Below are 115,343 nucleotides of genomic sequence, written 5' to 3'. Positions count from 1 at the left end.
CCGCGGCGATCGTCTTGATCAGGCCCTCGACGGTGACCCGCAGCTTGGCCTGCTCCCGGTGACGCAGCATGATCACGGGGAGTTCGTTGTCGGTCTGGGCCGCGAGCCAGGCCAACGCGTCCGCGTCCGTGGTGTAACCGGTCTTGGTCTTCTTCGTCTTGGGCAGGCCGAGCTCGCCGAAGAGGACTTCCTGCAGTTGCTTGGGCGAGCCGAGGTTGAACTCGTGCCCGGCCGCCGCGTGTGCTTCCTTCACGGCTTGCTGGACGGCGCCCGCGAACTGCTGCTCCATCGCTTCGAGATGGGCGCGGTCGGCGGCGATGCCGGCTCGCTCCATGCGGGCGAGGAGTGCGGAGGTGGGCAGCTCCACGTCCTTCAACAGGGCGCTCGCGCCGACCTCTTCGAGCTTTTCGCCGAAGGCCGTGCCGAGGTCGAGGATGGTGCGGGCCTGCACCATCAGCGTCTCGGCCTCGGCGCCCTCGTCCGCGCCGAAGGCGAGCTGTCCCTCGGCCGCGGCGGCGGCGACCAGCTCGCGGCCCAGGTACTCCAGGGAGAGCGCGTCCAGGGCGAAGGAACGCCGGCCGGGCTTGACCAGATAGGCGGCAAGCGCGGTGTCCATGGTGATGCCCTCGACGCGGTCCCAGCCGTGCTCGGCGAAGACCCGCAGGGCGCCCTTGGCGTCATGGATGACCTTGGGCTTGTCCGCGTCGGCGAGCCAGGCCGCGAACGCCTTGTCGTCGCTCTCGTCCAGCTGCGCCGGGTCGAACCAGGCGGCCGCTCCGCCGGCGGCGGCCAGCGCCACCTCGTCGACCTTGCCGGTGCCCAGCTTCCAGGTGTCGACGGTCGCGATGCCGAGACCGGTCCCGTCGGCCTTGCCGTGCTCGGCCAGCCACGGCGTCAGCTCGCCCGAGCCGAGGACCGAGCCGTCCAGCTCGATGCCCTCGGTGGGCGCCGGGGTGTCCTCGGCGTCCTGGCCGCCCGGGTCGACGGCGAGCAGGCGCTCGCGCAGCGACGGGTTCCTGATCTCCAGAGTGTCCAGGATCATCGCGAGAGCCGTGCGGTCGTACGCCGCCCGCTCAAGGTCGGCGACCGCCTTGGGCAGCTCGACGTCCCGCACCATCTCCGTGAGGACGCGGTTGAGCTTGACGGCGTCCAGGTGGTCCCGGAAGTTCTGCCCGGCCTTGCCCTTGACCTCCTCGGCGCGCTCCACGAGCTCGGCGAACGAACCGAACTGGTTGATCCACTTCGCGGCGGTCTTCTCGCCGACGCCGGGGATGCCCGGCAGGTTGTCCGACGGGTCGCCGCGCAGAGCCGCGAAGTCCGGGTACTGCTGCGGGGTCAGCCCGTACTTCTCCTCGACCTTCTCCGGCGTGAAACGGGTCAGCTCGGAGACGCCCTTGGTCGGGTAGAGCACCGTGACGTGGTCGGAGACCAGCTGGAAGGAGTCACGGTCACCGGTGACGATCAGCACGTCGAAACCGGCTTCCTCGGCCTGCGTGGCGAGCGTGGCGATGATGTCGTCCGCCTCGAAGCCGTCGACCGCGAAGCGCTCGACGTGCATCGCGTCCAGGACCTCGCCGATCAGCTCGACCTGGCCCTTGAACTCGTCCGGCGTCTTCGACCGGTTCGCCTTGTACTCCGGGAACTCCTGCGAGCGCCACGTCTTGCGCGACACGTCGAACGCCACCGCGAAGTGCGTGGGCGCCTCGTCGCGCAGGGTGTTCGCCAGCATTGACGCGAAGCCGTAAATGGCGTTCGTCGGCTGCCCGGTCGCGGTGGTGAAGTTCTCCGCGGGCAGCGCGAAGAACGCCCGGTACGCCAGCGAGTGCCCATCCATGAGCATCAGGCGGGGGCGCTGCCCGGCGGCCTTCCCGGCTGCGGTCGCTGCGGTCTTGGCGGTCTTCTTCGCTGCTGTCTCTGCCACGTCCCCGATACTCCCACGGCCCACTGACACTCCGGCCCGCCCGGACCCGTCCGGGACCGGAACGCGCAGCTCAACCACTGCCTGCCCCGACCGCACGCCTGCGCTGTCACCCCTGCGTGGGAGGATCGGGACGTACGCGGACAGTGAACGTACGCAGACAGTGACTGTTCGAAGAACCCAGGGAGACCAGTCATGGCAGGCAAGCCCCCTTCCGGCGATCCCGTCCAGGACGCACCGCAGGTCGAGGCCCCGCAGCACGCGGCCGCCGGACTGCCCGCCATCGGCCACACCCTGCGCATGGCCCAGCAGCAGATGGGCGTGCGCCGCACCGCGCTCACCCTGCTCAAGGTCAACCAGAAGGACGGCTTCGACTGCCCGGGCTGCGCCTGGCCGGAGCCGGAGCACCGGCACAAGGCGGAGTTCTGTGAGAACGGCGCGAAGGCGGTCGCCGAGGAGGCCACGCTGCGCCGCGTCACCCCCGACTTCTTCGCCGCGCACCCGGTCGCCGACCTGGCCGGGCGCAGCGGCTACTGGCTGGGCCAGCAGGGCCGCCTCACCCACCCCATGTATCTGGCCGAGGGCGGCGACCACTACGAGCCGGTGACCTGGGAGCGGGCCTTCGGCATCATCGCCGACGAGCTGACGCGGCTCGCCTCCCCGGACGAGGCGGTGTTCTACACCTCGGGCCGCACCAGCAACGAAGCGGCGTTCCTGTACCAGCTGTTCGCCCGCGAGTTCGGCACGAACAATCTGCCGGACTGCTCCAACATGTGCCACGAGTCGTCGGGTTCCGCGCTGAACGAGACGATCGGCGTCGGCAAGGGCAGCGTCCTTCTGGAGGACCTCTACCAGGCCGACTTGATCATCGTGGCCGGGCAGAACCCGGGCACGAACCACCCCCGCATGCTCTCCGCCCTGGAGAAGGCCAAGGCGGGCGGCGCGAAGATCATCACGGTGAATCCGCTGCCCGAGGCGGGCATGGAGCGCTTCAAGAACCCGCAGACCCCGCAGGGCATGCTCAAGGGCACCGCCCTCACCGACCTGTTCCTGCAGATCCGCCTCGGCGGCGACCAGGCCCTGTTCCGCCTCCTGAACAAGCTCATCCTTCAGACGGAAGGCGCCGTGGACGAGCTGTTCGTACGCGAACACACCCACGGCTACGAGGAGTTCAGGGCCGCGGCCGCCCAGGCCGACTGGGACGAGACCCTCACTGCGACCGGCCTCACGCGCGAGGCGATCGACGAAGCTCTGCGCATGATCCTCGCCTCCCGGCGCACGGTGGTGTGCTGGGCGATGGGCCTGACCCAGCACAAGCACGCCGTCCCCACGATCCGCGAGGTCGTCAACTTCCTTCTGCTGCGCGGCAACATCGGCCGCCCGGGCGCCGGCGTCTGCCCGGTCCGCGGCCACTCCAACGTCCAGGGCGACCGCACGATGGGCATCTTCGAGCGCCCGGCGCCCGCGTTCCTGGACGCCCTGGAGAAGGAGTTCGGCTTCGCCCCGCCCCGCCATCACGGCCTGGACGTCGTACGTTCCATCCGCGCGCTGCGCGACGGCGAGGCCAAGGTCTTCTTCGCCATGGGCGGCAACTTCGTGGCGGCCTCCCCGGACACCGAGGTCACCGAGGCGGCCATGCGCCGCGCGAGCCTCACCGTGCACGTGTCGACGAAGCTGAACCGCTCGCACGCCGTCACCGGCGCCCGCGCCCTGATCCTGCCCACCCTCGGCCGCACCGAGCGCGATCTGCAGGTCGGCCCGAATGGGAAAAGCTCAGAGCAGTTCGTGACCGTGGAGGACTCCATGGGCATGGTGCACGCCTCGCGCGGCCGCCTCGCGCCCGCGAGCGCCCACCTGCTGTCCGAGCCGGCGATCGTGTGCCGCCTCGCCCGCAGCGTGCTCGGCGAGCAAAGCGCCACCCCGTGGGAGGAGTTCGAGAAGGACTACGCCACCGTCCGCGACCGCATCGCACGCGTGGTGCCCGGTTTCGACGACTTCAACGCCCGCGCGGCCCGGCCCGGCGGCTTCACCCTGCCGCACGCCCCGCGCGACGAGCGCCGCTTCCCCACGGCCACCGGCAAGGCGAACTTCACTGCCGCGCCCGTGGAGTACCCCGAACTCCCCGCCGGGCGGCTGCTGTTGCAGACGCTGCGCTCGCACGACCAGTACAACACCACCATCTATGGCCTGGACGACCGCTACCGCGGCATCAAGAACGGCCGCCGCGTCGTCCTGGTCAACCCCGCCGACGCCGAGGCGCTCGGCCTGGCCGACGGCTCCTACACCGACCTGGTCAGCGAGTGGGCCGACGGCGTCGAGCGGCGCGCGCCCGGCTTCCGCGTCGTGCACTACCCGACCGCGCGGGGCTGCGCGGCCGCGTACTACCCGGAGACCAATGTGCTGGTCCCCCTCGACGCCACGGCCGACACCAGCAATACGCCGGCGAGCAAGTCCGTCGTCGTACGTCTCGACCAGAGCCCCGGCTGAGCGTCCGGCCCCGGCTGAGCGTCCGGCCCCGGCTAAGCGTTCGCTCAGGCATCCTGGTAAGACGGTGCACACCACACGCACCGTCTGACGACGACGCTGCACGACGACGAATCTGGAGCCGCGGCCATGGGCGAGAAGCACGCCACCAAGTTCCCGCAAGAGGTCATCGACGAGTACGCGGCGCTCGGCGTCGACCTGCCCGCCCTGTTCTCGGCCGGGCACCTCGGCACCCGCATGGGCATCGAGGTCGTCGAGGCCTCGGCCGACCGGGTCGTCGGCACCATGCCCGTCGAGGGCAACACCCAGCCCTACGGCCTGCTGCACGGCGGCGCCTCCGCCGTGCTCGCCGAGACCCTCGGCTCGGTCGGCTCCATGCTGCACGGCGGCATCAACAAGATCGCCGTAGGCGTCGACCTCAACTGCACCCACCACCGCGGCGCCCGCTCCGGCCTCGTCACCGGCGTCGCCACCCCCGTCCACCGGGGCCGCTCCACGGCGACGTACGAAATCGTCATCACCGATGAACAGGACAAGCGCGTCTGCACCGCCCGCCTCACCTGCCTCCTGCGCGACGCCTGAGCCGCCGCCCTCCTTCCGCAACGCACCACAACGCAACCAACGCACCGCACCGCACCGCACCGACGGGGCACACCGGTCATCAACTGGTGTGCCCCGTCGGCCTGTTGCCCCCTGCACGCACCTCTCGCTACCGTCACTCCATGAGGCCCTCAGCGTCCCGTCGGGCAGCCCTCGCCCTCGTCGCGGCCCTTCTGCTGCCCGCCGCGCTGACCGCCTGCGAAGGCGCCGCCGACGACTCGGCACGGCCCTCGCCGTCACCGTCGCCCCAGACCGACTCTCCCCAGAAGATCTGCTTCGACCTCGTGACGTACTGGTCGAAACAGGTACTGGTCGACGCGCCCAACTCCGGCCGGGACTACATGCAGAAGGGCCTGTCCAACGGGCAGAACTACATCCTTCTCGACGCCGTCGCCGCCGCCAGGAAGGAGCGCGAGCGGCACGGCCTCGCCGCCGCCGAGAAGTTGATCGACCGTCAGGTCAAGAAGAAGTGCGACGCGCGCTACCGCAACGGCCAGCCCACCGGACATCCCTGGCAGGCCGAGTCCGAGTCCCCCACCGGAACTCACTCTCCGTAACGTGCGCGCAATTTACCGACACAGCGCGTTCACGAAATCCAAGATCGACAGAATCCGTCATTCGGGCTTTAGGAATCATCTCGCCTGTCAGCACCATGATCGCCTCAAGCCCCTTAGCGGAACTGCAAATTCTCACCATGTGAAACGCGAAGGGCCCCGCAAGAAGTCCGTTCTGTCCGCACTGCACCTCCGACATTTCAACTCTCATAACAAGAGAGTCACATCCTGCCCTTAGCTGCTCCCTACGGCCTTCACCTGCGCTTAGAGTCACGGCCAGTCACCGCGCCGCCGGGCGCCCACTGAATTGCACGGCCCAGTACCTCAAAGACCTCCAGTACGGCCCGGCGATCTACACGGCACCTCCAGCAGAGGAGGCCGGCGCCAGGGAAAGGACCAATCGTGCGAAACCGTTCCGTGCTCATCCTCACCGCTGTGCTGACCACAGGGGCGCTCTCCCTCACCGCATGCGGATCGCGCGACGAGGACAACGGGGGCGGTGACGGCGACAAGAAGACCGTCGTCATCGGCTTCGACGCCCCGCTCACCGGCGACCTGTCCGCCCTCGGCATAGGCATGCGGAACTCCGCCCAGCTCGCGGTCGACCAGGCCAACGACAAGAACCTCGTCGACGGCGTCGAGTTCAAGCTCGAGGCCGCAGACGACAAGGCCCAGCCCGGCGTCGGCGGCGCCAACGCCACCAAGTTCATCGGCAACAAGGACATCCTCGGCGTCGTCGGCCCGCTGAACTCCAGCGTCTCGCAGTCGATGCAGAAGCCGTTCAACGACGCCGGCCTCGTCCAGGTCTCCCCCGCCAACACCGGCACCGAGCTCACCCAGGGCGACGGCTGGAAGACCGGCGACAAGAAGCGCCCCTTCAAGACCTTCTTCCGCACCGCCACCACGGACCAGATCCAGGGCGCCTTCGCAGCGGACTACCTGTTCAACCAGGCGAAGCTCAAGAAGGTCTACCTGATCGACGACGGCAAGACCTACGGCGCCGGCCTCGCCGCGTCCTTCAAGGACAAGTACACCGAGCTCGGCGGCAAGATCGTCGGCACCAACCACGTCACCCCCGAGGACCGCGACTTCAAGGCTGCCGTCGCCAAGGTCAAGGGCACCGGCGCCGACGCCGTCTACTACGGCGGCGAGTTCCCCGCCGCAGCCCCCCTGAGCCAGCAGCTCAAGGAGTCCGGCGCCAAGATCCCGCTCATGGGCGGCGACGGCATGAAGTCCGAAGAGTTCTACAAGCTCAACAAGAAGGCCGAGGGCGACCTCGGCACCTCCGTCGGCGCCCCCGTGGAAGACCTTGAGTCCGCCAAGACCTACATCGCGGACTACAACAAGGCCTACCCGAAGGAGAACATGGAGACGTACGGTGCCGGCACCTACGACGCCACCATGTCGATCATCCACGCCGTGAAGATCGCCGCCGACAAGAAGGACGGCAACCCCGACCGCGCCTCCGTCCTCGCCGCCATGAGCGAGGTCAAGTTCGACGGCGTCACCGGCTCCATCTCGTTCGACGAGTTCGGCGACACCACGAACACGATGATGACCGCGTACAAGATCGAGGGCAACAAGTGGGTGGCCAAGCACAACGCGGCCATCAAGCCGTAACCGCACCCGCCCCGCAAAGGCATTGACCCAGACCGCGCGGGAGCGCCAAGAGCGCTCCCGCGCGGCGCCTTATCCGAACCACCCCACGGAGGCCCTGCGGTGCACGAACTGCCGCAAACGCTGGCCAATGGACTCATCCTCGGCGCGATGTACGGTCTCATCGCGATCGGCTACACGATGGTCTACGGAATCGTCCAGCTCATCAACTTCGCCCACGGCGAGATATTCATGGTCGGCGGCTTCGGCGCCCTGACCGTCTACCTCTGGCTCCCCAGCGGATTCTCGCTGCTAGCCGCGATACCCCTCATGATCATCGGTGGTGTCCTCGTCTCCACCGCGGTAGGCGCCGCAGCCGAACGCTTCGCCTACCGCCCCCTGAGGAGCGCACCAAGACTCGCGCCGCTCATCACCGCGATCGGGCTCTCCATCCTGCTCCAGCAGATCGTCTGGAAGTTCTACCCCCAGGCCAACAAGGACCGCGACTTCCCCCAGTTCGGCGGCGAGCCCTTCCACGTCCTCGGCATGGACATCCAGCGCGGTGACCTCTTCATCATCATCGGCGCCCCCCTGTGCATGATCGCGCTCGCCTACTACGTCACCAAGACCCGCACCGGTCGCGGCATGCAGGCAACCGCACAGGACCCCGACACCGCCAAGCTCATGGGCATCAACACCGACCGCATCATCGTCATGGCCTTCGCCATCGGTGCCGCGTTCGCCGCCGTCGCAGCCATCGCCTACGGCCTCCACAACGGCCAGGTCAGCTTCTTCATGGGCTTCGTCATGGGCCTCAAGGCCTTCACCGCAGCCGTCCTCGGCGGCATCGGCAACATCTACGGAGCCATGCTCGGCGGCATCGTCCTCGGAGTGGCCGAAGGCCTCGCCACCACCTACATCGAAGACATCCCCGGCATGGAACAGTTCGGCGCCCAGTCCTGGGCCAACGTCTGGGCCTTCATCCTCCTCATCCTCGTACTCCTGCTGAGGCCCCAAGGCCTGCTCGGCGAGCGCGTCGCAGATCGGGCGTGATACCCATGGCAACGAACCTCACCAAAACGCCCGGCACGACCACCTCCGTGCTCCCCCTCCCCCCGGCAGGAGCCCGCCTCGCGACCATCGCAGGCGCCGCCGTCGCCCTCATCGGCACCTTCCTCGCCTGGACCTGGACCAAGGCCTTCCCCGGGAACCTCACCGTCACCGGCTACCCCGGCGGCCTCCAGATCGTCACCCTCACCGGCGCCGCCCTCACCCTCCTGTTCGCCCTCTCCGGCTACCGGATCCGCGGACTCGGCTGGCTCACCCCCGGCGGCACCAACAGCCCCGTCCTGCTCCTCGCGCTCGGCACCCTCGGCACCACCGGCTACACCATGGGCGCCATCTCGAACGACCTCGGCGGCATCGTCAACCTCGAACCAGGCGCCTGGATCTCCGGCATCGGCGCACTCATCGCCGTCATCGGCGCACTCGGCCTCCCCGCCGACGTACCCAACTTCGCCGACGACACCAACGCCTCCTGGCAAAAGGCCTTCCGCGAGCGCGTCAAAGTAAGCCTCAAGGCCCCCAGCCCCAAGGCCGCCAAGCCGCTCAACAGCTGGCTCGAAATCCTCATCCTCATCGTCGCGTTCGCCGTCGGCCTCCAGCTCTTCGCGTACGGCATCGGCGCGGAACCCGAACTCTTCATCGGCTTCCTCGTCCTCACCGTATTCGGCGTCACCGGCGTCTTCCGCGCCGGCCTCATCGAACAGCTCAACCAACTCGCCGCACGCCACCGAGGCGTCGCACTCGCCGCCGCCTTCGCCGCCGCAGCAGCCTTCCCGTTCATCCAGAACGACGACTACTACGCCCGCATCGGCGTCGACATCCTCGTCTTCGCGACCGTCGCCCTCGGCCTCAACGTCGTCGTCGGCCTCGCCGGCCTCCTCGACCTCGGCTACGTCGCCTTCCTCGGCGTAGGCGCCTACGCGGCCGCCCTCGTCTCCGGCTCCCCCAACTCCAGCATCAACGGCGTCCACTTCCCCTTCTGGGCCGCCGTCCTCACCGGAGCCGGCGCCTCACTGATCTTCGGCGTCCTCATCGGAGCCCCCACACTCCGCCTACGCGGCGACTACCTCGCCATCGTCACCCTCGGCTTCGGCGAAATCTTCCGCGTCACCGTCAACAACCTCAACGGACGCACCGGACCCAACGTCACCAACGGCTCCAACGGCATCCCCAACGTGCCCGACCTCGAAATCTTCGGATTCAACCTCGGGCTCCCCCACGACATCCTGGGAATCACACTTGGCCGCAACGCCAACTACTTCCTACTGATGCTCTTCTTCACCGCCATCGTCGTCCTCGTCTTCCGCCGCTCCGGCGAAAGCCGCATCGGACGCGCCTGGGTCGCCATCCGCGAAGACGAAACCGCCGCCACCGCCATGGGCATCAACGGCTTCCGCGTCAAACTCATCGCCTTCGCCCTCGGCGCCACCCTCGCCGGCCTCGCCGGCACCGTCCAAGCACACGTACAGAGCAACATCACCCCCGAGCAGTACCTCTTCTCCAACTCGGTCCCGCCCAACAGCGCCTTCCTGCTCGCCGCAGTCATCCTCGGCGGCATGGGCACCGTCAGCGGACCCCTCGTCGGAGCAGCACTGCTCTACCTCATCCCCGCCAAACTGGAATTCCTCGAAGACTTCCAGCTGATGTTCTTCGGACTCGCCCTGATCCTCCTCATGCGATTCAGGCCCGAAGGAATCGTCGCCAACAAGCGCGCCCAGCTCGAATTCCACGAGACCGGCCAGACCGACGTACCAGAAGAACGCCTGACCGACACCACCGTCGGCGTCAGCAAGGCGGGGGCGTGACCACCATGACCAACACCGTCACCACCACCAGCACCGTCCTCGAAGCCAGCGGCGTCACCATGCGCTTCGGCGGCCTCACCGCCGTACGCAGCGTCGACCTCACCGTCAACAGCGGCGAAATCGTCGGCCTCATCGGACCCAACGGCGCAGGCAAGACCACCTTCTTCAACTGCCTCACCGGGCTCTACATCCCCACCGAAGGCAAGGTCTCCTACAAGGGCACCGTCCTGCCCCCCAAGCCCCACCTCGTCACCAACGCAGGCATCGCCCGCACCTTCCAGAACATCCGGCTCTTCGCCAACATGACCGTCCTCGAAAACGTCCTCGTCGGACGCCACACCAGGACAAAAGAAGGCCTCTGGTCGGCACTCGTACGCGGACCCGGCTTCAAGAAAGCCGAAGCCGCCTCCCACAAACGAGCCATGGAACTCCTGGAATTCGTCGGCCTCGCACACAAGGCCGACCACCTCTCCAGGAACCTGCCGTACGGCGAACAGCGCAAGCTCGAAATCGCGCGAGCGCTGGCGAGCGAACCGGGCTTGCTGCTCCTCGACGAGCCCACCGCCGGCATGAACCCGCAAGAAACCCGCGCCGCCGAAGAACTCATCTTCGCCATCCGCGACCAAGGCATCGCCGTCCTCGTCATCGAGCACGACATGCGCTTCATCTTCAACCTCTGCGACCGCGTCGCCTGCCTCGTCCAAGGCGAAAAACTCGTCGAAGGCACCCCCGACGTCGTCCAGGGCGACGAACGCGTCATCGCCGCCTACCTCGGCACCCCCTTCGAAGGCGCCCCCGGCGCCGCCGAAGCAGCCGAAGTCATCGCCGCGGAAGAACAGAGCAACACCGGTAAAACCACCACCGGTCCGGAAGGAGAAACCCCGTGACCGCACTCCTCGAAGTCGAGGACCTCAGGGTCGCCTACGGCAAGATCGAAGCCGTCAAGGGCATCTCCTTCAGCGTCGAAGCCGGCCAAGTCGTCACCCTCATCGGCACCAACGGCGCAGGCAAGACCACCACCCTCAGGACCCTCTCCGGCCTCCTCAAGCCGACCTCCGGGAAGATCCTCTTCAACGGCCAACCCCTCGACGGCGTCCCCGCGCACAAAATCGTCGCGCTCGGACTCGCCCACTCCCCCGAGGGCCGCCACATCTTCCCCCGCCTCACCATCACGGAAAACCTCCAACTCGGGGCATACCTCCGCGACGACAAGGCCGGCATCGAGAAGGACATCCAGCGCGCCTACGACCTCTTCCCCATCCTGGGCGAACGCCGCAAGCAGGCCGCAGGAACGCTGTCCGGCGGTGAGCAGCAAATGCTGGCAATGGGGCGCGCCCTCATGTCCCAGCCCAAGCTCCTCATGCTCGACGAACCCTCCATGGGCCTCTCCCCGATCATGATGCAGAAGATCATGGAGACCATCGTCGAACTCAAGGCATCGGGTACGACGATCCTGCTCGTCGAACAGAACGCCCAGGCCGCGCTGTCTCTGGCCGATCACGGGCATGTCATGGAGGTCGGCAACATCGTCCTCTCCGGCACCGGACAGGACCTCCTCCACGACGAGTCCGTGCGGAAGGCGTACCTCGGCGAGGACTGACCTTCCGGTCACGGCTGTACCTGTACGAAGAGGCCCGCACCCCGATCTCGGGGTGCGGGCCTCTTCGACTTGGCCTTTGGCAGGACCTACTCGCCCTTCGCCGCCTTCTTCTCCTCAGCGTCCTCAATGACCGCCTCAGCAACCTGCTGCATCGACATACGGCGATCCATCGACGTCTTCTGAATCCACCGGAACGCGGCAGGCTCACTCAGGCCGTACTGGGTCTGCAGGATCGACTTCGCCCTGTCCACCAGCTTCCGCGTCTCCAAGCGCTGCGAGAGGTCCGCGACCTCCTTCTCCAGCGCCCTCAGCTCCGTGTACCGCGACACCGCCATCTCGATCGCCGGTACGACATCACCCTTGCTGAACGGCTTCACCAGGTACGCCATCGCACCCGCGTCACGCGCCCGCTCGACGAGATCCCGCTGGGAGAACGCCGTGAGCATCAGGACCGGGGCGATGCCCTCCTCCGTGATCTTCTCGGCCGCGCTGATGCCGTCCAGGACGGGCATCTTCACATCGAGGATCACCAGGTCCGGCTGGTGCTCCCGGGCAAGCTCGATCGCCTTCTGACCATCGCCCGCCTCGCCCACTACGGAGTAGCCCTCTTCCTCGAGCATCTCCTTGAGGTCGAGGCGAATGAGGGCCTCGTCCTCGGCGATCACGACGCGGGTCGTGAGCGGAGGTACGTGCGACTTGTCGTCGTCGGGGGTGGGGGTGGCGTCGGGGGCGGTCACGAGGGCTCCTAGTTGCGGGGCAGGTACTGCTCCCAAGAGCCTACCTAGCTGCGGTAAGGTGGTGACGCAAGGGGAGGAGCTTCCCCTTCCTTTCTAAGGCCCCAGTACTCCAACTGGTTAGAGAGGCCGCTCTCAAACAGCGGACAGTGTGGGTTCGAATCCCACCTGGGGCACTTTTCCTTCAATTCCAAGGTCACGCGCGAATTGATCAGGTTCACTTGATCTCGCGACATCGGCCTGATCCTGCCTCGTGACAGCCATGAGCCCGCAAGGCTCGTGCGCATGTACGACACGAGCACACGGAGACGGGCACTCGCTCTCGTCGCTCAAGGCCGCAGCTTGAACTCCGTCAGCAAACAAACCGGGATATCTCGCGCCGCGATCCGTTCCTGGCAAGACCGCATCGAACCGCTCCCCCGCATGCTGGCCCCCGATCCGGGACCTCCCGCAGATGAAGCGGCGTACTCCTACCTCCTGGGGCTCTACCTCGGCGACGGGTGCCTCAGCCCACACCGCAACGGTGGTTACTACCTCCGCATCGTGTGCGCCGACGCCTACCCCGGGCTCATCGAACTGTGCCGGGAGGCGATTACCGCTACTCGACCCGAAGTCGGCGTCTACATCCTTCAGCGGGAAGGCTGCGTAACCGTGACGAGCTACAACCGTCACTGGCCCACGCTCTTCCCGCAGCACGGTCCCGGCAAGAAGCACAACCGAACGATCGCGCTCCAGCCCTGGCAGCAGCGCATCGTCGACGCGCACCCCTGGGAGTTCATCCGCGGCCTCTACCACTCCGACGGCTGCCGCATCACCAACTGGACCACCCGCGTCGTCGCAGGCGAGCGAAAGCGCTACGAGTACCCCCGGTACTTCTTCACCAACACGTCCGTCGACATCATGCGGCTCTTCACGGACACACTCGACAAGCTGGCTGTCGAATGGAAGTCCCTCCACCAGAGCCGCGCCGCCCAGACGGTCTCCATCGCCCGCAAAGCATCCATCGCCCTCTTGGAAGCCCGCCTAGGCCCCAAATGCTGACCCCCACCCTGTGACACGTCACAGCCACCCCCCACCCCCACCAGGGACCCCTCCCAATTCCCGCCCCAAGCCTTGATCTGCCCCCGCGAGGCCCGTGAAATGCGGGCCATGAGCCCTATCAACCGACGCGGTTTCGTCACCGCCACCGGCGCCGCAGCTGCCGCCATCGCCCTGAACCCCTGGACCGCCCACGCTCAGGGCAAGCCCCAGAGCCCGCCCGCCGCCGGCGACTTCGCGGACGCCGAGCGCGGGTTCATCGGGAAGCTCGAGCCCGGTGTTGTGAAGGACGCCAAGGGGCGGGTCGTCTGGGACAACGACGCGTATGACTTCCTCCAGGGCAAGGCCCCGAAGACCGTGCACAAGAGCTTGTGGCGGCAGGGGCAGCTCACGGCCAAGCAGGGCCTGTTCAAGGTGGCGGACCGGATCTATCAGGTGCGTGGGCTCGACCTGTCGAACATGACGCTCGTGGAGGGCGACGAGGGTGTCATCGTCATCGATCCGCTGATTTCAGCGGAGACTGCGGCCGCCGCGCTGGGGCTGTATCGGAAGCACCGGGGTGAGCGGAGAGTGACCGCGCTCGTCTATACGCATCCGCATGTGGATCATTTCGGTGGCTGCCGAGGGGTACTCCCAGACGGGCCGGGAGACGACATCCCCGTCCTCGCCCCCGAGGGGTTCATGGAGCACGCGGTCTCCGAGAACGTGTACGCGGGGACGGCGATGGCGAGGCGTTCGGTCTACATGTACGGCGCTCAGTTGCCGAAGGGTCCCCAGGGGCAAGTGGGTTGTGGGCTTGGCCAGTTGATATCGACCGGCACGATCGGGTTGATCGCGCCCACGCGGTACGTCACCAGGACCGGTCAGACGGAGACGCTGGACGGCGTCCGGATCGAGTTCCAGATGACGCCCGGCACCGAGGCGCATGCGGAGATGAACTTTCTCTTCCCCGACCTCCGCGCCGTCTGCATGGCGGAGAACGCGACGCACACGATGCACAACATCATTACGTTGCGGGGTGCGCAGGTGCGGGATGCGCGAGCCTGGGCGCACTATCTCGGGGAGTCCGTCGATCTCTACTCAGGGAAGGCGGATGTGGCTTTTGCCTCGCATCATTGGCCGACGTGGGGCGGCGAGCAGATTGCGGAATTGTTGTCGGCTCAGCGTGATCTGTACGCGTATATGCATGATCAGACGTTGCGGTTGATGAATCAGGGGCTGACGGGGCGGGAGATCGCGGAGGAGATCGCGTTGCCGCCTGCGCTCGGCGACGTATGGGCCAATCATGGCTATTACGGGTCTCTCAGTCATAACGTCAAGGGGATCTATCAGCGTTACATGGGGTGGTTCGACGGCAATCCGGCCCACTTGTGGGAGCATCCGCCGGTCGAGGAGGCCAAGCGGTACGTACGCGCGATGGGTGGGCTTCGGGCCACGGTGTCGAAGGCGCGGCGTTTCGCGGCCGAGGGGGATCTGCGGTTTGCGGCGACGTTGTTGAATCACTGTGTGTTCGCTCGCCCGGAGGACAGGCGGGCGAAGGGTGAACTGGCCGGGGTGTACGAGAAGTTGGCGTACAAGTGTGAGAACGCGGTGTGGCGGAACTTCTATCTCACCGGGGCGCAAGAGCTGCGTGAAGGCGTGAAGGCGCCTGACACCTCGACGACGGGTGTCGATTTCCTCATGGCTCTGTCCATCGAGCAGCTCATTGATTCGGTGGCGATTCGGGTCAACGGGCCCAAAGCCTGGGATGAGCGCATCACCATGGACTGGGCTCTGCCGTCGCTCGGCAAGGTGTGGCATCTGCGGTTGGTGCATGGGGTGTTGACGTATCGGAGTACGACGAAGCGCGACCCCGGTGCCGGGGTCGCGCTGACGATGTCGAAGCCTCAGTTGCTTGCCTTGCTCGGGGGCAAGGGGCTTGGCGATATCAAGGTCGAGGGTGATGCCTCGTTGTTGCCGAGGTTGCTCGGCGTGTTGGACAAGCCTGATCCGATGTTCGCGATCGTCACTCCGTAGGCCCAACTACCCATAGCCCAGGGCTAGTTGTCGGGGTTGTCGTCCTCGCCGATGTGGTGGACGCGTACGAGGTTGGTGGAGCCGGGGACGCCGGGCGGGGAGCCGGCGGTGATGACGACGGTGTCGCCCTTCTGGCAGTGGCCGTACTTCAGCAGCAGCTCGTCGACCTGGTCGACCATGGCGTCGGTGGATTCGACGTGGGGGCCGAGGAAGGTTTCCACGCCCCAGGTGAGGTTGAGCTGGGAGCGGGTGGCCGGGTCGGGGGTGAAGGCCAGGAGTGGGATGGGCGAGCGGTACCTGGAGAGCCTCTTTACGGTGTCTCCGGACTGGGTGAAGGCGACCAGGTATTTGGCGCCGAGGAAGTCGCCCATCTCTGCTGCTGCTCGGGCGACGGCGCCGCCTTGGGTGCGGGGCTTGTTGCGTTCGGTGAGTGGGGGCAGGCCCTTGGCGAGGATGTCTTCTTCTGCCGCTTCGACGATGCGGCTCATCGTCTTGACCGTCTCGATGGGGTATTTGCCGACGCTGGTTTCGCCGGAGAGCATGACGGCGTCGGTGCCGTCGATGACGGCGTTGGCCACGTCGCTCGCTTCGGCCCTGGTGGGGCGGGAGTTGTCGATCATCGAGTCGAGCATCTGGGTGGCGACGATGACGGGTTTGGCGTTGCGCTTGGCGAGTTTGATGGCGCGCTTTTGGACGATCGGCACCTGTTCCAGGGGCATTTCGACGCCGAGGTCTCCGCGCGCGACCATGATGCCGTCGAAGGCGGCGACGATGTCGTCGATGTTCTCGACGGCCTGCGGCTTCTCGACCTTGGCGATCACAGGGAGGCGGCGTCCTTCTTCCTTCATGATGCGGTGGACGTCTTCGATGTCGCGGCCGCTGCGGACGAAGGAGAGGGCGATGATGTCGGCGCCGGTTCGGAGGGCCCAGCGGAGGTCTTCGACGTCCTTTTCGGAGAGTGCGGGGACGGAGACGGCGACGCCGGGGAGGTTGAGGCCTTTGTGGTCGGAGACCATGCCGCCTTCGATGACGGTGGTGTGGACGCGGGGGCCGTCGACGGCGGTGACTTCGAGGGAGACTTTGCCGTCGTCGACGAGGATGCGTTCGCCTGCGGTGACGTCGGTGTGGAGGCCGTCGTAGGTGGTGCCGCAGGTTTGGCGGTCGCCTTGGATGCCGTCTTCGGTGGTGATGGTGAAGTCGTCGCCGCGTTCGAGTAGTACGGGTCCTTCGCTGAAGCGTCCGAGGCGGATCTTCGGGCCTTGAAGGTCGGCGAGGATGCCGACGCTTCGGCCCGTCTCTTCGGCGGCCTGGCGGACGCGCTGGTACCGCACCTCGTGTTCGGCGTAGGTGCCGTGGCTGAGGTTGAAGCGGGCTACGTCCATTCCGGCTTCGACCAGGGCCTTGATCTGGTCGTAGGTGTCGGTGGCGGGGCCCAGGGTGCAGACGATCTTTGCTCGGCGCATGTCTTCGAGCCTAGGCCTTACCGGTGGGTAGAGAATTGGTGAGGGGTGACTACTCAACAACCTTTGCGTGAAGGGTTATTGACAAGTGTTGAATTGTGCGCAGGGGTGCTCCGATGAGCATTCGCTGAGCAATTCCCTTTGGTCGTGCTAGAGCTGTGGTGGGTGCATGGTGAAGCGGGCGTTCACTTGGGCGTAGACGGTTTGGCGTTCGGGTTCGAGGTCGAGGGGTGGGGCTCCGGCGTCTTCTGCGGCTCCGTAGGCGACGGAGCGCATCATCCTGGGGCTGGACTGTGCCTCGAAGGTGAGGGGGCCGGCGTTCTCGGCGCCGATGTCGGCGAGTTCGATGAGGGCGTCGAGGCTGGTGCCGAGGGCTTCGGCGTATTCGCGGGCGCGTTGGACGGCTTCTTGGACGGCTTTGCGGCGGGCTTCGCCGTGGGCGGGTGAGTCGGGGCGCAGGGCCCACCAGGGGCCGTCGACGCGGGTGAGGTCGAGGTCGGCGAGGCGGGTGATGAGTTCGCCGAGTGCGGTGAAGTCGGTGAGTTCGGCGCTGATGTGGACGCGGCCGTGGTAGGCGCGGATGCGTTCGCCGCGGCCGTGTTTGTGGAGTTCGGGGCTGATGGAGATGGTGCCGGTTTCGAGGCGTTCGCAGGCGTCGCCGTAGGTCTTGATGAGGTCGAGGACGACGGTGTTGCGGCGGGTGAGGTCGTCGAGTGCGGTGCGGCGGTCGGTGCCGCGGGCGGAGACGGTGATGCCGATGCGGGCGATTTCGGGGTCGACTTCGAGGTGGGCTTCGCCGCGGACGGCGACGCGGGGGGATGCGGGGGTGCCGTAGGGGGTGTGCGGGGTGGGGTCTGCGGTGGGGTCGTTGGTGGGTTCGGTCATGGTGGCGGGGCTCCTCCGGGTGGCGTACGGCCACTGTTGCACTCGGGTGCGACAGCGGGCAGTCATCAGATCGAAACCGGGGAAGGGTGTTGCGGGGTGGGGCGCCCGGTACAGAATCTACGCGCGTTGTTCGATCACATGCCCGCTCATGAGGGAGACGAGATGCCGCTCAACCGAAGGACGTTTCTGGGTACGTCGGCCGCGACGGGGGTCGCGCTGGCGGCCACCGGTGTCGCTGCCGCGCCCGCGCAGGCCGCGACCGTCCAGGCCGCGCCCAAGAAGCGGGAGAAGCGGTACTCGTTCACCGTGATGGGCACGACGGATCTGCACGGAAACGTCTTCAACTGGGACTACTTCACGGACAAGGAGTTCGACGACAAGGCGCACAACGATGTGGGCCTGGCGAAGATCTCCACGCTGGTGAACCAGATCCGTAAGGAGAAGGGCCGGCGCAACACGCTCCTGATCGATGCGGGCGACACGATTCAGGGCACGCAGCTGTCGTATTACTACGCGAAGGTCGATCCGATCACGGCCGCCAAGGGCCCGGTGCATCCGATGGCGCAGGCGATGAATGCGATCGATTACGACGCGGCGGCGCTCGGCAATCATGAGTTCAACTACGGCATTCCGGTGCTGCGGAAGTTCGAGGAGCAGTGTGACTTCCCGCTGCTCGGGGCGAATGCGCTGGATGCGAAGACGAACCGGCCGGCGTTCGCGCCGTACAGCATGCATCGGCTGCGTACGCCGCACGGCCGTGATGTGAAGGTGGCGGTGCTCGGTCTCACCAACCCTGGGATTGCGATCTGGGACAAGGCGAACGTGCAGGGGAAGATGGTGTTCCCGGGTCTGGAGGAGCAGGCGGCGAAGTGGGTGCCGAGGCTGCGGTCGATGGGTGCGGATGTGGTGATCGTGTCCGCGCACAGTGGTTCTTCGGGGACTTCTTCTTACGGTGATCAGTTGCCGTACATAGAGAATGCGGCGGGTCTGGTCGCGGAGCAGGTGCCGGGGATCGACGCGATTTTGGTGGGTCATGCGCACACGGAGATTCCCGAGTATTTCGTGACGAACAAGGAGACCGGGAAGCCGGTTGTCCTTTCGGAGCCGCTCAAGTGGGGGCAGCGGCTGACGCTTTTCGACTTCGATCTGGTGTGGTCGAAGGGGCGTTGGACGGTGGAGAAGGTCGGCGCGCAGGTCCTGAATTCCAATACGGTTGCCGAGGATCCGAAGATCACGGGGCTGCTCGCGGATGAGCACAAGAAGGTCGTGGCGTACGTCAACCAGGTGATCGGTACGTCGACGGCGGCGATGTCGACGGCGGAGGGCCCGTTCAAGGATGTGCCGATCATCGATCTGATCAGCCATGTGCAGGCGGAGACGGTGAAGGCGGCGTTGGCGGGTGGCGAGTATGCGGCGCTTCCGGTGTTGTCGCAGGCGTCGTGTTTCTCGCGGACGGCGGGGATTCCGGCCGGTGAGGTGACGATCAAGGATGCGGCGGGGTTGTATCCGTTCGAGAACACCCTTGAGGCGCGGCTGATCACGGGTGCGCAGCTGAAGGACTATCTGGAGTATTCGGCGCGCTATTACGTGCAGACGCCCGCGGGTGGTCCGGTGGATCCGGCGAAGCTGACGAACGCGGAGAACATTCCGGATTACAACTATGACGCCGTGTACGGGGTGACGTACGAGATCGACATCGCGAAGGCGGTGGGTTCGCGGATCGTGAATCTGCAGTTCGGCGGGAAGGCTTTGGACCCGGCGGCGCAGTTCGTGCTCGCGGTGAACAACTATCGGGCGAGTGGTGGCGGGAACTTCCCGCATGTGCCGGGTGCGAAGCAGGTGTTCGTGAATTCGGACGAGATCCGGAACACGATCATTTCGTGGGTGAAGGCGAAGGGGACGGTGGATCCGGCGCAGTTCGCCTCGGTGGACTGGAAGTTGACGCGGGACGGTGTGCCGGTTTTCTGATGGCCTCTTGATGCGGCGGTGATGACAATGGGGGCATGACGTATGTGCCTGCGACTGTTGAGGACATCACCGCCGCGCTGGGTCCGGTGGTGCGGGACTTGACCGCGACGTGCGCGGTGGCGCCGGTCGTGCGGCCGTCCGAGGGGGATGAGGAGCCGGGGGTCTGGTTGCTCGCGCCGGATGGCACGGGGAGGAGCGTGGGGTCGGTGCTGTGGTCGCCCGACCGGGCCGAGCAGAGCGCGGAGCTGGCGGACCAGGCGCAGGAGTGGGCGGTCGAGGCGCTGTGGGGTGCGGGGCGTGCGGCGGTGTGGCCGGAGTGTCCCGAGCATCCGGATGCGCATCCGCTGAGTCCTGGGACGCGTGCGGGCACGGCCGTGTGGTCGTGCCCGCGGAGCCGTCAAGTGGTGGCGGAGATCGGGCGGTTGGCGCCGGTCAGCCCTTGAGCTGTACGAGGGTGCCGCGCTGCCCTGCCGGGTCCTGGCCGGGTGCGCCGGTCGGGGTGAGGCCGAAGGTGGTGAACGCCGTCCGTTCGGGCAGCGGGTAGGGCTCTTTCCCGGTGAGGGAGTTGAGGATGGCGGCGCTGCGCCAGGCGGCGAGTCCGAGGTCGGGGGCGCCGACGCCGTGGGTGTGGCGTTCGGCGTTCTGGACGTGGATGGAGCCGGTGACGCTCGGGTCGAGGACGAGGCGGTACTGGTCGTCGATGCGGGGGCGCTCGGAGCTGTCACGGCGGATGTAGGGGTCGAGGCCGGCGAGCATCTGGTCGAGGGGGCGTTCGCGGTAGCCGGTGGCGAGGACGACGGCGTCGGTGGTGAGGCGGGAGCGGGTGCCCTGCTGCAGGTGCTCGAGGTGGAGTTCGACCTTGGTGGTGGCGACGCGGCCCGCGGTGCGGACGGAGACGCCGGGGGTGAGGGTGGCGTCGGGCCAGCCGCCGTGCAGGGTGCGCCGGTAGAGCTCGTCGTGGATGGCGGCGATGGTGTCGGCGTCGATGCCCTTGTGGAGCTGCCACTGCTGGGGGACGAGCTTGTCGCGTACGGCTTCGGGGAGTTGGTGGAAGTAGCGGGTGTAGTCCGGGGTGAAGTGTTCGAGGCCGAGCTTGGAGTACTCCATGGGCGCGAACGCTTCGGTGCGGGCCAGCCAGTGGATCTTTTCGCGGCCTTCGGGGCGGGCCTTGAGGAGGTCGAGGAAGACTTCCGCGCCGGACTGTCCGGAGCCGATGACGGTGATGTGTTCGGCGCCGAGGAGCCGTTCGCGGTTGTCGAGGTAGTCCGCGGAGTGGATGACCGGGACGGTGGGGGCTTCGGCGAGGGGCTTGAGGGGTTCGGGGATGTAGGGGGTGGTGCCCACGCCGAGGACGACGTTGCGGGTGTACGTGCGCCCGAGCGCCTCCGCTTCTCCGTCGGCGTCGAGTTGGGTGAAGTCGACTTCGAACAGGTTGCGTTCGCCGTTCCAGCGGACGGCGTCGACCTGGTGGCCGAAGTGCAGGGCGGGGACGCCCTCGGCGACCCAGCGGCAGTAGGCGTCGTATTCGGCGCGGGTGATGTGGAAGCGCTCGGCGAAGTAGAACGGGAAGAGCCGGTCGATGGACTTCAGGTAGGCGAGGAACGACCAGGGGCTGGATGGGTCGGCGAGGGTCACCAGGTCGGCGAGGAAGGGGACTTGGAGGGTGGCGCCGTCGATGAGGAGGCCGGGGTGCCAGTGGAAGGCGGGCCGCTGCTCGTAGAAGGCGGTGGTGATCTGGCCGAGGGGCTGGGCGAGGGCGGCGAGGGACAGGTTGAAGGGGCCGATGCCGACGCCCACCAGGTCGTGGGGTTCCTCGGGGGTGGGGGGCGTGGGGGCGCTGGTGCGCTGCGCAGTCATCGGACGGTGTTTCCTTCCACCAGTTTCAGGAGCGTGGCGAGGTCGCCGGGTTGGGTGTGCGGGTTGAGCAGGGTGGCCTTGAGCCAGAGTCGGCCGTCCATGCGGGCGCGGCCGAGGACGGCCTTTCCGTTGTGGAGCAATTTCCGTCGTACGTCGGCGACTTGGGCGTCGTCCGCGGCGTACGGGCGGAACAGGACGGTGCTGATGCCGGGCCGGTCGTAGAGCTCGAATCCGGGGTGTTCCTCGATCAGCTCGGCGAACCGTGCGGCGAGCGCGCAGACCTGGTCGACGAGGGTGCCGAGGCCTTCTCGGCCCAGGGCGCGGAGGGTGACGGCGATTTTGAGGATGTCGGGGCGGCGGCTGGTGCGCAGGGAGCGGCCGAGGAGGTCGGGCAGGCCCGCTTCGGAGTCGTCCTCGGCGTTGAGGTAGTCCGCGGTGTGGTTCAGCACGCCGAGGTCGGCGGGGTCGCGGGCGGCGAGGAGGCCTGCGGCGACGGGTTGCCAGCCCAGTTTGTGCAGGTCGAGGGTGACGGTGTGGGCGCGGTCGAGGCCGTCGAGTTGGCTGCGGCGGGTGGGGCTGAACAGGAGTCCGCCGCCGTACGCCGCGTCGATGTGGAGGCGGGCGCCGTGGGCCTCGCACAGGTCGGCGATGTCGGGCAGGGGGTCGATGAGGCCGGCGTCGGTGGTGCCCGCGGTGGCGGCGACGAGCATGGGGCCGTGCCCGCGGCGGAGCCGCCGAGGACTCAAGTCGGTGAGGGCCTCGTCGAGGGCGGCGGGGTCCATGGCTCCGGCCGGGGCGGGGATGGTGACGGGGTCGGGCAGGCCGAGGAGCCAGGCGGCGCGGTGCAGGGAGTGGTGGGCGTTCTCGCCGGTGAGGAGCTGGACGGTGCCGTGTTTCTCGCGGGCGAGGAGCAGGGCGAGTTGGTTGGCCTCGGTGCCGCCGGTGGTGATCAGGGCGTCGGCCTGTGGGTGGATCTCCTGGGCGAGGGCCTTGGTGACGAGTGCTTCCAGCGCGGAGGCGGCGGGGGCCTGGTCCCAGGAGTCCATGGAGGGGTTCAGGGCGGATGCGGCGAGGTCGGCGGCGGTGGCGACGGCGAGGGGCGGGCAGTGCAGGTGGGCCACGCACAGGGGGTGGGCGGGGTCTGCGGCGCCTTGGCTTGCCAGCCGGGTGAGGGTGTGGAGGGCTTCGTCGGGGCCGAACCCCTGGGCGGGGATTGCCTCTTTGAGGGTGGCCTCGACGTGGGCTCGGACTGCGTCGGGGCCGCCGCTCGGGAGGGGGCCCCGGCGTTGGGTCGCGCCTTCGCGCAGGGCGTCCAGGACGGTGCTGAGCAGGGGCCGCAGGGCGTCGGGGCCTGGGGTGCCGCCGGACAGCGGCGGGGGCGTGCTCATGTCTTGGGCGTCCTTCGGGTGCGCGTGGGCCTTGGGCGGCCAGCCTGTCGTTTGGCTCGGGTGGCGCGCCCGGAGTCCTCAACGAGCGAACTCGAAAGTGGTACTGCCGTGCGGAGAAGGTGAGTTGGAATTGGGGTGAGGTGGTATGGGGGGTGTTTTCTCCCCGCCCGCCCCTTCCCGAAATCCTGACGGCGACTCGGGGGCTGCCGCCCCCGGACCCCCGCCTGGATAACGGCCTTCGGCCTCGTCCTCAATCGCCGGACGGGCTGATTTGTCAACCCGTCCGGCGTTTGAGGACTTTCGGGAAGGGGCGGGGAGGGGACGAAGAAGTCTCAGCCCACCACTACCCGCGCATCGGACGCGGCCCCTTCCAGTTCAAGCACCCACACCTCATTGGCCCCCGACCGCAGCACGGGCCCCGGCACGTACAGCGCGCCCTGCGGCCCGGCAGACCAGTACCGGCCCAGGTTGAACCCGTTCACCCAGACGAACCCCCGTGTCCAGCCGGGGAGTTCGAGGGAGGCGTCCCCCGGGCCCTGAATCGTGAGCGCCCCCCGGTAGAGCCCGGCCGCACCCGGCAGGGCGGCGCGGGCCCCGAGACCCCGGACCCGGTCCGCGTCGTCGAACGCGTCGAGGCGCAGGCCCTGCGCCCGCACCCCGTGCAGGTACTGCCGCTCGTGGAGGACTCCCCCGGTGATGCCCTTGGTCTCCCCCACCAGGGGCCCGTAGTTGACCCGCCCGAGGGACTCGACCCACAGGTCCACGGAGGCCGGGCCCGGCACGGGTGAGGCGAGGGAGGGCGAGGCCTCGGTGAGGACGCCGGCCAAGGCCCCGTCGACGTACGCCACGGCCCGGTCCCGCAGGCCCCGCACGCTCAGCGGGTACGGGCGGCGCGGCCCGGGCACGGTCAGCCGGTAGCGGACCAGGCCCCGGTCGACGTCGAGGTCTTCGAAGGTGGGCGGAGCCCCGTACTCGTGTTCCTCGCCGCCGAGTGCGGTCAGGACCTCGTCGAGGGACGCCCATGCGGAGAGGGACACGGAGGCCGGCTCCCCCAACACGGCGGGCTGGGGCGGGAGTTCGGGCAGTGGCCCGTCCGCGTACTCGGCGAGGATCTCGCGGAAGGCCCAGAACTTCGGTGTCGGGCGGCCGAATTCGTCGATGGGTGCGTCGTAGTCGTAGGACGTGACGTCGGGCTCCAGTGCCCCTTCGTGGAGGTCGCCGCCACGATTGGCGCCCGCCCAGCCGGCGAAGTTGGTGCCGCCGTGGGCCATGTAGATGTTGACGGAGGCGCCGCATTCGAGGATTTCGCGGAGCGAGGAGGCCGCGTCCTCGGGGGCGCGTACGACGTGTTCGGCGCCCCAGTGGTCGAACCAGCCGCACCAGAACTCCATGCACATCAGGGGGCCCTTGGGCTGGTGGCGGCGGAGCGTTTCGAAGCCCTCGCGCGCGTGGGAGCCGAAGTTGGCGGTGGCGAGGACGCCGGGGAGGGAGCCGCCGGTGAGCATGTGGTCCTCGGGGCCGTCCGAGGTGAACAGCGCGGCCGTGATGCCCTGCGCGCGCAGGAAGTCGGCGAGGTGGCGCAGGTAGGCGTGGTCGGAGCCGTAGGAGCCGTACTCGTTCTCGACCTGGACCATGAGGACGGGGCCGCCCCGGTCGTGCTGGCGGGGCACGATCTGGGGCAGCAGTGCGCGGAACCAGTCTTCGACGGGGCGCAGGTACTCGGGGTCGCGGGTACGCGCGCGTGCGCCGAGTTTTGCGGTGAGCCAGTGGGGCAGGCCGCCGTTCTCCCATTCGGCGCAGATGTAGGGGCCGGGGCGGACGATCGCCCACAGGCCCTCGGCGTGCGCGGCGTCGAGGAAGCGGCCGAGGGCGGCCACGTCGTGGTACTGGCCCGGGCGGGGTTCGTGGAGGTTCCAGGGGACGTACGTCTCGACGCAGTTGAGGCCCATCGCGCGGAGCATCCGGAGCCGGTGGGTCCAGTGGTCCTCGTGGACGCGGAAGTAGTGCAGCGCGCCGGACAGCAGCCGCACGGGACGCCCGTCCAGCTCGAAGTCGTCCTCCCCGATCACGAATTCACCCATGGTCCCGCCCCACCCTGTCTCGTGCTTGAGCTGCTTGTCTCGTCCCTGACCTGCGCCTCTACCTTCGCCCTCTGGTCATGGGCCGGTCCATGGACAAAGATCGCTCCTGTTTGGACGCAACTTTGGGCACCACTTGGGCCAGCCGATGAACAGAGAGGGGCAAAACCGCTCATGTACCACACATGGATGCGCTATTTCACTCCCAGCCCCGTCCACCACCGTCTCGGCCTGGTCTGCCTCGGTGTCGGCCTGCAGCACGGGGCGCTGCCGACGGTCGGGCCGCGGGTCCTGGACCACCATGTGGCGATCGTGATCAGTGCGGGCAGCGGCTGGTTCAGGGCGGCGGACGGGCGGCGGGTGCCGGTGGTGGCGCCGGCGCTGATCTGGATCCTGCCGGGCGTGGAGCATCACTACGGCGCGGACCCGGGCAGCGGCTGGGACGAGTCCTTCGTGGACTTCACGGGACCCGCGACGACGACGTACACGGAACTCGGCTACATCGAGCCGGACCGGCCCGTGGTCGCGCTGTCGGACGCGGCGGGGCCGCGGGCCGCGATCGGCCGGATCGCGCGGGCGGCGCGGCGCGGCAACCCGCTCCTGGAGGTGGAGACGGGGGCGGCCGTGCACGAGCTGCTCGTCGCGCTGCGGCGGGCCCGGGCCGACATCGCGCCCGACGGCGACCCGGTGCTCGGGGCGCTGGCGCGGGACGCGTTCCAGCCCTTGTCGGTCGCCGAGCACGCGGCGCGGCACGGGATGACGCCGGCCGAACTGCGCACGGCGGTGCGGCGGGGGGCCGGCTGCAGCCCCAAGGACTACCTCCTGGGCATCCGGCTCGGCCGGGCCAAGGAGCTCCTCGCGGCGACGGAGCTGCCGGTGGCGGCGGTGGCGCGCCGGGTCGGCTATGACGACCCGGCGTACTTCTCGCGGCTGTTCACGCGCAGGGTGGGCGTGGCCCCGGTGCGGTTCCGCGAGCAGCAGGGGCGGGCGGTGCCGGGCGGCTGGTCGCAGCAGATCCCGGATCCGGACGATCCGCCCATGCTGCGGTCGGGGTCCGAGGTGGCGACGTAGGACCCGGAAGGCTCCCGGTCCGGGGTCCGCGTCACACGCTCCCTGCCCCGGCCCGTGTCACTCGCCGTTCTGGTCCGCGATCGTCACATGGTGCTGGATGACCTCGGCGATGATGAAGTTCAGGAACTTCTCCGCGAACGCGGGGTCGAGCTTCGCGCTCTCCGCGAGGCCGCGCAGGCGGGCGATCTGCTGGACCTCGCGCTGCGGGTCGGAGGGCGGCAGGTGGTGGTTGGCCTTGAGGTGGCCGACCTGCTGGGTGCACTTGAAGCGCTCGGCGAGCATGTGCACGACGGCGGCGTCGATGTTGTCGATGCTGTCGCGCAGCCGGCCGAGCTCGGCACGTACGGACTCGTCGACGGCGGGGTTGTTGCTCGTGGTCATGGTCATGGAGCCTACGTTGCCGAGGCGTCCCCGTGCCGCCCCGCGAGCGACCCCGAGCGGGCCGAAGGGGTCCGGGGCAGGGCCCCCCTGTGCGCTGCGCCCCGCATCGGGCAGCATGTCCTCATGTCCGTACTGACGCGCGACGAAGCGCAGACCCGAGCCCGGCACCTCGACGTCCGGCGGTACGAGGTCGATCTCGACCTGACCGTCGGCGAGGAGACCTTCGACTCCCGTACCGTGATCCGCTTCACGGCCCGCACGGCCGGGGACTCCTTCGTCGAGTTGAAGCCCGCCGCGCTGCGCTCCGCGACCCTCGACGGCTCGCCGCTGGACACCGCTTCCCTGGACGGCAGCAGGCTTCCCCTGAAGGACCTGACGGCGGGCGAGCACGAGCTGGTCGTCGACGCGTCGATGCTCTACTCCCGCACGGGTGAGGGCATGCACCGCTTCACGGACCCGACCGACGGGGCGACGTACGTCTATACGCAGCTGTGCATGGACGACGCGCAGCGGGTGTTCGCCGCCTTCGACCAGCCGGATCTCAAGGCCGTCTTCGCGCTGACGGTGAAGGCGCCCGAGCAGTGGACGGTGCTCGGCAACGGTGTTGCCCAGGAGCTGGGCGGCGGCCGGTGGAAGATCGCCGAGACGCCGCGGATCTCCACGTATCTGGCGGCGGTCGCGGCGGGCCCGTACCACTCGGTGCGCACCGAGCACCGTGGTCTGCCGTTCGCGATCCACTGCCGGCAGTCCCTCGCCCCGTACCTGGACGCGGATGCGGACGAAATCCTGGACGCCACGCGCGCGTGCTTCGACAAGTTCCACGAGAAGTTCGCCGAGCCGTACCCGTTCGACTCCTACGACCAGGCCTTCGTGCCCGAGTTCAACGCGGGTGCGATGGAGAACCCGGGTCTGGTGACCTTCCGGGACGAGTTCGTGTTCCGCTCGGCGGTCACCGACACCGAGCGGCAGACGCGGGCGATGGTCATCGCGCACGAGATGGCGCACATGTGGTTCGGGAACCTGGTGACGCTGGCCTGGTGGGACGACATCTGGCTGAACGAGTCGTTCGCCGAGTACATGGGCTACCAGGTGTGTTCCGAGGCGACCCGGTTCACGGACACCTGGACGGACTTCGCGGTCGCCCGCAAGGGCTGGGGCTACGACGCCGACCAGCGGCCCTCCACGCACCCGGTCGCGCCGGATCCGGAGCTGGTGCCGGACACGGCGACGGCGGATCTGAACTTCGACGGGATCAGCTACGCGAAGGGCGCGTCCGCGCTGCGTCAGCTGGTGGCGTGGATCGGCGAGAAGGACTTCCTCGCGGGCATCAACACCCATTTCGCACGGCACAAGTTCGCCAACGCGACTCTCGCGGACTTTATCGAGTCCCTGGCCTCGGCGACCGATCGGGACGTGCACGGCTGGGCCGAGGTCTGGCTGGGGACGACCGGGGTGGACAAGCTGACGCCCGAGGTCGTGGAGCAGGAGGGCGGCTGGACGCTCGAGGTGCGCCAGGAGGGCAGCAGGCCGCACCGGATCAGTGTGGGGGCGTACGACCGTGATCTCGTGGACGGCCGGACGCTGGTGCTGCGCGAACGCTTCGAGGTCGATGTCCCGCAGGGCGACGCCCGTGAGGTCCACCCCGGGCGGCGGCCCGATCTGATCGTGCTGAACGACGGTGACCTCACCTACGCGAAGGTCCGCTTCGACGAGGTGTCCGAGGAGACGGTCCTGCGCAGCCTGTCCGGCATCCCGGAGGCGCTGACGCGCGCCCTGGTGTGGAACGCGCTGCGCGACATGGTGCGCGACGGTGAGCTCGAGCCGTTCGCCTACCTGGAGACGGCCCGCGCGCACCTCCCGGAGGAGACCGATCTCGCCCTCGTCCAGGGCGTCCTGACCTTCGCGGCCACGCAGCTCGCCGACCGCTACCTCCCCGCGGAGGACCGTCCCGCCGCGCTCGCCCTGCTCAGCGAGCTGTGCCGGGATCTGATCCGGCGCACCGAGGACGGCTCGAACCCGGGGCTCCGGCTCGTTGCCGTACGTCACTTCATCGCGGCCGCCGCGCAGCCGGACACGATCCTTGACTGGTTCGACTCCGGGTCGGTGCCGGGCGGCCCGGAGCTCGATCCGGAGCTGCGCTGGCGGATCCTGGGCCGGCTCGCCGTCCTCGGCGCGACGGACGACGCGGTGATCGAGGCCGAGTTGACGCAGGATCCGTCCGCGACCGGGCAGGAGGGTGCGGCGCGGTGCCGGGCCGCGCTGCCGGATCCGCAGGCCAAGCGGGAGGCCTGGGACGCGATGTTCGCGGAGTCGGAGGGCGCGGAGCCGCTGTCCAACTACCTGTTGACGGCTACCGCGCAGGGCTTCTGGCAGCCCGAGCAGATCGATCTCGTACGGGAGTACGTGTCGCGGTTCTACGCGGACGCGGTGGCGGTGGCCGCACGGCGCGGTCCCGCGATCGCCACCGTGGTCGGGCGGTACGCGTTCCCGGAGTACGCGGTGTCGGCGGATGCGGTGGCGCTGGGGCAGGCCTGCCTGGAATCGGGCGATGCGGTGCCTGCGCTGCAGCGGAAGCTGGTGGATCAGGTGGACGACCTGGCGCGGGCCCTGCGGGTCCGCGGGGAGTGACCTACCGGTCGGCTACGGCTGCGGCGGCCGGGTTCGGGGCGGTTTCGCCCCGTGTCCCGGCCGCCGCGGGCGGTACCGATGCGAAGTGGCCGTTCAGAGCCACCCCTTCTTCTTGACGCACACGAAGGTGCCGAGCGCGGCGGCGACGACCAGGCCGACGAGGATCGGCAGGGCGAAGAAGTTGTCGAAGCCGTACTCGTTGAGGTGCTCGAAGTTGGCGCCCGGGATGGCCGCGAACGTCGACGGGATGACGAACATCAGGGTCATCGCGGTCAGTTTGCGGTTCTCCACGGTGGACTTGACCTGGTCCTCGGTGAGGGCGTTGAGGCGGGTCATGTCCTTGTTGAAGTCCCGCAGTTCCTCGTGGATCTGGTGCAGGACGGCCAGGGTCTCGGGGTTGTCGCCGCGCTGGGCGAGCGCCTCGTCGAGGCGTGCCGGTGGGCCTGGCGCGTGAGGGTTGCGGGTTCGCAGGGCTTGGCTCTTTCCCCTCCCCGCCCCTTCCCGAAAGTCCTACGGACGGCTTCAAAGACTGTCCTCAAACGCCGGACGGGCTGATGAAATCAGCCCGTCCGGCGTTTGAGGACTTTCGGGAAGGGGCGGGGAGGGGAGGGGACTAGATCTCCCGCACCTCGAACGCGTCGAGCACGAACTCCGCCACGCCGTCGTCCCCGACCTTCCGCAGGCCGACCCACGCCTCCCCCGCTGCGGGCGCCGTGAACTCGTACGACAGCACCGTGGGGTCGAGGGCCACCGGCAGCGGCTGCGAGGACAGCTCGCGCGAAGCCGGCGCGTCCACCCCGGTCACCCACGCGTACTGCTCCGCCTTCTCGTTCTCGTACCGGAACGACACCCGGTACTTCTTCCCCGGCTCGAAACGGCAGGTGTGCTGCACCGTCCGGTACACCAACCCGCCGTTCTCGCCACGGGACTTGAGTGACTCCGAGCCGTCGATGACGTCGTCGATCGCCTTGCCGTTCCAGCCCCGCTGCGTGAACGGCGCGTGCCGCTGGGCGAGGTGGGTGCGCGGGTCCGTCACGTCGCCCGAGTCGCCCTTGACGAAGGCGCCCCAGCCCTGCGGCACCGACTCGAAGTCCTCGTACACGACCGTGCCCGCCTTCGCGGAGCGGCGCGCGGCCACGATGCGGACGTTGTCGAAGCGGACCCGAGCCTGCCCGGCCGCCGCCCGGAGCGTGAGGTCGACGGGGCCGCCGCCCTCCGGGACGGTGAAGTACGTGAACATGCGCTGGAAGCGGGTGCCGTGCTTGCGGTCGGCCGCGACGTAGTTGCCCGCGGTGGACGTCGACGTCCAGTTCTCCGCGCGCACCCCGTCGGCGGTCCGCACCTCCAGGGACGCCTTGCGCGTCTGGCCCGCCTTCTCGCCGACCTCGACCTGCACGGACGCCGCGTACGTGCCCGGCGCGAGCCGCGACAACCGCTGGCCGACCGCCGCCGCCCCGCCCGAGCCGATCACCAGCTCGTAGTCACCGAGCGCGCTGAGCTTCACGGAGGCGGGCCCGGACACCTGCCAGCCTTTCAGGGAACCGGAGTTGAAGCCGGGGTCGTGCAGCGGCGTGTGCTGGCCCCAGTCGGGGTCGCCGGCCGCGGGGACGCGGGAGCGGTAGATCACGTAGGGCTGGCCGGCGGCCGCCTTGAGGCTGACCTTGCCGCCCTGCACGGCGACTTCGGCGACGTACGCCCGTCCCTGATCCGTGAGCCGGTAGACGGCGACGGAGCGCAGTCCCGACCAGCCGCGCGGCAGCTGCCAGGTGCTGGTGCCGGCCTTCGCGGAGTAGTGGTAGAGCTTCGGCGGGTCGGTGGCCTTGCGGGGCTCCCACGGCAGGAGGTAGCGGCCGTCGTCGTAGACCACCCGCCCGTCCGACTTGATCACACGCTTGCCACCCTCGTCCGACACGGATGTGCCCGTCGCGCCGAAGAAGGTGATCTCGTGCGCCGACCACGACTTGATCGGGTACGCCTGCAGGTACTTCGCGGGCAGCGACTCGGTCCAGATCAGGTCGTAGAAGGTCTTCCAGTCGGTCTTGCCGACCCAGCCCTCGAAGTTGCCGGTGCGCGGAATGCCGAGGAGGGTCGGCCACTTGTCGGCGAAGACGTCCTTCTGGTGGTTGCGGATGAAGCGGATCAGCTGGGAGTTGATGCCGCGTGAGGTGTCGGGGCCGTAGTCGGTCTCGGTGGCCCAGTGCGACCAGACCGCGGAGCGCTCCAGGCCGTGGCCCCACTCCGTCGTCACGATCCAGCCCTGGTCGCTCAGGGCGCGCTGCAGGCGGTCGGAGTTCCAGCCGGATTCGCGGAACACGTCGATGTAAAGGGTGTTGAGAGCCGGGTCGGTCTCGGCGCGCAGGTCGGCGAAGCGCTTGATGATGTCCCCGGACACGAGGTCGCGGCGGGCGTCGATGCGGTAGCTCTGGTCGAGCCAGTCCCACTGCTCGTTGGTCTTGTCGACGAGGGTCTCGGAGAAGGCGTTCGCGACGGGGTAGGACTCGGTGGCGTTCACGTGCACACCGAAGTCGCTGCCCCACTTCTTGCCTTCCCGGACAAGGGTGTTGAGGTCGGCGAGGCCGCCCGCGCGCTTGTTGGGGTTGCCCGCGTAGTCGGGGTGCGCGGAGTCGTGGCCCTCGGACTGGTAGCCCTTGAGGAGGGTGTACTGGCGCAGTCCGTCGGTGGCGAGCGAGATCCGCTTCACGTGGTCGAGGGTGAGCAGGAACGGATTCGTGGCCTGCGAGGCGAAGTTGAACGGGATGTGCGGGACGACCCGCAGGTGCTGGCCGTCGGCGCCGAGCGGGGTGACCATGATGTCGCGGTAGGCGATCGCGGCGTCCTGCCAGTCGACCTTGCCGTCACCGTTCCGGTCGCCGGTGATGATCACCGTGGCTTGCGGGAGCGGATCGGTGGCGGCGACGGGTGAGGTCGCGGCCCGGTGGGTCCACTGGCCGGCCGCCAGGCGCGCCTCGACGCCCGCGTCGGTCTTGACGGTCGTACGCCACAGCCGGCCGTTCTCCCAGGTGGTTCCGGCGGCCGAATCGGGCTTGTCGTACACGGTGTTGGTCTCGATCGCAGCGCCGAGCCCGTCGTGCGCCACGACGGCGTACGCGCAGCCGGTGGCGGCCTCGGCGGGGGTGTCGGCGGCGACCTTGACGAGGGTGTCGCCGCTCTTGGCCTTGTCCAGCTGGATCCTGGCGGCCAGGAGGGTGGCGCCGAGCTGGTCGCTGCGTACGGACAGGAAGGCGAGGGACGGGATCTGCAGGGTGCCCACGCGCAGCGCGTCCGTGTCGGTGATCTTGGTGATGCGCCAGTGGACCTTGCGGCCCTCGACGCGGATCTCGGCCTGGATCGCGGTGCCGCCGTCGAAGGCGAGGGTGTACGAGATGTGGTCGTCGGCGGGCTCCGAGGTCACCTTGGGGGTGTACGCCGTACCGTTGACGAGGAGTGAGGTGACAGGGTCCGGCTGGCCGTGCAGGACGGCGTCCGAGGCGCGGTCGGTGTAGCGGACGATGCGCGGGAAGGCGGTGTCGACCTGCACTTCGAGGTCTGGCGAGCGCAAGGTCGCCTCGCCCGCGGCACGGGCCGCGGCCGCTGCGGGGCCTGCGGTCAGGCCCAGCGCGAGGGCTGCCCCGGCGGCGGCTCCCGTGGCGACGACCGCTCGGCGGCTCGGTCCTTGTGTGTCTGTCGACGGCTGCACTGCGCACCCCTTCTCGGGACGGATTTCCGTGGCCGTCACGATGGGCGCTGTGGGGCCGCCGGGCCCATGGACAAAGGTGGGGCTGGTGTTGGACTTAGTGTGCGATCCGCCGCAGTGGGTGCGGGATTTGGCGGTACGTGCCTGATCACGCCTCGTACGGCAGTACCGCCCGAACCTCCCAGCCGCCCCCGGGCGACCGCTCCGCCGTGAGCTCCCCGCCAAGAGCCGTGACCCGCTCCTGCAGCCCGACCAGGCCGAACCCGCCGCCCCGCGACTTCTCGCTCAGGTGGGCCGGCTTGGAGCCGTCGTCGGCGACGCGGATCTCCAGGGCGTGTGTCGGACGTCCCTCCGTCCGCCCGGAGGGCGGGCCCTGCGCCCGCTGCGGAGCAGCTGGTGTCTGCAGTCGGTGCGTGCTCTCGGCGTGCCGGGCGGAGGACCCCATCGATGGGCCGGACGTACTTGGGTCTTCGCCCGGTGCGGCGAGAGGGGGTCCCCCCTGCTCGGAGAGCTTGGGGGCGCGTGCCAGGCGTCGCGGGGCAGGAGGGACGTCCGACACACGCCCTGGGCCGCCGGGCCTCGCGCGCAGGCCGATCCGTACGGCGGTGGCGTCCGCGGCGTGCTTGCGGACATTGGTGAGGGCCTCGCGGACGACGTGATGGGCGGTGACCGCGAGGTCGGCGGGAACGCGTTCCTCCAGGCCCGGTTCGACGTAGAGGATCGCGGGCGGCCCGGTGGCCGAGAAGTTGTCGGCGAGCTCGCGGATCTGGGCGATGCCCGCGACCGGCTCGGTCTCCGCCTCCCCCTCGCGCAGGACCCGCACCAGGCGGCGCATCGCGCCGAGCGCCTCGTCCCCGGCGCGCTCGATGCGCGCGAAGGTCTCGGCGGCCTTCTCGGCCGAGACGGAGGTGAAGCGGGCGGCGCGGGCCTGCACGACGATGCCCGTGACGTGGTGGGCGACCAGGTCGTGCAGCTCATGGGCGAGTTCGAGGCGTTCGGCGCTGCGTACCGCCTGCAGATCGCGTACGCGCTGCACGGACTGGGCGCGCAGCAGCAGCGAGAAGGCGGTCACCACGGCGGTCAGCACGGAGAAGAGCATGGTGAACCGGCCGGGCTCGGCGTCCCGCACCGGGGCGGCCACACAGGCGAGCGCGAGCAGCGGCCCGAGGACCGCCGCCGAGCGGGCGGGGGCCCGCAGCAGTACGCCGGTGAGCAGGACGAGGAGCGCGACGGACTCGCCCATCCCCCAGACGCTGAGCGGCCGGTCGCCGGCGATCAGGAAGACGGTGACCGCCCAGGACACGACGACCGCGAGCCAGGCCCGGACCTTGAGCGGCGCCCCGCTCCACGGCACCGCGCACAGACAGACCACGACGCCGGAGAAGGCGACGAGGCCGTGCGGCGCGGTGGGCTGCCGGGCCAGGGCGAAGCCCTCGAAGGCGACGAGGAAGATCAGCACGGCGGCGAGGGACAGCTTGGCGGCCACCACGCGCGACCGGTGCCGGCCCAGCCAGGTGGCGACGGGGCTCACGAGACACACCCCAAAGGGCTCACGGGGTACTCGCGGCCAGTCCGCTCTCCCAGGCCCAGGCGGCGATCTCGACGCGGTTCCTGGCGTCGAGCTTGGCCTGCACATTGGCCAGGTGGGTCTTGACCGTGGAGAGGGAGACGAAGAGTTCGGCGGCGATCTCGTTGTTGGTCAGGCCACGGGCGAGGCAGCGGACGACTTCGCGTTCGCGTTCGGTGAGCGGCTCGGCGGGCTTCTTGGCCTCGGCCTTGCGGTCGGCGGCGGGGGCCATCTCGCGCAGCAGCCGCACCGTGATCGCCGGGGAGACGAGGGAGTCGCCCACCGCGGCGGCGCGTACGGCCTCGACGAGCATCGCGGGGCTGGCGTCCTTCAGGAGGAACCCGCTGGCGCCGCCGTGCAGCGCGGCGTGCACGTATTCGTCGAGGTCGAAGGTGGTGCAGATGACGATGCGGGGGCGTTCGTTGCCGGTGGCGGCGAGGCGGCGGGTGACTTCCAGGCCGTCCAGCCTGGGCATGCGGATGTCAAGGAGGAGGACATCGGGGTTCAGGCGGCGTACGGCGTCGAGGGCGGCCTCGCCGTCGACGACGTCGTCGAGGACCTCGATGTCGGCCTGGCTCTCCAGGATCATGCGGAAGCCGGTGCGGACCATCTCCTGGTCGTCCGCGATGACCACCGTGATCGCCATGTGCTGCCCCGCCTGCCTCTGCTGCCGTCCAGTGTTCTCACCATGGGACTAGCGCGTGGGGCGGGTCGCAACCGCTGGGAGGAGCCCCCGCTCCCGATATGGCCACGACGTGAGGAGGCCGCAGGGCCGGAGCCGCTCTGATCCGGCCCTGCGAAGCCACTGTTCACGCTACGTACCGGGGGCGGCGGGCCGCCTCATACTTCCGGCCCGCAAGCGCGGGACCGCGTTCGGCCGGAAGTACGAGGCGTGGAGCCTGAAACGGCAGGTCAAAGCATGATCAGGGGGATCAGAGCTCGGACGCCGCCTTCTCTATGTCCGCCGCGAAGTTCGACACCTCGGTGTAGACCCCGGGGAACTTGGGGCGCGCGCAGCCCTCGCCCCAGCTGACGATGCCGACCTGGACCCACTGGTCGGAGTCGTCCTTGCGGAACATGGGCCCGCCCGAGTCGCCCTGGCAGGTGTCGACGCCGCCCTCGTCGACGAGGCCGGCGCACAGCTCCTCGTTCTCGACCAGGCCGGGGTAGGCGCCCTTGCAGGTGGCGTCGTCGACGAACGGGACGCTGGCCTTCAGCAGGTAGCGCTGCTGGTCGCCGCCTTCCTTGTCGGCGCCCCAGCCGGCGATGGTGAAGTCGCCGTTGTTGAAGGCGTCCGACTTGGCGATGTTGAGGGTGGGCAGGTCGATCGGCTTCTCCAGCTTGATCAGCGCCCAGTCCTTGCCGGTGCCGTTGTAGCCGGGCGCCTGCAGGACCTTGGTGGACTTCACGCTGACCGCGTCGGAGCTCTCCAGGTCGACGACGCCCGCGGTGGCGGTGATCGAGGTGTTGTCGCCCGAGCCGTCCACGCAGTGCGCGGCGGTCAGGACGATGTCCTTGGCGTACAGGGAGCCGCCACAGCCCATCGACAGACGGACCATGAAGGGGAATTCGCCCTGCGCCGCGGGCGTGCCGCCGACGACGGTGGGGGACGGGTCGCTCCCGGCGGCCTGGGCCGCGATCGGCTGGAGACTGGCCGCGGCGAGAGTGATCGCGCCGATGGCCGCTGCTCGCTTGAAGGAACCAAAGGGGTTCTTCAACGCTCTTCCTTCCGTGGGGGGTTGGAAACGCGCAGGCAGACCCACCGCCCCCGGTTCAAGACAGTGGGGGATGGCATGGACCTGCCAGGGCGTCGCTGGATTATGCGGGGCCGAACGGTCGGTCGGCAAGGGTCGGTTTCCGGCCAATACCCGCGGGACCTACCGCCATCAACCGCCGTACAGTGGAGGCCGGTTGGCCGAACCCCAGGGGGTACGCGAGTGGCGGACAGCGGACCGGTCGTGCACGGCTTCCCCCACCTGGACACGGTGCGGGCCGCGATCACGGCGCTCTACAAGCGGCTCTCGTACGACACCGTCCACACCTTCGACGCCAGCGTCGCCCCCGCCGACGTGGCCTTCTGCGACCAGGACGACCTGCACCTCGGGGTGGCCCGGGTGGCCGGCACCATGGTGCAGCACCTGCGTCTGCCCGACGCCCGCATGATCGTGAGCTTCCGCGGGATGGAGCACGCGGCGAACGTCGAACTCACCGCGGGCCCCGAGTACTTCATCGAGCTGAACGACCGCTTCCGCAACCACCGCAAGGACATCGGCGCGGCCCTCGCCCACGAGGTCATGCACGTCTATCTGCACCGCCTGGGCCTCGCCTTCCCCGGCACCCGGGACAACGAGATCCTCACGGACACCGCCACCACCTATCTGGGCGCGGGCTGGCTGCTCCTGGACGCCTACCGCGAGGACGGGGCGAGTTCGCAGAAGCTGGGCTATCTCACGCCGGAGGAGTTCGGGTACGTCCTGGCCAAGCGGGCGCGGGTGTTCGGCGAGGACCCCTCGATCTGGTTCACCAGCCCCCAGGCGTACACGGCGTACGCGAAGGGCCGGGCGGAGGCCGACCGCGACGAGCAGCAGCCCCCGCTGAGCGCGGCGGGCTGGGCGGGGCGGCGGCGCTACGCGAAGGAGCGCCGGCAGGGCCTGCCCGGCCCGGGCTACTCCTTCGACACGTCACCCGCGACCCGGGTGTCCTTCCCCTGCCCGGCCTGCTTCCAGCAGATCAGGGTGCCTGTGCGGGGACGGGTGCGGGCCCGGTGCGGGTTGTGCCGGTCGGTGTTGGAGTGCGATACGTGATTTTCTCCCCTCCCCGCCCCTAGCCCCCCTGTGTCCTCAAACGCCGGACGGGCTGATGAAATCAGCCCGTCCGGCGTTTGAGGACACAGCTCCGCAGGATCTCGGGAAGGGGCGGGGTGGGGGAATTGTTTTGCGCCCGACCCCACCCCCGAGCGACCCTCGAAGCATGAGCAAGGACCTGGTCACGCAGCTGTTCGGCGCGATATACGCAGGGGACGAGAACCTCGTCGTGGGACTCCTGCGGGCCGGGGCAAGCCCCGAGGCCACCGACAACGAGGGCCAGACCCCCCTGTACCTCGCCTCCGTGCAGAACGAGCCCGGCATCGCCAGACTCCTGCTCGCCGCAGGCGCAGACCCGAGCCGCCTCAGCTCCGGCACCGACCTCCCCCTCTGCGGAGCAGCCTGCGGCGGCCACACCGAGGTGGTCCACGCCCTGCTCGCCGCAGGCGCCCGCCCCGACGCCACCGAACTCCTCGGCTTCACCGCCCTCGCCTGGTCCGTCCAGCTCGGCCACGCCCCCGCCGCCGAGGCCCTTCTCGCCGCTGGCGCCGACCCCGACCTGGCCGTACCCGGCGGTCGGCCCCCGCTCGTGGCAGCCGCCCGGCGGGGCTCCCTCGACACGGTGAAGGCGCTCCTGCGGCACGGGGCGAGCGAGCTGCGGCCCGCACTCGACGAAGCCCGGCGCTGGCTCGGCCGCGAGGACCTGGTGGCCGAAGTGGCCCGGGAGTTGGCCCAGAATGAGGCCCCCGACACGTACGAGACCGTCGTACGGCGGGTCGCCGAGGGCGAGGGCATCACGCTGGTCGTCGAACTGCTCAGGGACGGCGGGACCTGGACCGGCCGCGAGCAGCAGACCGGCCACGGCGCGATCGCGACACTCCTTGAGCACGAGCTCGGCCTGCGCACCCCCTTCGGTGAACTCCTCGACCGTGCCCTGCCGTTCAACAACCCCGAGAACGAGAACTGGCTCGCGTGCGTCGCCGAACTCCAGCGCCGCGCCGACGAGGTGACCTTCCAGGCCGCGGCCGCCCTGACCCGCTCCCCCGACGTCCGACGGCGGACCTTCGCGGTGGACGTGCTGGCCCAACTCGGCTTCAAGGACCGCACCTTGGGCCTGCTGCGCCCCCTGTGCGAGGCGGTGCGCGAGGCGCCGTCCGGGGCCGAGGGCGAGTCGGAGCTGCTGCAGTCGCTGCTGCTCGCGCTGGCGCACCAGGGCCATTCCGGTTCGGTCGACGAGGTGGTGCGGCACGCCGGACACCCGGAGCCGGCCGTGCGCCGCCGGGTCGCGTTCGCCCTGCACTCACTGGCGGCCGAGGACGACCCCGCGGCCACGGACGCGCTCATCGCCCTGGCCGGCGACCCGGACTCCGAGGTCCGCGACTGGGCCACGACCGGGCTCGCCCGCACCCCCGCCGACGCGACGCCGGTCCGCGAGGCCCTTGCCGCCCGCCTCGACGACCCCGACCCGACGGTCGCCGCCGAGGCCGCACAGGGGCTCGCCCGCCGCCAGGACCCGCGTGCGGTGGCGGCGCTCGCCCGGCTGCTCTCGGACGCCGACCCCGACAGCTACGCGTACGCCACCGCCCACGAGGCCATCGACCTGATCGAGGACGAGCGCGCCAGGCACCGCCTGCGGGGCACGGCCCCCCGAGGCTGAAGCAGCCCCATTCCTCCTCTCCGGGCACGTTTGCGAAAGTTATGGGACAATTGTCCAAGAAGCTGGCTGTACGTAGCCGGATCAAGCGGCATTGAGCACGGAGGGTGAACCATGGACGGGCGCAAGGAACGCGGCCTGCGCAGCCGCAGGCTGCTCGTCGAGGCCGCCCTGCGGGTCGTGGCCCAAGACGGCGTGGGCGGGGTGACGCACCGGGCGGTCGCCAAGGAGGCGGGACTGCCGCCGGCCTCGGGGACGTACCACTTCAAGAGCATCGACGACCTGCTGGTGGCCGCGCTGACCAGCTCCGCCGAGGAGTACGCGGAGCAGTTGCGCGGCGAGCTCGACGGCGCCGACAGCACCGCGGACGTGGCCCGGCGGATGCTGCGCGACCTGTATGAGGACCGGGCGCACACGATCGCCTGCTACGAGCTGACGCTGCTTGCCGCCCGCCGTCCCGCGCTGCGGCCGGCCGCCCGGAAGTGGACCGATCTGATCGCGTCCGTGGGGGCCGGCCTGACCGGCGACCCGCTCGCCGTGAAGTCCTTCACCGCCGCGACCGACGGTTTGCTGTTGCACGCACTGATAGCCGACGAGCCGCCGTCCGAGGGCGAGTTGACCGACGTACTGAACCACGTACTGCACAAGAACAAGGCGCACGGGAACGACGAGGCGCACGAGGCGCACGAGAACAACGAAGCGCACAAGAGCAAGGCAAGGAAGACATGACCACCGCACCCACCACCACGACCTCCGTCGATCCGACGGTGCACGCCAACCGCTGGCGCATCCTGGGGGTGCTCGGCCTCAGCCTCCTGATGGTCGTCATGGACGCGACCATCCTGCACACCGCCATGTCGAAGATCATCGAGGATCTCGGGCCGTCGTCGATCCAGCAGCTGTGGATCGTGAACGCCTATGCGCTGGTGATCTCCGGCCTGCTCATCACGATGGGCGCGCTCGGCGACCGCACGGGCCGCAAGCGGCTGTTCAACCTGGGACTGCTGGTCTTCGCCGCCGCCTCGGTCCTCGCGGTGCTCTTCCCGACCCCGGTGATGCTGGTGGTCAGCCGAGCGCTGCTCGGGGTCGGCGGGGCGATGATCCTGCCGTCCACCCTGTCGATCCTGCGCGGTGCCTTCGCCGACGCCAAGGAACGTACGACGGCGATCGTCGTGTGGGGCACCATGGCCGCCGCGGGCGGCGCCATCGGGCCGGTCGTGGGCGGTGCGCTGGTGCAGGCCTTCGGGTGGCGGTCGGCGTTCCTGGTGAACGTGCCGGTCGCGCTGGCCGCGCTGGTCCTTTCGCTGAAGCTGCTGCCCGAGTCGTCGACGCCGTCCGCCACGCGCCTGGACTGGCCGAGCGTGGCGATCTCCTTCCTGGGGATGGCGGCGTTCGTGCAGGGCATCAAGATGATCGGCAAGGAGGGTCTGTTCGAGCTGCAGTCCGGCGGTCTGCTGGTCCTCGGGCTCGTCATGATGGCGTACTTCGTACGGCGCCAACTCGGGCTCCCCGACCCGTTGATGGACGTCGGCCTGTTCCGGATCAGGTCGTTCTCGGCGGCGCTGGTCGCGTATCTCCTCGTCACCGTGGTGCTCGGTGCGCTGCTCTATCTGGGGTCGCAGTGGTTCCAGATCGTGCGGGGCATGTCGCCGCTGTCGGCGGGCCTGCGGCTGATGCCGCTCGGGGCCGCGATGCTGCTGATGGGCTTCGTGACGCCGAAGATCCTTCAACGGCTGTACGCCCGTACGGCGGTGGCCCTCGGCCTGCTGCTGCTCGGCGGTTCGCTGTTCGTTCCGGCCCTGCCCGGCGATGAACTGACCCTGGTCGGGATCTCGTTCGCGGTGGCGGGCGTCGGCTGCGCGCTGGTGATGGCCACCGCCGTCGCCGTGATCATGTCGGCGGCACCGCCGGAGCGGGCCGGGCGGGCCGCGGCGATCCAGGAGACCGCCCTGGAGCTCGGCAACGTACTGGGCATCTCGATCATCGGCAGTGTCGTCGCCGCGCTCTACGGCAGTTGGCTGCAGGCCCCCGCAGGGACGCCGGCCGCCTCCCTGGAGCAGGCGCGCGGCTCGATCGGCGAGGGCGCGAAGGCCGCGCGGGAGCTGCCGGCGGAGGTCGGCGAGCCGCTGGCACAGGCCGCCAACTCGGCTTTCACCAGGGCCTTCGACGTGTCGATGACCGTCACGGGCGGGGTCCTCGTCGCGGCGGCGGTGGCGGTGTATCTGCTGATCCCCCGGTTCAAGGCGTCGGCGGACGCCGCGCACTGAGGGGACGTACCGCGAAGGGAACGGCGGGTGGCCCCGGATCCCGAGGGAAATCGATTCCCTTGGAATTCCGGGGCCACCCGCCTCTTGCCGTACGGGACTTGACGCCTCCGGCGCTCACTCCTCGTACGCCGCGATCGCCTTCTTCGGCAGCGCCAGGCAGAGCACCGCGCAGAGCCCGAAGCCCGCCGCCACCCACGGCATGGCCGTGGTCAGCGCGTGGGTCAGACCGTCCGAGGCGTGCCCGAAGAAGATCGTGCCGATGATCGCGGCGCCGAGCGCACCGCCGAACTGCTGGGCCGTGGAGAAGATCCCGGAGGCGCCGCCCGCGATGTCACCGGGCACGGCGGACAGGACGACGTTGACCAGGGGCACCACCAGGAAGCCGAGCCCGGCACCCGCGACGAGCAGCCCCGGCACCAGCGGCCAGGCCCCGGTGTGCGCCTCGGTCGAGGCGGCCACGGCCTGCCAGACCCAGGCGAAGCCGCCCGCCATCAGCAGCGAGCCCGCGACCAGGACCAGGCGCCCGAACTTCACTGCGAGCGGATCGGCGACCGGCGCCGTCAGGAAGCCGCCCACCGAGAAGGCCACGGTCAGCACACCGGCCTGCATCGGCGTGTAGCCCTCACTGCCCTGCAGCCAGATCGTGAAGACCAGGAAGAAGCCCTGCATGCCTACGGAGAACAGGAGTTGGACCAGTACGCCGAGGGAGAAGGCCGGCAGCTTGAAGGCCCGCGCCGGCAGCAGCGGCACCGTCGCCCCGGAACGCTTGCGCCCCTCGACCACGCCGAGCCCGACGAGCGCGAGGACACCGGCGGCCAGACAGACCCAGCCCCACAGCGGCCAGCCGTTGGACTGCCCCTGCACCAGCGGCAGCACGATCGCGACCAGCGACCCGGCCAGGACCAGGCTGCCGAGGACGTCGGGGCGTCCGGCGGAGCGTTCCTTGGTGGACGGCACGAGGATCAGGCCCGCGATGAAGGTGGCGATCGCGACGGGAACGTTCACCAGGAACACCGAGCGCCAGCCCCACCCGAACAGATCCGCGTCGGTGAGCACGCCCCCGAGCAGCAGCCCCACCGCGGAGGCGAACCCGGCGACGGCTCCGTACATCCCGAAGGCCGCACCGCGCTCCTTGCCCTGGAACAGCGTCCGGAACGAGCCGATCACCTGCGGCATCAGCAGCGCGGCCATCACACCCTGGACGGCCCTCGCGGTCACCAACTGCCCCGGGGACTGGGCGATTCCGCAGGCCAGACTGGCGAGGCCGAAGCCCGCGGTACCGGCGAGGAACAGGACCTTGCGGCCGTAGCGGTCCCCCAGGTGCCCGGAGATGATCAGCGTCGCGCCGAAGCCCAGCAGGTACGCCGAGACCAGCCACTGCAGGGCGCCCTCAGAGGCATGCAGATCGCGGCCTATGGACGGGATGGCGACGTTGACGATCGTGACGTCGAGCAGGTCCATGAGCGCGGCGATCATCATGACCACGGCGGCGGCCCAGCGGCGCGGGTGCGGGGGTGCGGCCGCTGCGGGTGGGGCAAGGGTGGTGGACATTTCCGGCTCCTGAGGATGTCGGACGAGGGGCGTCAGATTTATTTCGTTCGGACTAACGAAAGAGTTGCACGCGGCTCGGCATGATCGCAACTCTTTCGTTCGGGCGAACGAAGTTTTTGCTACGGTGACCCCATGAGCCGCGACCGGAGCAAGATCATCGAGGAGCTGAACGAGGCGGGCCGCGAGAGCAGCGCGGTCACCGTGATGTTCCACAGCGCCCTCGCCGCCAAGCAGGGCCTGAGCGCCACCGAGACCAAGACCCTCGACCTCCTGCAGCGCGACGGCCCGCTCACCGCGAAGGAGCTCGCCGAACGCACCGGGCTCGCGCCCGCCTCCGTGACGGGCCTGGTCGACCGGCTCTCGGAGAAGGGCTTCGTGCGCAGGGTCAAGCACCCGACGGACAGGCGCCGGGTGCTGGTGGAGTTCCGGCCCGAGAAGGTGGCCGATCTGGCGGAGCTCTTCGACGACTGGCTGGGTGAAGTCCTCGAGCACTACGAGGAGTTCAGCGCCGCCGAGCTGGAGACCGTGCTCCGCTTCATGCGCGGCGCGACCGAGCGGCAGCGCAGGGCTTCCGCCCGTCTCTCCCGCTGACGGACAACGTGGGGCCGCCGCCCGTCTCTCCCGCTGCGGACAACATGGGGCCGCCGCCCGTCTCTCCCGCTGACGGACGGCGGCCGTGTGCCCCCGCACACCTACTTGTCGGCTCACGCGCCTAGTTGTCGGCTCACACGCCCAGTTGTCGGCTCAGTCGCACAACCTCCAGTCGTAGACGACCCGGTACTTGCCGCCGAAGCCTCCGTACTCCAGCGTCCGTGGCCCGCTGACCGGGCTTTCGCCGCCCCAGCGGGCCGTCGGGGAGGGCAGGGTGGCGCGGACCGTGACGGGCTTGAACACCTCGTCGCCCCACCGGTCCGCGAGGTAGTCGAAGACGCGGTTCACGGCGGCGCCCACGGCGATCCCGATCAGCACCCCGACCGGCCCGCCGAGCGGCAACGCCTCGCCGGTCGCGCTCCGCAGCGCCTCGACGAGCCTCGCCCGCACCGCGTCGAGCAGCCTGTTCAAGTAGTCCGCGAATCCGGCCCAGTCGGCCTCCGCGAGCACCACCGTCACGAAGTACGACCGGGGAAAGCAGGCCGTGGCGTCGGTCAGGCTGAACCGGTGGAACTGCCGGGGCGGCACATAGGTGAGCACGTCCCCGGCGTGGAAGCCGTGCACCTTGAACCGGGCGATCCGGTACGTGTCCCCGTGCTCGTCGCTGCCGGTGCCGCCCAGGTGGATGTCGTCCCTGCCCCACTCGCCGGTGGTGTCCACGGCCTCGACCCGGTGGATCCGCAACTCCAGCCTGCGCGGCCGCCCCTCGGATGCGGCCGGGGCCCCGTTCTTTGCCGCCGGGGCCGCGTCCTTTGCCGCCGGGGCCGCCTCGTACACCTCAGGCAGCAGCGACGTGGGCACCTTGCTCAGTTCCGCGGCGGGGAACCTGAGCCGGGCAGGCCAGGGCAGCCGGCTCAGCTGGGCGCCGACCGGTGCCGGGGAGCGCAGGTCGACCTTGCGCAGGTCACCGAGCCGCTCGGCGCGTACCGTCGTGGTCCGCAGATCGGCGGACAGGCGGTCCGCGGCCTGCTTCCGCAAGACGTCCGAGAGCCTCGCGAACCGCTGCGCGAGCAACTGCTCGGTGGAGGCCCGGTCAGCGGGCATCGGGTAGCGGGCGGGTGACATGTGGTGGGCCGCGACCTTGTCGGCGGCCAGCTGGAACTCCCGGACCACGCGATCGGTCACGGCCTCGACTTTGGCGTGCGGAATGTCGGTGACGACGGAGTCGAGCACGCCCCGGTTCTCTGGCGCGCTCCGGTTTTCTGGCGCGCTCCAGCTTTCTGGCACGCCCCGGCTTCCTGACGCGCCCCTGTTGTCGAGCACGCTCCGCTTGTCGAGCACGTCCTTGTTCTCGTCCATTGCGGCTGCATCCCCCGTGGTTGCCTGGTGCCTTCGGACGCGAACGACGTTACGAAACAACCCAGTTCGGCACCCCGGGTCCCGGCCCCGGGGAATCCCTAGGGTTCGGGCTCGGCCCGGGGCTCCAGGCGTGCCGCGAGGCGGGTGCGGGAGTCGATGCCGAACTTCGTGTAGATCCGGCCCAGGTGGTACTCGACGGTCTTGACGCTGATCACCAGCTCGCGGGCGACCTGCCGGTTGGTGAGCCCCGCCACCACCAGGCGGGCGACCGCGAGCTCCTGCGCGGTCAGCAGTGCGGCATCCCGTGGGCGGCGCTCGCCCGGCTCCAGGCCGCAGGCCGCCAACTCCCGCCCGCAGCGCTCCAGATCGGGGCCCGCGTCCAGGCGCAGAAGCAGCTCCCGCGCCCGGCGCAGCTCGTCGCCCGCCTTGCCGCGCTTGCCGGAGCGGCGCAGGAACTGGCCGTACGCGAGGTGCAGCAGGGCCCTGTCGAAGGGGGCGTCGGTCTTCGCGGCGTGCCGGGCCGCCGAGCGGAAGGCGCGTTCGGCGGCGCCCTGGTCGCCGCGCGCGGCCTCCAGGATGCCGCGGCTGCGGCCGGCGAGGAGCAGGGCGCCGTGATGGCCGCTCTGGGCTGCACGTACTTCATACGGTGCGAGGACCTCGCCCGCCCGCTGGTGCTCGCCGGTCGCGGTCCAGGCGTCGGCGAGGAGCCAGGTCCAGGGCAGGCCGCCGGGTACCTCCAGGTCGCCGCGGCCGGTCAGCCCGGGCAGCGGGTCGAGGGCCAGGACGACGCCCTCCGCGTCGCCGCGGGCGCGGGCGAGATGGGCGGCGGCGAGGGCCGCCCAGAGGGTGGGGCTGAGGTGGCCGAAGCGCGCGTACTCGGCGAGGACGTGACTGTGCGCCTGGGCCTTGGCGAAGTCGCCGCGGGCGGCGTGCAGGAGGGCGGACAGCATCCGGCAGTACAGGGCGACGTGCGGCTGGTCGGTGTCGGCGGCGAGGGACAGCGCGAAGTCGGCGTGGACGCTCGCGTCGTCCCAGTGCCCGGCCCGGTACTCGGCGGAGGCGAGGCCGGTCGCGGCGACCACGCGGAAGGAGGCGGCGCGGGCGTGGCAGTGCGCGAAGACCCCGGTCAAGTCCCGGACCGCGCCGGTCGCATCGCCCGCGAACTCGCGCAGCGTGCCGCGGCCGAGCAGCTCCTCCAGCTGGGCCGGGTCCGCCACGGCGGGGTCGGGCAGCGGGCCACGGGCGGCGAGCTCGGCGAGCGCCTGCGGGGCCTCGCCGTTCATCGCGCGGCCGGTCAGCGCCAGGTAGCGGATCATGTCGGTGGCGGTGTCGTCGGGCGCGAGCCGCAGCGCGAGCTGCGCCCACTCGGCCATCTCGGCGCCGCGCGTCATGCTTCCGTACAGCGCGGCGAACTGCCCGGCGATCCGGGCCCCGAGCAGCGGCTCCGCGTCCGGGTCGCACCGGTGCCAGGCATCGGTGAGCAGCGCCTCGGCCCGGTCCAGGTCGAACAGGCTGAGCCGCCCGAGCAGATAGCTGCGCCAGCCGCTCGGCGCGAACGAGGCGATCTCCTGGGCGACTTCACCGACGTCCGGCACCTCACCGGCGAGCACCCCGCACTCGACCGCTTCGAGCCGGTTCTGCTCGTACGTTTGTGGGGTCGCGCTCAGCCGGGCGGCCGCGGCCAGCCGCCCCGAGGCGTTTGCCCAGGCTCCCCGCACCGCGAACTGCCGCCCCAGCGCGGTCAGTTCGGTGGCGAGCCGCGCATCGGGTCCGCTCGCGGCGAGCGCCAGATGCCGCAGCCGGTGCTCCGCGTCGCCGGCGAGGGCGGCGGCCCGGCGGTGCAGGGCCGCTCTGCGGGCGGGGCCCAGCTGGTGGTAGACGGCGGCGTGCACGAGGGGGTGCGGGAAGCGGATGAGCGGGTCGCCGGGGCCTTCGGCGAGCAGACCGAGCCGCACGGCCTGGTCGAGCGCGGCAACGGCCCCGCCCGGCACCACCCCTGCCTCGACGGCCTCGCCCGGCGCCGCCCCTGCCTCGACCACCTCACTCGCCTCCGCCCCGGACGCGACGGCGAACGCCTCGTCCAGCGTGCAGTGCATCCCGAGCACGCCGGCCGCACAGACCAGCTCCGCCGCCTCGGGGCCGCAGGCGGCAAGGCGGCCCAGGACGAGCGCGGTGAACGACTTCGGGGCCGGCGGCGCGACATCGCTCCGCTCCAGCGCGTCGAGGAGAGTGGGGCCCTCCTGCTCCAGCAGGGCCTGGACGTGCAAGGGGTTGCCGGAGGTGTGCCCGCGCAGCCGGGTCGCGGCCCGGGTGGTGAGCTTGCCGGTGCCCAACTCTCCGCTCAGCAGCCGGAGTTCGGCCGCGTCCAGACCTTCGAGCCGGACCCTGATCGCCGGATCCGCGGTGAACATCCGGCGCAGCCCCTCGGGAAGCCGGACATCGGCGGCGTCACGTACGACGACGATCGTGAGGACCTTGTCGGCGCGGAGTCTGCGCAGGGCGAAGGTGAGCGCCTGGAGCGAGGGGTGGTCGGCCCACTGGGCGTCGTCCACGACGAGGGCGACGGGGGTCTCGCCGCCCTGCGCCTCGTCCAGGACCTCGATCAGGGCCGCGCCCGCGGCGGGCGGGTCGGGCCAGCCGCCCCCGCGCGGGCAGAGCTGCTCCAGCACGCCGAAGGCGAGGCCGGACTCGGTCTCCTCACCCTCGGCCTGCAGCAGCTTGGGGGTGTGCCGGAGGAACTGGCGGACCAAGGCGGACTTGCCGATGCCCGGCGGGCCTTCGACGAGAACGCGCTGGGGCTGGCCGCCCTTCGCCCGGTCCCATGCGGCATTCATTCGCGCAAGGCTGTCTTCGCGTCCCACGAACAGTGCGTCCATGGTGGCCCCACCTCCGCCCGGAAAGACTCTCCCCCACCCCGCCCCTTCCCGAAAGTCCTCAAACGCCGGACGGGCTGACAAATCAGGGCTCGGCAGATCAGCCCGTCCGGCGTTTGAGGACATCAGTGACCGTCGCGGACGACATGCCGCACCCGCCCCGAAGCCGACGGCAGTCTTACGGGAAGGGGCGGGGTGGGGAAGAAGGAACCGGTCACTTCCCGACCCGCACCAGCCCCAACTCATAGGCCACAATCACGGCCTGAGCCCGATCCCGCAGCTCCAGCTTGGCGAACAGCCGATTGATGTGGGTCTTCACGGTGTGATCCGTGATGGTGAGCCGCCCCGCGATCTCCGCATTGGACAACCCCCGCGCGATCAACGTCAGCACCTCCGCCTCACGAGCCGTGAGCTCCCCCACCGAGTGCGCCGGCAGCCGCGAGGCACGCGTGCTCACGAACTCCCCGATCAGCCGCTTCGTGATCTCGGGCGAGAGCAGCGCGTTCCCGCCCGCCACCACCCGTACCGCATGCAGGAGTTCGGGAAAGGTCGCGTCCTTGAGCAGAAATCCCCCTGCCCCCGCCGCGAGCGCGTCGTACACGTATTCGTCCAGCCCGAAGGTCGTCAGCATCAGCACCTTCGTCGCCCCACCGGACGCCGCCAGGATCTCGCGGGCCGCCTCGATGCCGTTCTTGTGCGGCATCCGGATGTCGAGGAGCGCGAGGTCGGGCCGGGTCTCGGCGGCGATGCGTACGGCCTGCACCCCGTCCTCGGCCTCGCCGACGACGTCGATGTCCTCCTGCGTGTTGAGCAGGTTCACGAAGCCGGTACGGACGACCGCCTGGTCGTCGGCGACCAATGCCCTGATCACACGCAACTCCTTGTCCACGAGGGTCACCCGGACCCCCAGGGGAGCTCCGCCTCCACCAGGAATCCGCCTTCCGGGCCCGAGCCCGCACTGAGCCGTCCCCCGACCAGGGCCGCCCGCTCCCGCATCCCGGTCAGCCCGTGCCCCACACCGGGGCCGGAGCCCGCACTCGTACCCGGTCCCGGACCGTCGTCGCGGATGCGCAGCGTGAGCAGCCGGTCGGCGGCGGCACCGTAGTCGATCTCCACCACCGTACGGGCGCCGGGCGCGTGCTTGCGCGCATTGGTCAGCGCCTCCTGGGTGATCCGGTACGCGGACAGCTCCCACGCGGCGGGCAGCGCCACCCGCTCCCCGGTGATCTTCAACTCGGCCGTGCCGCCCACCGCCCGGTGCTGCTCGACCAGTTCGGGGAGGTGGTCGAGCGTCGGCTGCGGTGCGGTGAGCGCGGTGTCTCCCTGAGAGGTGCGCAGGACGCCGAGGAGGCGGCGCAGTTCGGCCATCGAGGAGCGGGCGGTGGCGGCGATCTGCTGGAAGCCGTCGCGGGCCTCGGGGGTGAGTCCGGGGGTGGTGTACGTGGCGCTCTCGGCCTGCACAGCGATCATCGACACCGAGTGCGAGACGATGTCGTGCAGCTCACGGGCGATGGCGGCCCGCTCGGCCTCGGCGGCCTGCTGCCGCTCCATGGCGATCAACTGGGCCTGGGCCAGGTTCCGTTCGTTGCGGGACTCCTCCCGGGAACGTACCGCGTCACCCATCATGACGGCGCCGAAGATGACCACGGTCAGCAGGAACGCCTCGGCGAACAGGCTGAGCGATCCCTTCTCCCAGAGCGCGGGCACCGGCAGCTCCATCCGCGACCAGGTGTTGATGTGCACCAGGTTCACGCACAGCGCGCCGAGCGCGAAGCCCGCGACGGTCACCACCGGGTGCAGTACCCGGTTCCGGCCGAGGGTGTAGCAGCCGATCAGCCCGCTCGCCATGATCGAGACGTACAGGTTGACGTCCCCGGCGAACCCGAGGAGCCCGGCGGCGACCGTGAGCACCGCGACGGGCGGGAACGACCGCCGCCACATCAGCGAGGCCGAGGACACCAGCACCCCGACCGTCGTCGTCACGGACCCCGGAAAGGCGATCAGCTCCGCCACGGCTCCGGCGGTCAGGGCACCGCCGGTGACCCAGGGGTAGGCGGGCGCGGCGATCCAGGCACGGAACCGCTGCTGAAGGGACGTACTCATGCGTCCATGGTCCGTCCTGGAACGGGCCCGCGCGTCACCGCACGGGTTGAGCCTCGCGCCGGATGTCATGCCACGGGTTGAGTCCCAGGTGCGGAGCCTCGGTTGACGCCTTGTGACCTGCGGGTTTCTAGCGTCGATGGACATGAGGAAAAGCCTTCAGGAGCACCTTGGGAAGCACTTCGAGAGGTACGCCGAGCGACCCGTCGAGCGGTATGCGTGGGCGGGCTGCGCGCTCGTCGCCCTGACCCTCGCGACGGTGTCGGACCTCGGGCCGCACCGGGTGTGGGGGCTGGTGGCGGGCGCGGGATACGCGGCCGCGGCACTCGCCGCCTGGAGGGCGGGACCCCGCCCCGGCAGCCGCACGGTGTCCGGACCCGCCGCCGCCACGGTCGCGCTCGTCGGAGCCGTCGTGCTGCCGCTCGTCGGTCTCGTCGTGGCCGGGCTCGGCCAGCTGGAGGTCACGGTCGTCGAGCGGTCGGGCCGACTGCTGCTCACGACCGGGAGTCCGTACGTCGCCGACCCTGCGGCAGTCGCCGACTACAACCCCTACCTCCCCGGCATGGCGCTCTTCGGCATGCTGCCCGGGGACCCCCGCTGGTGGCTGGGCGGCGCCTTCGCCCTGGCCCTCGCGGCGGCCGGCCTGCACCGGACCTGGCTGCTCGCCTGCCCGTTGGTCGCGCTGCCCCTGGCGGTGGGCGGGATCGACCTTCCGGTGGTCGGCCTGATGTGCCTGGGCGTCGTACTTGCCGGGCAGGGGCGGCCGGGCCGGGCGGGCCTGGTGCTCGGCGCCGCCGCCGCGCTCAAGTGGACGGCCTGGCCCGCGCTTCCGGTCGCGCTGGCGCTCATAGCCGTACGCCACGGGGGTCGGCCGGCACTGCGCCAAGCGGCCGTGGCCCTGTCCACCGCGACGGCGGCGGTCCTGCCCTTCGCCCTCGCCGACCCGTCCGGCTTCTACCAGAACGTCATCGCCTTCCCCCTCGGCCTCACCGACATCACCTCACCAGCCGCGAGCCCGCTGCCCGGCCGTCTGCTCGCGACGTACGTCCCCGGCGGCACGGTGATCGCGCTCGCGCTCCTCGCGGTGGTCGCACTGCTGATCGCGCTGTCGCTGGTGGTGCGGCCCCCGGGGACGGCACAGGCGGCTGCGGCCAGGCTGGCGCTCGGCCTCGGCCTGGCGATGGCCCTGATGCCGGCGACCCGCTTCGGCTACCTGGTCTACCCGCTGGTGCTCGGCGCACTGGCGTACCGGACACCGCACCACCCCAGCACCGCCGCAACCCCTGCCAGGGAGAAGGCCCTCACATGACGGACAACGCCAGCAGTCGCAGTCGCACTCGCACTCGCACTCGCACTTTGATCGTCACCAACGACTTCCCTCCCCGGCAGGGCGGCATCGAGACCTTCGTCCGTGAACTGGCCGACCGTTTCCCGCCCGACGAGGTGGTCGTCCTCACCTCGAACCCCGCCGCGCCGGCCCCCGACGAACCCTTCCCGTACCCGGTGATCCGCCACGACGCGCGCACCCTCCTGCCCACCCCTCGGGCCACCGCACACGCCGCGTCCGTGGCCCGCCGGTACGGCTGCGACCGCGTGTGGTTCGGAGCTGCGGCCCCGCTGGCCCTGATGACGAGCAGGCTGCGCCGCACGACGGGCATCCGTACCGCCGTGGCCACCACGCACGGCCACGAGGTGTGGTGGGCCCGCACCCCCGGCGCCCGGGGCCTGCTGCGCCGGATCGGCACCGAGGTGGACGCCCTGACCTGGCTGGGCGCGAGCACGCGCGCACCGATCGAGGCGGCACTCAAGCCTGGGACCCGGACCGCACGCCTGGTCCCCGGCGTGGACACCACGGCCTTCCACCCCCACGTGGACGGCAGCCGGGTGCGGGCCCGCTACGGCCTGGGCCGCCGCCCGGTGATCCTGTGCGCGGCCCGGCTGGTCCCGCGCAAGGGCCAGGACACGCTGATCAGGGCCCTGCCCTGGATCCGCCGGGCGGTCCCCGACGCCATGCTCCTCCTGGTCGGCGACGGCCCGTACGCCCCCGAACTCCGCCAACTGGCCCTCGCCGAAGGCGTCTTGGACTCGGTCGTCTTCGCAGGCGGCCGCCCCCACCCCGCCCTCCCCGCCTTCTACGCCGCCGCCGACGCCTTCGCGATGCCCTGCCGGACTCGCAGACGCGGCCTGGAGGTGGAGGGCCTGGGCATCGTCTACCTGGAGGCCGCCGCCGCCGGCCTCCCGACCCTGGCAGGCGACTCGGGCGGCGCCCCCGACGCCGTACGCGACGGCGAGACCGGCCACGTCATCGACGGCCACTCGGTCGCCGCGACGGCAGACCGCCTGACCAGACTCCTCCGCAACCCCCAACTGGCCCACGAGATGGGCAAGAAGGGCCGCGACTGGGTCAGCGCGGAGTGGACCTGGAACCACTCGTACGCGACGCTGGCGGGTCTGCTGGGCCGGGGCTTCAGCCCGACGCGTGCGGCGATTTAGCTCCCGGGTAGGGGCAACTGCTCAACTGCCTGATTGCGTGGCTGGTGGGGGTGGGTGGTTGCGCGGACCTCCGTCTCTTTCGTCGCTGGCTGCGGGTGCTCGGTTGGCTGGCTTTCCCCAACTGATGTCAGTACGGGGCCCAGGGGGGAAAGTCCCGGCAACGGAAGAGGTGGAGGCAGGGCAAAGACGAAAGACAAAGACCGCAGCGAGAGAAGGGGACGGAGGGGGTGGGCGGGGGCCCGGAGGGCGAGGGAAGGGCGCGGGCCCGGAGGGCGAGGGGAGGGGGTGGGCTGGGGCCCGGAGGGTGGGTTGGGGCTTGGTGGGGGAAAAGGGGCAACAGAACCAGTACAAAAGGGACGCTATTGCGCCCCATTTCCCCCACTAGGCCTCCAGAGCCTGCTCTCCGCCGCCTCGTGGCGGGAAAGGGGCTCGCCTAACGGGCAAACCGAGCACCTCGACGCCACTTTCCGCACGGCTAGCCCCAGCCTCCCGGTCCCGGGCTCACGTCTCCCCCCTCCCGAGCTCACACTCCCCACCCCGGGCCAGCACTCCCCCCGCCGGGCCCGCACTTCCCCGTCCCAAGCCCGCATCTCCTCCCGCCGGGCCCGCACCTCCCCGCCCCGAGCCCGCACTTCCCCTCCAGCCCCCTCCCCCCTCCGCCCCCTTCCCTCGCTGCGCTCTTTGTCTTTGCCCTGCCCCCACCTCTTCCATCACCGGCAGCCACCTCCCTGGGCCCCGTACTGACAGCAATTGGGGAAAGCCAGCCACCGAACACCCGCACTCCGCAACGAAACAGACGGAGGTCCGCGCAACCACCCACCCCCACCAGCCACGCAATCAGGCTTTTCGCTCCTACCCCCAGGTCAACCGCCGCCCACCGCAAGCCACCTGCCACAAGCACCTGCCACCTGCCACCAGCCGCCTGCCACCCACCGCAAACCACCCCGACACAGACCGTCCGCGCCCGCCGCCCACCCCTCCTACTGAGCCCCGTAAACCGCCCCCGGAACCTCCGCCGAAGCCAGCAGCTTCAACGCCGCCTCCCCCGCCTCCGCAGGGCTCCACCGAGCCCCCTTGTCCACCGTGGGCCCGGCCCGCCAGCCCTCCATGACCGTGATCCGCCCAGCCTCGACCTCGAAGACCCGCCCGGAGACCCCCGCAGAAGGCGCAGACCCCAGCCACACCACCAGCGGCGAGACGTCCTCAGGCAGCGCGGCCAGCCCCGCAAAGGTCTGCTCCGTCATCCGAGTCCGCGCGGCAGGCGCAATCGCGTTCACCTGCACCCCGTACCGCCCCATCTCGGCCGCCGCCACAAAGGTCAGCCCCAGAATCCCGGCCTTGGCGGCGCTGTAGTTACCCTGCCCCACCGACCCCAACAGCCCGGCTCCGGAACTGGTGTTGACCACACGAGCCACGACCTCCCGCCCCGCCTTGGACTCGGCCCGCCAATGGGCCGCCGCATGCTTGAGCGGCAGGAAATGCCCCTTCAGATGTACGCGCATGACCGCGTCCCAGTCGTCCTCATCGAGGTTGACGAGCATCCGGTCCCGGAGGAACCCCGCGTTGTTGACCAGGGTGTCGAGCCGCCCGAAGGAGTCGAGGGCGCACTCCACCAGGGACCGCGCACCCTCGCCGGTCGCGATGTCGCCCCCGTGGGCCACCGCCTCGCCCCCCGCCGCCCGGATCTCCTCGACGACCTGCGCGGCAGGACTGTCCGGCCCCGGCTGCCCGTCCAGCCCGACCCCCAGGTCGTTGACGACCACCTTCGCGCCCTCCGCGGCAAAGGCCAGGGCGTGCGCCCGCCCGAGCCCCCGACCGGCTCCGGTCACGATCGCCACGCGCCCCTCGCTGATTCCCGGCGTACTCGACATGCTCAATTCCCTTCCTCGACAAGCTTGTTGACATTGGCGGCGTCCAGGAACGCGGGCCGCTCCCCGCCCCCGTGCACCAGCAGACTCGCCCCGCTGATGTACGCGGCCCGCTCCGAGGCGAGGAAGACCGCGGCCTCCCCCACGTCCGACGGCTCCGCGAGCCGCCCGAGCGGCACGGTCCGGCCGACCGCCGCGATCCCGTCCTCGTCGCCGTAATGAAGGTGGGACAGCTCGGTCCGGACCATCCCGAGGGTCAGCGTGTTGACCCGGACCTCCGGCGCCCACTCCACCGCCATGGAACGGGCGAGGTTGTCCAGGCCCGCCTTCGCCGCGCCATAGGCGGCGCTCCCGGGCGAGGGCCGCTCACCACTCACGCTGCCGATCATCACCACGGAGCCGCGACTGCGCTTCAGCAGCGGGTACGCCGCCAGGGAAGCGGTCAGCGGCGCCACCAGGTTCAGTTCGAGCACGCGCGCGTGGCGTGCCGCACCTCCCTCGGCGAGCAGCCGGAAGGGCGTACCGCCCGCGTTGTTGACCAGCACGTCCAACCGCCCGTGCCGGGCCTCGACTTCGCCGAAGAACCCCTCGACAGCATCAGGGTCCCGCAGGTCAAGCGCGGCGAACTCGGCCTTCCTGCCGTCGACTTCGACGGCCTCGTCCGGCAGCCGGCGGGCACAGACGACGACGTGCGCGCCCGCCCGCAAGAAGGCCCGTGCGATCCCGGCGCCGACGCCACGGGTGCCGCCCGTGACGACCGCGACCCTCCCATCCATCTCCATTCGCTGCTACCTTCCCCACCTAACAAATGTTTGGTGGAAAGGTAGCTGATCCGCTCATGGGTGTCTCCACCTCCAGCCCGGACAAGGGCATCGCACTCGTCACCGTCGACTTCCCACCCGTCAACGCGCTGCCCGTACAAGGCTGGTACGACCTGGCCGACGCGCTCAGAAGTGCGGGCCGCGACCCCGAGACCCGAGTCGTCGTACTCGAAGCGGCCGGCCGGGGCTTCAACGCGGGCGTCGACATCAAGGAGATGCAGCGCGACACCGGCCACGCGGCGCTGATCGGCGCCAACCGGGGCTGCTACGAGGCGTTTTCGGCGGTCTACGAGTGCGAGGTCCCGGTCGTCGCGGCCGTGAACGGCTTCTGCCTGGGCGGCGGGATCGGGCTCGTCGGCAACGCGGACGTGATCGTGGCGAGCGAGGACGCGACCTTCGGGCTGCCCGAGCTGGACCGGGGCGCGCTCGGCGCCGCGACGCACCTCTCCCGCCTGGTCCCCCAGCACCTGATGCGCGCCCTGTACTACACCTCGCGCACCGCGACGGCGGCGGAACTGCACGCGCACGGATCGGTCTGGAAGGTGGTTCCGAGGGGCGAACTCCAGCTAGCAGCTCTGGAGTTGGCGCGCGAGATCGCTCAGAAGGACGGCTATCTGCTGCGCCTCGCGAAGGCCGCGATCAACGGCATCGACCCCGTCGACGTCCACCGCAGCTACCGCTTCGAGCAGGGCTTCACCTTCGAGGCGAACCTCAGCGGAGTCGCGGACCGCGTCCGGGACACCTTCGGAAAGGAGGCCTAGCCATGGCCGACAAGAGCATGACGGTCGAGGCGGTCATCGGCCGCCTGGAGAGCGGGATGACGCTCGGCATCGGCGGCTGGGGCTCACGCCGCAAGCCGATGGCCCTGGTGCGCGCACTGCTCCGCAGCGAGATCACCGATCTCACCGTCGTCTCGTACGGCGGCCCGGACGTGGGCCTGCTCGCCGCCGCCGGCAAGATCCGCAAGCTGGTCACCGCCTTCACCACGCTCGACTCGATCCCCCTGGAGCCGCACTACCGCGCGGCCCGCCAGCGCGGTGCGTTCGAGCTGATGGAGATCGACGAGGCGATGTTCATGTGGGGCCTGCACGCGGCTGCCAACCGGCTCCCGTTCCTGCCCGTACGCGCGGGCATCGGCTCAGACGTCATGCGGGTCAATCCCGACCTGCGTACCGTCACATCGCCCTACTCCGACGGCGAGGAGTTCGTCGCCGTCCCGGGCCTGCGCCTCGACGCTGCCTTCGTCCACCTCAACCGCGCCGACCGGCTCGGCGACGGCCAATACCTGGGCCCGGACCCGTACTTCGACGACCTCTTCTGCGAGGCCGCCGACGCCGCGTACGTCTCCTGCGAGCGCATCGTCGAGACCGGCGAGCTGACCAAGGACGCCGCACCGCAGACCCTCCTCGTCAAGCGCACGAGCGTCACCGGCGTCATCGAGACCCCGAACGGCGCCCACTTCACCTCCTGCGCCCCCGACTACGACCGCGACGAGGCCTTCCAGAAGCACTACGCGAGCACGCCGTACGCGGAGTTCGCCGAGCGCTTCCTGGCCGGCGACGAGAGCGCCTACCAGTCGGCGGTCGAGGCCTGGCACGTGGAGCAGCAGGAGCTGAAGGACCAGAAGGAGCAGCAGAAGTGACCACCACTCTCACCCTCACCCGCGCCGAGTACTGCGTGATCGCCTGTGCCGAGGCCTGGCGCGACAACGGCGAGGTCCTGGCGAGCCCCATGGGCCTGATCCCCGGCTTCGGCGCCCGCCTGGCCAAGCGCACCTTCTCGCCCGACCTGCTCCTGACGGACGGCGAGGCACTGATCGTCGACCTCGACGGGACGCCCGAGGGCTGGCTGCCGTACCGCCAGCACCTGACCATGGTCACCGGCGGCAAGCGGCACGTGATGATGGGCGCGAGCCAGATCGACCGGTTCGGCAACCAGAACATCTCCTGCATCGGCGACTGGCAGCAGCCCACCCGCCAGCTCCTCGGCGTGCGCGGCGCCCCCGTCAACACCCTCAACAACCCGACGAGTTACTGGATCCCGAAGCACTCGACCCGCGTCTTCCTCCCCAAGGTCGACATGGTGTGCGGCGTCGGCTACGACAACGCGGCCGCGGCGGGCCCGTCCGCGACCCGCTACCACCGCATCCCGCGAGTCGTCTCCAACCTGGGCGTCTTCGACTTCGCGACCCCCGACCACGCGATGCGCCTCGCCTCGCTGCACCCGGGCGTGACGGTCGAGCAGGTCCAGGAGGCCACCGGCTTCCCGCTCGTCGTCCCCGACGAGGTCCCGTACACCCGCGAACCCACCGCCCACGAGCTGGAGTTGATCCGTGAGGTGATCGACCCGAAGGGCCTGCGCAACCGCGAGGTGCCGGCGTAGTGGAACCCTCCATGGAAACGGCTCTCACGAAGCTCGTGGGGGTACGTCACCCCCTCGTCCAGACCGGCATGGGCTGGGTGGCCGGCCCCCGCCTGGTCTCGGCGACCGCCGAAGCGGGCGCGCTCGGCATCCTCGCCTCCGCGACGATGACGCTCGACCAGCTGAAGTCGGCGGTACGCGAGGTCAAGTCGCGCACGGACCAGCCGTTCGGGGTCAACCTGCGCGCGGACGCGACGGACGCCCGCGACCGGGTGAAGGTCATCATCGACGAAGGAGTGAAGGTCGCGTCCTTCGCCCTCGCGCCCTCCAAGGAGCTGATCGCCGAACTCAAGGACGCGGGCGTCGTCGTCATCCCCTCCATCGGGGCGCGCCGGCACGCCGAGAAGGTCGCGGCCTGGGGCGCGGACGCGGTGATCGTGCAGGGCGGCGAGGGCGGCGGCCACACGGGTGACGTGGCAACTACCGTTCTCCTCCCCCAAGTTGTCGACGCGGTGGACATCCCGGTCATCGCGGCGGGTGGCTTCCACGACGGGCGCGGCCTGGTCGCGGCGCTTGCGTACGGGGCGGCGGGCATCGCGATGGGCACCCGCTTCCTGCTCACCTCGGACTCCACGGTCCCGGAGGCCGTAAAGGCCCGCTATCTGGCGGCCGGGGTGAAGGACGTGACGGTCACGACGGCGGTGGACGGACTCCCGCACCGGATGCTGCGTACGGAACTCGTCAACTCCCTTGAGAACTCGGGCCGTACGAGGACGCTCGCGCGCGCCGTCCGGCATGCCGCCGCCTTCAAGAAGCTCTCCGGCCTGTCGTGGCCCCAGATGATCCGCGACGGCCTGGCGATGAAGCACGGCAAGGAGCTGACCTGGAGCCAGGTCCTGCTTGCCGCCAATACGCCGATGCTGCTCAAGGCATCGATGGTCGAGGGCCGCACCGACCTCGGCGTGATGGCCTCGGGCCAGGTCGCGGGGGTGATCGACGACCTGCCGTCCTGTGCGGAGCTCGTCGACCGCGTCATGGCCGAGGCACGCACCACGCTCGACGCACTGCACGCGCTCGGCACCCTGCCGACACCAGGGTGATTCGATTTCCTCATCCCGCACGGGAGTTCAGCCATGGCTCTGTCCCGACGCGCACTGCTGAGCACCGCCGCAACATCGGTCGTCGCCGTCACGCTCGCCGCACCGTCGGCGGCGGCCCGGTCCCGCCATCGGACGCAGGTCCGGCAGATCCCGCTGCAGGGCGCGGTGAACGTCCGCGACCTGGGCGGCTACCGGACCTACGACGGCGAACAGGTCCGGTACGGCCGGGTCTTCCGGGCCGACGAACTCGGCAAGCTCACGGACGCCGACGTCGCCACGCTCGGCGGCCTCGCCCTGACCCGGGTCATCGACTTCCGGGTGCCCTTCGAAGTCCAGCAGAACGGCCCCGACCGGCTGCCGGCCGGGCTCACCTCGACCTCCCGGTCCGTCAACGACCTGGGCCTGTACGCCCAGTTGCTCGGGGCCATCGGCTCCAAGGACCCGGTCAAGCAGGAGCAGTTCCTGGGCGGCGGCCGGGCGGAAGCCCTGATGCGGTCGATCTACCGCACGTTCGTCTCCGACGCGGCGAGCCGGGCCCAGTTCGCAGCGACCCTGCGTGACCTGGCCTCCGGCGGACGGAGCCTGTACCACTGCACTTCGGGCAAGGACCGTACGGGCTGGGCGAGTTACGTCCTGCTCACCCTGCTCGGGGTGCCGTCCCGGACGGCCTCGGAGGACTACCTGCTCTCCAACACGTTCCGCGCGGAAGCGGACCGCCGCACCCGGGAGGGCCTCAAGGCAGCCGGCCTCATGCAGAACCCGGACCTCCTGATCCCGGTCCAGGAAGTCCGCGCGGACTATCTGCAGGCGTCTTTGGACCAGGCGTCGCGTGATTTCGGCGGGCTGGGCGGGTACGTGACTCGGGGCCTCGGCCTGGATGTGCGTACGCTGCGCGATCTGCGCGGGCGATTGGTGGGCTAAGGCCAAAAGACAAACGCCGGACGGGCTGATGAAATCAGCCCGTCCGGCGTTTGAGGACAATCAGTGACGGATGAATTCCCACCCACCCCCCGCCCGGAGGCCGGCGGCAGCCTTACGGGAAGGGGCGGGTAGGGGAAAAATCCTTAAGCGGCAGCCCGACGCCCACCAGCAGCCCCACCGGACCGCCCACGCCGCGCCTGCCCCGAACCCTGACCGGCCCGAGCCTGACCCGAGCCCTGCCCACGCGACTGGCCCGACCCACCACGACCCTGACCGGAGCCACCACGGCCCTGTCCGGAGCCCTGGCCACGAGCGGCCTGACCCGAGCCGGGTGCACCCGAACGACGCCCACGGGACGACGAACGCCGAGCCCCGGACCCCGACTTGGCCGGTGCGGCAGCAGGCTGCGGAACCTCGATGACAACCGGCACCCCGGAGGGCTCCCGCGCACCAGTGATCTCCGCAAGCTCAGGATCCGAGGACTTGATCCGCGCAGTCTGAGGCGTGATCCCCGCATGGGACATCAGCCGGGACACCTCCCGCTTCTCCTCCGGAAGGACCAGCGTGACCACACTGCCGGACTCCCCCGCACGAGCGGTACGCCCACCACGGTGCAGATAGTCCTTGTGATCCATGGGCGGATCGACGTTCACCACAAGATCAAGGTCGTCGACGTGAATGCCGCGAGCCGCGACGTTCGTCGCGACAAGAGCCGTGACCTGCCCGTTCTTGAACTGCTCCAGCGTCCGGTTCCGCTGCGGCTGCGACCGCCCACCGTGCAGGGCCGCGGCCCGCACACCCTGGGCGAGCAGCCGCTTGGCGAAGCGGTCAGCGGCGCGCTTCGTGTCCACGAACATGATCACGCGCCCGTCACGGGCGGCGATCTTCAGCGCGACGGCCTTCTTGTCCGTGTCGTCGGCGACGTGCAGCACATGGTGATCCATGGTGTTGACGGCGCCCGCGGACGGGTCGACGGAGTGCACGACGGGGTCGGTCAGGAACATCCGGACGAGCCGGTCGATGTTCTTGTCCAGGGTCGCCGAGAACAGCATCACCTGACCGCCGGCCTCGACCTGCTTGAGCAGCGCGGTGACCTGCGGCATGAAGCCCATGTCGGCCATCTGGTCGGCCTCGTCGAGGACGGTGATGGCGACGTTCTCCAGCGTGCAGTCGCCGCGGTCTATGAGGTCCTTGAGCCGGCCGGGGGTGGCGACCACGACTTCGGCGCCACGGCGCAGGGCATTGGCCTGCTTGCCGATGGACAGACCGCCGACGACGGTCGTGAGGCGCAGCTGGACGGAGGTGGCGTACGGCGTCAGCGCGTCCGTGACCTGCTGCGCGAGCTCACGCGTGGGTACGAGGACCAGGGCGAGCGGCGCCTTGGGCTCGGAGCGCCGGCCCGCGGTACGGGCGAGCAGCGCGAGGCCGAAGGCGAGGGTCTTGCCGGATCCGGTACGGCCGCGACCGAGTATGTCGCGCCCGGCAAGGGAGTTGGGGAGGGTGGCGCCCTGGATCGGGAAGGGCTCGGTGACGCCCTGCGCGGTGAGGGTCTTGAGCAGGCCGCTCGGCATGTCGAGGTCCTCGAAGGCCTCGACGGCCGGCAGCGCGGGGACGACGGTTTCCGGCATGGCGAACTCGCCCGGCTGGGCGGCGGCGCGACGGGCAGGGGCCTTGCGCGACTGTCCGCCGCCCTGGCGTCCCTGACGGGCCTGGCCCCCCTGGCCTCCCTGGCGGCGTCGGGCACCCTGACGGGAGCCTTCACCCTGGCCACCCTGTCGGGCGGCGCCTGCGCCTCGGGCAGGACGTGCGGCGGAGCTGGTCATGCGGAAATGCCTTCCTGAAGCCTGAGCTGAGTCCTCGGCCTGAGGACAGCAGAAACCGGGGCCCGCACCGCGAAGGTGCGAGCCCCGGCTGCGAGAATTCGCGTCCGTGGCGATTAGGCCGGGACGATGTTCTCCGCCTGCGGGCCCTTCTGGCCCTGCGTGACGTCGAAGGTAACCTTCTGACCTTCCTGAAGCTCACGGAAGCCCGAAGTGGCGATGTTGGAGTAGTGGGCGAACACGTCCGGGCCGCCACCCTCCTGCTCGATGAAGCCGAAGCCCTTTTCCGAGTTGAACCACTTCACGGTGCCAGTAGCCATGCTTTTTCTCCTGATAGGTATAGGCCCCCATCCGGAGAAAATCACCGGTAAAAACAATAATGCGCCTGAGGAACATTCCCGTCAGGCGCACATAAAGTTCATGGGTACCAAAACTGCAACTCGCCCACCATAGCACGCCTCGGCCGTACGCCAAGTGACGTGCCGCACGCCCGGACCGCTACGGACATGCGGCTGGGAGCCCCAGGGGCCGCCCAGCCGCATGATCAGGCGCCCCGGCGCCCCTCAGCGCCCGCCGAATCGCACGATCATGGCGAGCGCGGACGCCTCACCCCGGGCCCCGGCGGCGGCCTCCTGCTCGCCGGGCAGACCCGCACCCCGTCCGCGTACGGCGAGCAGACAGGCGCCGATGAGCACCGCGGGCACACCAAAGAGACCCACCCAGAACAAACTTTCTGAATCCATACCTATACCCCCTGTTTCGGACATCCGGAATCCGGAATCCCCCTTCCGGATGTCGGGAGAACATAAGCAGGGGCCTGGACCGGGTCAAGAGATTTGAGCGCGATCAGAGCCGCTCGATGATCGTCACGTTCGCCTGGCCGCCGCCCTCGCACATGGTCTGCAGGCCGTAGCGCCCGCCGGTGCGCTCCAGCTCGTGCAGCAGCGTGGTCATGAGCTTGGCGCCGGTCGCGCCGAGCGGGTGGCCCAGCGCGATCGCGCCGCCGTTGACGTTCACCTTCTCCGGGTCGGCGCCCGTCTCCTTCAGCCAGGCCAGGACGACGGGGGCGAAGGCCTCGTTGATCTCCACGAGATCGATGTCGGCGATCGACATGCCGGCCTTCTTCAGGGCGTACGCGGTCGCCGGGATCGGCGCCGAGAGCATCCGGATCGGATCCTCGCCGCGCACCGAGAGGTGGTGGACGCGGGCGCGCGGGGTCAGGCCGTGTTCGCGTACGGCCCGCTCCGAGGCGAGCAGCATGGCCGCGGCGCCGTCGGAGACCTGCGAGGAGACGGCCGCGGTGATCGTGCCGCCCTCCATGACCGGCTTCAGCCCGGCCATCTTCTCCAGGGTGGTGTCGCGGCGCGGGCCCTCGTCGACGCTGACGTCGCCGTACGCGACGGTCTCCTTCGCGAAGCGGCCCTCGTCGATCGCGCGGATCGCCCGCTGGTGCGAGCGCAGGGCGAACTCCTCCATGTCGAGGCGCGAGATCCCCCACTTCTCGGCGATCAGCTGGGCGCCGTGGAACTGGTTGACCGGCTGGGTGCCGTAGCGGGCCCGCCAGCCCTCGGAGCCGTGGAAGGGGCCTTCGGTCAGGCCGAGCGGCTCGCCCGCCTGCCGGGAGGCGAAGGCGATCGGGATCATCGTCATGTTCTGCACGCCGCCCGCGACGACCAGGTCCTGGGTGCCGGAGAGCACCCCCTGGGCGGCGAAGTGCACGGCCTGCTGGGAGGAGCCGCACTGCCGGTCGACGGTCGTGCCCGGCACCTCCTCCGGCAGCCCGGCCGCCAGCCAGGCGGTGCGCGCGATGTCGCCGGCCTGCGGGCCGACCGTGTCCAGGCAGCCGAAGACCACGTCCTCGACGGCCGCGGCGTCGACGCCGGAGCGTTCGACCAGGGCCTTCAGCACGTGCGCCCCGAGGTCGGCCGGGTGGACCCCGGCGAGGCCTCCCTTCCGGCGCCCGACTGGGGTGCGGACCGCGTCGACTATGTAGGCCTCGGCCATGACAGCTCCTCAACTCCTCAAGAACTCTTGAAGATCAGGTACGTACGGCGATCCCGTCCAGCACCATCGACAGGTACTGGCGGGCGATCTCCTCCGGGCTGTGCTGCCCGTCGGGGCGGTACCAGGACGCGGCGACCCACACGGTGTCGCGCACGAAGCGGTAGGTGAGCCGGATGTCCAGGTCGGCGCGGAAGACCTGGGCGGCGACTCCGCGTTCGAGGGTGCCCAGCCAGGCCTTCTCGAACTTCTGCTGCGACTCGACGAGGTAGGTGAAGCGCTCCTGCTGGGCGAGGTGGCGCGACTCCTTCTGATAGATGGCGACGGCCGGGCGGTGCCGGTCGATCTCCCGGAACGACTCGGTGACCAGCGCCTCGATCGTCTCCCGCGGCCCGAGCCCGGAGTCGAGCACGGCGTCGTACCCCTCCCACAGCTCGTTCAGGAAGGTGGAGAGGATCTCGTCGAGGATCGCCTCCTTGGAGTCGAAGTGGTAGTAGAGGCTGCCCGCGAGCATCCCCGCCTCGTCCGCGATCTTGCGCACGGTGGTGGCGTTGTAGCCCTGCGCGGCGAACACCTCGGCCGCGGTGGCGAGGAGTTCACGACGGCGCTCGGGGGAGGCGGTCACCTGGGGCTTCTTCTTGCTGCTTGGCTTCTTGACTGTCGGCACCGGCCCATTGTCCGCCCGTTCCCTAGGCGTGCTGACTGCTGACGGAGAGGACTTCACCGGTCATGTACGAGGAGTAGTCGGCGGCGAGGAACACGATGACGTTCGCCACCTCCCACGGCTCCGCGTACCGCCCGAACGCCTCGCGTCCGGTGAGCTCTTCGAGCAGTTCGGGCGTGGTGACCTTCACCAGATGGGGGTGCATGGCGAGGCTCGGGGACACGGCGTTCACGCGTACGCCGAACTCGGCGGCCTCGACCGCGGCGCATCGGGTGAGTGCCATCACGCCGGCCTTGGCGGCGGCGTAGTGGGCCTGGCCCTGCTGGGCGCGCCAGCCGACGACGGAGGCGTTGTTGACGATGACGCCGCCGCGGCCGGAGTCCTTGAAGGACTTCAGCGCGGCGCGTACGCAGCGGAAGGTGCCGTTCAACGTCACGTCGAGGACACGGCCCCACTGCTCGTCCGTCATGTCGACGAGGTCCGAAGTCCCGCCGAGGCCCGCGTTGTTGACGACGATGTCGAGTCCGCCATGACGCTCGGCGGCGTACGAGAAGAGCGCCTGCACCTGCTCCTCGTCGGTGACATCGCACACCAGGGAGGTCACCCGGTCCGCGCCGAACTCCTTGGCCAACTCGTCCTCGGACTGGGCCAGTCGGCGCTGATGCGCATCGCTGATGACAATGTCCGCGCCCTCTTCGAGGAAGCGGCGGGCGGTGGCACCGCCGATCCCGGCGCCGGCTGCCGCGGTGATGACGGCCGTGCGCCCGGCGAGGAGGCCATGTCCGGGAACGTATTGCGGCTTGTTGTTCGTCACAGCGGCACGTTAACCTACCAAACACTTGTTAGGGAAGGTCGGGCAACGGAGTTGGGGCGGCTCGTGGACTTGGACCAGTCACCTGAAGAGGAAGCATTCCGGCAGGAGGCACGGAGTTGGCTGGCGGCCAACGTGCCCGCGGAGCCGCTGACTTCACTGGAGACCGAGGAGGGCTTCGCCGAGCACCGCGCCTGGGAGGCCCTGCTGTACGCCGACCGCTGGTCGGTCGTCTCCTGGCCCGGGGAGTACGGCGGGCGGGGCGTCGACATCTTCAAGTGGCTGATCTTCGAGGAGGAGTACTTCGCGGCGAACGGCCCCGGCCGGGTCTCGCAGAACGGCATCAACCTCCTTGCGCCGACCTTGCTGGACCACGGCACACCGGAACAGAAGGCCCGCGTCCTGCCCTCCATGGCGAGCGGCGAGGTGATCTGGGCGCAGGCCTGGTCCGAGCCGGAGGCCGGGTCGGACCTGGCCTCGCTGAAGTCGCGCGCGGTGCGCACCGACGGCGGCTGGCTGCTCTCCGGCCAGAAGACCTGGTCCTCGCGGGCGGCCTTCGCGGACCGGGCGTTCGGCATCTTCCGCACCGACCCCGACGCGGACCGGCCGCACCGGGGCCTGACGTACCTGATGTTCGACCTGCGCGCGCCGGGCGTGACCGTCCGCCCGATCGGACGGCTTGACGGCAAGCCGGCCTTCGCGGAGCTCTTCCTGGACCAGGTCTTCGTACCGGACTCCGATGTCATCGGCGAACCCGGGCAGGGCTGGCGGATCGCCATGTCGACGACGGGCAACGAGCGGGGCCTGACACTGCGCTCCCCCGGCCGTTTCCTGGCGGCGGCCGACCGGTTGGTCTCGCTGTGGCGCTCGCACGGCGACCCGTCGGACACGGCCGTACGGGACCGGGTGGCGGACGCGGTGATCGGGGCGCGGGCCTACCAGCTCTTCACGGCGACGAACGCGTCGCGCTTCGCGGCGGGCGAGACGATCGGCGCGGAGTCCTCGCTGAACAAGGTGTTCTGGTCCGAGTACGACATCGCCCTGCACGAGACCGCGCTCGATCTCCTGGGCGCGGAGGGCGAGTTGGCGGACGGCGAATGGTCCGAGGGCTACGTCTTCTCGCTGGCCGGCCCCATCTACGCGGGCACCAATGAAATCCAGCGCGACATCATCGCCGAGCGCCTGCTCGGCCTGCCGAAGGGACGCCGGGCATGAGGTTCCTGCTCGATCCGGAACAACGCGAGTTCGGGCGGACGCTGTCCGCGCTCCTCTCGGCTTCCGACACCCCTTCGGTCGTACGCGCCTGGGGTGCGGGCGACTTCACGGCGGGGCGGGCGCTGTGGGCCCGGCTCGGCGAGGCCGGGGTCTTCTCCTTGGCCGTGCCCGAGGAGTACGACGGGGTGGGGCCGCTTCCGGTCGAACTGGCCGTGGCCTTCGTGGAGTTGGGCCGGGCTGCGGTGCCCGGGCCTGCGGCCGAAACGGTAGGGGCTTCGGCGCTGCTCGCCGCTCTGGGAGATCCTGCGCTCGCCAAGCGGTGGCTGCCCGGGATCGCGTCCGGCGAGACCATGGCATCGCTCGCCCTGCCGGGCGGGGGGCCTTACGCCCTGGATGCGGATGCGGCGTCCGTGGTCTTCTTCTCCCCCACCCCACCCCTTCCCGAAAAGCTGCCGCCAGCTTCAAAGATGTCCTCAAACGCCGGACGGGCTGATGAATCGAGGCCTGCCAAATCAGCCCGTCCGGCGTTTGAGGACGCGCCCGGAGGGCGCAAAGCTCCGCAGGATTTCGGGAAGGGGCGGGGTGGGGAAGAAATCCGTCTCGCACCCGACCACGGACCTGTCCACGCATCCGCCGACCCGGCGAGACGCCTCGCCCGCCCCGCCGAAGGCGGAGAACTCCTCGCCGAAGGCGAACAAGCAGCCAGGGCCATCCAATCCGCCCAGGATTGGACCACCTTCGCCACCGCCGCCCAAGCCCTGGGCGTAGGCGAGGCCCTACTCGCCCAGACAGTGGCCTACGTCAAGCAGCGAACCCAGTTCGGAACAGCCATCGGCACCTTCCAAGCGGTCAAGCACCAGCTAGCAGACGCCCACCTGCGCCTGGAGTTCGCCAAGCCCCTCCTCTTCGGCGCGGCCCTGACCATGACCAGGGCGGACATCGCCGCGGCGAAGGTCACCGCGACGGAGGCCGCGTACGCCGCCTCGCGCACCGCCCTCCAACTCCACGGCGCCGTCGGCTACACACAGGAGCTGGACCTGTCCCTGTGGATCCGCAAGGCCCAGGCCCTGCGCACGGCCTGGGGCACCCCGGCCGAGTGCCGGGCCCGCGTCCTCGAGGACCACGCGCACTCCACAGACCACTCGGACCATGACGCCTACGCCACCTGAAACAGCGGAGCGACCCGCTCCGAGTCGGCGAGCAGTTCCGCCAGCGAGGAGCGGGCCTCGCTCAGCTCCGTGATCCGCCCGTCGATCTCGGAGAGCTGGGCGCGCAGCCGGTCGGCCACGCACGCGTGGATCCCGTCCGGCTCCACGCAGGGCAGCACCTCCCGGATCACCTTGGTCGGCAGCCCCGCGTCGAGGAGCATGCGGATGTTGCGTACGACATCGGCCGCACCCTCGTCGTACACGCGCTGCCCGCCCGGCGTGCGCTGCGAGCAGAGCAGGCCCTGCTCCTCGTAATAGCGCAGCAGCCGCACGCTCACGCCGGTACCGGCGGCCAGCTCGCCGATCTTCATGTCCCCCAAGGTGACCTCCGTCACAGCCGCTTGAACCTCACATGGGTGTGAGCTCCTACCGTTCCTGCCATGACAACGACTGAGGCAGCAACGCAGCAGCTCAACCCCATTTTCCCCCTCGGCGGCGACCTCCCCGTACGCAGGGTCGGCTACGGCACCATGCGGCTCGCGGACGCACCCGGCGGCCCGACCGGTGCCGAGGCGCACATCTGGACGGCGCCCGCCGACCGGCAGGCCGCGATCAGCGTGCTGCGCTCGGCGGTCGAGCTCGGCGTGAATCTGATCGACACGGCGGACGCGTACGCCCTCGGCGCGGGCGAGGAGCTGATCGCCGAGGCCCTGCACCCGTACCGCGAGGATCTGGTGATCGCGACGAAGGTGGGCGTGCTGCGGCCCTCGCCGACCGAGTGGGTGCCGCTCGGCCACCCGGCCTATCTGCGCCAGCAGGCCGAACTGAGCCTGCGCCGGCTGCGTACCGACCGCATCGACCTGCTCCAACTGCACCGCCTCGACCCGGACTTCCCCATCGCCGACCAGGTGGGCGCGCTCAAGCAGCTGCAGGAGGAGGGGAAGGTCCGGCACATCGGGCTCTCCGAGGTGACGGCTCCGCAGCTCGCGGAGGCCGAGCGGACGGCGCCGATCGCGAGCGTGCAGAACCTGTACAACCTGGCGGCGCGCGACCATGAGGACGTCGTGGAGTACGCAGCCGGGCGGGGCATCGCGTTCATCCCGTTCTTCCCCATCGCGATGGGCGCCCACGCCGGGCCGGACAGCCCGCTCGCCGAGGTCGCCCGCGAGGCCGGCGCGACCCCGTCGCAGATCGCCCTGGCCTGGCTCCTGCATCGCTCGCCGACGATCCTGCCGATCCCGGGCACGACGTCCCCGGCGCATCTGGCGGAGAACACGGCGGCCCTCGATGTCACGCTCACCGACGAGCAGTTCGCCCGCATCTCAGCGGCCACGGCCACGACCACCGTCACTGCCACGGCCACCGAGGGCTGAGCACCATGAGCAACCCCTTCAACGACCGTGTGATCGCCGAATTCCGCGCCAACAAGGGCGTCGTGGGCGAGCCCTTCGAGGGTACGGACCTGCTGCTCCTGACCACCAAGGGCGCCCGCTCGGGCCAGGAGCGGACCACCCCTCTCGTCTATCTGCCGGGCGGTGAGCGCGAGTTGGTGGTCTTCGCCCTCAACGGCGGGGCTCCGACCGCCCCCGCCTGGTACCACAACCTGCGCGCCCACCCGGGCGACCTCACCGTCGAGGTGGGCGGCGACCGCTACCGGGCACGGCACGTCGAGATCGAGGACGGCGAGGCGTACGAGGAGCTGTGGCGGCGGCAGATAGCCATTGAGCCCAAGTTCGCGGGCTTTCGCGCGAAGGCTGGGCGGCGAGTGCCGCTCGTCGGGCTCACCCGGGCCTAGGGCCTGTCCGGCGGATCTTCGCGGACTAGCCCGCGGCGTCTGGTGCGTGCTCTCGGCGTGCGCCCGGATCGCCCTCGTACTGGACGTACTTGGGTGATTCGGGCGTGCGGCGAGAGGGCGTGCCAGGCGTCGTGGGCCCGCGAAGATCCGCCGGACAGGCCCTAGGCCTTGCGGGTCAGGAGCAGCTCCACGACGCTCGCGACGTCGTCCTCGCCGTGCCCGTCGGCCACCCGGCGCTTCATCAGCTCGGTCAGCGGTGCGATCAGGTTGGTGGTGAGGCCCTGGTCGGCGACGACGTCGTCGAAGTGACCGGCGCCCGCCGCCTGCATCGCGAGGTTGGAGACGACGCCGCCCAACTTGTAGTCGTCGGCGTCGATCTGGGCGGCCATCTGCCCCAGCGCGCCGCTCATCGCGCCGATCCAGCGCTGCAGCAGCGGCACGAAGGAGGACACCTCCGGCTGCGCGGAGCGCACCAGCGCGAGGGACTGCAGGGCACCCGCGAACATGCCGTACATCCCGGTCAGCAGCGCGAGGTCCTGCAGCGCGGCCGCCCCCGGATCCGTACCGGCGAACACGGGCTCCCCGAAGGCCGCGAACCGCTCCGCATGGGCGTCGTACGCCTCGCGGTCGCCGCTGTAGAGGATGAAGGCGGCATCGGTGCCGATCATCGGGGGAATGGCCATGATGCCGCCGTCGACGAACCGAATGCCGTGCTCCTGCGCCCACTTGGCGAGTTCGCGGGCCTCGCCCGGAGTGCTGGTCGTGAGGTTGACCACGACCTTGCCGCGCAGCTGCTCGGCGACCGGGCCCAGGTTCTGCCGGAAGGACGCGTCGTCCAGGAGACAGACCACGATCAGATCGGCGGCGGCCACGGCATCGGCCACGGTCGGGGCACTCTGCGCGCCCGCCGCGACGAGCTCGGCGTCCTTGCCGGAGCTGCGGTTCCAGACGGTGATGGAGTGATCGGCCTTGAGCGCGGAGTGGGCGAGGGCCCGGCCCATGTCGCCGAGACCGAGGAACGTAAGGGAAGAAGGCGTAAGAGAAGAAGGTGCAAGAGAAGAAGTCATGCCCTGATCGTTCTCGATGGCGACGGCCCGGACAAGTACGGACTATTTAGTCAGGTACTCACCAAAAGGTAAGCATCAAGCAGCCGACGGGAGTTGAGACCTTGCAGCGGCACCTCTCACCCAGGAGTATGCCGATTAGTCATATCCGGGCGGCAGCATGCGGAGGCGGCAATGATCTCGCTGGACGGCAGAACGGTCCTCATCACGGGCGCGGGCCGCGGCCAGGGCGCGGCGGAGGCTCAGCTGTGCGCCGAGGCGGGGGCATGCGTGGTGGTCACGGACGTACGCGAGGACGAGGGGCAGGAGGTCGCCAAGTCCCTTGGTGAACAAGGGCTGTTCATACGCCATGACGTCACGGACGCCGCGAGCTGGGCGGAGGCCGTGCGGGCCGCGCTCGACCGCTTCGGCCGCCTCGACGCGCTGGTCAACAACGCCGCCCTGTGGCACACGGCATCCGTCGAGGACGAGACGTACGATAACTTCGAGACCCTGCTGCGGGTGAATCTGCTCGGCCCGTTCCTGGGCATCCAGGCGGTGGTGCCCGCGCTGAAGTCGGCGGGCGGCGGCTCGATCGTGAACATCTCCTCGACGGCGGGCCTGACCGGCATCCCCGGCCACGCGGCCTACGGCTCTACGAAGTTCGGCCTGCGCGGCCTGACTCGTTCGTCGGCGCTCGACCTGGCCCCGTACGGGATCCGCGTCAACTCGGTGCACCCGGGCGCGATCGACACCCCGATGATCGCGGAGGCAACGGCGGGCCGCGACTGGTCACATGTGCCGCTGGGGCGGGTGGGCCGGCCGGAGGAGGTCGGCGAACTGGTCCTGTTCCTGGTGTCGGAGGCGTCGTCGTACGTGACGGGGACGGAGTTCCGGGTCGACGGCGGCTCGACCGCGTAGCAATTGCAGCCCGCCCGCATCCCTCCGGCCGCCCGCACCCCCAGCCCGTCCGGCGTTTGAGGACAGTCCTTTCAGCCGGCGGCAGCCTTACGGGAAGGGGCGGGGTGGGGAAAAATCCCACCCCCGCCCTCCCCTCCTGCACACGCCCCGAAGGGCCCTGCAAACGCCCTCGAAGAGCTACCCCGCCTGCTCCTGAAACGCAGGCAGCTCAAAGATCCGAGTCTTGGCGTCGTCAGACATCAACTCGACGAGCGGAAGCACGAGTTCCCAGAGGTCCTGCTTCGACACCTCGCGCGCCAGCGCGTCCAACTCCTCACCCGACAAGGCCCCCGCCGCATCAGCCACAACCTTCCGGGACTCGCCCGGCAACAGGTCCACCAGCGGCAGGAACTCCGCCCACAGCGAGGTGTGCACCACGGCCCGCACGATCCCGGCCAGCGCAGCCTCGTCCCGCAGGGACGGCAACACGGCCACCGACCGCAACTCGTCAGGACCGAGCACCGCCACCAACGGCAGCAGCGCCTCCCAGAGATCCTGCTCCGCCGTCACGGCGACCAACGAGTCCAGCCGCTCCGGGGGCTGCGCGACCGCGAGCGAGGCGATGTGCGCGCGCTGCTCCCCCGTCACCATTCCGGCCACCGCGAGCGCCTCGGGCCACAGCCCGTCCCCCGCCGAGGCGATGACCTTCGCAAGGCGCTCCTCCCCCATCAGCGCGATGATCGCCCCCAGCCGCTGCGGCTGGTCGATGGCGAACCCGGTCCGCAGCACGATCGCGTCGTCGACCTGCGGCAGGATCCGGGCGAGCGCCGAGTCCCGCAGATGGCCGACGAACCGCCCCATCGTGAGGTAGTCGCCGCGCTCCGCGAGCGCGACTGCGATCCGCACCATGAGGTTCTCGTCGAGCCGGTCGACGATGCCCGCGATCCGGCGCGGGTCCAGATGGCCACAGGACTCCGCCGTGAAGGCGACCGGCAGCTTCTCGATGATGTGGGCGGCGCGTTCGGGGTCGAGCCGCCCCGCCACGGCCGCGGCAAGGCGCGGCCCGAGCGCCTTCTGCGAGATGGCCGCGGCCACCCCGGCCGGCACCAGCTTGGTGGCGGCGGCGATCCGGTCGAGCATGTCCGGGGCCCGGTCGAAGAGCGCGGCGACGGACTGCTCACGGAAGCGGCGTACGTCGTCGACGGGCAGGTCCTGCAGGAAGGCGAGTCGGGCGGGTTCCGCGTTCAGGAGGTGGGCGATCTTCTCGGTCTCGGCGCGGCTCTGCAGCTTGTCGATGCTCGTCATCTTCGGGCCCCCTAGCGGAAGAGAATGCGGCGGACGGGTCCACGGGCCAGCGCGGGCACGAGCTTGAGGGCTTCCTCGGCGGCCTCGTTCAGACCGGAGGCCCGGCTCTCCCGCTCGGCGTGCAACGCCTGGGCGAGAAGCTGGAGTTGGCCGGGCTCGAGCCCGCCGAAGCTCTCAGGGGGCGCGGCCCCCAGCTCGGTACTCAACTGCGCCGGCACTTCGCTGCTCACGGGGGCCTCCCAGGCGGTTGCGGGTTACGGCTGGGTACGTTCTTGAGCCTCATGCCGAATTGACTAATAGTCAATAGCCGCCACAGAGCTCGCCGTTGCGCGGGACGAGAGAGAGAGGGAAGGAGGGAACGCCGCAGCGCCCGCCTCAGTCCGGTCGGGGACAAAGCGAGCGCTGCGTCAGGGTTCCGTACGCCGTTGTACGGACCGTCAGTTGGGTGGTGCGGTCGTGCGGGACCGGCAGGGGCAGAATCCCCCTGGCCCGTCAGACGGTCAAAGCGCGATCGGTGGGTCGGATCGGGGCCGGCAGTTCGCTGGACCCGGTGAGCAGGCGGTCCACGCCACGGGCGGCGGAGCGGCCCTCGGCGATGGCCCAGACGATGAGCGACTGGCCGCGGCCCGCGTCACCGGCGACGTACACGCCGGGGACGTTGGTCTGGAAGTCGGCGTCGCGCTTGATGTTGCCGCGCTCGTCGAGCTCCAGGCCGAACTGGGCGACCAGGCCGTTCTCCACGTCGGTGCCGGTGAAGCCCATGGCGAGGGTGACCAGTTGGGCCGGGATGGAACGCTCCGTGCCCGGCTTCTGGGTCAGCTTGCCCTCGACGAACTCGACCTCGACCAGGTGCAGGGCCTGGACGTTGCCGTCCTCGTCGCCCTCGAAGTGGGTGGTGGAGACGGAGTAGACCCGCTCGCCGCCCTCTTCGTGCGCGGACGTGACCTTGTAGAGCATCGGGTACGTCGGCCACGGCTGGTTGACCGGACGGTCGTCACCGGGCTGGGGCATGATCTCCAGCTGGGTGACGGAGGCCGCGCCCTGGCGGTGGGCGGTGCCCACGCAGTCCGCGCCGGTGTCGCCGCCGCCGATGACCACGACGTGCTTGCCCTCGGCGGTGATCGGCGGGGCCACGTAGTCGCCCTCGACCACCTTGTTGGCGAGCGGCAGGTACTCCATCGCCTGGTGGATGCCCTTCAACTCGCGGCCGGGGACCGGGAGATCACGGGCGGTGGTCGCGCCGGCGGCGATGACCACGGCGTCGTACCGCTTGCGCAGTCCGACGGCGGGGATGTCGCGGCCGACCTCGACGCCGGTGCGGAACTTGGTGCCCTCCGCGCGCATCTGCTCGATGCGGCGGTTGATGTGGCGCTTCTCCATCTTGAACTCGGGGATGCCGTACCGGAGAAGACCACCGATGCGGTCCGCACGCTCATAGACGGCGACGGTGTGACCGGCCCGCGTCAGCTGCTGGGCGGCGGCGAGACCCGCCGGGCCCGAGCCGATGACGGCGACGGTCTTGCCGGACAGGCGCTCGGGCGCCTGCGGCTTGACGTCGTTGTTGTCCCACGCCTTGTCGATGATCGAGACTTCGACGTTCTTGATGGTCACGGCCGGCTGGCTGATGCCGAGCACACACGCCGCCTCGCACGGAGCGGGGCACAGCCGGCCCGTGAACTCCGGGAAGTTGTTCGTGGCGTGCAGGCGCTCGGACGCCGCCTCCCAGTCCTCGCGGTAGGCGTAGTCGTTCCACTCGGGGATGAGGTTCCCGAGCGGGCAGCCGTTGTGGCAGAACGGGATGCCGCAGTCCATGCAGCGCGAGGCCTGCTTGGAGATGATCGGCAGCAGCGAGCCGGGAACGTAGACCTCGTTCCAGTCCTTCAGCCGTACGTCGACGGGGCGGGACTTGGCGACCTCGCGGCCGTGGTTGAGAAAGCCCTTCGGGTCAGCCATTGGTCGCCGCCTCCATCATCTTCTCGGTGATCTCGGACTCGGAGAGCCCGGCTCGCTCGGCGGCGTCCTTGGCGGCGAGCACTGCCTTGTACGTGCTGGGGATGATCTTGCCGAAGCGTTCCACCGCGGTGTCCCACTCGGCGAGCAGCTTCTCGGCGACCGTGGATCCGGTCTCCTCCTGGTGGCGGCGCACGACATCGTGCAGCCACTGCTTGTCGGAGTCGTCCAGGGCCTCGATCGCGCCGACGTTGCCGACGTTGACGTTGTCCTTGTCGAGGTCGATGACGTACGCGATGCCACCGGACATGCCGGCCGCGAAGTTGCGTCCCGTCTCGCCGAGGACGACCGCGTGACCGCCGGTCATGTACTCGCAGCCGTGGTCGCCCACGCCCTCGGAGACCACCGTGGCACCGGAGTTGCGGACGCAGAAGCGCTCGCCGACCCGGCCCCGCAGGAAGATCTCGCCGCCGGTCGCGCCGTACGCGATGGTGTTGCCGGCGATCGTCGAGTACTCGGCGAGGTGGTCGGCGCCACGGTCCGGGCGGACGATGACGCGGCCGCCGGAGAGGCCCTTGCCGACGTAGTCGTTGGCGTCGCCCTCCAGGCGCAGCGTGATGCCGCGCGGGACGAAGGCGCCGAAGGACTGGCCCGCCGAGCCGGTGAAGGTGATGTCGACGGTGTCCTCGGGCAGGCCCGCACCGCCGAACTTCTTGGTCACCTCGTGGCCGAGCATGGTGCCGACCGTGCGGTTGATGTTGCGGATCGCGACCTGGGCGCGGACCGGCTGGGCGTCCTCGACGGAGTTCGCCGCGAGGGCGTCGGCCGCGAGCTTGATCAGCTCGTTGTCGAGGGCCTTCTCCAGGCCGTGGTCCTGGGCGATCAGCTGGTGACGGACGGCGCCCTCGGGCAGGTCCGGCACGTGGAAGAGGGGCTCGAGGTCGAGGCCCTGCGCCTTCCAGTGGCTCACCGCGCGCTCGGTGTCGAGGAGTTCGGCGTGGCCGACGGCCTCCTCGATGGTGCGGAAGCCGAGCTCGGCGAGGAGCTCACGGACCTCTTCGGCGATGAACTCGAAGAAGTTCACGACGAACTCGGGCTTGCCGGTGAAGCGGTCGCGCAGCGTCGGGTTCTGCGTGGCGATGCCGACCGGGCAGGTGTCCAGGTGGCAGACGCGCATCATGACGCAGCCGGAGACGACGAGCGGTGCGGTCGCGAAACCGAACTCCTCGGCGCCGAGCAGCGCGGCGATGATGACGTCACGGCCGGTCTTGAGCTGGCCGTCCGTCTGGACCACGATGCGGTCGCGCAGGCCGTTGAGCAGCAGGGTCTGCTGGGTCTCGGCGAGGCCGAGCTCCCAGGGACCGCCCGCGTGCTTCAGGGACGTGAGCGGCGAAGCGCCCGTGCCGCCGTCGTGGCCGGAGACGAGGACGACGTCCGCGTGTGCCTTGGAGACACCCGCGGCGACCGTGCCCACGCCGACCTCGGAGACCAGCTTCACGTGGATGCGGGCCTTCGGGTTGGCGTTCTTGAGGTCGTGGATCAGCTGAGCCAGGTCCTCGATGGAGTAGATGTCGTGGTGCGGCGGCGGCGAGATGAGGCCGACGCCCGGCGTCGAGTGACGCGTCTTGGCGACCCAGGGGTAGACCTTGTGGCCGGGCAGCTGACCGCCCTCGCCGGGCTTGGCGCCCTGGGCCATCTTGATCTGGATGTCGTCCGCGTTGACGAGGTACTCGCTCGTCACACCGAAGCGGCCGGAGGCGACCTGCTTGATCGCCGAGCGACGCGCCGGGTCGTACAGACGGTCCGCGTCCTCGCCGCCCTCACCGGTGTTGGACTTGGCGCCCAGCTGGTTCATGGCGATGGCGAGGGTCTCGTGCGCCTCGCGGGAGATGGAGCCGTACGACATGGCGCCCGTGGAGAAGCGCTTGACGATGTCGCTCACCGACTCGACCTCGTCGATGGAGATCGAGGGACGGTCCGACTTGAAGCCGAAGAGCCCGCGCAGCGTCATCAGGCGCTCGGACTGCTCGTTGACGCGGTCCGTGTACTGCTTGAACACGTCGTAGCGGCGGTTGCGGCTGGCGTGCTGCAGACGGAAGACCGTCTCCGGGTCGAAGAGGTGCGGCTCGCCCTCGCGACGCCACTGGTACTCGCCGCCGATGTCCAGGGCGCGGTGCGCCGAGGGGATGCCGGAGGACGGGTACGCCTTGGCGTGGCGGGCGGCGACCTCTTCGGCGATGACGTCGATGCCGACGCCGCCGATCTTCGAGGTGGTGCCGTTGAAGTACTTCTCGACGAAGGCCCCTTCGAGACCGATGGCCTCGAAGACCTGCGCGCCGCGGTAGGAGGCGACGGTCGAGATGCCCATCTTCGACATGACCTTGAGGACGCCCTTGCCGAGCGCGTAGATCAGGTTGCGGATGGCCTGCTCGGGCTCGATGTCCGACAGGAACGTACCGGCGCGGACCAGGTCCTCGACGGACTCCATGGCGAGGTACGGGTTGACCGCCGCGGCACCGAAGCCGATGAGCAGCGCGACGTGGTGGACCTCGCGGACGTCACCGGCCTCGACGAGCAGACCCACCTGGGTGCGCTGCTTCGTACGGATGAGGTGGTGGTGCACGGCCGCGGTGAGCAGCAGCGACGGGATCGGCGCGTGCTCGGCGTCCGAGTGCCGGTCCGACAGGACGATCAGACGGGCGCCGGCCTCGATGGCCGCGTCGGCCTCGTCGCAGATCTCCTCGATGCGCGCGGCGAGGGTCTCGCCGCCACCGGAGACGCGGTACAGACCGGACAGGGTCACGGCCGTCATGCCCGGCATGTCGCCGTCGGCGTTGATGTGGATGAGCTTGGCCAGCTCATCGTTGTCGATCACCGGGAAGGGCAGGGTCACCGAGCGGCAGGACGCGGCGGTCGGCTCCAGCAGGTTGCCCTGCGGGCCGAGCGACGAGAGCAGCGAGGTGACGAGCTCCTCGCGGATCGCGTCCAGGGGCGGGTTGGTGACCTGCGCGAACAGCTGGGTGAAGTAGTCGAAGATCAGCCGCGGGCGCTCGGACAGGGCCGCGATCGGCGTGTCCGTACCCATGGAGCCGAGCGGCTCGCCGCCGGTCTTGGCCATCGGCGTGAGGATGACGCGCAGCTCTTCCTCGGTGTAGCCGAAGGTCTGCTGGCGACGGGTGACCGAGGCGTGCGTGTGCACGATGTGCTCGCGCTCGGGCAGGTCGGAGAGCTCGATCTCGCCGGCCTCGAGCCACTCGGCGTACGGCTTCTCGGCGGCCAGCGAGGCCTTGATCTCGTCGTCCTCGATGATGCGGTGCTCGGCGGTGTCGACGAGGAACATCTTGCCGGGCTGCAGGCGGCCCTTGCGGACGACCTTCGCGGGGTCGATGTCGAGCACGCCGACCTCGGAGCCGAGGACGACCAGGCCGTCGTCGGTCACCCAGTAGCGGCCGGGGCGCAGACCGTTGCGGTCGAGGACCGCGCCGACCTGGACGCCGTCGGTGAAGGTGACACAGGCGGGGCCGTCCCAGGGCTCCATCTGCGTGGAGTGGTACTGGTAGAAAGCGCGGCGGGCCGGGTCCATCGAGGCGTGGTTCTCCCAGGCCTCGGGGATCATCATCAGCACCGAGTGCGGCAGCGAACGGCCACCGAGGTGCAGCAGCTCCAGGACCTCGTCGAACGAGGCCGAGTCGGAGGCGTCCGGCGTACAGATCGGGAAGATCCGCTCCAGCTTCTCCGAGCCGAAGAGCTCGCTCGCCAGCTGCGACTCACGCGCCTGCATCCAGTTGCGGTTGCCCTTGACGGTGTTGATCTCACCGTTGTGCGCGACGAAGCGGTACGGGTGCGCCAGCGGCCAGCTCGGGAACGTGTTCGTCGAGAAGCGCGAGTGCACCAAGGAGACCGCGGACGCGAAGCGGCGGTCCGACAGATCGGGGAAGAAGGGCTCGAGCTGACCGGTGGTCAGCATGCCCTTGTAGACGATCGTGCGGGCGGACAGCGACGGGAAGTACGTCGCCGCCTCGCGCTCGGCGCGCTTGCGCAGCACGAACGCCTTGCGGTCGAGCTCGATGCCGTTCGAGGAGCCGTCGCCGACGAAGAGCTGCCGGAACACCGGCATCGTCGAGCGCGCGGAGGCGCCGAGCAGGTCCGGCGCGACGGGCACCTCGCGCCAGCCGAGGACGGTCAGGCCCTCGTCGGCGGCGATGGCCTCGATCTGCGCGGCGGCCGCGTCGGCGGTGGCGTCACCGGTCTGCGGAAGGAAGGCGATGCCGACGGCGTAGCCGCCGGCCTCGGGCAGCTCGAAGTCCGTGACCTCCGCGAGGAAGGCGTGCGGGACCTGGAGGAGGATGCCGGCGCCGTCACCCGAGTCGGGCTCGGAGCCGGTGGCGCCACGGTGTTCGAGGTTGCGCAAGACGGTCAACGCCTGCTCGACCAGCTCATGGCTGGCAACACCGGTCAGGGTGGCCACGAACCCGACACCGCAGGCGTCGTGCTCGTTACGGGGGTCGTACATGCCCTGCGGGGCAGGGCGACCGTCCATGGGCGACCAGGCGTGCGAACGCATCGGCTCTCCCGTCGTCGTCGGTGGCAAGTGCAGGTGCCGAGGGACGACGTTGGCCCTCATGGCTCAGTAACTGCTCAAATTTCGTGCAGGTTACATGATGAAGCGTTTCTCGAAAAGCGGATAACGCGTTCCACCATGCGGACACCGCTCGTGGCGGTAGAAACGGGACCTATGCGGTCAGATCCATGGCCTTTGGTCCCGGGGATGTCCAGCGCGAAGGGCCTCATTGCCCATTCGGCGCTACCGGCTCATGCCCCACGGTTAAGGAATCGAAACCGCCGAGTAACGGCTACTTATGCAGTCTGCCGCATACTCCCGTAGAACCTCATCCTAGAGCCGTACCGAACCAGGTGCCCAGGGCGTACGTCACACCCGCGGCCGCGGCGCCGAGCGCGAGCTGCCGCAGCCCGCTGTACCACCAGGATCGCGCGGTCACCCGGGCCACCACGGCGCCGCAGGCGAAGAGCCCGAGGAGCGCGAGCAGCACGGCCGGCCAGAGCGCGGTGGCACCGAGCAGATAGGGCAGCACGGGCAGTCCCGCGCCGAGTGCGAACGACCCGAAGGACGAGACCGCGGCCACCGTCGGCGAGGGCAGATCGGACGGATCTATGCCCAGCTCCTCGCGGGCGTGGATCTCCAGCGCCTGCTCCGGATCCTGCGACAGCTGCCGCGCCACCTCGTGGGCCAGCGCGGACTCGACACCGCGCGACATGTAGAGCTGCGCGAGCTCCAGCTCCTCGTCCTTGGGGTGCTTGCGCAGCTGTACGCGCTCCACGTCCAGCTCCGCCTCGACCAGCTCGCGCTGGGAGGCCACCGAGGTGTACTCACCGGCGGCCATCGAGAAGGCGCCGGCGGCGAGGCCCGCGAGGCCGGTGATCACGATGGTCTGCTGAGACACGGCGCCTCCCGCGACGCCGGTCATCAGGGCCAGGTTCGAGACCAGGCCGTCCATCGCACCGAAGACGGCGGGGCGCAGCCAGCCGCCGTTCACATCGCGGTGCGTGTGGTTGTCGCGGTGCGCCTCGTGCAGTGGCGCCTCGGTATCAATGATCGACATGACTGTCGCTGCTCCCTTCCTCGCGAGCCGGGACATGGCTGATTCACGACTGATTCCGCCCCCGTGCCCCCTCTTCCTCATCGAAAGTACGCGCGAAAAATTGGCCCCGCCAGCAAGTTCGGCCTGCCTTACCACCAGTTCAGGCCGGTAAGCCAGGCCGTACTTACCGGGCACTCCGGGCGCTATATATCGGGGCTTTTCGGGCGGCTGCAGCTGTCGATGGAGTGACGTACCGGTACATACGCACCATGCGACCCGACGGCGTGGAACGAATCAAGCCATGGCATCGATTGCATACGTTCCCCCGGTGCCGACACCTGGGGACGCGGCCGGACTCCGCGAGCGGGCCCGTGGGGCGCTGCTCGGTCTCGCGGTCGGCGACGCGCTCGGGGCGCCGGCCGAGAACATGAAGCCGTCCGAGATCCAGCGCCGCTGGGGCCGGATCGAGGGCTTCGTCTCGGACGACCCGGCCGGCACGGACGACACCGAGTACGCGATCTTCTCGGGTCTCCTGCTCGCCCGGTACGGCTCCGCCCTCACCGTCGCCCGCGCCGAGAACGCCTGGCACCAGTGGATCGCCGACCTCGACGAGGGGCCGTTCCGCGGGGCGGGCTTCAGCGAGCGCGGCACCCTGGAGAACCTGCGCCGCGGCCTCGCCGCCCCGGTCACCGCCCAGCACCGGCACGCCTGGAGCGACGGGCTCGCGATGCGGGCGGCGCCGTTCGGGGTCTTCGCGGCGGGCAACCCGGCGGAGGCGGCCCGCCTCGTCGCCATCGACGGCTCGGTCAGCCATGACGGCGAGGGCATCTTCGGCGGCCAGGCGGTCGCGGCGGGTGTGGCGGCGGCGATGGGCGGGGCGGGCCCGGCCGGGGTGATCGGGGCGGCGCTCTCCGTCGTCCCGATGGACTCCTGGACGGCCCGCTCCCTGCGCCGCGCGGTGATCGCGGCGCCCCGGGGCGAGCGCGCGGTCCGCTCGGCGGTCGTCATCGGCGGCTACCCCTGGACGGACCTCGCACCCGAGGCGGTGGGCCTCGCCTTCGGCGCCTTCGCCGCGGCCCGCGGCGACTTCCGGGACTCGGTCCTGATCGCGGTCAACATGGGCCGCGACGCCGACACGACCGCCGCGGTGGCGGGCGCGCTGGCCGGGGCGGTACGCGGAGTCTCGGCGATCCCTGACGAATGGGCCTCGGCAATCGGCCAGGTACGCGGCAGCTGCTTGCCTTCGATGCAGGGCTACCACGTCCTGGACGTGGCGGACTTGCTGACGCCGGACGAGGACGAGCCGTATGAGGACGAGGAGGCGACACGATGAACCGTCCCGCGCCCGCTGTGGGCAATCGTTCCGCAGGGCGGAACGGGTGGGCACAGCCCGAAGGCGTCGAGTGCGCTGAACGCATGGCCAGCTCCACCCCGGTGCCGGGCACCCTGCAGGCCGGGCTCCGCCCAACCCCGGCGCCGGACGCCATGAACGCAAGCCCCACCCCGAACCCGGCCCAGATCGAAGGCCTGCTCCTCGGCCTCGCCGCAGGCGACGCGTCAGGCTGGCCCGCGGCCAGGCACAGGGCAGCCCGCATGCCCGAATGGACAAGAAGGCTGACCAGGGAACTGGACACCTTCGCCGAGCAGAACGCGACGACCACCCTCCCCGTCCCCATCGCCCTGAACCAGCCCCCCGAACCCCTCCGCCTCGGCCCCTCCGACGACGCCGAATGGGCGGCATTCACCGCCATGTCCATCCTGGCGGGAGCCAAGGACGTACGAAGAGAGCTCGACCACAACTGGCAGAACCTCGCCGCCCAGATCGCCGCGGCAGCGGCCCGCGCACCCGAGGTCGAGTCCGCGAAGATCCCCCTGCGCGCCCGCATCTCCGTCCGAGCAGGACTCGGCAACCTCGCCAACGGCCTGCGCCCACCCGCCACCGGCCACGACAACCCGCACTACTTCGACGACGCGGCCTGCGTACGCGGCTGCGTCCTCGCCCTCGCGCACGCCGGAAACCCCCAAGCCGCCGCGGACCTGGCCGAGTTCGACGCCCGCTACACCCAGGACGGCGACGGCGTGCACGGCGCCCGCGCCATGGCCGCGGCGATCGCAGCGGCACTCGGCGGCGCGGACGTCGACGAATCCGTGAGCGCCGCGCTCGACCAGCTCCCCGAGGAAACCGAAATCGGCCGCAACGCCCGCCACGCGGTCAAGCTCGCCCTGGACTTCCAACCCGCCGCCGACGCCTTCGGCCTCGTACCGCTCCTGGAACACCAGATCGTCGACCACGTCTACAGCTACGGCATCGCCGCCGCCGAGACCGTCCCCGTCGCCCTCGCCCTCGCCACCGCCTCCCGCGGCCGCCTCGCCCAGGCCGTCCCCGCCGCGGCCTGCCTCTCCCGGGTGGCCGACTCGGCCCCCGCCCTGGCAGGCGCCCTGACCGGCGCACTCGGCGGCGCCGATGCCGTGCCCGACGCCTGGCGCGAGGCCTGCCGCACCCTCTCGGGCTGTGCCCTGCCCCGGCTCGCGGGCACCGATCTGGTGGAACTCGCGGGCGAACTCGCCGAACTGCTCGCGCCCACCGCGGAACTGGCCGCCCCAGGTGGACAATTCACCCATGACAGGGACGAAAGGCACGACGCCCACGGCAGCATCAGCACCTGAGCCCGCAACGCCCCACACCTCACTCGACGACCGCATCGCCCGCTCCCTCACCGGCGCCGCGGTGGGCGACGCGCTCGGCGGCCCGGTCGAGGGCTGGACCCCGGAGCAGATCACCGAGCGCCACGGCGGCCGCGTGCACGGCATCGTCGGCCCCTGGCACGGCGACGACTGGCGCACGGCACGCCCGATCGCCCCGTACCACAAGGGCGATGGACACGTCACCGACGACACCTTGATGACGCACGCGCTGATCCGCGTCTACGAGAAGGTCCGCGACCACCTCGACGCGTACGCGATCGCCGAGCACTTGGTCCCCGACCTGATCGGCACCCCCCGCTGGATCCCCGAGTTGGAGGCGGAGGCCCTCCCCCTCCAACGGATCTTCCTCGCCGAGAAATGGCTCGTGGCCCGCCTCCACTACGGCCACATCGACCCCCGCGAGGCGGGCAGCGGCAACATCGTCAACTGCGGTGCGGCGATGTACATGGCGCCGGTGGGCCTGGTCAACGCGGCCGCCCCGCGCACCGCGTACGCGGAGGCCCTGGAGGTCGCGGCCCCCCATCAGTCCTCGTACGGCCGCGAGGCAGCCGGCGTCTTCGCGGCGGCGGTGGCAGCGGCCTGCACCCCGGGCGCGACCCCGACCTCCGTGATCGACACCTGCCTCGCCCTCGCCAAGGACGGCACCCGCGCGGCCATCGAGGCGGTCTGCGAAGTGGCGTCCGGGCACCGGGACTTCGAGTCGGCCCTACGTCCCCTGCGCGAGGCGGTGACCCCCTTCGACACGGTCGGCCCCGACTACCGCGCCCCGTCCCTGGGCGCCCGCCGCCCCTCCCGCCTCCACTCGATCGAGGAACTCCCGATCGCCCTCGGCATGCTCCTGATCGGCGAGGGCGACTACCGCCGCACGGTGCTCGGCTCCGTCAACTACGGCCGCGACTGCGACTCCATCGCCACGATGAGCGGCGCGATCGCCGGCGCCCTGGGCTCCGAGGTCCCCCGCGACTGGGCCAAGACCGTCGCGGAGGCGAGCAGACTGGACCTGGCGTCTCCCGCGACCGCGCTGACCACCGTGACCAGGGAGATCTTCGCCCGCGACACGGCCCGCCACCGCACCCACGAGGCCGCGTTCACCGCTCTGGCAGGCACCCCATGAGCTGCCTCTCCGGTACGCCGACGGAACCGCTGCGCCTCACCTGGATCCAGCCCGAGGACCTGATCGGCCACGAACTCCGCCAGGCGGCACAGGAGGGCCGAGACGTGTCCTGGGCCGAGGAGCGCTGGCTGGCGGCAGGCGGCCACCTGGCCCCCGCCCGGGCAGGCGTGTCCCCGGCAAACCCGGCAACAGGCTCCGCCCTGCGCCAACTGGCCCTCCAACTCCTGGACGAACTAAGCCCCTTCACCCCGTCCCCCGGGCTCCCCACCAGCCCAAACGCAACGCCCCCCACCCACCTCGCACCCGGGTTCCCCACCCACCCAAACAACGAACTCAGCCCCTCCACCCCGACACCCGAGCCCCCCACCAACCCAGACCCAACGCCCCCCACCCATCCGACGCCTGCGCTCCCCACCCGCCCAGCACCTGGACTCCCCTCCCGCCCGGACGCTGCGTCCTCCACCCACCCCGACCCTGAACTCCCCACCCATCCAGGCTTTGATCATTCAGCCCGTCCGGCGTTTGAGGACAGAGGCCGAAGGCCGATCCGGGGGCTAGGGGCGAAGCCCCAGGCTTCGCAGAATTTCGGGAAGGGGCGGGGTGGGGAAGAAGACCTCCAGCACCGCCTCCACGCATCCTGGCTGGGCCGAGCCGCAGGCTGCCTCCTGGGCAAGCCAGTGGAAAAGCTCCCCCTACAAGGCATCCGCCAAATCGCCCAAGCCACCGGCAACTGGCCCCTGACCACGTACTTCACCGCCCGGGGCCTACCCGACGAACTACACACGACCTATCCCTGGAACCGCCGGAGCGCAACCACCTCCCTCGCCGAGAACATCGACGGCATGCCGGAGGACGACGACCTCAACTACCCCCTCCTGAACCTGCTCCTCCTCCAACGCCACGGAAGGCACTTCCGCACCACAGACGTGGCCAAGCTCTGGCTCGACGAACTCCCGGCAGGCCGCACCTTCACCGCCGAACGCATCGCGTACCGCAACCTCCTCCAGGGCCTGGAACCACCCCACACGGCCCGCCACCACAACCCCTTCCGCGAATGGATCGGCGCCCTGATCAGAGCGGACATCCACGGCTGGACCAACCCGGGCGCCCCGGCCGAGGCCGCCGAACAGGCCGCCCGGGACGCCGAACTCACCCACACCGCCAACGGCGTGTACGGCGCCATGTTCGCGGCGGCCGCCATCGCCGAAGCGGCGACCGGATCAGCCGATGTGCACCAGGCCCTCCAAGCAGGCCTCGCCGAGATCCCACCCGACTCCCGCCTCGCCCGAGCCATCCGCCACGCCATCCAACTCGCCGGACAGCACCGGGACTTCACCACGGTCGTCGACGTACTGCACGAAACCCACGGCGACTACCACTGGGTCCACGTCATCCCCAACGCCGCCCTGCTCGCCGCCGCCCTCACCCACGCCGACGGCGACTTCTCCGGCTCCCTCACCCGCGCGGTCTCCGGCGGCTGGGACACCGACTCGAACGGCGCGACCGCCGGCTCCCTCGCGGGCCTGCTCGCCGGCCACCCCGACGCACTCGGCGAGCAGTGGACGGCCCCGCTGAAGAACCGCCTCGCCACCTCCGTCGCCGACTTCGACGGCATCGGCTTCGACACCCTCGCCCAGCTCACCCTCCGGGAGGCGCTCCGCCCATGACCGCCCTCGCCGGACTCCGCGTCCTGGACCTCGCCACCCTCTTCGCCGGCCCCCTCGCCGCCACCATGCTGGGCGACTTCGGCGCGGAGGTCATCAAGGTCGAGCACCCCCGAAAGCCCGACCCGTCCCGGGGCCACGGCCCCGCCAAGGACGGCGTCGGCCTGTGGTGGAAGCTGCTCGGCCGCAACAAACGCACGATCACCCTCGACCTGTCGACGAAGGGCGGGCAGGACACCCTCCTCCGCCTCGCCACGACCGCCGACGTGATCATCGAGAACTTCCGCCCGGGCACCCTGGAGAAGTGGAACCTCGGCTGGGAGGAACTGAGCGCGGCCAACCCCCGCCTGGTCCTGGCCAGAGTCACCGGCTTCGGCCAGTTCGGCCCGTACTCCCACCGTCCCGGCTTCGGCACCCTCGCGGAGGCGATGAGCGGTTTCGCCGCGATCACCGGCGAGCCCGAAGGCCCGCCCACGCTCCCGCCGTTCGGCCTCGCCGACTCGATCGCGGGCCTGGCGACGGCGTACGCGGTGATGACCGCCCTCAACGCCCGTCACAGCACCGGCTACGGCCAGGTCGTCGACATGGCGATCATCGAGCCGATCCTCACGGTGCTCGGCCCGCAGCCGCTCTGGTACGACCAACTCGGCTTCGTACAGCCGCGTACCGGAAACCGCTCCACCAACAACGCTCCCCGCAACACCTACCGCACCCGCGACGGCAAGTGGGTCGCCGTCTCCACCTCCGCGCAGTCCATCGCGGAACGCGTGATGCACCTGGTCGGCCGCCCCGAACTGATCACCGAGCCCTGGTTCGCGACGGGCGTGGAGCGGGCCGCGCACGCCGACGTCCTGGACGAGGCGGTCGGCGGCTGGATCGCCCGGCACACCCAGGGCGAGGTGATCGCGGCCTTCGAGAAGGCACAGGCGGCCGTGGCGCCCATCCATGACGTACGGGACGTCATGACCGACCCCCAGTACGCGGCCCTGGACACCCTCACCACCGTCGCCGACCCCGAACTGGGCGACCTGCGCATGCAGAACGTCCTCTTCCGCCTCACCGAAACCCCCGGCGCCATCCGCTGGGCGGGCCGCCCGCACGGCGCCGACACCGAGGCCGTCCTCACCGAACTCGGCCTGACCGAAGGGGAGATCGCGGCCCTGCGGACGGAGGGAGCGGCGTGACCGTGCTCCTGACGTGGCTGTACGTTCCCGGGGACCGCCCCGATGTGGTGGCCAAGGCCCTGACCGCGGGCGCGGACGCGGTGATCGTCGACCTGGAGGACGCGGTCGCCCCGGACCGCAAGGAATACGCCCGCGAGGCGACCGCCGAGCTGCTCGCCGACCGCCCCTCGGTCCCGGTGCACGTACGCGTCAACGCCCTGGACGGCCCGCTCGCGGAGCCCGACATCCTGGCCCTCACGGGTCTGCCGGGCCTGGCGGGCCTGCGCCTGCCGAAGGTCGTGTCGCCGGATCAGGTGGCCAGGGTGGCCGAGCTGGCCGACTCCCCTCCCCTGTACGCGCTCCTCGAATCAGCCCTCGGCATCGAGCGGGCGTACGCGATCGCCTCGGCGCACTCCGCGCTGCGGGGCCTGTCCCTGGGCGAGGCGGACCTCGGGGCGGACCTCGGGGTCACGGCGCCCGACCCCGGCCTGGACTGGGCCCGCGCCCGGGTGGTGTGCGCGGCCCGCGCGGCGGGTCTGGCTCCGCCGGCGCAGTCGGTGTTCCCGGACGTCCGGGACCTGTCGGGGCTCGCGTCGTCCTGCGCCCGGGGGCGTGCGCTCGGGTTCCTGGGCCGGGCGGCGATCCATCCCCGGCAGCTGCCGGTGATCGAGCAGGCGTACCTCCCTTCGGCCTCGGAGGTCGCGGCGGCGGAGGAGGTGGTCAAGGCCGCGGCCTGCGATGCGGGCGCGTTGGCCTTGCCCGACGGCCGCTTCGTCGACGCGGCGGTGGTGGCAGGCGCCCGTCGCACGCTGGCGCTGGCACAACGGCTTTGATCCCCTCCCCGCCCCTTCCCGTAATCCTGCGGAGCTTTCCGCCCTCCGGGCGGTGTCCTCAAACGCCGGACGGGCTGATTCATCGCTGATGAATCAGCCCGTCCGGCGTTTGAGGACATCAGTGACGGACGGGTGCCCACCCACCCCCGCCCCGGAAGCCGGCGGCAGCCTTACGGGAAGGGGCGGGGTGGGGAAAAAGAAAAGGGCCGCCGAACCGAAACGGTCCAGCGGCCCCACACCTGCACCCAGGTCAAGCCTTCTTGGCAGACCCGGCCTCGTCCTTGGCCTCGTCATCGGCCTCGCCATCGGCGACTTCGGCGTCCTCCGCCTTGGCCATGTCCACCTTCTCGGCCCCGGCGCCCTCCGCCGACTCCGACTCCGGCCCGGACTCCGCATCCCCCGAGCCGGAAGGCTCACCCTCAGGATCCGGCTCGACAATCTCCTCGCGCCCCGGCCGCACCTTCGCCGAGACCACGATGTACACCACGGCAAGCAGGAAGACGACGATCGACGTCCAGACGTTGAACCGAAGCCCCAGCACATCGTTCAGCTGGACGTCGTCCACCCGCATGTACTCGATCCACCCGCGCCCGACGCAGTACGCCGCGACATACAGCGCGAACGCCCGCCCGTGCCCCAGCTTGAAGCGGCGGTCGGCCCAGATCACCAGGGCCGCGACACCGAGGCACCAGAGGGACTCGTACAGGAAGGTCGGGTGGAAGGTCCCGGCCACACCGTTCGGCGAGTGGGCCGCGTCGATCTTCAGCGCCCACGGAACGTCCGTGGCCTTGCCGTAGAGCTCCTGGTTGAACCAGTTGCCGAAACGGCCGAGGGCCTGGGCGACGGCGATGCCGGGAGCGACCGCGTCGGCCCACGCGGGCAGCGGAATGCCGCGCCGGCGACAGCCGATCCACGCGCCGAGCGCACCGAGCGCGATGGCGCCCCAGATGCCGAGGCCGCCCTCCCAGATCTTGAAGGCGTCGACCCAGTTCTTGCCTTCGGCGAAGTAGAGGTCGTTGTCCGTGATGACGTGGTAGAGCCGCCCGCCGACGAGGCCGAAGGGCACGGCCCACACGGCGATGTCCGCGACCGTGCCCGCCCGGCCGCCGCGGGCGATCCAACGCCGCCCGCCGAGCCAGACGCCCACGAAAACGCCGATGATGATGCAGAACGCGTAGCCGCGCAGGGGCACGCCGAAGAGGTCGTACTCACCCTTCGACGGGCTGGGGATGAAGGCAAGAATGTCCATGGCGTGGTCGACGCTACCGTGCCGGGTGGGATGCGCGGCAATCCACCCGGCTTACGGCTGCATAACAAGACCGGCCGCAAAGCGGCCCAGGCCGTCCCAAGTCCGCTGCTTCGCGGCGGCGTCGACTACTTCGCGGCGTCCTCGACCATCTTCTTCAGCTTCTCGGGCGTCAGCGGATTCTTCTGGTCGCCGAAGATGTTCTTCCCGTCGAGCAGCACGGTCGGGGTGCCCTGGAAGCCGCTCTTGCCGAACGCGGCGTTCGACTTGGTGACCCACGCGTCGTGCTCGCCGTCCTCGACGCACTTCTTGAAGTCGTCCGTCACCAGGCCGTCGACCTGGCCCGCGAGCTCGATCAGCTTGCTGTTCTTGCCGAAGGCGTCGTTCGTTTCCTCCGGCTGGTTCTTGTAGAGGACGTCGTGGTACGGCGGGAACTTCCCGGCGTCCTGTGCGCAGGACGCGGCGTTGGCCGCGCGCAGCGAGCCCTTGCCGCCCATGTTCCCGTCGATGATCGTGGCGAGGTGGTACTCGACCTTGAGCTGTCCCTTGTCGGCCAGCTCATTGATCGTCGAGCGGTACGCGTCCTCGAACTGGGCGCACGCCGGGCAGCGGAAGTCCTCCCAGATGGTGAGGGTCGACTTGGCGCTCTCCTTGCCGTTGGGGATCGCCAGGCTGTCCTTGCCGTTCGCCCCCTTGGGTACGACGACGGGGCCCGCGGACGCCTCCTTCTTCTTGTCGCCGGAATTCGCGGCGATCACGCCGATGACGGCGGCCAGGGCGAGCACGCCCACCACGGCCCCGCCCACGACGAAGGCCCTGCGCCGCTTGTCCCGCGTCTTCTGCTTCTCGCGCTCCTCCGCCAGCCGTTCCCGGGCGGTGCGCTTTCCCTCACGGTTCTTCTCGCTCACATCCCGCAAACGAACCGGGGAGGCACCAGCGTGCCTCCCCGGTCCCAGGTCCACCCGTATGGGCGTACGGACTTGTGCCTGCCTACGCCGTCTTGCGCACGCCTTCCGCGAGCTCGGCGGCGAGCGACCGCACGGCCGCGAACCCGGCCGTCTCGTCCGGAGCGTCGAGCATGACCTTCACGAAGGCCGAGCCGACGATCACGCCGTCCGCGAAGCCGGCGACCTCGGCGGCCTGCTCGGCGTTGGAGACGCCGAGGCCGACGCAGACCGGCAGGTCCGTGGTGGCGCGGGTGCGCCGGACCAGGTCCTCGGCGGACGCGCCGACCGAGGCGCGGGTGCCGGTGACGCCCATCAGCGAGGCGGCGTACACAAAGCCGGAGCCGGCCGCCGTGATGGTGGCGAGGCGCTCGTCCTTGCTGCTGGGCGCGACGACGAAGACGGTGGCGAGACCGTGCTTGGCCGCGTGCTCGCGCCAGGTCGCGGACTCCTGGACCGGCAGGTCGGGCAGGATGCAGCCCGCGCCGCCGGCCTCGGCGAGCTCGGCGGTGAAGCGCTCGATGCCGTACTTGTCGATGGGATTCCAGTACGTCATGACGAGGACGGGCTTGCCCGTGGCCTCGTGCGCCTCGCGCACGGTGCGCATGACGTCGGCGATCTTGACGCCGTTCTTGAGGGCGATGTCGTCGGCGGTCTGGATGACCGGGCCGTCGAGCACCGGGTCGGAGTGCGGGAGGCCGACCTCGACCACGTCCGCGCCACCGTCGAAGGCGGCCTTGACGGCCTCGATGCCGCCGTCGATGGTCGGGAACCCGGCGGGCAGGTACGCGATGAGCGCCGAGCGCCCTTCCGCCTTGGCCGCCGCGAGGGTGTCACTCAACAGCTGGATGTTCCCGCTCACTTGGCGGCCCCCGTCTTCTCGTCCACGTCGCCGTCGTACAGCCCGAAGTAGCGGGCGGCCGTGTCCATGTCCTTGTCGCCGCGCCCGGACAGGTTGATGAGGACCAGCCCGTCCTTGCCGATCCCCTTGCCGATCTCGATGGCTCCGGCGAGCGCGTGGGCGCTCTCGATGGCCGGGATGATGCCCTCGGTGCGGGAGAGCAGGCGCAGGGCCTGCATCGCCTCGTCGTCGGTGACCGGGATGTACTCGGCGCGGCCGATGTCCTTCAGGTACGAGTGCTCCGGGCCGATGCCCGGGTAGTCCAGACCGGCCGAGATCGAGTACGGCTCGGTGATCTGGCCCTCCTCGTCCTGCAGGACGTACGACCGGGAGCCGTGCAGGATGCCGGGCTCGCCCGCGGTCAGGGTCGCCGCGTGCTCGCCGCTGGCGACGCCGTGGCCTGCGGCCTCGCAGCCGATGAGGCGTACGTCGGTGTCGGCGAGGAAGCCGTGGAAGAGGCCGATGGCGTTCGAGCCGCCGCCGACGCAGGCGACCGCGGCGTCCGGCAGGCGTCCGGTGCGCTCCAGGATCTGGCGGCGGGCCTCGACGCCGATGACGCGCTGGAAGTCGCGCACCATGGCCGGGAAGGGGTGCGGTCCGGCGGCCGTGCCGAAGACGTAGTGCGTGTCGTCGACGTTGGCGACCCAGGCCCGGAATGCCTCGTTGACCGCGTCCTTGAGGGTGCGGGAGCCGGACTTCACGGGGATGACCTCGGCGCCGAGCATCCGCATGCGGGCGACGTTGAGCGCCTGGCGCTCGGTGTCGATCTCGCCCATGTAGATGGTGCATTCGAGGCCGAACAGGGCGCAGGCGGTGGCGGTGGCGACGCCGTGCTGACCTGCGCCGGTCTCCGCGATGACCTTCGGCTTGCCCATGCGCTTGGTGAGCAGGGCCTGGCCGAGCACGTTGTTGATCTTGTGCGAGCCGGTGTGGTTCAGGTCCTCGCGCTTGAGGAAGACCCGGCCGACGCCTACGTGCTCCGCGAAGCGGGGCACTTCGGTGAGGGCGCTGGGGCGTCCCGTGTAGTTGACGAGGAGGTCCTCGAACTCCGCGGCGAAGGCGGGGTCGGTCTTGGCCTTCTCGTATTCGACGGCGACCTCGTCGATGGCGGCGACGAGCGCCTCCGGGATGAACTTGCCGCCGAAGTCACCGAAGTACCCTTCGGCGTTGGGGACTTGACCCTCCGGGTCGGGGATGAAGAATTCGCTGGGCATGGGTGAGATGCTCCTACGTCAGGGCGTGGTTACGGTACGCATCTTCGTGCGGCCGGCCCTCCGGGCGGCGTCCTCAAACGCCGGACGGGCTGATGAATCAGCCCGTCCGGCGTTTGAGGACATCGGTAACAGAAGTCCGTGAAGCCGGCGGCAGCCTTTCGGGAAGGGGCGGGGTGGGGGAAAAGAACTCCCTCAGACCCGCACGCTCCCGCAACGCCATCGCATCCCGTTGACCTGACCCGGCTCGGAGCCGATCACGTACCGGACACGCCGTCCGTGCACCCTGCGCGCGGGCGCGCGGCAGCCACGGGGGCGGCACCCGGGTGCGAGACGGACGGCGATGGCCATGGCTGGGACTCAGCCCCGCCCGTGCCGCAGCGCGGGGTGCGCGCCGGCCGCGACCAGATCGACCACGGCCGCCTTGGGGTCGCGCCCGGTGACGAGCGACTCCCCGACGAGCACGGCGTCCGCCCCGTCGTTCGCGTACGCGATCAGGTCGTGCGGCCCCCGCACACCCGACTCGGCGATCCGCACGATGTGCGGCGGGATCTCGGGCGCGACCCGGGTGAAGGTCGACCGGTCGACCTTCAGCGTCTTCAGGTCTCGCGCGTTCACGCCAATGATCTTCGCGCCGGCCTCGACCGCCCGCTCGACCTCGTCCTCGTCGTGCACCTCGACGATCGGCGTGAGCCCGATGGACTCCGCGCGCTCGACGAGCGAGACGAGGGCTTCCTGGTCGAGGGCCGCGACGATGAGCAGCACCAGGTCGGCACCGTACGCACGGGCCTCCCACAGCTGGTACGCCGTGACGATGAAGTCCTTGCGCAGGATGGGGATGTCGACCCGGGCGCGCACGGCCTCCAGGTCGGCGAGCGAGCCGCCGAAGCGGCGCTGCTCGGTGAGGACGGAGATGACGGCGGCGCCGCCCGCCTCGTAGTCGGCGGCGAGCCCCGCGGGGTCGGCGATCGCGGCGAGCGCGCCCTTGGAGGGGCTGGAGCGCTTGACCTCGCAGATCACCTTGACGCCGTCACCACGCAGTGCGGCGAGTCCGTCCCGGGCCTGGGGCGCCTTCGCCGCACGCTCCTTGAGCTCTTCGAGGCTGACGCGCGCCTGCCGTTCGGCTAGGTCCTCGCGCACGCCTTCGATGATCTCGTCGAGCACACTCACGCGAGCGGCCCCCTTCCCTGACGGCAGACTTGTCGGAAGCAATCCGATGAGCACTGCGATGGTATCCGGACAAGAGCGAAGGCTCTGCATCCGGTTGACGCCGGTCCCACTACCTGGACATTTACCGGCTGGTAGACAAAGTGCGTACGCGACCGGCGGTAACTCCTAGGGATGCAGCCAGGCCCCGAAGGGCAGATTCCGAAGCACGGTGAACACGAGCGCCGCCGCCGCGATCGCCCAGAGCTGGGTGGAGCTGAGGACGAACGAGAAGCGCTGCCCCCGCACCGCCCGGACCATCCACACGCCCCACACCACGGCACAGATTCCGTACCCCACCACGGCCAGCGCATTGGCGCCGAGCGCGGTGGCGAAGTCGCCGTGGATGAAGGCGTGGGCGCTGCGCAGACCGCCGCAGCCGGGGCAGTAGATGCCGGTGAACCTGAGCAGGGGGCAGGCCGGGTAGTGGCCCGGCTCGTTCGGGTCGACGCTGCCGACGTACGCGAAGGCCGCGGCGACCGCACCGAGGGCTCCGACGGGCATCAGCAGCCGCCGCATCGCCGAACCGGGCGGTGCGTCGGCTTCGGCGTCGGCTCGAGCGAGCGTCGCGCGTTCTGGGTCCACCCCTGCATTCTGCCCTGTCGCGCCGCGCGGCGCCTGTGGACGGCTTGAGCGAAGAGGGACTTAAGGCCCACGGGCTCGGGCCGTTCGCCCTACGTAAAGGTGAGTTAAAGGGCGGCAGGGTGAAAAGCGAAAACGTTCAGTGCGAGAAGCGTCGAGAAGTGTCGAGAAGGTCAGGTGGCCCCGTGACGGTCCTGCAGGAGCTCTCCGCGGAGGCCCGCCGAGCGCAGGCCGTCGAGGCGGCGATCGCCGCGCTCACCCTGGAGGAGAAGGTCTCGCTGCTCGGCGGGCAGGACATGTGGTCGCTGCCCGCCGTCGAGCGGATCGGGCTGCGCTCCCTGGTGATGACCGACGGCCCGGTGGGCGTACGTCCACCGACCGGCCTGAGCTGCGACGATCCCTCCACCGCCTTCCCCTCCCCGACCGGTCAGGCCGCGAGCTGGGACGCCGGTCTGGTGCGCCGGATCGGTCAGGTCATCGCGCAGGAGGCGCGCGCCAGGGGCGTGCACATGCTGCTCGGCCCGACGATCAATCTGCACCGTACGCCGCTGGGCGGCCGGCACTTCGAGAACTTCTCCGAGGACCCGCTGCTCACCGGCGAGATCGGCGCGGCCTTCATCCGCGGCGTCCAGGACGGCGGGGTGGCGGCGACGCCGAAGCACTACGTCGCGGGCGACTCGGAGACCGAACGCCTCACCCTGGACGTCCAGTTGGACGAGAAGGTGCTGCGCGAGCTGTATCTGCTGCCGTTCGAGACGGCGGTCAAGGAGGCGCACGCCTGGGCCATGATGGCCGCGTACAACAGCGTCCTCGGCTCCACGATGACCGAGAACGTCCGTCTGCAGCACGGGGTGTTGAAGGGCGAGTGGGGATTCGACGGCGCGGTCGTCTCCGACTGGGGCGCCTGCCGCGACACCGAGCGCGCGGCCATGGGCGGCACGGACATCGGCATGCCGGCCGGCGAGCACGCCTTCGGTGCCGCGCTCGTCGAGGCGGTGCGCTCGAACCGGGTGCCGGAGATGGACGTGGACGGGCAGGCCCGCCGGGTGCTGCGGCTCGCCGCCCGGGTGGGGCTGCTGGAGGGCGCTCCGGCGGCGGTGCCCGAGGAGTTGCTGCCGATGGATCAGGACGGGAGCGCGCTGGCCCGTGAGGCCGCGGTGCGGTCCTTCGTTCTCGTACGCAATGAAGGTGGCGTTCTGCCGCTGGATCAGGGCCGGTTGGGGCGCGTCGCCCTGATCGGGACGGCCGCCGCGGCCCCGCGCGTGATGGGCGGGGGCAGCGCCGAGGTCGTACCGCCGTACGTCGTCACGCCGCTGGAGGGTCTTGCCCAGGCACTGCCGGACGGGGTGGAGCTGGTGCATGAGCCGGGCGTGGACCCGGCCGCGACGCTGCCGGCCGCGACGGGCCCCGAGTGGACGGAGCTCACCGCGCTGTTCCGCGGCAAGGACGGGAGCGTCCTGTACCGCGAGGACCTCGAACAGGGCGCGCTGCGCCACGAGTTCGCGAAGCCGGCCGGGCTGTCCGCGGCGGACATCGCGGAGGTCGAGATCCTCGGCCGCCTCACACCGCCGGCCGACGGCTCCTACTCCTTCTCCGCCTGCGGGCTCGGCAGGCTGGAGCTGACGCTCGACGGCCGCCGGTGCTTCGCCACCCGGCTGCGGCCTCGGCACGAGGATCCCCTCGCCGCGGTGCTGCTGCCGCCCGAGGAGCGCACGGTGGTCGAGCTGGCCGCCGAGGTGCCGGTCGAGGTGCGCCTGGTCCAGCGCGGGGTGCCCAAGGAGCTCGCCCCTGCGATCGGCTCCTTCCGGCTGGGGTACGCGGCTGACGGTCCCGGCGCCGACGAGCTGATCTCACGGGCCACGTTCGCCGCGGCGACGGCCGATGTCGCCGTGGTGCTCGTGTCGACCACCGAGGAGGTCGAGTCCGAGGGCGTCGACCGCACCACCCTCGACCTGCCGGGCCGCCAGGACGACCTGGTCGAGGCGGTGCTCGCGGCCAACCCGAACACCGTCGTGGTCGTCAACTCCGGCTCCCCCGTGCACCTTCCGTGGCGCGAGCGGGCGGCGGCCGTGCTGCTGAGCTGGTTCCCCGGGCAGGAGTTCGGGGCCGCGCTCGCCGACGTACTGCTCGGGGCCGAGGAGCCCGGCGGGCGGCTGCCCACCACCTGGCCGGTGCGGCAGGAGGACTGCCCGGTGCTCGCGGTGCGGCCGGAGCACGGGATCCTCGCGTACGACGAGGGGCTGTTCATCGGCTACCGGGGCTGGGAGCGGCACGACCGCGAGCCCGCGTACTGGTTCGGGCACGGGCTCGGCTACACCGACTGGACGTACGACAACGTGCGCGTCGAGCCGTCCGCCGACCCGGAATCGGTGGCCGTGGCCACCGTGTCGCTGGTCAACTCCGGGGCGCGGAGCGGGCGTGAGGTGGTGCAGCTGTACGCGGTCTCCGAGTGCGCCGAGTGCATCGAGACGGACCGCCCGGCCCGGCAGCTCGCCGCCTTCGCGGTGGTCGAGGCGGCGCCCGGCGAGCGCGTCGAGGTGAGACTGCCGGTGCCGCTGCGGGCGGTGCAGGGCTGGGAACGGCGAGGCGGCGGACGGCGGATCCTGCCGGGCCGGCACCGCGTCGAGGCGGGGCGCAGCGTGGCGGATCTACGGGTGCGGGCGGTGTTGGAGTATCCGCTGGCCTGAACTCCGCCCGGGCATGCGCGAGGGGCGGGACCGGTCTTCCGGTCCCGCCCCTGCTGCGTACGTACGAGAGCGCTGGAGGCCCCGCGGAGAGCGTCAGCCCTCGGAACGGACCACTCGCTGCGGCTTCGCACCCATCCCGGCGGCCCGCATCGCCGCGCCGACGAGTCCGCCGACCGCGATCACGACCATGCCGGCCCAGAAGCCGAGCGGGTTGCTCATCACCATGAAGGCGCCGGCGATGCAGAAGCCGATGAAGGCGATGATGACACCGGTCCAGGCGGCCGGGGTGTGTCCGTGGTCGTGGCCCGACATGGCTTGCTCCTCGTAGCTGAATGTGGTTCTCGAAAGCTGTCTTCGAAAGCTCTCCGCCATTGTCCCGCACAGTGGGCGCGGGACTGCGCCGGGGGTCACCCCTCGCGCGTCGGGTCCTCGCCGCGGTCCAGGGCCTTCCACAGGTCCTCGGGCCGGTCCGGGTCCACGGCCGCCGCGGCCTTGCGGCGGCGGGGCGCGCCGTCGCGCTCGTACTTGCCGGACATCGCGGGCCAGCGGGAGCCGAACCGCAGGGCGAGCAGGCCTGCCACGAAGAGCAGCAGTCCGCCGACTCCGGCGACGTAGGGCCAGACGGTGTGGGTGACCGCGTCGATCGTGGCGGCGGCGTCACCGGTCGCGGTGGCCGCCTTCTCGTCGAGCGCCCCGTTGTCGTTCGCCCCCAGGAGGGCGGCGGCGATGGTGCCCGCGCCGCTCAGGGCGAGCAGACCGGAGACCAGGGCACGCCCCGCGCCGCGTACCGCGAAGACGGCGACCAGGGCGGCGAGGCCCACTATCGCCAGGGCCGCGGGGAGGCCGGTGACATCGCCGCCGGAGGCGATCTGGTGCAGGGCGCCGCCCGCGGTCTGGGCGTCGCCCTCGGACCAGGTCTGCCGGGAGGCGAGCAGCGTCACGGCAGCGCCGAGCGCGCCGAGCAGCAGCGCGGTGGCGAGGGTGCGGCGGCCCCCGGAGGACGACGGGATGGCCTTCGCTTCGGCGTCGGCGGTGGCCTCGGTGGTGGCCTCGTGCGTGCGGGCCTTGGGTACGGCAGTCACCTTCCCACTATCCCTCACGGCCTCCGTGACCGTGGAGCCGGTTCGCGGTGTGCACCGCGCGCAGCACGGCCGCCGCCTTGTTCCGGCACTCGGTGTCCTCGGCGACCGGGTCGGAGTCTGCGACGACACCCGCTCCGGCCTGCACGAACGCCGTGCCGTCGCGAAGCAGCGCGGTACGGATCGCGATCGCGGTGTCGGAGTCCCCGGCGAAGTCGAGATAGCCGACGCAGCCGCCGTACAGCCCGCGCCTGGACGGCTCCAGTTCATCGATGATCTGCATCGCGCGCGGCTTGGGGGCGCCGGAGAGGGTGCCGGCGGGGAAGCATGCGGTCAGCACGTCGAAGGCGGTACGTCCCTCGGCGACCCGGCCCGTCACCGTCGAGACGATGTGCATGACGTGCGAGTAGCGCTCGATGGACATGAAGTCGACGACCTCGACCGAGCCGGGCTCGCAGACCCGCCCCAGGTCGTTGCGGCCCAGGTCGACGAGCATGAGGTGCTCGGCGCGCTCCTTGGCGTCGGCGAGCAGTTCGTCGCCGAGCGCCTGGTCCTCCTGCGGGGTCGCGCCGCGCGGCCTGGTCCCGGCGATGGGGTGGACCATGGCCCGCCCGTCCTCGACCTTGACCAGGGCTTCCGGGGACGAGCCGACGACGTCGAATCCGTCGAAGCGGAAGAGGTACATGTACGGCGACGGATTGGTCGCCCGCAGGACGCGGTAGACGTCCAACGCGCTTGCGTGGCAAGGGGTTTCGAAGCGCTGGGAGGGCACGACCTGGAAGGCCTCACCGGCCCGGATGCGCTCCTTGATGTCCTCGACGGCGTCCTGGTACTCCTTGCCGCCCCAGAGCGCCGAGAACTCCGGCAGCTCGGACGGCGGGAGCGCGGCGGGGGCCTGCGGGACGGCCTTGGAGAGGTCGGCCTCCATGGCGTCGAGGCGGGTCACGGCGTCCGCGTACGCCTCGTCGACGCCGGTGTCGAGGTCGTTGTGGTTGATCGCGTTGGCGATCAGCAGGACCGAGCCGTCCCAGTGGTCGAGGACCGCGAGATCGCTGGTGAGCAGCATGGTCAGCTCGGGCAGCTTCAGGTCGTCGCGCTCGCCGGGACCGATCTTCTCCAGGCGGCGCACCACGTCGTAGCCGAGGTAGCCGACCATGCCGCCGTGGAAGGGCGGCAGGTGCTCCGTACCGGCCAGGTCGCGCGGGGTGTGCAGCGTCTCCACGGTCGCGCGCAGCGCCTGCAGCGGGTCGCCCTCGGTGGGTACGCCGACGGGCGGGGTGCCCTGCCAGTGGGCCTGGCCGTCCTGCTCCGTGAGGGTCGCCGCGCTGCGTACGCCGATGAAGGAGTAGCGGGACCAGGACCGGCCGTTCTCGGCGGACTCCAGGAGGAAGGTGCCGGGGCGCTCGGCGGCCAGCTTGCGGTAGAGCCCGACCGGGGTGTCGCCGTCCGCGAGGAGTTTGCGGCTGACGGGGATGACGCGGCGGTCGGCGGCGAGCTTGCGGAACGTCTCGAGGTCCATGTCGGCCGACCCTAGTTGCTGTCGCTGGTGCGGTTGCTGAGCGGGAGTACGTCGGCGTCGAAGCAGGTGCGGGCGCCGGTGTGGCAGGCCGCGCCGACCTGGTCGACCTTGACGAGGACGGTGTCCGCGTCGCAGTCCAGGGCCACCGATTTCACGTGCTGGAAGTGCCCGGAGGTGTCGCCCTTGACCCAGTACTCCTGGCGGCTGCGCGACCAGTAGGTGCAGCGCCCGGTGGTGAGCGTGCGATGCAGCGCCTCGTCATCCATCCAGCCCAGCATCAGCACCTCGCCGGTGTCGTACTGCTGGGCGATCGCGGGGACGAGACCGTCGGCGCTGCGCTTGAGGCGGGCGGCGATGGCCGGGTCGAGGTTGTTGCTGCTCATGGGCCCATTGTGCCGCGTACGGAGGGTTCGCCGAGGCTCCGTCCACTGGGCGGACTCGCCCGCGCGGGCTTAGGCTGGCGCCATGTCGACCCATGCCAAGCGTGAACGACTGCTCCTCGCCGACTTGTTGGAGGCGGCAGGCCCCGAGGCACCCACGCTCTGCGAGGGCTGGAAGACCCGGGATCTGGCGGCCCATGTGGTGGTCCGCGAGCGGCGTGCGGACGCCGCGGGCGGCATCGTGATCAAGGCCCTTGCGGACCGGCTGAAGCGGGTGCAGGCCGAGTTCGCCGACAAGCCGTACGAAGAGCTGATCCAGCTGATCCGCACGGGGCCGCCGCGCTTCTCCCCCTTCGCCCTGAAGCAGGTGGACGAGGCGTCGAACGCGGTCGAGTTCTACGTCCACGCCGAGGACGTCCGCCGCGCCCAGGAGGACTGGAGCCCCCGGACCCTGGACCAGGTCTTCTCGGACACCCTCTGGTCCCGGCTCGAGAAGTCGGCCCGCGTACTCGGCCGCAAGGCCCCGGTCGGCCTGGTCCTGCGCCGCCCCGACGGCCAGACCGCGGTCGCCCACCGCGGCACCCCGGTCGTCACGGTCACCGGCGAGCCGGGCGAGCTGACGATGTTCGTGTTCGGCCGCCAGGACGCGGCGAAGGTGGAGACCGAGGGCGACAAGGAAGCGATCGAGCGGCTGCAGGGCGCCAAGCAGTTGGGCATTTGAAGCTCTCTTTTCCCCGGCCCGCCCAAGATTCACTTCGGAAGCTCAGCCCGCCGAAGAGCCCCGAACCCCAGCCCCATCATCCCGCTGGCCCCACATATCGCAGCGCCCACCCCAAAGACGGGCCCACACCCCCACACCCCGACGGCCGCCCCGACCAGGGGATAACAGAGCGGCGCCACACCCAGCGTGAAGAGCGTCGACACCGAAGTGACCCGCCCCAGATACGCCGCGTCGGACACCGTCTGCAGAAGCGCCCCGCAAAGCGCCCCAGCCAGCCCGAGCAACGCCCCCGTGAAGGCCCCCACCAGCGCCGCGACCCAAACCGAAGGCGCGTACGCCAGAGCGGCCAGCCCCGAGGCCCCCACCAGCGACAGCCAGGACAGCGCCGCCCCGGCCCGCCCGACCCGCCCCCGCACCGCGACGAGCAGCGACGCGGCCCCCGCGCCCACCCCGAACCCCGCGATGATCCAGCCCATCCCGGACGCGCCCCAGCCCCGCTCCTCGGCGAGCAGCACGAGTCCGATGTTGGCCGGCCCGGAGAAGCCGAACTCGGCCACCGCGATGACGATCATCAGCGGGAACAGCACCCGGTGGCGGCGTATGTACCGCAGCCCGTCCACGAGTTGACGCCACCCCGTGGCCCCGTCGGAGGAGGCCGGGCCCCCGGCCGGCAGCGGTCGCAGCCGGACCGCGACAAGGAGCACGAGCGACACCGCGAACAGCACGCCCGCGACGCCGAACGCCGCCGCCGACCCGCCCACCGCCACCGCGAGCCCGCCAAGCGGCGCCCCGGTGATCAGCGCGATCCGCGCGGCGAGCCCGCGCATCCCCTGCACCCGGGCCAGCTGACCGGGCTCGGTGACCCGCGGCGGCAGCGCGCCCACCGCGGGCAGGAACAGCGCGTCCACCGCCCCGAAGACCAGCGCGACCAGCGCGAGCAGCCACACCCCGGGGGCCGTCACCAGGAGCACCCCGGCCACGGCGAGGATCACCAGACAGCGGGCGGCGTCGCTGCCGATCACCACCCGGCGCGGCCCGAACCGGTCGGCCAGCACCCCGCCGCCCAGCATCAGCAGGGCCCGCGGCACCGCACCGACCGCGAGCACGAGCCCCGCCTGCCCCGGACTGCCACTGCGGGCGGCGGCCCAGGACAGGGCGCCGAAGTAGACCGAGTCGCCGACCATGGAGGTCGCGTACGCGGACAGCCAGCGCAGGACGTTCCCGTCGCGGTAGGCGGGGCGCTCGGCCCCGGCGGACGCCCTGACGTCCGCCTCGGTGAGCGTGCTCACGGCCGGAACGGGAATCCGTACACGTGCACCGCGACGTTCTCCCGCCCCTCCGTGTCCCCCGCCGCCTCGGCGGCCCGCGCCCGCGCGTCGTGCTTCTTGAGTACGGTCATCAACTCGTCGGAGAGCGCGGCCAGTTCGGTGACGTTGAAGCGCGGCAGGTACTCCGAGTCGATGGCCGCCGTCTGCCACTCCTGGCTCCAGGCCGCCTCCTCGTCCATGTACCGCCGGTAGAGGTCGGCCCGCTGCTCGAAGAAGAGCCGGCTCACCGAGACGCGGGCGACGGCCTTGCCCGGCTCGTCCCGGAAGTCCTCGCTGAGGATGCGCAGTTCACGCGTGGCGGTCTGCCACCAGCGCTCCCGGCCGTCGCCGCTCTGCGCCTCGGCCGCCTCGATGAGGCCGTGGTCGGCGAGCTTGCGCAGGTGGTAGCTGACGAGGGAGACGGCCTCGTCCACCTGGTCGGCGAGCTGCGAGGCGGTGGCCGTGCGCGCCACGAACAGGGCGCGGTACAGCTTCATCCGCAGCGGGTGCCCGATCGCCTTCAGGGTGTCGATGTCGGTGATGCGACGGGTGGTGCCCTCGGACGGACCGGCGCCGGGTGCCGCGCCACCGGGCGCCGTCATGCCGTTGTCGGCCGTGCCTTTGTCGGCCGTGCCCTTGTCAGTCATACCCTCGACTGTAGATAGGAAGGAAAAGTTGCGCAATAAATATTGCGCAATAAAAACTGCACACCTTGGAGAGGGTCCCGCCCGGTCCGCCTACTGGCGGACGTCGGCAACCCGGCCCGGCTCCCCGGACGAGCCCGCATTGGCCCCCTTGCCCGGCCCCGCGAGTTCCGCCCGCCACACCGGCCGTACGAACACCCCGATGAAGGCCGCCGACATGCTGATCGCGCCACCCACGAGGAACACCGGCCCGGCCCCCCACACCCCCGTCGCCCAGCCGCACAGTGGGAACGCCAGCGGGGCGAGGCCGACGTAGGTGAAGGCCATCACCGAGGAGACCCGGCCCAAGTAGGCGGGCAGCGTGTTGACTTGGATCAGGGTGGCCGACACCCCGCCGCACACCCCGCTCACCAGGCCGGCGGCCAGCGCGACCGCAGCGGCGCCCGGGACGGTCGGCATGACCCCGATGACCCCGATCAGCACGGAGGCCACCACCAGCGTCACGGTCGTCACGGCGCCGGCCCGCGGCATCCGGCCCGCGACGGCGAGGCCGAGCGTGCTGGCGCCCGCGCCGACCGCCATGGCGCTCAGGATCAGACCGATCCCGGCCGGGCTCCAGCCGCGCTCGTCGCCGAGCAGGACCAGGCCCACGGAGAGCGGCGGCACGATGCCGAGCTGGCTGATCGCGCCGGACACCACCAGCGGGCCGACGACGGGGTGGCGGCGGATGTAGCGCAGGCCGTCCACCAAGTCCCGCCAGGGCGTGGCGGGTTCGGCGGTCGCGGCATCCCTGCCATCGGGAGGCAGGGGCGCGATCCGTACGGCGACCAGGAGCACCAGCGAGGCCGCGAACAGCACCCCGGCAGCGGCGAACGCCGTCTCGGGCCCGCCGACCCCGAGGGCCACACCGGCGATCGGCGGCCCGGCCAGCCGGCCGAACCGCTCCACGAACGCCTTGAAGCCCTGCACCCGCACCAGCTCGCCGGGCCCGGTGATCCGCGGCGGCAGCGCCCCGACGGCGGGCATGAACAGCGCGTCCACCACCCCGAAGGCGAGCGCGAGCACCACCAGGAGCCAGAGTCCCGGCGTGGCCAGCCAGAGCACGGCCGCCGCCGCGAGGATCACCGCACAGCGCGCCGCGTCCGAGCCGATGACGACCTTGCGCGGCCCGAACCGGTCGGCGACCACTCCCCCGCCGAGCATCAGCAGTGCCCGCGGCACGGCCCCGACGGCCATCACCAGGCCCACCTGCGCGGGCCCGGCGACCTGGGCGGCGGCCCAGCCGAGCGCCAGGAAGTAGATGCTGTCGCCGACCATGGACGCGGCGTACGCGCTGAGCCAGCGCAGCACATTGCCGTCGCGATGGGCCGGCTTCGGCGGGCACTCGGCGGAGGGATGGGCGGACGGGGCTCTCTCGGCAGCGGTCACGAGGCGCGATCATGCGCCCAACTCCCGCCCGATGCAAACGATTTCCGCCCCACCCGGAACAGCCCCGATTCACCGCCTCACCGGCAGCTTCAGTACCCCCGGATCACCGCCTCACAGGCAGCTTCTGTGTACCCGGTCTCACCACCGCACAGGCAGCTTCCGTACACCCGGTCTCACCACCGCACAGGCAGCTTCCGTACACCCGGTCTCACCACCGCACAGGCAGCTTCCGTACACCCCTGATCAGCATCCCCGGCATCCACTCCAGCGTGCCCTCGTCCGCGTCCGCCGCGATGTCCGGGCAGCGCTCCAGCAGGCTGCGCAGCGCGATCCGGCCCTCCAGACGGGCCAGCGGTGCGCCCAGGCAGTAGTGCAGGCCGTGCCCGAACGCGATGTGGCCGCGGGCGTCCCGGCGGATGTCGAAGCCGTCCGCGTCCTCGAATCGGGCCGGGTCGCGGTCGGCGTCCGCGATGGCGATCAGGACCGCGCTCCCCTTCGGGATCAGCACGCCGCCCAGCTCGACGTCCTCGGCGGCCAGCCGCTCGGTGGAGGTCTCGACCGGGCCGTCGTACCGCAGCATCTCCTCGATGGCGCCGTCGATCAGGCTCAAGTCGGAGCGGAGCAGATCCAGTTGGCCGGGGTGGGCGAAAAGGGCGCGCATGCCGTTGCCGATGAGGTTGACCGTGGTCTCGTGCCCGGCGATGAGCAGCAGCACACACATGCCGATCAGCTCGTCGGGCGAGAGCCGGTCACCGCCCTCGTCGACGGCGTGGATCATCGCGCTGAGCAGGTCGTCGCCGGGCGCCGTCCGCTTGGCGTCGATGAGCTCGGCCAGATACACCGGCATCTGCGCGTACGCGGCCATCTCGGCCTCGACGCTGGTGCGGGCCACCATCTCGTTGGACCAGCCGCGGAACGACTCGCGGTCCAGCTCGGGCACGCCGAGGAGCTCGCAGATGACCGTCATGGGCAGCGGGAAGGCCAGGGAGTCGATCAGGTCGGCCCGCCGCTCCTCCCCGGGAGCCTTCCCGGCCTTCCCGGCCGTCCCGGCCTTCGCCGTCATCGCGTCGAGCAGCTCGTCGGTGAGCTCCTGGATGCGCGGGGCGAGCGCCTCGATCCGGCGAGGCGTGAACTCCCTTGCCACCAGGCGCCGCAGCCGCGTGTGGTCCGGCGGGTCGGACATCAGCATGTGGGCGAGGGCCGGGTCGTCCTTCTGCACGCCGACGGTCGACTCGATGTCCGGACCGGAGTGGCGCCAGTCCCTGCTGAGCCTCGGGTCGGTGAAGGCGGCACGGCAGGCGTCGTGACCGACGACGAGATAGAGCTCCACGCCGTCCGGGGTACGCACGCGGTGCACTGGCGCCTTCGCCCGGAGGTCGGCGTAGACGGGGTAGGGGTTACTGGTGAAGTCGGGGCTTAACAGGAGCAGATCGGCAGTGGACCGAGCAGACATGCGAACTCCCCTTCAGTGGGTCGAACAACACGCTAACCCGGGCGGCTTCCCCATCCTGGCGACGATCGTCTCTCAATTCCCGCCAAAAACCCGGCAGTTGCTCACCCTCACCGACGGCCCTTCACCGCACCGGGTGACCCGCTTCCCGCAGCGCCCCCTTGACCTCGCCGATCCGCAGATCCCCGAAGTGGAAGACGGACGCGGCGAGTACGGCGTCCGCGCCCGCCGCGATCGCGGGCGGGAAGTCGGTCAGCTTGCCGGCGCCGCCGGACGCGATGACGGGGACGGTGACGTGCTTGCGTACGGCCGCGATCATTTCCAGGTCGTAGCCGTCCTTGGTGCCGTCGGCGTCCATGGAGTTGAGCAGGATCTCGCCCGCGCCCAACTCGGCCGCCCGGTGCGCCCATTCGACGGCGTCGATGCCGGCGGACTTGCGGCCGCCGTGGGTCGTCACCTCGAAGGAGCCGGACTCGGTACGGCGCGCGTCCACGGAGAGGACCAGCACCTGACGGCCGAAGCGCTCGGCGATCTCCCGGATCAGCTCGGGCCGGGCGATGGCGGCGGTGTTCACGCCGACCTTGTCGGCGCCGGCGCGAAGGAGCTTGTCGACGTCCTCGGCGGTGCGGACGCCGCCGCCCACGGTGAGCGGGATGAAGACCTGCTCGGCGGTGCGGCGGACCACGTCGTACGTCGTCTCGCGGTTGCCGGAGGACGCGGTGATGTCCAGGAAGGTGAGCTCGTCGGCGCCCTCGGCGTCGTACACCTTGGCCATCTCGACGGGGTCGCCCGCGTCACGCAGGTTCTGGAAGTTGACGCCCTTGACGACCCGGCCGTTGTCCACGTCCAGGCAGGGGATGACTCGGACCGCCAGGGTCATGACTGCTGTGCTCCTCGGAAGGCTTCGAGCTCTACTTCGACCAGGATCCGCGGGTCCACGAAGGCGTGCACCACGGCGAGCGTCGTCACGGGGCGTACGGAGTCGAAGAACTCCTTGTGGGCGCGGCCCACCGCGTCCGCGTCGCGGGCGTGGGTCAGCAGCATGCGGGTGCGGATGACGGACTCGGCGCCGATCCCGAACTCGCCCAGCGCCTCGATGGCGTGGGAGAAAGCCACCTTCGCCTGCTCGTAGGGGTCGCCCTCGCCGTACAGGATGTCGCCCTTGAACGACGTCGTGCCGCCGACCACGACCCGGTCGCCCGCCGCGACGGCCCGGGAGAAGCCGAAGACGTCCTCCCAGGGGCTGCCGCTCCGCACGCGCCGGATGGCATCGGACGTCATGAGGAGACCGCCTCAAGGGCCTCTTCCAGGGTGAACTGCTTGGCGTACAGCGCCTTGCCGACGATGGAGCCCTCGACGCCCAGCGGAACGAGCGAGGCGATGGCCCGCAGGTCGTCGAGGCTGCTCACGCCGCCGGAGGCGACGACCGGACGGTCCGTTGCGGCGCACACGTTGCGCAGGAGCTCCAGGTTGGGGCCCTGCAGCGTGCCGTCCTTGGCGATGTCGGTGACGACGTAGCGGGAGCAGCCCTCGGCGTTGAGGCGCTCCAGGGTCTCGTAGAGGTCGCCGCCGTCACGGGTCCAGCCGCGGCCGCGCAGCGTCGTGCCGCGTACGTCCAGGCCGACGGCGATCTTGTCGCCGTACTGGGCGATGACCTTGGCGACCCACTCGGGGGTCTCCAGGGCGGCGGTGCCCAGGTTCACGCGCGTGCAGCCGGTGGCGAGCGCGGCGGCGAGGGTGTCGTCGTCGCGGATGCCGCCGGACAGCTCGACCTTGATGTCCATGGCGCCCGCGACCTCGGCGATCAGCGCGCGGTTGTCGCCGGTGCCGAAGGCGGCGTCCAGGTCGACCAGGTGCAGCCACTCGGCGCCGGAGCGCTGCCAGGCGAGGGCGGCCTCCAGCGGGGAGCCGTAGGAGGTCTCCGAGCCGGACTCGCCGTGGACGAGGCGGACGGCCTGGCCGTCGCGGACGTCGACGGCGGGCAGGAGTTCAAGCTTCGAAGCCATTACAGGGTTCCGATCCAGTTGGTCAGCAGCTGGGCGCCGGCGTCGCCGGACTTCTCGGGGTGGAACTGGGTCGCCCACAGCGCGCCGTTCTCCACGGCGGCCACGAAGGGCTCCCCGTGCGTGGCCCAAGTGACCTTGGGGGCGCGGATGTTGGCGTTCCCGGTCTCGAGGGTCCAGTCGCGGACGGCGTACGAGTGCACGAAGTAGTAGCGGGCGTCGGCGTCGAGGCCCGCGAACAGCTCGGTGTCCTCGGGGGCCTCGACCGTGTTCCAGCCCATGTGCGGGACGATCGGCGCCTTGAGGGGCTCGACCGTGCCGGGCCACTCGTCGAGGCCCTCGGTCTCCACGCCGTGCTCGATGCCCCGGGCGAAGAGGATCTGCATGCCGACGCAGATGCCCATCACGGGGCGGCCGCCGGAGAGGCGGCGGCCGACGATCCAGTCGCCGCGCGCCTCCTTGAGGCCCTTCATGCAGGCGGAGAAGGCGCCGACGCCGGGGACGAGCAGGCCGTCGGCGTTCATGGCCGTGTCGTAGTCACGGGTTATCTCGACGTCCGCGCCGACCCGGGCCAGCGCCCGCTCGGCGGACCGCACGTTCCCGAAGCCGTAGTCGAAGACGACGACCTTCTTGGCCGTGGAAGAAGCAGTCATGGTGTCAGTCCCAGATCCCTTGAATGCGCAGGACCCCGGCCACCAGGCACATCACGGAGCCGATGCCGAGGAGCACGATCAGGCCCTTGGGCATCTTCTGCTTGGAGAAGGAGTAGACACCGCCGGCCAGGAAGAGGCCGACGACGATGAGGATGGTGGAGAGGCCGGTCACAGTGCGCCCTTGGTCGACGGGAGGATGCCGGCCGCACGCGGGTCGCGCTCGGAGGCGTAACGCAGCGCGCGGGCGAGGGCCTTGAACTGGCACTCGACGATGTGGTGGGCGTTGCGCCCGTACGGCACGTGGACGTGCAGGGCGATCTGCGCCTGGGCGACGAAGGACTCCAGGATGTGCCGGGTCATCGTCGTGTCGTACTCGCCGATCATCGGCGCCATCTTCTCGGGCTCGGTGTGCACGAGGTACGGGCGGCCGGAGAGGTCGACGGTCACCTGGGCGAGCGACTCGTCCAGCGGGACGGTGCAGTTGCCGAAGCGGTAGATGCCGACCTTGTCGCCGAGCGCCTGCTTGAAGGCGGCGCCGAGCGCGAGGGCGGTGTCCTCGATGGTGTGGTGCGAGTCGATGTGCAGGTCGCCCTCGGTCTTGACCGTGAGGTCGAAGAGGCCGTGGCGGCCGAGCTGGTCGAGCATGTGGTCGTAGAAGCCGACCCCGGTCGCGACATCGACCTTGCCGGTGCCGTCGAGGTCGATCTCGACGACGACGGAGGTCTCCTTGGTGGTGCGCTCCACGCGTCCGATGCGGCTCATGCTCTCTGCCCCTGCTCCTTCTTCAGTTCGCGTACCGCAGTGAGGAACGCGTCGTTTTCTTCGGGGGTCCCGGCGGTGACCCGAAGCCACCCCGGTACGCCGTTGTCACGGACGAGGACGCCCCGGTCGAGGATCTTCTGCCACATCGCGTGGGAGGCTCCCTCGCCTTCGAACCTGCCGAACTGCACGAAATTCGCGTCCGACGCGGTCACTTCGTACCCGATCGCCCGTAGCTCGGTGACGAGCCGGTCGCGCTCCACCTTGAGCTGCTCGACGTACCCGAGGAGCGTATCGGTGTGCTCCAGGGCCGCGAGCGCGGTGGCCTGGGTGACGGCCGACAGGTGGTACGGCAGGCGTACGAGCTGCACCGCGTCCACCACCGCCGGGTCGGCGGCCAGGTAGCCGAGGCGCAGTCCGGCGGCGCCGAAGGCCTTGGACATGGTGCGCGAGACGACGAGATTCGGCCGACCCTCGATGAGGGGAAGCAGCGAGTCGCCGTGGCTGAACTCGATGTACGCCTCGTCGATCACCACCATCGACGGCTTGGCCGCCTGCGCGGCCTCGTACAGCGCGAGGACCGTGTCGCGGTCGACCGCCGTGCCCGTCGGGTTGTTGGGCGAGGTGATGAAGACGACGTCCGGCTGGTTCTCGGCGATGGCCTTGGTGGCCGCCTCGACGTCGATGGTGAAGTCGTCGTTGCGGGGCCCGGAGATCCAGCCGGTGCCGGTGCCGCGCGAGATCAGGCCGTGCATCGAGTACGAGGGCTCGAAGCCGATCGCGGTGCGGCCGGGTCCGCCGAAGGTCTGCAGGAGCTGCTGGATGACCTCGTTGGAACCGTTGGCCGCCCATACGTTGCCGACCGTGACCTCGTGCTTCGCTGTGCGGCTCAGATAGCGGGCGAGCTCGGTGCGCAGCTCGACCGCGTCCCGGTCCGGGTAGCGGTTGAGGTTCCTGGCCGCCTGCGCGACCCGCTCGGCGATGCGCGCGACGAGGGGCTCGGGCAGCGGGTAGGGGTTCTCGTTGGTGTTCAGGCGTACGGGGACCTCGAGTTGGGGCGCCCCGTACGGGGACTTGCCGCGCAGCTCGTCGCGTACGGGCAGTTCGTCGATCGTTACGTTGCTTCGCTGATCGCTTGCGTCGCTCACTTGCCCGGGACCTTCCATCCGAACCTCGCCTTGATCGCCGCGCCGTGCGCGGGCAGGTCCTCGGCCTCCGCGAGGGTCACCACGTGGTGGGCCACGTCGGCGAGGGCGCCCTGCGAGTAGTCGACGATGTGGATGCCGCGCAGGAAGGACTGCACGCTCAGACCCGAGGAGTGGCAGGCGCAACCGCCGGTCGGCAGCACGTGGTTGGAGCCCGCGCAGTAGTCGCCGAGCGAGACGGGGGCGTAGGGCCCGACGAAGATCGCGCCGGCGTTGGTGACGCGCTCGGCCACGGCTGCGGCGTCGGCGGTCTGGATCTCCAGGTGCTCGGCGCCGTACGCGTTCACGACCGCGAGGCCGTCCTCGACGGTGTCGACCAGGACGATCGCGGACTGCTTGCCCTGGAGCGCGGGCTCGATCCGCTCCTCGCGGTGCTTGCTGACGGCGACCTGCGCCGCCAGTTCCTTCTGCACCCCGGCGGCCAGCGCCTCGCTGGTGGTGACCAGGACGGAGGCGGCGAGCGGGTCGTGCTCGGCCTGGCTGATCAGGTCGGAGGCGACGTGCACCGGGTCGGCGGTGTCGTCGGCGAGGACGGCGATCTCGGTCGGTCCTGCCTCCGAGTCGATGCCGATGACGCCGGTGAAGTAGCGCTTGGCGGCGGCCACCCAGATGTTGCCGGGGCCCATCACCATCGGCGCGGGCGGGCAGGACTCGGTGCCGTACGCGAACATCGCCACGGCGGTGGCACCGCCGGCCGCGTACACCTCGTCGACTCCGAGCAGGGCGCAGGCGGCCAGGATGGTGGGGTGCGGCAGGCCGCCGAACTCCTTCTGGGCGGGCGAGGCGAGCGCGATCGAGGGGACCTCGGCCTCCTGGGCCGGCACCACGTCCATGATCACGGACGACGGGTAGACGGCCCGGCCGCCCGGCGCGTAGAGCCCGACCCGGTCCACCGGCACCCAGCGCTCGGTGACCGTGCCGCCGGGCACGACCTGCGTGGTCTCGGTGGAGCGGCGCTGTGCGCGGTGGACGATGCGGGCCCGCCGGATCGACTCCTCCAGTGCGGCCCTGACCTCGGGGTCCAGCTCCGCCAGGGCCTTCTCCAGCGCCTCGGCCGGGACCTTGACCTGGTCCAGCTGCACACCGTCGAACTTCTGCGCGTACTCGACCAGCGCCGCGTCGCCACGATGATGCACGTCCTCGCAGATCGGGCGCACCTTGTCCAGGGCGGCCGCAACGTCGAAGTCGGCTCGGGGCAGCAGCGTGCGCAGGGCGGCACCCTCAGGGAGGGCCTCGCCGCGCAGGTCGATAACGGAGATCACGGGTCCAATTCTCTCAGACGGTCCTCGCACGCATGACGTCCGTATCACTGGCTGATACAAGCCCCAGTGGTTCACCGGAAGACGACCTTCACCACTAGCGTTCACGTCGTCACTCAGCGGGAATGAACAGGTGTACGAGGCACGGGCCGACGCCCCAGGGCGGCCGCGCCCACCGGGCAAGGGGGAGAACGCAGTAGTGACCGACGGTACGGGGCGGCCCGACGACACCGCAGACGAGATGCCGGACGACCTCACCGCCGCCGAGATGGGCATGTGGCAGGCCTTCCGGAACGGCAGCAGATACGACCTCTCCAGCGGCGACCCGGCCGTGGACGACCCGTTCGGCGGCCACCCCTGGGGCCCCGGGCGCAGCATCCGGGCCCGCGTCCTGTGCCGGCTCCTCCTGGACGGGCCGCCCGCGCTGCCCGGCCGGGTCTCCTCCGTCAAGCTGACCGGCGTGCTGATCACCGGCATCCTCGACGTCGCGGGCGGCACGGTGAAGCCGTACGTGGAGCTGCGCGGCTGCCGCTTCGAGAAGGAGATCCTGCTCCCGGAGAGCCGCTTCACCACGCTGCGCCTGATGGAGTGCTCGATCCCCCGCCTGGAGGCCGCCCGGCTGCACACCGAGGGCGATCTGCATCTCCCCCGCTGCCAGGTGCACCGCGGGATCCGGCTCACGGACGCCCACATCGGCACCGATCTGCTGCTCAGCCAGGCCGTCGTGCACCGGGACCGCAGCAATCGCACGATCATGGGCGACGGGCTCTTCGTCGGCCAGGACCTGCAGGCCGAGATGCTGGAGTCGCACGGCGAGCTCTCGCTGCGCGGCGCCCAGGTCGGCGTCTCGCTGAGCCTGCGGGGCAGCCGGCTCATCAATCCGTACGGCTCCAAGGCGCTGAACGCCCCGCAGATCACGGTCGAGCGCACCCTGTATCTGACGCCCGCCGCCGTGAGCAATCCCCGCGTGACGGGTGGCGCGACGCCCGCGCGCGGCGTCCGCATCCAGCGCTTCGAGTGCCAGGGCGGCATCCGCCTGGACGACGGACGGTTCGGCGACGCCGTCGACTTCGACCAGGCCCGCTTCCTCCTGGAGCAGGAGCAGGAGCTGTCGATGCGCCGCATCCAGACCCCCGAGCTGCGCTTCACCGGGGAGCGCCCGGCCCGCGGCCGGGTGATCCTGTCCGGCGCCCGGGTCGTCAACCTGGTCGACAAGTCGACGAGTTGGCCGGGCCCGGGTCAGCTCAGGGTCGGCGGCTTCACCTACGAGAACCTGGTGCCGCGCGGCGGCTTCCCGCTCTCCCGCCGCCTGGAGTGGCTGCTCGCGTCGACCCCGGAGTACAGCCCGGAGCCGTACGAGCGCCTCGCGGCCGTCCTGCGCAACAGCGGCGAGGACTCCGACGCCCGCGAGGTCCTCCTCGCCAAGCAGCGCCGCCGCCGCGAGACCCTTTCCTCACCCGCCGCCAAGCTCTGGGGGTACGCCCAGGACTGGACGGTCGCCTACGGCTACCGCCCCGGCCGGGCCGCGGTCTGGATGGCGGTGCTCTGGGCCGTCGGCGCCCTGGCCTTCTCCCGCTACGACCCCCCGGCGATCAAGCCCGGCGAAGGCCCGGCCTGGGAACCGACCCTGTACGCCCTGGACCTCCTGGTCCCGGTGATCAACCTGGGCCAGGACGGCTACTGGCGCGTGGAGGGCGCCTGGCAGTGGGCGGCGGCGGCCCTGATCCTGCTGGGCTGGGTCCTGGCCACGACGGTGGCGGCGGGGGCTTCGCGGCTGCTGCGGCGGGGCTGACCTCCAGGCATCGCCACGGCGCCACCAAATTGTTATCCGGCGCTCAGGCAACCAACTGCAGTGATCCGGTGTCTTCCCACCGCGCACCGCAACCATCAATATCGCGCACCGCAACCATCAATTGAGTACCACGACGGCGATCAGCCAGGTCCGCGAGAGCGGCGCCGGTTTAGGCGCAAAGGGGGGAGCCACCATGCCACTGCCGGGCTCCCTCATCCGCACCCTAAGGATGATCACGCACACCTCCCGCCTCGCCGACGGCCTCCCCGCCGACGACGAGGTGCTCCTGGACGCGCCCGACGACCGCCTCGCCCCCGCCCTCGTCGCGGCAGGCGCCGGCGACTACGGCCCCGCCGCCAAGTTGCTCGCCGCAACCCGCGAAGCCGCCGAGTGGGAGAACCGCGACCGCTACACGCTCCACCTCGCCGCCTTCGCCCGGCAGCGCCCCGAGTGGCTGGAGTTCTGGCAGGCCGCGGCCCCGAACGACCCGGACGCCCTGCTCCTCAAGGCCGAGACCGAGGTCCGCCGCGGCTGGGAGTCCCCGGCCCGCGTCGAGCTCCTGCGCGAGGTCGCCCCGCTGATCACCGCCGCCGCCGAGGGCGAGCCGCGCGACCCGGTGCCGTGGCGGCTCGCCCTGGACCACGCCCGCGGCAGCAACGCCCCGCACACCGCCTTCGAGCGGCTGTGGACGGAGGCCGTGCGCCGCTCGCCGCACCACTACGGCTGCCACGCGGCGGCCCTGCAGTACCTGTCCGCCTCCTGGTACGGCTCGCACCGCGAGTGCTTCGACTTCGCCGAGCGGGCCGCGGCCGACACCCTGCCGGGCTCGCTGATACAGGCCCTTCCGGTACGTGCCGCCTTCGCCTACCTCCAGGGCCCCGGCGGCACGGTGATCCCCCGCGAACGCCTGGACGCGGCCGCCGACCGCGCCATCGCCCTCTCCGCGACCTACGCACCCGCCGACCCCTACCCGGCGGAGGTCCGCAACCTCCTCACGTACGTCCTGATCCGCCTGGAGCGCTGGACCGACGCCCTGGACCAGCTCCGCCTGATCGGGCCGCACGCGACCTCCTTCCCGTGGGACCGGATCTCGGACGATCCGCTCGGCCAGTTCCTCGAACTGCGCGACGGAATACGCCTTGAGGTAGCCGCGGCGACCCCTCTCCGCAGCCGGACCGGACGCCGTCGCTCCGGGCCGCGCTGAGCGGCGACTAGGCTTGAGGGTCGTGACCACCGTCCGGCTTCCCCTCTTCCCGCTGAACACCGTGCTGTTCCCGGGACTCGTGCTGCCTCTGAACGTCTTCGAGGAGCGCTATCGCGCGATGATGCGCGACCTCGTCAAGGCGATCCCCGAGGACTCCGACGAGCCCCGGCGCTTCGCGGTCGTCGCCATCCGCGACGGTCTGGAGGTGGCCCCGGCCGCCCCCGGCATGCCGGACCGGACGTCCGTGCCCGAGCGCGGCCCCGCGGCCGGCTTCGGCGAGGACCCGATCACGTCGTTCCACGAGGTGGGCTGCATCGCGGACGCGGCGACGATCCGGGAGCGTGCCGACGGCAGCTTCGAGGTCCTCGCCACCGGTACGAGCCGGGTCAGGCTGCTCTCCGTGGACGCGTCCGGCGCCTATCTGACGGCCGAGCTGGAGGAGCTGGAGGAGGACCCGGGGGACGAGGCGGGCGCCCTCGCCGAGGGCGTGCTGCGGGCGTTCCGCGCCTACCAGAAGCGCCTCGCGGGCGCCCGGGAACGCTCCCTGTCCACGGGCGCGGAGCTGCCCGACGAGCCCTCCGTGGTGTCGTATCTCGTCGCGGCGGCGGCCGTCCTCGACGTCCCCACCAAGCAGCGCCTCCTCGAGGCCCCGGACACCGCCTCGCGCCTGCGCGACGAGCTGAAACTCCTTCGCTCCGAGACGGCGGTCATCCGTAATCTGCCGTCGTTGCCCGCGGTCGAGCTGACCCGGGGACCGACCAGCCTCAACTGAGGCCCGCAACCGACATAAGGCTTGAATCGAGTTGGCGAAGAAGCCCAAGAAGCAGCAGTCCGCCGGCACGCCCGCGACGGTCGCCCTGACCGCGGCCGGTGCGCCGTTCACGGTCCACCAGTACGCGCACGACCCGGCCCACCCGTCCTACGGGGACGAGGCCGCCGAGGCCATGGGCGTCTCCCCGGACCGCGTCTTCAAGACCCTGGTCGCCGAGGTCGACGGCGAACTGACCGTGGCCGTAGTCCCGGTCGCGGGCTCCCTCGACCTGAAGGCGCTGGCTGCCGCGGTGGGCGGCAAGAAGGCCGCGATGGCGGACCCGGTCGCGGCAGAACGTACGACCGGCTATGTACGCGGCGGAATCTCGCCCCTGGGCCAGCGCAAGAAGCTCCGCACGGTCCTGGACGACTCGGCCTCGGCGCACTCCACGATCTGCGTCTCGGCGGGCCGCCGCGGCCTCGAAGTGGAGCTCGCACCGGACGACTTGGCAAAGCTGACCGAGGCGGTGCTCGCCCCGGTCGGGCGGGCCTAGGGCCTGTCCGGCGGATCTTCGCGGAAGAGCCCGCGGCGTCTGGTGCGTGCTCTCGGCGTGCGCCCGGATCGCCCTCGTACTGGACGTACTTGGGTGATTCGGGCGTGCGGCGAGCGGGGGCACCCCCGGCCGGAGGCTGGGGGCGCGTGCCAGGCGTCGTGGGCCCGCGAAGATCCGCCGGACAGGCCCTAGCCGGACCGCATCCGGCCCGGCCGCCCGCGGATGGCTTGCGCACCCCCTCGACGTACGCCCGTACCTCGACTAGTCACACAGGGCATGTCGAAGAAGACGCGCAAGCGGAAGTGGCGGATCAAAAAGGGCAAGGCCAACCACGGGCACCGGCCCGCATAGGGCCCACTGTCAGGAGTGACCGCCCGGCTGCTCCGGCAGGCGGTCCTCCGGCAGGTGGTCCTGGCCCGGCCCCGGCCGGTCCCAGTAGGCGTGCGACGGGTCGTCACGCGGCCCGAACATCGCGGTGAGCGCCAGATGCACGGCCATCGCCGCGACCGGCCAGGCGAGCAGTCCGCCGAGCGCGTTCAGCTTCAGCGGGGCGTCGAAGGCCACGCCCTCGCCGGCCGCCTTGGCGCGCGCCACCACGTCGTCGCCCGGGCCGAACCAGATGCCGAAGCGCCAGGCCAGGACGGACGCGAGCAGCCCGCCGACCGCGAGGCCGACGACGAGTGCGATGCCGCCGCGCCTGCGCAGCAGGAAGACCACGAGCGCACTGAGCGCGCCGAACGCGAGCCCGAGCAGGATGAACGTTCCGTCCGCACCGATCGCCTGCTCGCCCTCGGTGTCCCTGATGAAGACCGCCTCGCCGTTCGAGATCAGCGCCACCTTGGGCGCCAGCCACAGCCACAGCAGTCCCAGCAGCACACCGCCGATCGTCACGGCCACAGCGGCGATCGCGCCCTCGCGCAGCTCGGCCGCGACAGCGGTGCCGCCCGCGCCGGGCTTGCCGTACGAGGCTCCCCCGG

100 protein-coding genes and 1 tRNA gene (2 of these 101 cut by a window edge) are annotated in these 115,343 nt (G+C 70.5%); 44 read left to right on the top strand and 57 right to left on the bottom strand.

What is annotated here, in order from left to right; all coding sequences use genetic code 11:
• A protein-coding gene (polA, locus tag OG430_RS36100) for a DNA polymerase I (protein ID WP_327356856.1) crosses the window boundary here: on the bottom strand, window positions 1-1,921 show its 5' portion. The gene continues 839 nt to the left of window position 1, outside the view; 1,921 of the gene's 2,760 nt are visible here — the first part of the coding sequence; the start codon lies at window positions 1,919-1,921; its stop codon lies beyond the left edge, outside the window.
• A gap of 192 nt (window positions 1,922-2,113) precedes the next feature.
• Here polA and OG430_RS36095 point away from each other — a divergent pair, with 192 nt between their 5' ends.
• The 8 genes from OG430_RS36095 (at window position 2,114) to OG430_RS36060 (ending at window position 11,622) form a co-directional block, all read left to right on the top strand.
• The gene (locus tag OG430_RS36095; RefSeq protein WP_327356855.1) at window positions 2,114-4,405 is read left to right on the top strand and encodes an FdhF/YdeP family oxidoreductase; all 2,292 of its coding nucleotides are present in this window, start codon (window positions 2,114-2,116) and stop codon (window positions 4,403-4,405) included.
• Window positions 4,406-4,531: 126 nt separating this feature from the next.
• Window positions 4,532-4,984 (top strand): PaaI family thioesterase, encoded by a 453-nt coding sequence (locus OG430_RS36090; RefSeq protein ID WP_327356854.1) that lies wholly within the window; start codon window positions 4,532-4,534, stop codon window positions 4,982-4,984.
• Between the two features lie 140 nt (window positions 4,985-5,124).
• Window positions 5,125-5,559, top strand: coding sequence for a hypothetical protein (locus tag OG430_RS36085; RefSeq protein ID WP_327356853.1), 435 nt, complete (start codon window positions 5,125-5,127; stop codon window positions 5,557-5,559).
• A 414-nt stretch (window positions 5,560-5,973) separates the two neighbouring features.
• Window positions 5,974-7,176 (top strand): branched-chain amino acid ABC transporter substrate-binding protein, encoded by a 1,203-nt coding sequence (locus OG430_RS36080; protein WP_327359374.1) that lies wholly within the window; start codon window positions 5,974-5,976, stop codon window positions 7,174-7,176.
• 99 nt (window positions 7,177-7,275) lie between these two features.
• The gene (locus OG430_RS36075) at window positions 7,276-8,205 is read left to right on the top strand and encodes a branched-chain amino acid ABC transporter permease (RefSeq protein ID WP_327356852.1); all 930 of its coding nucleotides are present in this window, start codon (window positions 7,276-7,278) and stop codon (window positions 8,203-8,205) included.
• 5 nt (window positions 8,206-8,210) lie between these two features.
• Complete coding sequence (locus OG430_RS36070; RefSeq protein WP_327356851.1) at window positions 8,211-10,022, top strand: branched-chain amino acid ABC transporter permease; 1,812 nt, start codon at window positions 8,211-8,213, stop codon at window positions 10,020-10,022.
• Entirely contained in the window at window positions 10,019-10,909 is an 891-nt protein-coding gene (locus OG430_RS36065) for an ABC transporter ATP-binding protein (protein WP_442816618.1), read from the top strand. Before OG430_RS36070 ends, OG430_RS36065 begins: the two co-directional genes overlap by 4 nt.
• Window positions 10,906-11,622: an ABC transporter ATP-binding protein gene (locus OG430_RS36060; RefSeq protein ID WP_327356850.1), complete on the top strand. Its 717-nt coding sequence runs from the start codon at window positions 10,906-10,908 to the stop codon at window positions 11,620-11,622. Before OG430_RS36065 ends, OG430_RS36060 begins: the two co-directional genes overlap by 4 nt.
• 86 nt (window positions 11,623-11,708) lie before the next feature.
• Here OG430_RS36060 and OG430_RS36055 read toward each other — a convergent pair whose 3' ends face one another.
• Window positions 11,709-12,359: an ANTAR domain-containing response regulator gene (locus OG430_RS36055; RefSeq protein ID WP_327356849.1), complete on the bottom strand. Its 651-nt coding sequence runs from the start codon at window positions 12,357-12,359 to the stop codon at window positions 11,709-11,711.
• Window positions 12,360-12,457: 98 nt separating this feature from the next.
• Between OG430_RS36055 and OG430_RS36050 the strand changes: the two genes are divergently transcribed.
• The 3 genes from OG430_RS36050 (at window position 12,458) to OG430_RS36040 (ending at window position 15,410) form a co-directional block, all read left to right on the top strand.
• Window positions 12,458-12,532, top strand: a tRNA-Leu gene (locus OG430_RS36050).
• A gap of 109 nt (window positions 12,533-12,641) precedes the next feature.
• Complete coding sequence (locus tag OG430_RS36045) at window positions 12,642-13,397, top strand: helix-turn-helix domain-containing protein (protein ID WP_327356848.1); 756 nt, start codon at window positions 12,642-12,644, stop codon at window positions 13,395-13,397.
• A gap of 108 nt (window positions 13,398-13,505) precedes the next feature.
• The gene (locus tag OG430_RS36040) at window positions 13,506-15,410 is read left to right on the top strand and encodes an alkyl/aryl-sulfatase (protein ID WP_327356847.1); all 1,905 of its coding nucleotides are present in this window, start codon (window positions 13,506-13,508) and stop codon (window positions 15,408-15,410) included.
• Between the two features lie 23 nt (window positions 15,411-15,433).
• Here the strand turns inward: OG430_RS36040 and pyk are convergent, their stop codons facing one another.
• Window positions 15,434-16,873 carry a pyruvate kinase gene (pyk, locus tag OG430_RS36035; protein WP_327356846.1) on the bottom strand — a complete coding sequence of 480 codons (1,440 nt, stop codon included), beginning with the start codon at window positions 16,871-16,873 and terminating at the stop codon, window positions 15,434-15,436.
• Between the two features lie 147 nt (window positions 16,874-17,020).
• Window positions 17,021-17,755 carry an SIMPL domain-containing protein gene (locus OG430_RS36030; protein WP_327356845.1) on the bottom strand — a complete coding sequence of 245 codons (735 nt, stop codon included), beginning with the start codon at window positions 17,753-17,755 and terminating at the stop codon, window positions 17,021-17,023.
• Between the two features lie 162 nt (window positions 17,756-17,917).
• Between OG430_RS36030 and OG430_RS36025 the strand changes: the two genes are divergently transcribed.
• Both OG430_RS36025 and OG430_RS36020 read left to right on the top strand, forming a co-directional pair.
• A complete protein-coding gene (locus OG430_RS36025; protein ID WP_327356844.1) occupies window positions 17,918-19,723 on the top strand; it encodes a bifunctional metallophosphatase/5'-nucleotidase in 1,806 nt (601 codons plus the stop codon).
• 35 nt (window positions 19,724-19,758) lie between these two features.
• On the top strand, window positions 19,759-20,166 hold the full coding sequence (locus OG430_RS36020) for a hypothetical protein (protein WP_327356843.1): 408 nt from the start codon (window positions 19,759-19,761) through the stop codon (window positions 20,164-20,166).
• Here the strand turns inward: OG430_RS36020 and OG430_RS36015 are convergent.
• From OG430_RS36015 to OG430_RS36005, 3 genes are all read right to left on the bottom strand, one after another.
• Window positions 20,156-21,580: a lysine N(6)-hydroxylase/L-ornithine N(5)-oxygenase family protein gene (locus OG430_RS36015; protein ID WP_327356842.1), complete on the bottom strand. Its 1,425-nt coding sequence runs from the start codon at window positions 21,578-21,580 to the stop codon at window positions 20,156-20,158. The two genes, OG430_RS36020 and OG430_RS36015, sit on opposite strands and share 11 nt — an antisense overlap.
• The gene (locus tag OG430_RS36010; RefSeq protein ID WP_327356841.1) at window positions 21,577-22,968 is read right to left on the bottom strand and encodes a pyridoxal phosphate-dependent decarboxylase family protein; all 1,392 of its coding nucleotides are present in this window, start codon (window positions 22,966-22,968) and stop codon (window positions 21,577-21,579) included. Before OG430_RS36010 ends, OG430_RS36015 begins: the two co-directional genes overlap by 4 nt.
• A 332-nt stretch (window positions 22,969-23,300) precedes the next feature.
• The gene (locus OG430_RS36005) at window positions 23,301-25,049 is read right to left on the bottom strand and encodes a glycoside hydrolase family 35 protein (RefSeq protein WP_327356840.1); all 1,749 of its coding nucleotides are present in this window, start codon (window positions 25,047-25,049) and stop codon (window positions 23,301-23,303) included.
• 171 nt (window positions 25,050-25,220) lie between these two features.
• Between OG430_RS36005 and OG430_RS36000 the strand changes: the two genes are divergently transcribed.
• Window positions 25,221-26,117, top strand: coding sequence for a helix-turn-helix domain-containing protein (locus OG430_RS36000; RefSeq protein WP_327356839.1), 897 nt, complete (start codon window positions 25,221-25,223; stop codon window positions 26,115-26,117).
• 57 nt (window positions 26,118-26,174) lie between these two features.
• Here the strand turns inward: OG430_RS36000 and OG430_RS35995 are convergent, their stop codons facing one another.
• Entirely contained in the window at window positions 26,175-26,498 is a 324-nt protein-coding gene (locus OG430_RS35995) for a chorismate mutase (protein ID WP_327359372.1), read from the bottom strand.
• A gap of 123 nt (window positions 26,499-26,621) precedes the next feature.
• On the opposite strand from OG430_RS35995, the gene pepN reads away from it, so the two are divergent.
• Window positions 26,622-29,126, top strand: a complete 2,505-nt coding sequence (gene pepN / locus OG430_RS35990; RefSeq protein ID WP_327356838.1) for an aminopeptidase N — start codon at window positions 26,622-26,624, stop codon at window positions 29,124-29,126.
• A gap of 93 nt (window positions 29,127-29,219) precedes the next feature.
• Here pepN and OG430_RS35985 read toward each other — a convergent pair whose 3' ends face one another.
• The 5 genes from OG430_RS35985 to OG430_RS35965 all read right to left on the bottom strand — a co-directional run bounded on the left by OG430_RS35985 (window position 29,220) and on the right by OG430_RS35965 (window position 36,105).
• Window positions 29,220-29,462, bottom strand: coding sequence for a hypothetical protein (locus OG430_RS35985; RefSeq protein WP_327356837.1), 243 nt, complete (start codon window positions 29,460-29,462; stop codon window positions 29,220-29,222).
• A gap of 277 nt (window positions 29,463-29,739) precedes the next feature.
• Window positions 29,740-32,823, bottom strand: a complete 3,084-nt coding sequence (locus OG430_RS35980) for an endo-alpha-N-acetylgalactosaminidase family protein (RefSeq protein ID WP_327356836.1) — start codon at window positions 32,821-32,823, stop codon at window positions 29,740-29,742.
• Between the two features lie 145 nt (window positions 32,824-32,968).
• A complete protein-coding gene (locus tag OG430_RS35975) occupies window positions 32,969-34,351 on the bottom strand; it encodes a sensor histidine kinase (protein WP_327356835.1) in 1,383 nt (460 codons plus the stop codon).
• A 19-nt stretch (window positions 34,352-34,370) separates the two neighbouring features.
• Window positions 34,371-35,033, bottom strand: coding sequence for a response regulator transcription factor (locus tag OG430_RS35970; protein WP_327356834.1), 663 nt, complete (start codon window positions 35,031-35,033; stop codon window positions 34,371-34,373).
• A gap of 286 nt (window positions 35,034-35,319) precedes the next feature.
• On the bottom strand, window positions 35,320-36,105 hold the full coding sequence (locus tag OG430_RS35965) for a S1 family peptidase (RefSeq protein ID WP_327356833.1): 786 nt from the start codon (window positions 36,103-36,105) through the stop codon (window positions 35,320-35,322).
• A 219-nt stretch (window positions 36,106-36,324) separates the two neighbouring features.
• On the opposite strand from OG430_RS35965, the gene OG430_RS35960 reads away from it, so the two are divergent.
• The 4 genes from OG430_RS35960 (at window position 36,325) to OG430_RS35945 (ending at window position 41,112) form a co-directional block, all read left to right on the top strand.
• Window positions 36,325-37,191 (top strand): hypothetical protein, encoded by an 867-nt coding sequence (locus OG430_RS35960; RefSeq protein WP_327356832.1) that lies wholly within the window; start codon window positions 36,325-36,327, stop codon window positions 37,189-37,191.
• Window positions 37,192-37,357: 166 nt separating this feature from the next.
• Window positions 37,358-38,848, top strand: coding sequence for an ankyrin repeat domain-containing protein (locus tag OG430_RS35955; protein WP_327356831.1), 1,491 nt, complete (start codon window positions 37,358-37,360; stop codon window positions 38,846-38,848).
• 111 nt (window positions 38,849-38,959) lie between these two features.
• Window positions 38,960-39,574 carry a TetR/AcrR family transcriptional regulator gene (locus OG430_RS35950; protein ID WP_327356830.1) on the top strand — a complete coding sequence of 205 codons (615 nt, stop codon included), beginning with the start codon at window positions 38,960-38,962 and terminating at the stop codon, window positions 39,572-39,574.
• Window positions 39,571-41,112 (top strand): MFS transporter, encoded by a 1,542-nt coding sequence (locus OG430_RS35945; RefSeq protein ID WP_327356829.1) that lies wholly within the window; start codon window positions 39,571-39,573, stop codon window positions 41,110-41,112. The genes OG430_RS35950 and OG430_RS35945 overlap by 4 nt, the downstream gene beginning before the upstream one ends.
• Window positions 41,113-41,226: 114 nt before the next feature.
• Here the strand turns inward: OG430_RS35945 and OG430_RS35940 are convergent, their stop codons facing one another.
• Window positions 41,227-42,663 carry an MFS transporter gene (locus OG430_RS35940; protein ID WP_327356828.1) on the bottom strand — a complete coding sequence of 479 codons (1,437 nt, stop codon included), beginning with the start codon at window positions 42,661-42,663 and terminating at the stop codon, window positions 41,227-41,229.
• A gap of 132 nt (window positions 42,664-42,795) precedes the next feature.
• On the opposite strand from OG430_RS35940, the gene OG430_RS35935 reads away from it, so the two are divergent.
• Window positions 42,796-43,254 carry a MarR family winged helix-turn-helix transcriptional regulator gene (locus tag OG430_RS35935; RefSeq protein ID WP_327356827.1) on the top strand — a complete coding sequence of 153 codons (459 nt, stop codon included), beginning with the start codon at window positions 42,796-42,798 and terminating at the stop codon, window positions 43,252-43,254.
• Between the two features lie 153 nt (window positions 43,255-43,407).
• Here the strand turns inward: OG430_RS35935 and OG430_RS35930 are convergent, their stop codons facing one another.
• The 4 genes from OG430_RS35930 to OG430_RS35915 form a co-directional block, all read right to left on the bottom strand.
• Window positions 43,408-44,487: a hypothetical protein gene (locus OG430_RS35930; protein WP_327356826.1), complete on the bottom strand. Its 1,080-nt coding sequence runs from the start codon at window positions 44,485-44,487 to the stop codon at window positions 43,408-43,410.
• A gap of 224 nt (window positions 44,488-44,711) precedes the next feature.
• The gene (locus OG430_RS35925; protein WP_327356825.1) at window positions 44,712-47,489 is read right to left on the bottom strand and encodes a helix-turn-helix transcriptional regulator; all 2,778 of its coding nucleotides are present in this window, start codon (window positions 47,487-47,489) and stop codon (window positions 44,712-44,714) included.
• Between the two features lie 211 nt (window positions 47,490-47,700).
• Window positions 47,701-48,357: a response regulator transcription factor gene (locus tag OG430_RS35920; RefSeq protein WP_327356824.1), complete on the bottom strand. Its 657-nt coding sequence runs from the start codon at window positions 48,355-48,357 to the stop codon at window positions 47,701-47,703.
• Window positions 48,358-48,380: 23 nt separating this feature from the next.
• Window positions 48,381-49,589, bottom strand: coding sequence for a sensor histidine kinase (locus OG430_RS35915; RefSeq protein WP_327356823.1), 1,209 nt, complete (start codon window positions 49,587-49,589; stop codon window positions 48,381-48,383).
• Between the two features lie 142 nt (window positions 49,590-49,731).
• Between OG430_RS35915 and OG430_RS35910 the strand changes: the two genes are divergently transcribed.
• Entirely contained in the window at window positions 49,732-50,895 is a 1,164-nt protein-coding gene (locus OG430_RS35910; protein WP_327356822.1) for a glycosyltransferase 87 family protein, read from the top strand.
• Window positions 50,892-52,079 (top strand): glycosyltransferase family 4 protein, encoded by a 1,188-nt coding sequence (locus OG430_RS35905; RefSeq protein WP_327356821.1) that lies wholly within the window; start codon window positions 50,892-50,894, stop codon window positions 52,077-52,079. The genes OG430_RS35910 and OG430_RS35905 overlap by 4 nt, the downstream gene beginning before the upstream one ends.
• Window positions 52,080-53,059: 980 nt before the next feature.
• On the opposite strand, the gene OG430_RS35900 is transcribed toward OG430_RS35905, so the two are convergent.
• Both OG430_RS35900 and OG430_RS35895 read right to left on the bottom strand, forming a co-directional pair.
• Complete coding sequence (locus OG430_RS35900) at window positions 53,060-53,950, bottom strand: SDR family oxidoreductase (RefSeq protein ID WP_327356820.1); 891 nt, start codon at window positions 53,948-53,950, stop codon at window positions 53,060-53,062.
• Window positions 53,951-53,952: 2 nt separating this feature from the next.
• Window positions 53,953-54,729: an SDR family oxidoreductase gene (locus OG430_RS35895; RefSeq protein ID WP_327356819.1), complete on the bottom strand. Its 777-nt coding sequence runs from the start codon at window positions 54,727-54,729 to the stop codon at window positions 53,953-53,955.
• A 56-nt stretch (window positions 54,730-54,785) separates the two neighbouring features.
• Between OG430_RS35895 and OG430_RS35890 the strand changes: the two genes are divergently transcribed.
• The 5 genes from OG430_RS35890 to OG430_RS35870 are packed head-to-tail and all read left to right on the top strand — an operon-like array spanning window position 54,786 to window position 59,150.
• Complete coding sequence (locus OG430_RS35890; RefSeq protein WP_327356818.1) at window positions 54,786-55,529, top strand: enoyl-CoA hydratase family protein; 744 nt, start codon at window positions 54,786-54,788, stop codon at window positions 55,527-55,529.
• A 2-nt stretch (window positions 55,530-55,531) separates the two neighbouring features.
• A complete protein-coding gene (locus tag OG430_RS35885) occupies window positions 55,532-56,410 on the top strand; it encodes a CoA transferase subunit A (protein WP_327356817.1) in 879 nt (292 codons plus the stop codon).
• Window positions 56,407-57,150, top strand: a complete 744-nt coding sequence (locus OG430_RS35880; RefSeq protein WP_327356816.1) for a CoA-transferase subunit beta — start codon at window positions 56,407-56,409, stop codon at window positions 57,148-57,150. Before OG430_RS35885 ends, OG430_RS35880 begins: the two co-directional genes overlap by 4 nt.
• A gap of 11 nt (window positions 57,151-57,161) precedes the next feature.
• Window positions 57,162-58,229, top strand: coding sequence for an NAD(P)H-dependent flavin oxidoreductase (locus OG430_RS35875; RefSeq protein ID WP_327356815.1), 1,068 nt, complete (start codon window positions 57,162-57,164; stop codon window positions 58,227-58,229).
• A 33-nt stretch (window positions 58,230-58,262) separates the two neighbouring features.
• Entirely contained in the window at window positions 58,263-59,150 is an 888-nt protein-coding gene (locus OG430_RS35870; protein ID WP_327356814.1) for a tyrosine-protein phosphatase, read from the top strand.
• A gap of 143 nt (window positions 59,151-59,293) precedes the next feature.
• Here the strand turns inward: OG430_RS35870 and OG430_RS35865 are convergent, their stop codons facing one another.
• The 6 genes from OG430_RS35865 to OG430_RS35840 all read right to left on the bottom strand — a co-directional run bounded on the left by OG430_RS35865 (window position 59,294) and on the right by OG430_RS35840 (window position 64,449).
• Entirely contained in the window at window positions 59,294-60,973 is a 1,680-nt protein-coding gene (locus OG430_RS35865; protein ID WP_327356813.1) for a DEAD/DEAH box helicase, read from the bottom strand.
• 113 nt (window positions 60,974-61,086) lie between these two features.
• Window positions 61,087-61,290: a cold-shock protein gene (locus OG430_RS35860; protein WP_003991681.1), complete on the bottom strand. Its 204-nt coding sequence runs from the start codon at window positions 61,288-61,290 to the stop codon at window positions 61,087-61,089.
• 243 nt (window positions 61,291-61,533) lie between these two features.
• Window positions 61,534-61,713 carry a hypothetical protein gene (locus OG430_RS35855; RefSeq protein ID WP_327356812.1) on the bottom strand — a complete coding sequence of 60 codons (180 nt, stop codon included), beginning with the start codon at window positions 61,711-61,713 and terminating at the stop codon, window positions 61,534-61,536.
• A gap of 103 nt (window positions 61,714-61,816) precedes the next feature.
• Window positions 61,817-62,974, bottom strand: a complete 1,158-nt coding sequence (locus OG430_RS35850) for an acetyl-CoA C-acetyltransferase (protein WP_327356811.1) — start codon at window positions 62,972-62,974, stop codon at window positions 61,817-61,819.
• Between the two features lie 34 nt (window positions 62,975-63,008).
• Window positions 63,009-63,596, bottom strand: coding sequence for a TetR/AcrR family transcriptional regulator (locus OG430_RS35845; RefSeq protein ID WP_327359371.1), 588 nt, complete (start codon window positions 63,594-63,596; stop codon window positions 63,009-63,011).
• 64 nt (window positions 63,597-63,660) lie between these two features.
• On the bottom strand, window positions 63,661-64,449 hold the full coding sequence (locus tag OG430_RS35840; protein WP_327356810.1) for an SDR family oxidoreductase: 789 nt from the start codon (window positions 64,447-64,449) through the stop codon (window positions 63,661-63,663).
• Window positions 64,450-64,512: 63 nt separating this feature from the next.
• Here OG430_RS35840 and OG430_RS35835 point away from each other — a divergent pair, with 63 nt between their 5' ends.
• Window positions 64,513-65,661, top strand: coding sequence for an acyl-CoA dehydrogenase family protein (locus tag OG430_RS35835; RefSeq protein WP_327356809.1), 1,149 nt, complete (start codon window positions 64,513-64,515; stop codon window positions 65,659-65,661).
• Window positions 65,658-66,830 carry an acyl-CoA dehydrogenase family protein gene (locus tag OG430_RS35830; RefSeq protein WP_327356808.1) on the top strand — a complete coding sequence of 391 codons (1,173 nt, stop codon included), beginning with the start codon at window positions 65,658-65,660 and terminating at the stop codon, window positions 66,828-66,830. The genes OG430_RS35835 and OG430_RS35830 overlap by 4 nt, the downstream gene beginning before the upstream one ends.
• Here OG430_RS35830 and OG430_RS35825 read toward each other — a convergent pair.
• Entirely contained in the window at window positions 66,818-67,204 is a 387-nt protein-coding gene (locus tag OG430_RS35825; protein WP_327356807.1) for a MerR family transcriptional regulator, read from the bottom strand. The two genes, OG430_RS35830 and OG430_RS35825, sit on opposite strands and share 13 nt — an antisense overlap.
• A gap of 45 nt (window positions 67,205-67,249) precedes the next feature.
• On the opposite strand from OG430_RS35825, the gene OG430_RS35820 reads away from it, so the two are divergent.
• A complete protein-coding gene (locus OG430_RS35820; RefSeq protein WP_327356806.1) occupies window positions 67,250-68,182 on the top strand; it encodes an aldo/keto reductase in 933 nt (310 codons plus the stop codon).
• Window positions 68,183-68,187: 5 nt separating this feature from the next.
• Window positions 68,188-68,604: a nitroreductase/quinone reductase family protein gene (locus OG430_RS35815; RefSeq protein WP_327356805.1), complete on the top strand. Its 417-nt coding sequence runs from the start codon at window positions 68,188-68,190 to the stop codon at window positions 68,602-68,604.
• A gap of 161 nt (window positions 68,605-68,765) precedes the next feature.
• On the opposite strand, the gene OG430_RS35810 is transcribed toward OG430_RS35815, so the two are convergent.
• Window positions 68,766-69,671, bottom strand: coding sequence for an NAD(P)-dependent oxidoreductase (locus tag OG430_RS35810; protein WP_327356804.1), 906 nt, complete (start codon window positions 69,669-69,671; stop codon window positions 68,766-68,768).
• A 171-nt stretch (window positions 69,672-69,842) separates the two neighbouring features.
• Between OG430_RS35810 and OG430_RS35805 the strand changes: the two genes are divergently transcribed.
• Complete coding sequence (locus tag OG430_RS35805; protein ID WP_327356803.1) at window positions 69,843-70,568, top strand: SDR family NAD(P)-dependent oxidoreductase; 726 nt, start codon at window positions 69,843-69,845, stop codon at window positions 70,566-70,568.
• A 177-nt stretch (window positions 70,569-70,745) separates the two neighbouring features.
• Here the strand turns inward: OG430_RS35805 and OG430_RS35800 are convergent, their stop codons facing one another.
• From OG430_RS35800 to OG430_RS35780, 5 genes are all read right to left on the bottom strand, one after another.
• Entirely contained in the window at window positions 70,746-71,852 is a 1,107-nt protein-coding gene (locus OG430_RS35800) for a hypothetical protein (RefSeq protein ID WP_327356802.1), read from the bottom strand.
• Between the two features lie 11 nt (window positions 71,853-71,863).
• A complete protein-coding gene (locus tag OG430_RS35795) occupies window positions 71,864-72,082 on the bottom strand; it encodes a hypothetical protein (RefSeq protein ID WP_327356801.1) in 219 nt (72 codons plus the stop codon).
• A 262-nt stretch (window positions 72,083-72,344) separates the two neighbouring features.
• Entirely contained in the window at window positions 72,345-73,805 is a 1,461-nt protein-coding gene (locus OG430_RS35790; protein WP_327356800.1) for a glutamate synthase subunit beta, read from the bottom strand.
• The gene (gltB, locus tag OG430_RS35785; RefSeq protein ID WP_327356799.1) at window positions 73,798-78,366 is read right to left on the bottom strand and encodes a glutamate synthase large subunit; all 4,569 of its coding nucleotides are present in this window, start codon (window positions 78,364-78,366) and stop codon (window positions 73,798-73,800) included. The genes OG430_RS35790 and gltB overlap by 8 nt, the downstream gene beginning before the upstream one ends.
• A 325-nt stretch (window positions 78,367-78,691) precedes the next feature.
• Window positions 78,692-79,423 carry a VIT1/CCC1 transporter family protein gene (locus tag OG430_RS35780; RefSeq protein ID WP_327356798.1) on the bottom strand — a complete coding sequence of 244 codons (732 nt, stop codon included), beginning with the start codon at window positions 79,421-79,423 and terminating at the stop codon, window positions 78,692-78,694.
• 280 nt (window positions 79,424-79,703) lie between these two features.
• Here OG430_RS35780 and OG430_RS35775 point away from each other — a divergent pair, with 280 nt between their 5' ends.
• The 6 genes from OG430_RS35775 to OG430_RS35750 are packed head-to-tail and all read left to right on the top strand — an operon-like array spanning window position 79,704 to window position 86,882.
• Complete coding sequence (locus OG430_RS35775; RefSeq protein WP_327356797.1) at window positions 79,704-80,735, top strand: ADP-ribosylglycohydrolase family protein; 1,032 nt, start codon at window positions 79,704-79,706, stop codon at window positions 80,733-80,735.
• Window positions 80,732-82,069, top strand: a complete 1,338-nt coding sequence (locus OG430_RS35770; RefSeq protein ID WP_442816617.1) for an ADP-ribosylglycohydrolase family protein — start codon at window positions 80,732-80,734, stop codon at window positions 82,067-82,069. Before OG430_RS35775 ends, OG430_RS35770 begins: the two co-directional genes overlap by 4 nt.
• Entirely contained in the window at window positions 82,023-83,222 is a 1,200-nt protein-coding gene (locus OG430_RS35765; protein ID WP_327356796.1) for an ADP-ribosylglycohydrolase family protein, read from the top strand. Before OG430_RS35770 ends, OG430_RS35765 begins: the two co-directional genes overlap by 47 nt.
• The gene (locus tag OG430_RS35760; RefSeq protein WP_327356795.1) at window positions 83,219-84,889 is read left to right on the top strand and encodes an ADP-ribosylglycohydrolase family protein; all 1,671 of its coding nucleotides are present in this window, start codon (window positions 83,219-83,221) and stop codon (window positions 84,887-84,889) included. Before OG430_RS35765 ends, OG430_RS35760 begins: the two co-directional genes overlap by 4 nt.
• The gene (locus OG430_RS35755; RefSeq protein WP_327356794.1) at window positions 84,886-86,070 is read left to right on the top strand and encodes a CaiB/BaiF CoA transferase family protein; all 1,185 of its coding nucleotides are present in this window, start codon (window positions 84,886-84,888) and stop codon (window positions 86,068-86,070) included. The genes OG430_RS35760 and OG430_RS35755 overlap by 4 nt, the downstream gene beginning before the upstream one ends.
• 2 nt (window positions 86,071-86,072) lie before the next feature.
• A complete protein-coding gene (locus tag OG430_RS35750; RefSeq protein ID WP_327359369.1) occupies window positions 86,073-86,882 on the top strand; it encodes an HpcH/HpaI aldolase/citrate lyase family protein in 810 nt (269 codons plus the stop codon).
• A gap of 250 nt (window positions 86,883-87,132) precedes the next feature.
• Here OG430_RS35750 and lgt read toward each other — a convergent pair whose 3' ends face one another.
• The 7 genes from lgt to OG430_RS35720 all read right to left on the bottom strand — a co-directional run bounded on the left by lgt (window position 87,133) and on the right by OG430_RS35720 (window position 92,909).
• Window positions 87,133-88,131: a prolipoprotein diacylglyceryl transferase gene (lgt, locus tag OG430_RS35745; RefSeq protein WP_327356793.1), complete on the bottom strand. Its 999-nt coding sequence runs from the start codon at window positions 88,129-88,131 to the stop codon at window positions 87,133-87,135.
• 125 nt (window positions 88,132-88,256) lie between these two features.
• Window positions 88,257-89,036, bottom strand: coding sequence for a DsbA family protein (locus tag OG430_RS35740; protein WP_327356792.1), 780 nt, complete (start codon window positions 89,034-89,036; stop codon window positions 88,257-88,259).
• An 82-nt stretch (window positions 89,037-89,118) separates the two neighbouring features.
• A complete protein-coding gene (gene trpA / locus OG430_RS35735; RefSeq protein ID WP_327356791.1) occupies window positions 89,119-89,934 on the bottom strand; it encodes a tryptophan synthase subunit alpha in 816 nt (271 codons plus the stop codon).
• Window positions 89,931-91,187: a tryptophan synthase subunit beta gene (trpB, locus tag OG430_RS35730; RefSeq protein ID WP_327356790.1), complete on the bottom strand. Its 1,257-nt coding sequence runs from the start codon at window positions 91,185-91,187 to the stop codon at window positions 89,931-89,933. Before trpB ends, trpA begins: the two co-directional genes overlap by 4 nt.
• Window positions 91,188-91,379: 192 nt before the next feature.
• A complete protein-coding gene (gene trpM / locus OG430_RS49550) occupies window positions 91,380-91,535 on the bottom strand; it encodes a tryptophan biosynthesis modulator TrpM (protein ID WP_442816616.1) in 156 nt (51 codons plus the stop codon).
• Between the two features lie 9 nt (window positions 91,536-91,544).
• Window positions 91,545-92,354: an indole-3-glycerol phosphate synthase TrpC gene (trpC, locus tag OG430_RS35725; RefSeq protein ID WP_327356789.1), complete on the bottom strand. Its 810-nt coding sequence runs from the start codon at window positions 92,352-92,354 to the stop codon at window positions 91,545-91,547.
• Window positions 92,355-92,519: 165 nt separating this feature from the next.
• Entirely contained in the window at window positions 92,520-92,909 is a 390-nt protein-coding gene (locus tag OG430_RS35720) for a DUF2752 domain-containing protein (RefSeq protein ID WP_327359368.1), read from the bottom strand.
• 248 nt (window positions 92,910-93,157) lie between these two features.
• On the opposite strand from OG430_RS35720, the gene OG430_RS35715 reads away from it, so the two are divergent.
• The gene (locus OG430_RS35715) at window positions 93,158-95,659 is read left to right on the top strand and encodes a glycoside hydrolase family 3 C-terminal domain-containing protein (protein WP_327356788.1); all 2,502 of its coding nucleotides are present in this window, start codon (window positions 93,158-93,160) and stop codon (window positions 95,657-95,659) included.
• A 93-nt stretch (window positions 95,660-95,752) separates the two neighbouring features.
• On the opposite strand, the gene OG430_RS35710 is transcribed toward OG430_RS35715, so the two are convergent.
• The 4 genes from OG430_RS35710 to hisI form a co-directional block, all read right to left on the bottom strand.
• Window positions 95,753-95,971 carry an HGxxPAAW family protein gene (locus OG430_RS35710; RefSeq protein WP_327356787.1) on the bottom strand — a complete coding sequence of 73 codons (219 nt, stop codon included), beginning with the start codon at window positions 95,969-95,971 and terminating at the stop codon, window positions 95,753-95,755.
• Window positions 95,972-96,066: 95 nt separating this feature from the next.
• Entirely contained in the window at window positions 96,067-96,741 is a 675-nt protein-coding gene (locus OG430_RS35705) for a TIGR02234 family membrane protein (protein ID WP_442816615.1), read from the bottom strand.
• 7 nt (window positions 96,742-96,748) lie between these two features.
• Window positions 96,749-98,257: an anthranilate synthase component I gene (locus OG430_RS35700; protein ID WP_327356786.1), complete on the bottom strand. Its 1,509-nt coding sequence runs from the start codon at window positions 98,255-98,257 to the stop codon at window positions 96,749-96,751.
• 11 nt (window positions 98,258-98,268) lie between these two features.
• On the bottom strand, window positions 98,269-98,640 hold the full coding sequence (hisI, locus tag OG430_RS35695) for a phosphoribosyl-AMP cyclohydrolase (protein WP_327356785.1): 372 nt from the start codon (window positions 98,638-98,640) through the stop codon (window positions 98,269-98,271).
• 82 nt (window positions 98,641-98,722) lie between these two features.
• Here hisI and OG430_RS35690 point away from each other — a divergent pair, with 82 nt between their 5' ends.
• A complete protein-coding gene (locus OG430_RS35690) occupies window positions 98,723-99,358 on the top strand; it encodes a TIGR03085 family metal-binding protein (RefSeq protein WP_327356784.1) in 636 nt (211 codons plus the stop codon).
• 29 nt (window positions 99,359-99,387) lie between these two features.
• Here OG430_RS35690 and OG430_RS35685 read toward each other — a convergent pair whose 3' ends face one another.
• The 12 genes from OG430_RS35685 to hisD form a co-directional block, all read right to left on the bottom strand.
• The gene (locus tag OG430_RS35685) at window positions 99,388-100,647 is read right to left on the bottom strand and encodes an MFS transporter (protein ID WP_327356783.1); all 1,260 of its coding nucleotides are present in this window, start codon (window positions 100,645-100,647) and stop codon (window positions 99,388-99,390) included.
• Window positions 100,644-101,267, bottom strand: a complete 624-nt coding sequence (locus OG430_RS35680; protein WP_327359366.1) for an ArsR/SmtB family transcription factor — start codon at window positions 101,265-101,267, stop codon at window positions 100,644-100,646. The genes OG430_RS35685 and OG430_RS35680 overlap by 4 nt, the downstream gene beginning before the upstream one ends.
• Window positions 101,268-101,402: 135 nt before the next feature.
• On the bottom strand, window positions 101,403-102,737 hold the full coding sequence (locus OG430_RS35675) for an MFS transporter (protein ID WP_327356782.1): 1,335 nt from the start codon (window positions 102,735-102,737) through the stop codon (window positions 101,403-101,405).
• A 208-nt stretch (window positions 102,738-102,945) separates the two neighbouring features.
• Window positions 102,946-104,190 (bottom strand): cytochrome P450 family protein, encoded by a 1,245-nt coding sequence (locus OG430_RS35670; RefSeq protein WP_327356781.1) that lies wholly within the window; start codon window positions 104,188-104,190, stop codon window positions 102,946-102,948.
• A 121-nt stretch (window positions 104,191-104,311) separates the two neighbouring features.
• Entirely contained in the window at window positions 104,312-105,067 is a 756-nt protein-coding gene (gene hisF / locus OG430_RS35665; RefSeq protein ID WP_327356780.1) for an imidazole glycerol phosphate synthase subunit HisF, read from the bottom strand.
• Window positions 105,064-105,468, bottom strand: a complete 405-nt coding sequence (locus OG430_RS35660; RefSeq protein ID WP_327356779.1) for a RidA family protein — start codon at window positions 105,466-105,468, stop codon at window positions 105,064-105,066. The genes hisF and OG430_RS35660 overlap by 4 nt, the downstream gene beginning before the upstream one ends.
• Complete coding sequence (priA, locus tag OG430_RS35655; RefSeq protein ID WP_327356778.1) at window positions 105,465-106,193, bottom strand: bifunctional 1-(5-phosphoribosyl)-5-((5-phosphoribosylamino)methylideneamino)imidazole-4-carboxamide isomerase/phosphoribosylanthranilate isomerase PriA; 729 nt, start codon at window positions 106,191-106,193, stop codon at window positions 105,465-105,467. Before priA ends, OG430_RS35660 begins: the two co-directional genes overlap by 4 nt.
• Window positions 106,193-106,843 carry an imidazole glycerol phosphate synthase subunit HisH gene (gene hisH / locus OG430_RS35650; protein WP_327356777.1) on the bottom strand — a complete coding sequence of 217 codons (651 nt, stop codon included), beginning with the start codon at window positions 106,841-106,843 and terminating at the stop codon, window positions 106,193-106,195. The genes priA and hisH overlap by 1 nt, the downstream gene beginning before the upstream one ends.
• Before the next feature lie 4 nt (window positions 106,844-106,847).
• The gene (locus OG430_RS35645) at window positions 106,848-107,015 is read right to left on the bottom strand and encodes a hypothetical protein (RefSeq protein WP_327356776.1); all 168 of its coding nucleotides are present in this window, start codon (window positions 107,013-107,015) and stop codon (window positions 106,848-106,850) included.
• On the bottom strand, window positions 107,012-107,605 hold the full coding sequence (gene hisB / locus OG430_RS35640; protein ID WP_327356775.1) for an imidazoleglycerol-phosphate dehydratase HisB: 594 nt from the start codon (window positions 107,603-107,605) through the stop codon (window positions 107,012-107,014). The genes OG430_RS35645 and hisB overlap by 4 nt, the downstream gene beginning before the upstream one ends.
• Window positions 107,602-108,750, bottom strand: a complete 1,149-nt coding sequence (locus tag OG430_RS35635) for a histidinol-phosphate transaminase (protein WP_327356774.1) — start codon at window positions 108,748-108,750, stop codon at window positions 107,602-107,604. Before OG430_RS35635 ends, hisB begins: the two co-directional genes overlap by 4 nt.
• Complete coding sequence (gene hisD, locus OG430_RS35630; protein WP_327356773.1) at window positions 108,747-110,069, bottom strand: histidinol dehydrogenase; 1,323 nt, start codon at window positions 110,067-110,069, stop codon at window positions 108,747-108,749. The genes OG430_RS35635 and hisD overlap by 4 nt, the downstream gene beginning before the upstream one ends.
• Before the next feature lie 196 nt (window positions 110,070-110,265).
• Between hisD and OG430_RS35625 the strand changes: the two genes are divergently transcribed.
• From OG430_RS35625 to ybaK, 4 genes are all read left to right on the top strand, one after another.
• Window positions 110,266-111,858, top strand: coding sequence for an oxidoreductase (locus OG430_RS35625; RefSeq protein WP_327356772.1), 1,593 nt, complete (start codon window positions 110,266-110,268; stop codon window positions 111,856-111,858).
• 229 nt (window positions 111,859-112,087) lie between these two features.
• Window positions 112,088-113,062, top strand: a complete 975-nt coding sequence (locus tag OG430_RS35620; protein WP_327356771.1) for a hypothetical protein — start codon at window positions 112,088-112,090, stop codon at window positions 113,060-113,062.
• A gap of 22 nt (window positions 113,063-113,084) precedes the next feature.
• Window positions 113,085-113,834, top strand: a complete 750-nt coding sequence (locus OG430_RS35615; RefSeq protein ID WP_327356770.1) for an LON peptidase substrate-binding domain-containing protein — start codon at window positions 113,085-113,087, stop codon at window positions 113,832-113,834.
• 31 nt (window positions 113,835-113,865) lie between these two features.
• Window positions 113,866-114,366, top strand: a complete 501-nt coding sequence (ybaK, locus tag OG430_RS35610; protein ID WP_327356769.1) for a Cys-tRNA(Pro) deacylase — start codon at window positions 113,866-113,868, stop codon at window positions 114,364-114,366.
• Window positions 114,367-114,726: 360 nt separating this feature from the next.
• Here the strand turns inward: ybaK and OG430_RS35605 are convergent, their stop codons facing one another.
• Window positions 114,727-115,343, bottom strand: the 3' portion of a protein-coding gene (locus OG430_RS35605; protein ID WP_327356768.1) for a DUF2567 domain-containing protein. 79 nt of this gene lie beyond the right edge of the window; 617 of the gene's 696 nt are visible here — the last part of the coding sequence; its start codon lies beyond the right edge, outside the window; it ends in the stop codon at window positions 114,727-114,729.

The organism is Streptomyces sp. NBC_01304, from assembly GCF_035975855.1.
GTDB lineage: Bacteria > Actinomycetota > Actinomycetes > Streptomycetales > Streptomycetaceae > Streptomyces.
Note: the sequence above shows the minus strand (reverse complement) of the source record. Positions and strands in the feature narration are given on the sequence as shown.

Coding starts and splice junctions, on each gene's coding strand:
- OG430_RS36095 (WP_327356855.1), top strand. CDS start 2,114: ATGGCAGGCAAGCCCCCTTCCGGCGATCCCGTCCAGGACGCACCGCAG.
- OG430_RS36090 (WP_327356854.1), top strand. CDS start 4,532: ATGGGCGAGAAGCACGCCACCAAGTTCCCGCAAGAGGTCATCGACGAG.
- OG430_RS36085 (WP_327356853.1), top strand. CDS start 5,125: ATGAGGCCCTCAGCGTCCCGTCGGGCAGCCCTCGCCCTCGTCGCGGCC.
- OG430_RS36070 (WP_327356851.1), top strand. CDS start 8,211: ATGGCAACGAACCTCACCAAAACGCCCGGCACGACCACCTCCGTGCTC.
- OG430_RS36045 (WP_327356848.1), top strand. CDS start 12,642: ATGTACGACACGAGCACACGGAGACGGGCACTCGCTCTCGTCGCTCAA.
- OG430_RS36040 (WP_327356847.1), top strand. CDS start 13,506: ATGAGCCCTATCAACCGACGCGGTTTCGTCACCGCCACCGGCGCCGCA.
- pyk (WP_327356846.1), bottom strand. CDS start 16,873: ATGCGCCGAGCAAAGATCGTCTGCACCCTGGGCCCCGCCACCGACACC.
- OG430_RS36030 (WP_327356845.1), bottom strand. CDS start 17,755: ATGACCGAACCCACCAACGACCCCACCGCAGACCCCACCCCGCACACC.
- OG430_RS36025 (WP_327356844.1), top strand. CDS start 17,918: ATGCCGCTCAACCGAAGGACGTTTCTGGGTACGTCGGCCGCGACGGGG.
- OG430_RS36020 (WP_327356843.1), top strand. CDS start 19,759: ATGACGTATGTGCCTGCGACTGTTGAGGACATCACCGCCGCGCTGGGT.
- OG430_RS36015 (WP_327356842.1), bottom strand. CDS start 21,580: ATGACTGCGCAGCGCACCAGCGCCCCCACGCCCCCCACCCCCGAGGAA.
- OG430_RS36010 (WP_327356841.1), bottom strand. CDS start 22,968: ATGAGCACGCCCCCGCCGCTGTCCGGCGGCACCCCAGGCCCCGACGCC.
- OG430_RS36005 (WP_327356840.1), bottom strand. CDS start 25,049: ATGGGTGAATTCGTGATCGGGGAGGACGACTTCGAGCTGGACGGGCGT.
- OG430_RS36000 (WP_327356839.1), top strand. CDS start 25,221: ATGTACCACACATGGATGCGCTATTTCACTCCCAGCCCCGTCCACCAC.
- OG430_RS35995 (WP_327359372.1), bottom strand. CDS start 26,498: ATGACCACGAGCAACAACCCCGCCGTCGACGAGTCCGTACGTGCCGAG.
- pepN (WP_327356838.1), top strand. CDS start 26,622: ATGTCCGTACTGACGCGCGACGAAGCGCAGACCCGAGCCCGGCACCTC.
- OG430_RS35985 (WP_327356837.1), bottom strand. CDS start 29,462: ATGACCCGCCTCAACGCCCTCACCGAGGACCAGGTCAAGTCCACCGTG.
- OG430_RS35970 (WP_327356834.1), bottom strand. CDS start 35,033: ATGGCGATCACGGTGGTCATCGCGGACGACCAGGAGATGGTCCGCACC.
- OG430_RS35955 (WP_327356831.1), top strand. CDS start 37,358: ATGAGCAAGGACCTGGTCACGCAGCTGTTCGGCGCGATATACGCAGGG.
- OG430_RS35950 (WP_327356830.1), top strand. CDS start 38,960: ATGGACGGGCGCAAGGAACGCGGCCTGCGCAGCCGCAGGCTGCTCGTC.
- OG430_RS35945 (WP_327356829.1), top strand. CDS start 39,571: ATGACCACCGCACCCACCACCACGACCTCCGTCGATCCGACGGTGCAC.
- OG430_RS35940 (WP_327356828.1), bottom strand. CDS start 42,663: ATGTCCACCACCCTTGCCCCACCCGCAGCGGCCGCACCCCCGCACCCG.
- OG430_RS35935 (WP_327356827.1), top strand. CDS start 42,796: ATGAGCCGCGACCGGAGCAAGATCATCGAGGAGCTGAACGAGGCGGGC.
- OG430_RS35925 (WP_327356825.1), bottom strand. CDS start 47,489: ATGGACGCACTGTTCGTGGGACGCGAAGACAGCCTTGCGCGAATGAAT.
- OG430_RS35915 (WP_327356823.1), bottom strand. CDS start 49,589: ATGAGTACGTCCCTTCAGCAGCGGTTCCGTGCCTGGATCGCCGCGCCC.
- OG430_RS35910 (WP_327356822.1), top strand. CDS start 49,732: ATGAGGAAAAGCCTTCAGGAGCACCTTGGGAAGCACTTCGAGAGGTAC.
- OG430_RS35905 (WP_327356821.1), top strand. CDS start 50,892: ATGACGGACAACGCCAGCAGTCGCAGTCGCACTCGCACTCGCACTCGC.
- OG430_RS35900 (WP_327356820.1), bottom strand. CDS start 53,950: ATGTCGAGTACGCCGGGAATCAGCGAGGGGCGCGTGGCGATCGTGACC.
- OG430_RS35895 (WP_327356819.1), bottom strand. CDS start 54,729: ATGGAGATGGATGGGAGGGTCGCGGTCGTCACGGGCGGCACCCGTGGC.
- OG430_RS35890 (WP_327356818.1), top strand. CDS start 54,786: ATGGGTGTCTCCACCTCCAGCCCGGACAAGGGCATCGCACTCGTCACC.
- OG430_RS35885 (WP_327356817.1), top strand. CDS start 55,532: ATGGCCGACAAGAGCATGACGGTCGAGGCGGTCATCGGCCGCCTGGAG.
- OG430_RS35875 (WP_327356815.1), top strand. CDS start 57,162: ATGGAAACGGCTCTCACGAAGCTCGTGGGGGTACGTCACCCCCTCGTC.
- OG430_RS35870 (WP_327356814.1), top strand. CDS start 58,263: ATGGCTCTGTCCCGACGCGCACTGCTGAGCACCGCCGCAACATCGGTC.
- OG430_RS35865 (WP_327356813.1), bottom strand. CDS start 60,973: ATGACCAGCTCCGCCGCACGTCCTGCCCGAGGCGCAGGCGCCGCCCGA.
- OG430_RS35860 (WP_003991681.1), bottom strand. CDS start 61,290: ATGGCTACTGGCACCGTGAAGTGGTTCAACTCGGAAAAGGGCTTCGGC.
- OG430_RS35855 (WP_327356812.1), bottom strand. CDS start 61,713: ATGGATTCAGAAAGTTTGTTCTGGGTGGGTCTCTTTGGTGTGCCCGCG.
- OG430_RS35850 (WP_327356811.1), bottom strand. CDS start 62,974: ATGGCCGAGGCCTACATAGTCGACGCGGTCCGCACCCCAGTCGGGCGC.
- OG430_RS35830 (WP_327356808.1), top strand. CDS start 65,658: ATGAGGTTCCTGCTCGATCCGGAACAACGCGAGTTCGGGCGGACGCTG.
- OG430_RS35820 (WP_327356806.1), top strand. CDS start 67,250: ATGACAACGACTGAGGCAGCAACGCAGCAGCTCAACCCCATTTTCCCC.
- OG430_RS35815 (WP_327356805.1), top strand. CDS start 68,188: ATGAGCAACCCCTTCAACGACCGTGTGATCGCCGAATTCCGCGCCAAC.
- OG430_RS35810 (WP_327356804.1), bottom strand. CDS start 69,671: ATGACTTCTTCTCTTGCACCTTCTTCTCTTACGCCTTCTTCCCTTACG.
- OG430_RS35805 (WP_327356803.1), top strand. CDS start 69,843: ATGATCTCGCTGGACGGCAGAACGGTCCTCATCACGGGCGCGGGCCGC.
- OG430_RS35800 (WP_327356802.1), bottom strand. CDS start 71,852: ATGACGAGCATCGACAAGCTGCAGAGCCGCGCCGAGACCGAGAAGATC.
- OG430_RS35790 (WP_327356800.1), bottom strand. CDS start 73,805: ATGGCTGACCCGAAGGGCTTTCTCAACCACGGCCGCGAGGTCGCCAAG.
- gltB (WP_327356799.1), bottom strand. CDS start 78,366: ATGCGTTCGCACGCCTGGTCGCCCATGGACGGTCGCCCTGCCCCGCAG.
- OG430_RS35780 (WP_327356798.1), bottom strand. CDS start 79,423: ATGTCGATCATTGATACCGAGGCGCCACTGCACGAGGCGCACCGCGAC.
- OG430_RS35775 (WP_327356797.1), top strand. CDS start 79,704: ATGGCATCGATTGCATACGTTCCCCCGGTGCCGACACCTGGGGACGCG.
- OG430_RS35770 (WP_442816617.1), top strand. CDS start 80,732: ATGAACCGTCCCGCGCCCGCTGTGGGCAATCGTTCCGCAGGGCGGAAC.
- OG430_RS35765 (WP_327356796.1), top strand. CDS start 82,023: ATGACAGGGACGAAAGGCACGACGCCCACGGCAGCATCAGCACCTGAG.
- OG430_RS35760 (WP_327356795.1), top strand. CDS start 83,219: ATGAGCTGCCTCTCCGGTACGCCGACGGAACCGCTGCGCCTCACCTGG.
- OG430_RS35755 (WP_327356794.1), top strand. CDS start 84,886: ATGACCGCCCTCGCCGGACTCCGCGTCCTGGACCTCGCCACCCTCTTC.
- lgt (WP_327356793.1), bottom strand. CDS start 88,131: ATGGACATTCTTGCCTTCATCCCCAGCCCGTCGAAGGGTGAGTACGAC.
- trpB (WP_327356790.1), bottom strand. CDS start 91,187: ATGCCCAGCGAATTCTTCATCCCCGACCCGGAGGGTCAAGTCCCCAAC.
- trpM (WP_442816616.1), bottom strand. CDS start 91,535: ATGGCCATCGCCGTCCGTCTCGCACCCGGGTGCCGCCCCCGTGGCTGC.
- OG430_RS35720 (WP_327359368.1), bottom strand. CDS start 92,909: ATGCGGCGGCTGCTGATGCCCGTCGGAGCCCTCGGTGCGGTCGCCGCG.
- OG430_RS35710 (WP_327356787.1), bottom strand. CDS start 95,971: ATGTCGGGCCACGACCACGGACACACCCCGGCCGCCTGGACCGGTGTC.
- OG430_RS35700 (WP_327356786.1), bottom strand. CDS start 98,257: ATGGACCTCGAGACGTTCCGCAAGCTCGCCGCCGACCGCCGCGTCATC.
- hisI (WP_327356785.1), bottom strand. CDS start 98,640: ATGAGCAGCAACAACCTCGACCCGGCCATCGCCGCCCGCCTCAAGCGC.
- OG430_RS35690 (WP_327356784.1), top strand. CDS start 98,723: ATGTCGACCCATGCCAAGCGTGAACGACTGCTCCTCGCCGACTTGTTG.
- OG430_RS35680 (WP_327359366.1), bottom strand. CDS start 101,267: ATGACGGCGCCCGGTGGCGCGGCACCCGGCGCCGGTCCGTCCGAGGGC.
- OG430_RS35670 (WP_327356781.1), bottom strand. CDS start 104,190: ATGTCTGCTCGGTCCACTGCCGATCTGCTCCTGTTAAGCCCCGACTTC.
- hisF (WP_327356780.1), bottom strand. CDS start 105,067: ATGACCCTGGCGGTCCGAGTCATCCCCTGCCTGGACGTGGACAACGGC.
- OG430_RS35660 (WP_327356779.1), bottom strand. CDS start 105,468: ATGACGTCCGATGCCATCCGGCGCGTGCGGAGCGGCAGCCCCTGGGAG.
- priA (WP_327356778.1), bottom strand. CDS start 106,193: ATGGCTTCGAAGCTTGAACTCCTGCCCGCCGTCGACGTCCGCGACGGC.
- hisH (WP_327356777.1), bottom strand. CDS start 106,843: ATGACTGCTTCTTCCACGGCCAAGAAGGTCGTCGTCTTCGACTACGGC.
- hisB (WP_327356775.1), bottom strand. CDS start 107,605: ATGAGCCGCATCGGACGCGTGGAGCGCACCACCAAGGAGACCTCCGTC.
- OG430_RS35620 (WP_327356771.1), top strand. CDS start 112,088: ATGATCACGCACACCTCCCGCCTCGCCGACGGCCTCCCCGCCGACGAC.